We start from the raw sequence: 115343 nt of genomic DNA, 5'->3' as shown, positions 1-115343 counted from the left end.
AATTTGTCCAAATCATGGGATTGAAATTACATCACAAACAGTAGAGCAGATGGTAGACCGTGTTCTTGAATATCCTGAACGTACGAAATTACAAGTGTTAGCTCCTATCGTTTCTGGGCGTAAAGGTGCACATGTGAAAGTACTTGAAGATATTAAGAAGCAAGGATATGTTCGTGTACGTGTTGATGGTGAAATGCTTGATGTGTCTGAAGAGATTACGTTAGATAAAAATAAGAAGCATTCTATTGAAGTTGTAATTGACCGTATTGTTGTAAAAGAAGGAATCGCAAGCCGTCTTGCTGATTCACTTGAAAGTGCATTAAAGCTTGGCGGAGGCCGAGTGTTAATCGATGTAATGGGAGAAGAGGAACTTCTATTTAGTGAACATCATGCTTGTCCACATTGTGGTTTTTCAATCGGAGAATTAGAGCCGCGTATGTTCTCATTCAACAGTCCGTTTGGAGCGTGTCCTTCTTGTGATGGACTTGGTTCAAAGCTAGAGGTAGATTTAGAGCTTGTTATCCCGAACTGGGATTTATCATTAAATGAACATGCGATTGCACCTTGGGAACCGACAAGTTCACAATACTATCCACAACTTTTACAATCTGTATGTAATCACTACGGCGTTGATATGGATATGCCTGTGAAAGATATACCGAAAGATTTATTTGATAAAGTGTTGTACGGAAGCGGGGAAGAGAAGGTTTATTTCCGCTATGTAAATGAATTCGGTCAAGTAAAGGAAAATGAGATTTTATTTGAAGGTGTTATTCCAAACATTGAACGTCGTTATCGTGAAACGAGTTCTGATTACATTCGTGAGCAAATGGAAAAGTATATGGCAGAACAAGCGTGTCCGAAGTGTAAAGGCGGCCGCTTAAAACCTGAAAGCTTAGCTGTTTTTGTTGGTGATAAAACGATTGCTGACGTAACGAAGTATTCAGTTCAAGAAGTACAAGAATTTTTCTCGAATGTAGAGCTAACGGAGAAGCAACAAAAAATAGCTCATTTAATTTTAAGAGAAATTCAGGAGCGCGTTGGATTCTTAGTGAACGTTGGTTTAGATTATTTAACGCTAAGTCGTGCGGCTGGTACGTTATCAGGTGGTGAGGCGCAGCGTATTCGCTTAGCAACGCAAATTGGTTCTCGTCTAACTGGCGTACTTTATATTCTTGATGAGCCTTCAATTGGTTTACACCAGCGCGATAACGATCGTCTTATTCGTACATTGCAAGAAATGCGCGATTTAGGTAATACCTTAATCGTTGTTGAGCATGATGAAGATACGATGATGGCTGCTGATTATTTACTTGATATCGGACCAGGTGCAGGTATTCACGGTGGGCAAGTTGTATCGGCAGGGACACCAGCTGAAGTGATGCAAGATGATAATTCGTTAACAGGAAAATATTTAAGCGGTAAAGAGTTTATTCCAGTTCCACTTGAAAGACGTAAAGGTGACGGACGTAAAGTGGAGATTGTCGGCGCAAAAGAGAATAACTTAAAGAATGCAAAAATGTCATTCCCACTCGGTACGTTTGTAGCGGTAACAGGTGTATCTGGATCAGGTAAAAGTACGATGATTAATGAAGTACTATATAAATCGTTAGCTCAAAAGTTATATAAAGCGAAAGCGAAGCCAGGTACTCATAAAGAGATTAAAGGTCTTGAACATTTAGATAAAGTAATTGATATTGATCAATCACCAATTGGGCGTACACCACGTTCTAATCCAGCGACGTACACAGGTGTATTCGATGATATTCGTGATGTGTTTGCACAAACGAATGAAGCGAAAGTGCGCGGATATCAAAAAGGACGTTTCAGCTTTAACGTAAAAGGTGGCCGTTGTGAAGCGTGCCGTGGTGATGGAATTATTAAAATTGAAATGCATTTCCTACCAGATGTGTATGTTCCGTGTGAAGTTTGTCACGGTAAACGATATAATCGTGAAACGTTAGAAGTGAAATATAAAGATAAGAATATTTCTGAAGTGTTAGGGATGACAATTGAAGATGGAGTAGAATTCTTCGCCAATATTCCTAAAATTAAGCGTAAACTTCAAACGCTTGTAGATGTTGGGCTTGGTTATATGAAATTAGGTCAACCAGCAACAACATTATCTGGTGGGGAAGCACAGCGTGTGAAATTAGCTTCTGAATTACACCGTCGTTCTACAGGTCGTACGTTATATATTTTAGATGAGCCAACGACTGGGTTGCATGCGCATGATATTGCACGTCTTCTAGAAGTGCTGCAACGTCTTGTTGAGAGTGGTGAGACGGTACTTGTAATTGAACATAATTTAGATGTGATTAAAACAGCTGATTATATTGTTGATCTTGGACCAGAAGGCGGGGACAAAGGTGGACAAATCGTCGCTTCGGGAACGCCAGAGCAAGTAGTAAAAGAAGAGCGCTCGTACACTGGTAAGTATTTAAAAGAGATTTTAAATCGTGATAAAGCAAGAATGAAAGAGAAAATAAAAGAAGTAGAGTTATCGCAATAAGTTTATTGATGAAAACCGAGTGGAAATGACGCTCGGTTTTTATTTTACGAGGAAAAACTAGTAAGTATGTTAGTAGGTATACAAGCATGAAAGATAGAATAAGTTGATATAAGTGTTTGTATCATACTTGCGTTTATTATCTATTAGCGTATGATGAAATATATATGTTTAAAAGGATGTGTAACGAAATGAGATGGATTGTATCACTTCTTGTAAATAGCGTTGTGTTAATCGCTGTATCGGGGCTTTTAAAAGGGATTGCACCAGATGCATTTTACGTAGCAAATATACAAACTGCAATTATTGCGAGTATTATATTGGCGGTTTTAAATGTGTTCGTAAAGCCGTTTTTAATTTTAATTACGCTACCAATTACTGTTGTAACTTTCGGCTTCTTCTTAATTGTTATTAATGCGATTACGTTAAAAATAGCAGATTCATTATTAGGAGATGCTTTTAATATATCAGGATTTGGTGTAGCGATTGTTGCGGCAATTTGTATTTCAATTTTTAATATGATTATTGAGAAGGCAATTGTGGAACCTCTATATGAAAAAAAGAGAAAATGACAAAAAGAAAAACATTTCATTATTCGTATGAAATGTTTTTTTCTATTTATTAGAAACCGTATTTCTTGTTTCCAGAAAAAAATGGTACAATATCCGGTAGAATGGAATTTTACATCAAACGAGACTGAACCCGCAGCGGAGTGGAGGTTTATACATATGCCAAAAGTAAGGACAAAAGATTTAATTGAACAATTTCAATTGGAGTTAATAAGTGGTGAGGAAGGAATTCATCGTCCGATTGATACAAGTGATTTATCACGACCTGGAATTGAAATGGCAGGATTCTTTACATATTATCCAGCTGATCGCGTGCAGCTTCTTGGAAAAACGGAGCTTACGTTCTTTGATACGTTAACAACAGAGCAAAAACAAGAGAGAATGAAAGCGCTTTGTACCGAGGAGACGCCATGTATTATTATAACTCGTAATCAAGATGTACCAGATGAGTTATTACAAGCATCACGTGAATCAGGCATGCCTTTATTACGTTCTTCTCAAACGACAACGAGATTATCAAGTCGTTTAACTAATTATTTAGAAGGTAAGCTAGCACCAACAACTGCTGTTCATGGTGTATTAGTAGATATTTACGGTGTTGGTGTTTTAATTACAGGTCAAAGTGGTGTTGGTAAAAGTGAGACAGCTCTTGAACTTGTGAAGCGTGGTCACCGCCTTGTTGCGGATGATAGTGTAGAAATTCGCCAAGAAGATGAAGACACATTAGTAGGAAGCTCACCAGATTTAATTGAGCATTTATTAGAAATTCGTGGTCTAGGTATCATTAACGTTATGACGTTATTCGGTGCAGGGGCAGTGCGAAATTATAAGCGTATTACACTTGTTATTAATCTTGAAATTTGGGATCAAAAGAAAAACTATGATCGCTTAGGTCTTGATGAAGAGAAGATGAAAATTATTGATACAGAACTTACGAAGATTACACTTCCAGTTCGTCCTGGTCGAAACTTGGCTGTTATTATTGAAGTAGCAGCGATGAACTTCCGTTTAAAGCGTATGGGAGTCAATGCAGCACAGCAGTTCTCAGAACGATTAATGAGTGCGATTGAGTTAGGGAATCAGGAGTAAACATTGGAGAGGGAGGTCATACATATGCTGTTAGGTTCTGTACCGCAGCTTGACCGCGTAGCTGTCCAACTTGGGCCGTTTCCTGTTTATTGGTACGGGATTATTATCGGTACAGGTGTGCTATTAGGTCTTTGGCTAGCAACTCGCGAGGGAGAAAGGCTAGGTATTCCAAAAGATACATTTGTTGACCTTGTATTAATTGCAGTACCGATCGCTATTCTATTTGCGAGAATGTACTATGTTATTTTTGAATGGGAATATTACGCGCAAAACCCGAGTCAAATTATTAATATTCGTCAAGGTGGCTTGGCGATCCATGGTGGTTTAATCGGAGCGGTTATTACAGGGATTCTTTTTGCAAAGCGACGCGGGGTTTCATTCTGGAAGTTGGCGGATATTGCTGCACCAAGTATTTTATTAGGACAAGCAATTGGCCGATGGGGAAACTTTATGAACCAAGAGGCGCATGGTGATGAAGTAACGAGACAGTTTTTAGAAGGTCTTCATTTACCAGATTTCATTATTAATCAAATGTATATTGAGGGTGTGTACTATCATCCGACGTTTTTATATGAATCATTATGGAATTTTGCAGGTGTAATTTTACTACTTGCATTAAGAAAAGTGAATTTACGCCGCGGGGAATTATTCTTCACATATTTAATTTGGTATTCAGTAGGACGCTTCTTCGTAGAAGGCTTACGTACTGATAGTTTAATGCTAGGACCACTTCGTATTGCACAAGTAATGTCAATTGGACTTGTTGTTATTTCTATTATTTTCATTATTGTGAGACGAAAAATGGGGCAAGCTGATAAAAGATATTCGGAAAATTAGAGAAAAGTAGCATCTTATTATAAGATGCTGCTTCTTTCATATTCAGGAAGGCGAAAGGACTAAGGCAATGAGAATAAATACAGTGTTATTTGATTTAGATGGAACTTTAATTAATACAAACGAACTTATTATTTCTTCTTTTTTACATACTTTAAATACGTATTATCCAAATCAATATAAGCGTGAAGATGTGTTGCCATTTATCGGTCCATCTTTGCATGATACTTTCAGTAAGATTGATGAAAGTAAGGTTGAAGAGATGATTACAAGTTATCGCGAATTTAACCATGATCATCATGATGAATTAGTAGAAGAATATGAAACTGTATATGAAACAGTTCGAGAGTTGAAGAAGCAAGGTTATAAAGTTGGTATTGTTACAACGAAAGCGAGACAAACCGTTGAGATGGGATTACAGTTGTCAAAGCTTGATGAATTTTTTGATGTTGTCGTGACAATTGATGATGTAGAGCATGTGAAACCACATCCAGAGCCACTTCAAAAAGCGCTTGAATTATTAGATGCAAAACCAGAAGAGGCATTGATGGTTGGAGATAATCATCATGATATTGTCGGTGGTCAAAATGCGGGGACGAAAACAGCTGCGGTTTCATGGACGCTGAAAGGTAGAGCGTATTTAGAGGCTTACAAGCCGGACTTTATGCTAGATAAAATGAGTGATTTGCTACCAATTTTGTCTAATATGAACCGTTCATAAAGGTCCAAGTAAGTTAGTAGAGGAGCGAGCTAAGTGCGACGGACAACGCGCTATCCTGTTTCAGGAGAAAATTCATTATGGAATGTGTATAAAACAGTGTCTTTTTGGAAGGTAATGAAAAACTTTATTATTATCCAAATTGCGCGTTACACGCCATTTTTATCTGTGAAGAATTGGTTGTACCGTACTTTTTTACGGATGAAAGTAGGAAAGAAAACATCATTTGCGCTTATGGTAATGCCGGATATTATGTTCCCGGAAAAGATAACTGTGGGAGAGAATTCGATTATTGGCTATAATACAACGCTTTTAGCGCATGAATATTTAATTCGTGAATATCGACTTGGGGAAATCGTCATTGGAAATGAAGTGATGATTGGAGCGAATGTAACAATATTACCAGGTGTGAAAATTGGAGACGGTGCGACTGTCTCAGCTGGCACACTTGTTCATAGAGATGTACCGAGCGGTGCTTTCGTAGGTGGAAATCCAATGCGTATTATTTATACGAAAGAGCAAATGACCGCAAGAGAAGGTTCATGGTGAAAATGTAACATTTCTCCTCTTTTTTTATGAATAAAAAGGAAATAATTGAGTATAATATACTGTTTTGTTTTTTACGGAATCGTTTATACTTATAGATAGAAGAATGTGTGAGCGAAGAAAACAAAAAACTGGAGGATATATGGGGAAAAATCAAAGGATATATAAGGAGAACGGACAAGTTATCTCTTTTAATCAATTAGCGGACTTCTTTTATAAAAAAGGGATGAGAGCTTACAAAGGGCAAAAATTGCAAGATGCAATTAAATATTTTCGAAGAGCGGCACAAAGTGAGAAGGAGCCGTTTATTTTATGTCAATTAGCAACAGTATTATCTGAGGCTGGTGAATATCAAGAGTCGAACCAAATATTCTTAAAGTTAGTTAGATCTAATCCAGAACTTGAACAGTGCTATTATTTTATTGCAAATAATTATGCATATATGGGGTTATTTCAACAGGCGAAGAAATATGCGGATCGTTATTTAGAAGTTGCAAAAGAGAAGGAATTCGTAGAAGATACATTAGAACTTCTTGAGATTATGGAAGAAGAAGCAATGGGTGCGGAAGAGATTGAAGATGAAGATGATTTAATTGTTATGCAGGAAGAAGCGAATCGTTATATTCGTAATGGACAATTGGAAGAAGCAATTGCTACATTAGAAATTGTTACGAAAGATTATCCGGAATTTTGGTCAGGTCATAATAATTTAGCCATTGCACATTTTCAATCGGGTAATGTAGACAAAGCACTGAAGTTAACAGAAATGATTTTAGAGAAAAATCCTGGTAATATACATGCGCTTTGTAATACGCTTATTTTTCTATATTCAATTGGAGAGCATAAACAAGTAGAAGCGTTAGCGGGACAGCTAGTTTCGGTATATCCGATTTCATTTGAACATCGTTTGAAACTGGGAACTACACTTGCAACAATTGGTTATTTCGAGCATGCATATAAATGGTTCAAACTATTAAAGCGTCAAGGGTACGAAGGAGACGTTAGTTTTTATTATTGGTTTGCATATTCTGCGTATATGGTGAAAGATCAGCAACTAGCTGAAAAAATGTGGCAACATGTCGTGGAATTGCATCCTGATAAAAAGGGAAAAGAACCGTGGAATGCGCTGAATTTAGCAGATGAAGGACAAAACGTGTTATTTGAAGAATTACGAAAATCATTTCAGCAAAGTGCGACGCTAGAAGAACAAATGCTAGCTTTATATTTAATGAATGAATTGTCAACGCCGGAGAAGGTTGGATTCTTCTTTGATATAACGCAAGCGAAGAACGGTGTTCCCATCGTATCGCAACTTGCAAAGTACTTCTTTTTACTTAATAGTCATAAGAGTATTCCAGCTGATTTACAACAATTTGAGCAGTGCGCGAGAATCGCGGATGCCTTATACAATTATACGAAAAAAGATGATGAATTAATTGAAGAGTGTTTACACTTTTGGTTTTGTACGTTCATACGTTTATATACATCTGGAGACATATTTACAAATGTGTACGGCTGGTCAGCTGCGATTGAATACATTGTACGCGGCGAACAAGGAAATAAAATGACACAGTCGGAGCTTGGGGATGTATATAATGTATCTGTAGCGACTGTCCGAAAGTATGTGCAAGCTGTTAAGCGTACGCACACATAAGATAAGCAAATCATTGGGAAAAAAATGATGCTAACAGTATAATGAGGGTAACTTAATTGTGTAGGAATGGATAGGAGTGAATAGTGTGTCAGAAGAAAAAATTTATGATGTCGTTATTATTGGTGCAGGACCAGCTGGTATGACAGCTGCAGTATATACATCTCGTGCAAATTTAAGCACATTAATGCTTGAGCGTGGTATTCCAGGTGGCCAAATGGCAAACACGGAAGATGTAGAAAACTACCCAGGTTATGAGTCTATTTTAGGACCAGACTTATCAAATAAAATGTTCGAGCATGCGAAGAAATTTGGTGCTGAATATGCATACGGTGATGTGAAAGAAGTCATCGATGGTAAAGAATACAAAACAATTATTGCTGGTAAAAAAGAATATAAAGCACGTGCAATTATCGTTGCAAGCGGTGCAGAGTATAAAAAAATTGGTGTACCGGGTGAAACAGAACTTGGCGGCCGTGGTGTATCATATTGTGCAGTATGTGATGGGGCATTCTTTAAAGGAAAAGAACTTATCGTAATTGGCGGTGGAGATTCTGCTGTTGAAGAGGGTGTGTTCTTAACACGCTTCGCATCAAAAGTAACGATCGTTCACCGTCGTGACACGCTTCGTGCACAGAAAATTTTACAAGACCGTGCTTTCCAAAACGAAAAAGTAGATTTCATTTGGAACCACACTATAAAAGAAATTAACGAAGCAAGCGGTAAAGTAGGAAGTGTAACACTTGTAGACGTAAACAGTGGAGAAGAGAAAGAAGTCAAAACTGACGGCGTATTCGTATACATCGGTATGTTACCATTATCAAAACCATTTGTTGAACTAGGTATTACAAATGAAAATGGTTACCTTGAAACGAACGAACGTATGGAAACTAAAATCCCTGGTATTTTCGCAGCTGGTGATGTTCGTGAAAAAATGCTTCGTCAAATTGTAACTGCAACAGGTGACGGTAGTATTGCAGCACAAAGTGCACAACATTACGTAGAAGAATTATTAGAGGAATTAAAAACTGTATCAGAAAAATAAGGGATAATATACCTTGTGAGAAGAAAGCTACCGACAGGAGCTTTCTTCTTTTTTTGTGTGAAAATGTCAAAGTATTGTCAAAAAATATAAGGATTATAAGCTTTCTTATTGATATACTGGACTTTACGGAAAAAATCACTATAAGAAATGAGGAATTTATTCAGTATGGAATGGCGTAATATATATCGTGGATTTTGTATGGGCGTTAGTGATTTAATTCCTGGTGTGAGCGGCGGTACAATCGCTGTTGTGTTAGGGATTTATGAACAATTGCTTGCGGCAATTAGTGGATTCTTTAGTCGTGAATGGAAAAAACATTTAGGGTTTTTAATTCCACTTGCAGCTGGTGTGGCAGCAGCGTTTTTAACGTTAAGTCATGTTATTAAATATTTACTTGCAAATCATTATGAACCGACTCAATTTTTCTTCCTCGGTTTAATTATTAGTATATTACCGATGTTAATGAGAGAAGCTGATGCAAAGTCGTCGTTTAAAGGTAAGCACATTGTTTTATTAATAGTTGCAGCAATTCTTGTTGCGATCACAGCTTTCTTTAAACCAGATAAGGCAGCAGATCCAATTACGACGTTAACAATTTTAAATGCAATTGGTTTATTTTTCGCAGGATGGATGGCTAGTATGGCTATGCTACTTCCTGGGATTAGTGGATCGTTTATTTTATTAATTATTGGTGTGTATCCAACAGCAATTAACGCTTTAACTACACTTAACTTACCTTTAATCGTGGTTATCGGTGCTGGTGTTATGGTTGGATTTGTTGTAAGTAGTAAAGGCATTAGTTTTTTATTAGATCGTTATAAAAGTATGACATTTGCGGCAATTATTGGACTAGTTATCGGTTCGATTGTAATTGTGTTCCCTGGTATTCCAACCGGCGGATTTTCAATTATAAGTTCAATTATTACCTTTATTTTAGGATTTGCGATTGTTACTTATTTCGGTAAGAAATAAGGGCTTTAATCCCCTTGGCGATAAAAATCGTTAAGGGGATTTTTCATGCTATTCATTAAAAGTCTAAGCATTTACATTGCTTGTTATGGAAAGCTTTTTTAAAATTGTTGAGTAGCATATGCTTAGCGAAAGAGGACTGGCTCCTTCGTTGTAGCAAACTGTTTTTGATAGTATAATGAAAGAAGTATGCAGTGAGAAATTTTACTGCAAGTAGCTGAGGTGAAGAAACATGCAAAGAGTGACAAACTGTGTGTTAATTAGAGATAATGAAGTACTCTTACTCCAAAAACCTCGCCGAAATTGGTGGGTTGCACCAGGCGGGAAAATGGAGCGTGGTGAGACTGTAAGAGATTCCGTTGTTCGCGAATATCGCGAAGAAACAGGTATTTATTTGAAAAACCCAGCGTTAAAGGGGGTCTTCACCTTTGTCATCCAAGAAGGTGATAAAGTTGTTTCTGAATGGATGATGTTCTCCTTTTTAGCGACAGATTTTGCAGGAGAAAACAAACTAGAGAGCGAAGAAGGCATCATTGGTTGGCATACATTTGATAAAATTGATGATTTAGCAATGGCGCCAGGAGATTATCACATTATTGATTATTTAATTAAAGGAAATGGCATAATCTACGGTACATTTGTATATACCCCAGATTTTGAGTTGCTTTCATATCGATTAGATCCGAGTTAAACCGTCAAGGAGAGGATACGATGACAGAGAATAATGATATAAAAATGGTAATTATTACAGGGATGTCTGGAGCTGGAAAAACAGTAGCTTTACAAAGTTTTGAAGATTTAGGATATTTTTGTGTAGATAATTTACCACCGATGTTATTGCCAAAGTTTATTGAGCTTATGGCGGATTCAAAAGGGAAAATGAATAAAGTGGCACTTGGTATTGATTTACGTGGCCGCGAGTTTTTCGAGCATTTATGGGGAGCACTTGATGATTTATCAGAACGTACATGGATTATTCCTCATATTTTATTTTTAGATGCGAAAGATAGTACGCTTGTAACTCGTTATAAAGAAACGAGACGTTCGCATCCACTTGCACCAACTGGTTTGCCGTTAAAGGGAATCGAAGCAGAGCGCAATTTATTAACAGATATGAAGGCACGAGCAAATATTGTGCTTGATACATCGGATTTAAAACCGAAAGAATTACGTGAAAAAATTGTTCACTTGTTCTCAACAGAAACTGAGCAAGCATTTCGTGTAAATGTTATGTCATTTGGATTTAAGTACGGTATTCCAATTGATGCAGATTTAGTATTTGATGTTCGTTTTTTACCAAATCCATATTACATTCCACATATGAAGCCATTAACAGGACTAGATGAAGAAGTTTCTTCCTATGTACTGAAATTTAATGAGACACATAAGTTTTTAGAGAAGTTGACGGATCTGATTACTTTCATGCTGCCTCATTATAAAAGAGAAGGCAAAAGTCAACTTGTAATTGCAATTGGATGTACAGGTGGACAGCATCGTTCTGTTACGCTTACAGAATACCTTGGGAAACATTTGAAACCAGAGTATAGTGTTCATGTATCTCATCGTGATGTGGAGAAGAGAAAGGGCCATTAAGGGATGAAAAAAGAGAGAAAGCCTAAAATTGTCATTATGGGAGGCGGGACTGGACTTTCTGTTTTATTAAGAGGATTAAAGCAATATCCTGTTGATATTACAGCAGTTGTTACAATCGCTGATGATGGTGGCAGTTCGGGTCGATTACGTGATGAGCTAGAAATTCCACCTCCAGGTGACATCCGTAACGTACTGGTTGCGTTATCGGATGTAGAGCCACTGGTGGAAGCTTTATTTCAGCACCGTTTCACAACAGGAGACGGACTGAAAGGTCATGCGTTAGGAAATCTATTGTTGGCAGGTATGACCTCGATTACAGGAGACTTTTTCCATGCAATTACGGAAACAAGTAAAGTATTAAATGTCAGAGGACGTGTATTACCAGCAGCGAATCAAAGTGCGGTACTTCATGCGGAACTTGAAGATGGGGAAATTGTCACAGGTGAATCAAAGATTCCCTATTACGGAAAGAAGATTAATCGTGTCTTTTTAACTCCAGAAGATGTAGAGCCATTGCATGAAACGTTGGCTGAGATTAAACGAGCTGATTTACTTGTTTTCGGGCCAGGAAGTTTGTATACGAGTATATTACCCAACTTAGTTGTTAACAAAATTGGGGACGCTGTTCTTGCTGCAAAGGCGAAGAAGGTATATGTATGTAACGTTATGACACAAGCGGGTGAAACGATGGGATATACTGCTTTTGATCATGTGCAGGCGTTACACGATCATTTAGGGCAACCATTTATTAATACTGCAATTGTAAATAACCGTGAGATTCCTTGTGAATTACGTAAGTTATATGAGGAAGAAATGTCTACACCAGTTGTAGTGGATGAAGAACGTTTTGCTGAAAATAATATTGATGTTATTCAAGAGGGATTAGCGAAGTATGATGATCGTGTTGTAAGGCATGATACGTTAAAGTTAGCTTCGATTTTATATTCATTGTTATAAATGTGCGTTGCCTCGTTTGAGGTGGCGCTCCTCATTCATATAGGACAAGAATTTTGTTCCATAATAATCGTATAAGGAGGTGTTGACTGTGTCATTTGCATCAGAAACAAAGAAAGAGTTGACGAATCTTGAAGTGAAAGAATGCTGTGAGAAAGCAGAATTATCGGCGTTACTTCGAATGAACGGATCGCTTTCTTTTTCAAACCGTCGTCTATCTATCGATATTCAAACAGAAAATGCGGCAATTGCAAGAAGGATTTATACGCTTTTGAAAAAAGGATATGATGTGACGGTAGAATTACTTGTTCGTAAAAAAATGCGATTGAAGAAAAATAATGTATATATCGTAAGGCTTGTTGAAAAGTCTCGCGAAATATTAGCCGATCTTCATATCGTTCGAGATGACTTTTCATTTATTCGAAATATATCACAAGAATTGATTGAGAAGAAGTGTTGTAAACGATCGTATTTACGCGGTGCATTTTTAGCAGGTGGTTCAGTAAATAACCCAGAAACATCATCTTATCATTTAGAGATCTTTTCGTTATATAAGGAACATAATGATGCTATATGTGAACTGATGAACGGATTTGATTTAAATAGTAAGACGTTGGAAAGAAGAAAAGGGTACATTACGTATTTGAAAGAAGCGGAGAAAATTACGGAATTTTTAAATATTATTGGTGCTCATAATGCACTTTTAAGGTTTGAAGATATTCGAATCGTACGTGATATGCGTAATTCCGTAAATCGTTTAGTGAACTGCGAAACAGCTAATTTAAATAAAACAATTGGTGCAGCGCTAAGGCAGATTGAAAATATCCGCTATATTGATGAGACGGTTGGTCTTGATATATTGCCAGATAAACTACAAGAGATTGCGCAACTACGAAGAGATTATCAAGATGTAACATTGAAAGAGTTAGGTGAGATGGTATCCGGGGGGAAAATTAGTAAATCGGGTATTAATCATCGTTTGCGTAAAATCGATGAAATTGCAGAGAAATTACGCGCGGGGGAAACGGTAGCAAAAAAATAAGAGGTTAAAGGGGAAATGGAGCTGTGGTTCAAAAACGAGTTCAGGTTTCATTAAAAAACGGTTTACAAGCACGTCCGGCTGCGTTGTTTGTACAAGAGGCAAATCGCTTTCATGCAGATATCTTTATTGAGAAAGATGGAAAGACAGTAAATGCAAAGAGCATAATGGGGATTATGAGCTTAGCAATTGGAACTGGAAGCATGATAACAATTACAACAGAAGGTTCAGATGCAGAAGAGGCTTTAGAAGCATTAGCTGCATATGTACAATAAAGAGCTATCGCGTATATGCGATAGTTTTTTTGTTTTGTTGTTTGTGCGGATTAGCGGATAGGGGTATTTAGCTGGTTTGTCCTTGTCGGAGATTGTCGGTAAATCGATATGTTGTGTCGAACCGTTGATATATTAAAAAAATCGTTGATATAATTTGAGTTTTGTTCGATATAATTGCAAAATCGTTGATATATTTAGAGGGATACTGGATGGGGTATGTGAGCGGGGAACAATATATAAAAGAAGCGCCCAATTATAGGGCGCTTCCACTTTTAGTTATATCTAGCTCTAGCGTTTAGAATCTCCGGTTGTTTCGCCCCTTCATTCGAGGCAAAAAGCGCCTCGGAATCAGGGGCTCCATCGCCCTGCGATTCTAAACGAGCCGCTTTCGCTTTTAAGTATTAACGATTTGTAAAGATCTTATCGATTAAACCGTATTCTAAAGCTTTTTCCGCTGTCATGAAGTTGTCGCGGTCTGTGTCGCGTTGTAGTACTTCAAGTGGTTGACCAGTGCGGTCAGCAAGAATTTGGTTTAGTTTTTCACGTAAGAATAGGATACGTTTTGCAGCGATTTCGATTTCAGTCGCTTGACCTTGTGCTCCACCAAGTGGTTGGTGAATCATTACTTCACTGTTTGGAAGTGCATAACGTTTTCCTTTTTCACCGGCTGCAAGTAAGAATGCACCCATAGATGCAGCCATACCGATACAGATTGTTGATACTTGTGGTTTAATAAACTGCATTGTATCATAGATTGCCATACCCGCTGTGATAGAACCACCAGGGCTGTTGATGTAGATGTGAATATCTTTTTCTGGATCTTGAGATTCCAAGAATAAAAGCTGGGAAACGATTGAGTTAGCTACGTTGTCATCAATTGCACTACCAAGCATAATGATGCGGTCTTTTAATAGTCGAGAGTAAATATCGTAAGCGCGTTCTCCACGATTTGTTTGTTCAATTACTGTAGGAATTAAATTCATCTGTTATTTCCTCCTTATAAAGCTTTCTTAGTCTTATAATACAATTATGGTCAATAAAGGTCAAACGAAACCACTTTAAATCAAAAAAATATGTAGTTGTACCATGAAATATTCGCTATGTTTTCGAAATTCCCTGCTTATGTATCTTCAACATCATAACCGAATTATATAAATTTAAACGTTATGAAAACTGGAGAAAAAAGAAAAGAACGCCTTTTAACTGAAGCGTTCTTTCGATAATTAGTCTTTTAAAAGATAGGTTACTTTATTTAAAATCTTTTCGATTTGTTTGGCGTTTTTACTATACATTTCGCTTGCTGATTTCGACTTTGTTTCTAGGGAAAATAGTTCAAGATCAGCATGACATTTTTTTAAAGATGCTAATAATAAAGGTTTATTTTGAGGAGAAGGCATTTGGAGTTTGTCATTGTAAATGTCGATAGTAAGTTGTCCGTATGAATCCACTTGACCGAGGAAGACATTTTCAATAACAACACCGAGTTTTTCTAATTCTGAATGTAGCCAAGCGCGGTTATGTCCGCTTGCTGAAAGAGGTTCATCTAGTACATTTCCATCCATAATAACAGTTTGTGGTTCTTTCTCGTTTGGTACTTTTAAACCGATGTCTTTTGCTGTAAGTGGCTGAGAATCTTTCTTTAATAATACATTTAATTCTCCGCTCGGTTCTAAGACAGCAAATTCGACTTCAGCTACGCTGAACGCACTTTTTCCACGGAGAAGTTCCAGTAATTCGTCACTCGTATATTTTTCTTTCTTTAAATTATCTTCGAGTATCTTTCCGTCTTTTATTAATACGGTAGATTTTCCTTCAAAGAAGTCCCGAGCTGTTTTGTTCTTTAAAGAGAGGATTCCTGTTAAAAAAGGTACCACAGCGAAAATGAGTATCGCAAAGACGCCGTGAAAAAATTTTGAATCGAGCCCTGTAGATACTTGGGCAGCGATGTCACCAATCGTCATTCCGGCTATGTATTCAAAAAAAGAAAGCTGAGAGATTTGTCTTTTCCCTAACCATTTCGTAATAGCGAATAAAATAATTAATATGAATACAGAGCGAAGAATGACAAGTGTCCATTCCGGCAGGTGAGACATAGTCGTTTCCTCCAGTCTACTTAAAACCCTTTATATTGAGGTTCTTCACGTTCTAATACTGAAATTCTATCCTTTAAATCAGCGATGACGCTGTCCATTTCTAACATACATTCATGAAATACGCGTTTTGATTCTTCGTCTTGTGAATTTAATGAAAGAGAGCTTAAGCTTGCTTGAGCTCCCCTTACACTAGCAAGGCAAGTTTTTACGCTAGCGATAACAGTCATACAAACACTCCTTATCCTTTCGGTTTAAATAACAATGCACCTATGAAGCCGAAAATAATAGCTGCTGATACACCGGCGCTCGTTACTTTAAACATGCCAGTAATAACGCCAACGATGCCATGTTTTGCAGCTTCTTCCATTGCGCCATGAACGAGGGCATTACCAAAGCTTGTAATAGGTACAGTTGCCCCGGCTCCAGCGAAATCAATTAATGGCTCATACAAATTAAATCCATCTAATATAGCTCCGGCAACAACGAGTGTTGCCATTGTATGAGCTGGTGTTAACTTGCCGACATCAAACATAAGTTGTCCGATTACGCATATGAGTCCGCCGATGACGAAAGCCCAGAAAAAAATCATTGCGTTGCACCTCCAAATTCAATCGAAACGGCGTGAGCGATACACGGAATCGTTTCTTCTTGTTGGAATGTAAGTGGAGATAGTAAAGCGCCTGTCGCAACGACAAGTATTTTTTTGAACTCTCCTCTTTTCATTCGGTTTAATAAATGACCGTACACGACTGTTGCGGAACATCCAGGCCCGCTAGCACCAGCTATGACAGGTTGTCCTTCTCTATAAATGATAATTCCGCAATCTTGAAATTGTTCGCTCGTTACTTTCGTTCCGTGTTTATGTAGTAAGTCATAAGCAATTTCGCGTCCTACATGTCCGAGATCGCCTGTTACGATTAAATCGTAGTAAGAGGCATCAATTTGGCGTTCACGTAAATGGGCTTCAATTGTATCAACTGCAGCTGGAGCCATTGCGCCTCCCATATTAAACGGATCCGTTAATCCCATATCAACCACTCGCCCAATCGTTGCAGAGGTTACTCTTGGACCATGTCCAGTATCGCTTAAAATGGCGGCTCCTGCTCCGGTTACTGTCCACTGTGCAGTAGGTGGCTTTTGTCCGCCGTATTCGGTAGGATAGCGGAATTGTTTTTCTACAGCTGTATTATGACTGGATGCACCAGTTAATAAATATTTTGCGCCTTTTGCATTTACGATACTTGCCCCAAGTGCTAAACCTTCCATAGAAGTAGAACAAGCCCCGAATAATCCGAGATAAGGAGTGCCAAGTGTCCGGCAAGCAAAGCTTGTTGGAGTAATTTGATTGATTAAATCTCCTGCAAGTACAAATTGAATATCATCTTTACGAAGCTCTGCTTTTTCAGTAGCGCGACTACAAGCTTCTTCGAATAAAATTTTATGTGCTTTTTCATAGGAATCTTGTCCGAGCCATAAATCTTCATGAAGGATATCGAAGTCTTCTGGGATGTTCCCCTTTGCTTCAAACGGTCCACCAACGACTCCTGTCGAAATAATAACGGGTTTATTTTCAAATACCCACGTTCGGTGTCCTTGTAACATTTATAGACCTCCCCATTGAACGAGAATCGTTTTAATAAGTGCGATGACGAAAGCTGAAAATACACCAAATAAAATAACAGAACCCGCTAGTTTAAACATATTGCCGCCAACACCAAGGACGAATCCTTCCGTTCGGTGTTCGATGCATGCTGCAATAACAGAGTTACCAAATCCAGTAACAGGTACAGCTGTACCAGCACCAGCAAACTGTCCAAAACGATCGTATATACCAAATCCAGTTAGTAACATAGAAATGAAAATAAGAGTTGCGACTGTTGGATTTCCTGCTGAGCGTTCAGTGAAATCAAAATATGTGATGTAAAAAGTAGAAATAAGTTGTCCGATGAAGCAAATAAAACCACCGACGAAAAAGGCTTTTATACAATTTTTTAAGACAGGTCGTTTCGGTTCGCGTTCTTGTTCGAATTTTTTATACTCCTGTTGTACAGGGGTTAAGTTTTTATCTTTACTAGACATTGCAATCCTTCCTTTTCTTTTAAAAAGCGTTAAGTGTTAGACTCCATTTTTTTACCAATGAATTTTAATTGTTTATTAATTTCATCTTTAGATACTTCTTTTTCCTTAATTTTTCTTTCGAGTTTTTCGAGTAACATAAAGATTTTTTTATCTGTACTGACACGAACATCGAAAGTAGGATGCTCATCACTTAGCTGCTTTTGAAGCTTTTTACGAAGAGGTTTTAATCCAAACCTTTCGTGATGCTCAGGTGTAACTGCTATGTAGAGATCTAAATTTGAATTCACTGCTGTGCTTTTTATAATTTCATCCATAGCGAGAGCTCTTTTCTTCGCTCCTTGTGATATAGATTGATTAAAGGATTCCGTACTCGTCTTTGTTAACTTTGGACCTTTTTCTTTCTCCGTTCGTTTTGCTTCTTCTTTCACTTTTTTATCTAAAGGACTATTATCACATCCGGTAAAAGAGCTAAATAGAAGTGCAAATAATGCGGTTATGAGGCCGAGTTTTCGCATAATTATCATTCCATTTCTATTGCAATATGTAATGTGATAGAAAAAGGATGACTGCATATCATCCTTTTTCTATTTCACAGCAAGACTGATTTGTTATTGCTGTGAGTATTGTGGTTCTTCTTGTTGGACTTCTTCAACGCGTGGGTTTAAAGAATCGATAATCGTTTGTGTTTGCTGCGCAGCTGTTTGGAAAAGTTGCTTCGCTTGTTGGTTATCCGTATCAAGAGCGAATCCCTCTAAGCTAGCTTGTGCACTTTTTAATCCAGAAACAGTTTGCTTTAGTTTCGTAATTACAGTCATTGAATGAAGCCCCCTTTGGAATATCAATTCAAAGATTATAATTTGTGAGTTGGGGTGAATTTATGATTGGAAAATTTAGGGGTGGAATAGATTTTATATGCTTTTAGCTAAGATGCATAAGGTATTACGGGGATATTTTTATTGATTTAGATGGATTTTATTGCTATTATTATGAGAAGAAAATGAAGTGTTTTCTATAATCATGCGCCCATAGCTCAGTCGGATAGAGCGGTGGTTTCCGGTACCACGTCTGCCGGGGGTTCGAATCCCTCTGGGCGCGTTATATAAACTTTAATATTATTTTGTGCAGAAGCCCTTTGTGTGGTAAGTAAAAATACCACGTGCAAAGGGCTTTTTTGATGTTATTGTTAGCCTATTATTGTTTATTTACTGTTGAATCCGGAGCTGAAATTCCTAACTTACATTTTGTAGGTTAGGAATTTTTTATTTTAAAAATGTTAAAAATATGCAATTTTGCGAAGTTACCTAAAAACTTTGAATCTTGTAAATTTATAACTGTAGAGAACAACAAACAAATAAATAAACAAATGAATAGAAAAACAAAAGGAGGAATGAAATGGTTAAGAAATTTAAATTTACAAAAGAGGAATTAGTAGAAGCATGGAAAGATCCACAAGTAAGAGAAAAATTAAAAGACTTACCGAAACACCCATCTGGAAAAGCGCTAAATGAATTAAGTGAGGAAGAATTAGCGGAAATCCAAGGGGCATCGGATGTACAACCAGAAACAACGCCGCTTTGTGTGGGAGTAATTATAGGATTAACAACGTCAATTAAGATTTGTAAATAAAAATAAAAAACAAAATGAGAGGATGAATGAAATGTCAAAAGGATACAAGTTCACAAAAGAAGAGTTAGTAGAGGCTTGGAAAGATCCACAAGTAAGAGAAAAGTTAAAAGATTTACCGAAACATCCATCGGGTAAAGCGTTAAATGAATTAAGCGAAGAAGAACTAGCGGAAATTCAAGGGGCATCAGATGTACAACCAGAAACAACACCACTTTGTGTGGGAGTAATTATAGGATTAACAACGTCAATTAAGATTTGTAAATAAAAATAAAAAACAAAATGAGAGGATGAATGAAATGTCAAAAGGATACAAGTTCACAAAAGAAGAGTTAGTAGAGGCTTGGAAAGATCCACAAGTAAGAGAAAAGTTAAAAGATTTACCGAAACATCCATCGGGTAAAGCGTTAAATGAATTAAGCGAAGAAGAACTAGCGGAAATTCAAGGGGCATCAGATGTACAACCAGAAACAACACCACTTTGTGTGGGAGTAATTATAGGATTAACAACGTCAATTAAGATTTGTAAATAAAAATAAAAAACAAAATGAGAGGATGAATGAAATGACAAAAGGCTACAAGTTCACAAAAGAAGAGTTAGTAGAGGCATGGAAAGATCCACAAGTAAGAGAAAAATTAAAAGATTTACCGAAACATCCATCAGGAAAAGCGTTAAATGAATTAAGCGAAGAAGAATTAGCGGAAATTCAAGGGGCATCGGATGTACAACCAGAAACAACACCACTTTGTGTGGGAGTAATTATAGGATTAACAACGTCAATTAAGATTTGTAAATAAAAATAAAAAACAAAACGAGAGGATGAATGAAATGACAAAAGGCTACAAGTTTACAAAAGAAGAGTTAGTAGAGGCATGGAAAGATCCACAAGTAAGAGAAAAATTAAAAGATTTACCGAAACATCCATCAGGAAAAGCGTTAAATGAATTAAGCGAAGAAGAACTAGCGGAAATTCAAGGGGCATCAGATGTACAACCAGAAACAACACCACTTTGTGTGGGAGTAATTATAGGATTAACAACGTCAATTAAGATTTGTAAATAAAAATAAAAAACAAAACGAGAGGATGAATGAAATGTCAAAAGGATACAAGTTCACAAAAGAAGAGTTAGTAGAGGCTTGGAAAGATCCCCAAGTAAGAGAAAAGTTAAAAGACTTACCGAAACACCCATCAGGAAAAGCACTAAACGAATTAAGTGAGGAAGAATTAGCGGAAATTCAAGGGGCATCAGATGTACAACCAGAAACAACGCCGCTTTGTGTGGGAGTAATTATAGGATTAACAACGTCAATTAAGATTTGTAAATAAAATAAAAACCAAAACGAGAGGATGAATGAAATGTCAAAAGAATACAAGTTCACAAAAGAAGAGTTAGTAGAGGCTTGGAAAGATCCCCAAGTAAGAGAAAAGTTAAAAGACTTACCGAAACACCCATCTGGAAAAGCGCTAAATGAATTAAGTGAGGAAGAATTAGCGGAAATCCAAGGGGCATCGGATGTACAACCAGAAACAACACCACTTTGTGTGGGAGTAATTATAGGAATAACGGCATCAATTAAAATTTGTAAGTAGATAGGTTTCATTCGAAAGGGGTATTCATCTCCTTTTGAATGAAACAGATTCCAATATTCGAATGCGAAAAATCGAATGTTGGAATCTGTTTCCCCTGAAGGGGACCAATTTATTGGAATATGGATTTTAAAATAAGGAAGGGGATTAAATTATTATGTTAATTCACTCATATATAAATGAAAAGGCATTTGCGAAGAGTCTTAATTTGAAAGAGCGTTATAAAACGCTAAAGAGTAGAAGAGATTTATTATTATCGGAGGATTTAAATTTAGCCCAATTAAATAAATGGATAGATAAAATGTTTAGAAGTAATAAAGCTGATTTTGATTTTAAATTAAAAATGAATGAAATGACAAAAGAAGATTTTGCGAGTTTAATTGAGAAAATCCCTGAATCAAAAGAGCATTTATATATAGATGAATTAAATGAACATGTGAATTTGCGCATGTTAGAAATAGGAATAGAGTTGTGTGAAAGTAAGCCATTAAGTGCAGAGGAAGATTTAGGGTTTATAGAATTTGTTAGGCCGTTTGCACTTTATGCAGCCGAAATGATAGATAGTTCGTTGAAATATAGATTAAATAAGATACGTTATGAGCATGAAGAGATTAAAGAAATGCTAGTGCGATCTTTAGTAGAAGAGTTATTAAATAATGCGGTGCGATCACTAGTCTTAGAATTTAATATTGCAAAACTAAGGGAAGAACTAGTAGGAGAGACTCCAGAAGAGCGATTTCTTTCCTTTGTCAGAGAGAAAGCTAGAAATAAGGAGAATTTAATTGCGTTCTATGAGGAATACGCAACATTAACACGAAGGTTAATTTTGAGAACAGAGTATTTTATACAAAATGTTCAAATGTTACTATTTCGTTTGAATGAAAATTGGCTACAGTTACAAAAAGAATTTCAATTGCAGGATGTATCATTAAGCAAAATTAAGGTTGGATTAGGAGATACACATCAAGAAGGGAAAACAGTTGTCCAGCTTGTATTCTCTTCAGGTAAAGAAATTTTATACAAGCCAAAGTCTATGGAAATTACGAAATCGTACCATGCATTTTTAGAATGGATGAATGAGGTAAGTGGAAGTATACAACTTCCATCATATAAAGTTTTAGACTTTGGTGAATATGGATGGGAAGAAAAAATATTGTATAAACCGTGCTCTTCTAAAGAAGAGGTGGAGCGCTACTATTTACGTTTTGGTAAGTTGATTGGTTTAATGTATATGTTAAAAGGTGCTGATTTGCATTTTGAAAATATAATTGCTCATGGAGAGTATCCATACATTATTGATTCGGAGACGATTTTTCATCAATATCCAAAACTGAATTTTCCGGATAGTGCGGAAGTAAAATTGAAATATGAACAAAGCGACTCAGTGATAGGATCTGGATTGTTACCGCAAGCTATGTTTCAAAACATCGATGGAAAAGGTATAGATTTAAGTGCTTTAAATGGAAAAGAGCAAGATTTGCCGTTTAAGGTGCTGGCCTTAAGTCAAAATAGTAAGGATGAAATGGAATTTACTATGAAAGAAGCCAAAAGTCAAAGTGCTAAAAATCTACCGAAACTTGGAGTAGAAGAAATTTATGTAGAGGATTATTTAACCTTTATTATTGATGGTTTTCAGGAAATGTGTAAATTTTTTATTGAGTATAAGGAAGAGATTTTATCAGAAAGAGGACCTTTAATTACATTTAGAGAAAATAAAATTCGCATTGTTGCTAGGGCGACTCAACAATATTGTAATTTCTTACAAGAGTCTACACACCCAGACTATATGAGAGATTCAATTTTATTGGAACAATTATTTGAAAGAGTATGGTATTACCCATATGAAAATAAGGGGCTAGTCATTCATGAGATTCAAGACTTATTACGTGCGGATGTTCCTATATTTACGACTTTTACAGATTCACGAGATCTATATAGTAGTACAGGTGAAAGGATGGAAGACTTTTTTAAGGAGAGCGGTTATGAGCAAGTATATAATAGAATTTATCATTTTGATGATAAGGAATTGGAAAAGCAACGAGGGTGGCTGAAGTTGGCAATACAGGGAAATAGAGATGTTGATATTAAAGTGAGAAGAAAAGAGGATTACAGAAGTGAATTATTAGAAAATCATCAGGAGACAATCTTGCAGGAAGCTATAAATATCGGAGAGTCTTTAGTAGAGAATGTAGTATTATCAGATGATAAAACAACAGCATCATGGTTACAAGCAAATGTTATTCACGACAAGTGGTATGTTGCCCCGATGAAGCAAAATTTATATGACGGTTTAGGTGGCGTAGCACTATTCTTATTGTATCTAAATAAGGTTACGGGAAACGAAAAATATTTAGAGGTTGCTCATAAGGCGTTGAAGTCAGCGATGAACCCTTTATCGAAAGCGAAGGGGCTTCTATCGACCTTCTTGGGTAAATATTCATTGTTATATCCATTAGCACATTTTCAATCTATAAGTCCTAGAAAAGAATATCAGGATTTTTTAGAAGAAATAAAAGTAGAATTAAAAGAAAGGCTCAAAGAAGAAGAAGAGTTTGATTTGTTAAGTGGCTCAGCAGGAGTTATTCAAGTGGCTCTTAATTTATTTGAAATGACAAAGGATCAAGATTATTTAGATCTTGCTGATATGTACAGTAAGCATTTGGTGGAAAATGTATCAATATTAGAAAGTGGAGTAGCGTGGAAGAATAAACATACTAACAGTTATTTAGGCGGTTTTTCTCATGGGACGAGTGGTATCGCTTGGAGCTTATGGCGTTCAGGGATTATGAATAGGAATCAAGAATATATTGATTTAGCTAAAAAAGCATTTGCTTATGATCGATCATTGTTTGAAAAAGAAGAAAGTGCGTGGAAAGACACAAGAGAGAGTGAGAAGAAGTGCTTACATCAATGGTGCCACGGTTCCACTGGAATAGGATTGAGTAGAGTTTTAGTAAGAAGCTATGAAGAAGATGTAGAAATGGACGAAGAAATTCGAGTGGCTGTAGATAATGTACGAAAGTATGGATTTAAAAATAATGATACATTATGTCATGGGAATATGGGGGACACGGAATTACTATTGGCTGTTTCACAGTTGTATGGTAATAAAGAATTGTATGAACAGGCGTTACAAATTGGCATACAAGTTATTAATAATTATAGAGAAACTGGTAGTTATCAATGTGATGCACCAGATGATATTCAATCATTTGGTATGTTTGTAGGGATAGCAGGAGTTGGTATGCAGTTGTTAAGACTATTACAGCCGAATGAAATTCCATCCGTTATGACATTAGAAAATGTAAAAGGATAAATGAAAAGACATTCTACCTTTTGGTAGAATGTCTTTATTATACATTTACATTTATTATACCTTTTCGAACAGCTTCAGCTAATGCTTCAGAACGAGAACTCACCTTGAACTTTTTAAACAGTTTCGTTAAATTATATTCAACAGCCCTAGAACTCATATATAATTCATCTGCAATTTGTTTATTACTTTTTCCTTTCGCAATGGATTCAAGAATTTCTAATTCTTTTTGTGTAATTGTAACATGGCTTGATGGTCTTTTCGTATCTAAGTTATCAACAGTCATATCTTCAACTCGAAGTTGTCGCAATAAAGAAATTGGAATTAAAGTATACCCATTTAAGACGGCCCGAATAGCCATTAATAACTCTTGCTGTGATGCTGATTTGCTAACAATACCGCTAATACCAGAATCTATTAATAAATTAAATTGTGATAAATATTCGAAGCCTGTGTAGAGAATAATTTTTGCATCTGGTTGTATGTGTAAAAGTTTTTGAGCCACATCAAGTCCACTATAATTAGGCATGTTCATGTCTAAAAGATATATATCAAAAGGTGTTTTTGAACTTTGAGAAATTGCTTCCTGTTCGTTTAAAATGTATGTTGCTTGAATATCTTCTTCTAATTCGATCATATTTTTCGTACCTTCACCCACTATTTGGTGATCGTCTACAATCAAAACGTGTATCATTTTATTCACCTCGGTATAGTAATATTTACTTGTAGTCCATTTCCTATTTCTGAAATAAGCTGAATTTCGCCTCCTATTCCTTGAACGCGCCCTTTGATTCCAGATAAACCCATATGTTTATTTGAAGAATAGGGGGCTTGGGTATTAAAACCGATGCCGTTATCACGATAATCTAGATAAATACAATTATTTTCTTCCCATAAAAATATATTAATTAAGGTTGCATTAGAGTGCTTATCAGCATTGTTTAATAATTCCTGGATAATACGATAAATAGATAAAATTTTATCAAATTCGTAATGATTCTCCTGTATTGAGTCATATTCAAATTGAATTCGGAAATTAGTACGTAGTTGCATTTGTGCTAATAGCTCTTTAAGTGCACCTATAAGACCAATTTCAGATAGAAGAGCCGGTTTTAATTCATTACAAGTGTCACGAATTTGTTGAATAACATCAAACATACCGAATTTTATTTTTTCTAATTGTCCCTGCAATGCACCTGGTACAGTATGTTCTTTTAATACGGTTTCTAGTTTACGATACCAGACAATTTGGTCTTGCAGGGCAGCGTCATGAAGATCCGCAGCAAGCCGACGCCTTTCAGTTTCTGAGATTTGAAATAGTAGGCGCGAAAGAGTTGCTGAGTGTGTTTTATTTGCTATGCTTTCTTTTTCTAAAGATTGAATGATTTGATTAACTGAATTTAGGTTTTCATAAACTAGACGTACATATTTTACGATAGCAATAAACCAAGTTTTTTCATTGATATTAAATTTAATATTGTTGGTTTTATTTCCAACCCAAATGTAATGCTTTGTGTTTTGGGTAGAATATAAATAAATACCGATGCATCCGTCATCTTCTAATAAATCATTTATATACCCTGATTCCATTCCCCATTGTTTCTTTTTCGAAAGATTAAATTTTTCTGTTTCTCCGTAACTTTTATAACCATTGTATGTATTTTGTTTTGTATCAAACTCAATAAATTGTATAAAACACGGTTTTAGTAGGGAGATAATTTCATTCATAAATTTTTTCTCTAAATCTTTTACTTTCATAATGGAAGAAAGTTGTTGTGCGAATTGATCAATACTTACATGTAAATTGGTTTTGCTTCTGAATAATTGATTGCGAAATGTGAAATCTAATCGTTCTTTTATTACAAGAAACAGTATGTTTAAAGGGAAAATGATAATGAAATTTTGCATGAGTCTAATAAAGAATCGCTCATCAGGATTAATACCCCAGCTTATAATTAATGTAATAATGATAGTTGGAAGTAATGAAAGCAAAGAGTAGTACCGAACACGATCAAACATAAAATCAATATCAAAGATTTGCTTTGTTAATATTAAATAAAAGTAGCCAATTGGAATGCAAAATAGGAATAATGCTGCAATATCAGCCCTAATAATGGCTGCATGAAATAATATCCTTGGAAGAGCATATAGCATTATAAATGGCCCGAAAGAAATACATTGGATAACTAACATAAATTTAAAAAAAGGCCTGTGTAAAGTATTTCTATATTTTATGTATCCTTTTAAAAGGAAATATACACTTAAAAGAATACTAAAACATAAATAAGCTAAATCTGTGTAAGCAGAGACTTGTTGCAAATTTGGAAGAAAGGTAACGGATAATAAGCCGGTAGTAATAACGGTCATGTATAGAAAAATGTGAAATCTAATCACATTTTTATGTATAATAATAATTTCCTTCCGCTTAAACAGCTGATATAAAAATAAAGTAAGAAATAAAGATACACTTTGAAAAGAGATACTTATAATTAAGAGTCCGCCAAAATCAGATTTACTAGATATAGAAGAGGCGGAAAGGCTAATAGAGGTTGCTAATAAAAAAAGCATAAAATAACGCTCTTCTCGCCTTATAGCTTTATTTCTATAGACAATAAAGCATAAGCTTAAAATGGTCAGAGAAAAAATCATTGGTAGATATAATGTAATAATTAGCTCTTCGTTGTCTGAAGTAGCTGTTGTGCTATAAGTAGAAATCCTATCATTCTGTATAGTTTGAATTTCAGTTGCATTTAAAAATTGATTTTGGTATCGCTTGAAAACCCCTAAATAAGGATTCGCCCCATCCACTTTGTAAATTTCATCACCTGCTTTTAAGGCTGTTTTTGCAGCCCAACCCGACGTATCAATTTGACTGATTGTATATGTATTATGTTTTTCTTTAGAAGCGATAATGCCACTGTAAGGCTGATAAAACTTGTAGAGGATGTAACTTTGTATGATTAAGTAAAAAATTATTAATGAAATTACGAAATAAATTGGACGTTGTTTAATCATTGCTAGAATTACCTCACTATCATATATAATTTCGGAATCCCGCAATAGGATTGCGGATAATAGCAAAAGAATATGTAATAATATAAAACTATAAAAATTGGTGGGGTGAACGATATATGATTAGAGAATTAGTTGAACGTATATTAGAAGATATTCAATTTAAAAATGTGTGTAGTCAAGGAACAATAGCCATTGATGGTATATCAAAACAAGAATTAGAAATTATTTTAGGTACTTTAAATAAATCGTCTTTACTTAGTAAAGCTGCTGAGACATGGAAGTAAACTAAATTAGAGTATCAATTAACCTATCCTTATTTGCTTGACTGAGTGAAAGTTGTTCGATGTATCCTTTTGATTTGTATACATATAGGTTCTGCATAACGGAGCAGTACTCCATTGATCCACCGTACAGTAATATGTGTTTTAAAGAATCTAATGTTTGATTATTTAATTCATCATATTGTATCTCTTGATTAAAGAACTTTTTTATAAGTATAAAGTTATCATTTTTACTATTTAAATAATATAGTATTGGTAAAGTTTTCTTTAAATTAAGAAAATCATTTTTCTTATCCCATTGCATAATATCACGCATGTCGTTTTTTATTTGATTAATAACGCCTATACATAGTGCGTAGTTTTCAATTAAAGAACGTTGGATAGGGTTGATATTCCCTGTTCCTAATAAGCATGCAAGTTTAATTAGATATCCAGATTTGTGGGTTACCATATCAATATAATCTTTCTCGGAATGGATTTCATTTTTAAGATCTAGTTGTTGTCCATTAATAGAGTTTAAAATAGAAGAGTGTATTTCATTTTTGAGCCAGTTTTTCATTTGAATTGAAAGGGAAGCCTTGTCAACTTCTTGCAAACAAATAAGTAAAAATCCCATAATTATATTGAGATTTGTGGCAATTGGATGTTTTGTCCAAGGTCCTTCTAAGAAATCTTCGTCTTGAATATCATCCATAATATCTAGAGCGAGCATAAGTAATTCTATAATTGTTAGCAGTAATTGTTTTTCCTCTTCATTTTGGTTATCTTGAAATATTTCATAATGTACGAGAGTGATGTTAGCAAAACGAGTAGAATCATTGAATTTGTATTCAATATATTCTGAAGAACATTGACGTAATGTAGATTCGAAAAAATGTCCATAAACCAGTTTTTTTGCACGCAAAATTAATTCATTTTGTAATGAATAAATCACTCGCAGCTCCCCTTTTGTAAAAATTCGGAATATTCCAATTGTAACATAAGAGGGACATCTTCACAATTAAGCATATCGCAAATGCGATATGTTTTTTTAATGAAGATGTTGCGGAGAATCCCGCTAATTTGTTTGCGGTAACTACAACGTGCATTGCGGACAATAACGTTTAAAAGAAGGATATGATATGAGTACAGATTAAGACAACACAGTTTAATAAACGAGAAAAAATAATCTAATATGGATTGAGAATAAAGGAGGAGAATGATGAAGAAAGTTTTAAGTGGTCGAGAAAAAGAAGTAGCTGTGTTGATTGCACGAGGTTTGAAGGATGTTGAAATAGCAAGGGAGTTATTTATTAGTAGAAGGAGAGTGGGTGAATTAGTAGCCTCAATTAAAAGAAAGTTAGAAATACATTCAAGGGTCCAAATTGGAATAGCTGCATATTTTTTAGGATTAATTACATTTGAATTTAATTTTAATCATGGTAACCATGAGGGTGTTGCTATGATTAATAGTTAAAGAGATAGGGGGGAATAAAATGGCAAAGGTGCCCTTTATAGAACAGATGGAACATAGCGAATGTGGATTAGCCTCATTGGCGATGGTCTTTAGTTTTTATGAAAAGCATGTTTCGTTAGCTGAATTAAGAGAAGAGTTTGGTGTTCCAAAAGGTGGTACATCTTTATACCAGCTTATGCATATTGCTAGGAAAAATGGTTTTCAAGTAAAAGGATATAAAGCTGAATATGAAGCTTTAAGTGAAGTTAAATTACCAGCAGTTATCCATTGGGAACATAAACATTATGTAGTCCTAGAGAAAGTGACAAAAAAGGGGGCTATAGTTATAGACCCTGCTTACGGAAGAAATAAAATCTCTAAAAAAGAAATGGAGGAAAAGTATTCTGGATTTGTATTAACACTAGAACCAGATGAGTCATTTCAAAAACAAAAAGGTGTCTCTCATTTGCAATTCTTTTTATCGTTTGTGTTAGGGAAAAAGAAATTAATAGCTTTAATTGTATTAGCCTCTTTGATAATTCAGGCTTTTGCGCTGGTGATTCCATTTGTCACAAGTTGGATGACTGACCATGTAATTATTCCGAGAGATCCGAGCTATATGAATATGATAGGTTACAGTATTTTAGTATTACTAATAAGTTATCAAGTATTTGCTTCATTAAGAGGTTTCCTAATAGCGAAGTTGCAAACGGCAATTGATATGTCTTTAATGCAAAGTTTTATAGAAAAACTATTAAGTCTTTCTTATAACTTTTTTGAGAATCGCTCTATGGGAGAACTGTTATTTAGAGCAAATTCCAATGTATATATTAGACAAATATTATCTACTAAGGTAATTTCCTTTCTTATAGATGGAATTCTGCTTTTCACTTACTTATTCTTCATGTTTCGTTATTCGACCTTATTAGGATTCGTTGTGTTAGCAGTTGGGAGTGTTATATTCGCCCTACTTGTCATGAGCACGACTGTTTCTAAGAAGTTAGCTGATAAAGAGGTTTCGGCTCAAGCTCAAGTTCAAAGGATTTTGTCTGAGAGTATTAATGGGATTAGTGACGTGAAGGTTATGGGATTGGAAAAGCAAGTGTATAAAGAATGGCAAGAACGCTTTGGTTCTCAGCTTATTCATGCAGAGAAGAGATCTATATGGACGGCATTGATGAATACATTAGCGGGTTCTATTCAATTTATCTTACCGTTGTTTCTGCTTTGGTTCAGTGGACAACAGGTGCTAGCTGGAAATATGACATTAGGAAGTGTACTCGGCTTTAATGCGTTAGCGATTTCGTTTATAACTCCGATTATCTCCATTGGGAGTGGCTATGGTGAATTGATTTATATTAGCTCCTATATTCAGCGGATTTACGATGTAATGCATGCGAGATCGGAGAGAGAGGTCAATCAATTTTCAGGAATTAAGAAACTGAATGGTGATATTGAGTTTGACAATGTTTCTTATCGTCACAATTATTTCAGTGAAGATGCAATTCAGAATGTTTCGTTTAAAATCAAAGCTGGTGAGAAGGTCGCAATTGTTGGGGCGTCTGGGTCTGGAAAAAGTACAATTGTAAAAATGCTTCTCGGACTATATACACCAACGAATGGGAAAATCCGATTTGATGGGATTGAAAGCGAAAAGTTAAATTTGAAATTTTTAAGGAAATCAATAGGCGTTGTTTTCCAAGAAGCGAGATTGTTTAACAAAACGGTAGGAGAAAATATCATTGCGCAAAGGAAAGGGGTGCCTCCGAATGGAGTAATTGAGGCATCGAAGCAAGCGAATATATTAGAAGATATTATGATGCTACCATTAAATTTTCAAACGATGGTATCTGAATTTGGAGTTAACTTCTCTGGTGGGCAAAGGCAAAGATTAATATTAGCTAGAGCATTGGTAACAAACCCATCTATTCTAATATTAGATGAGGCGACAAGTGCACTTGATACATTGTCTGAAAGAGTTATTGATGAGAATTTAACTGATATGTTATGTACAAGGATTGTCATTGCACATAGGTTAAGTACGGTTAAGAATGCAGATAAGATTATTGTTATGGATAAGGGAGCAATTGTAGAGATAGGATCACATACAGAATTACTTGAGAAGCAAGGGTATTATTATCAATTGTCAAAAGCTCAGGAAGTAAAAGGAGGGATTAAAAGTGAAAGATTGGCCTAAATATCGAAACACTATAGCGAAAATAGGTGCTGGAATTACAGTAGGATTATTATTAAACCTTCCTATAGTTGGAGTTAGTACGATAAGCGCTGAAGAAATGAAACATAATCAAATTAAAGAAAATTCGTATGTGTTTACATTGAGGCAAGGTGAAAATACGGATGAGATGATAAAGGAAATTAGAGATAAATATCCCGATTTAAAGCTAGAAGTAATAAAAGAAATTAAGATGCTGAATATCGAAGGTGATAATTTAGAAAGAGTACAAGAAGCGAAGCAGCATTTATTAAAAAATTATAAAGGGATAATTGAAAAAGCAGGTAGAGAGGATGTAGTGGAATTAAAGCCGCCCGCTATAGTAAAGAAACCTTCGAATATAACAAAATACGCACCTTCACAATTAGAACAAGAAGAGGTCGATTATAGCAAATGGAAATGGGATGTCGATAAGGTAACAGAAAATGGAGAGAGCTATAAAATTGAACAAGGAAATCATAGTGTAAAGATTGGTGTTATTGATAGTGGGATTGATGTAAATCATCCTGCGCTAAAGGGAAATATAGTTAGTCAGGGGAAAATTTTAGTTCCGAATGTAGAATCAATTGAAGATAATATTGGTCATGGAACAATGATTGCTGGGTTAATAGCTGCTGATGGGAAAATAAAGGGGGTAGCGCCCAAAATTGGGATTGTACCATACAAAGTATTTCAAGGTAGTTCTGCGGATTCAAGCTGGATTATTAAAGCTATTGTAGAGGCTGCAAATGATGGTATGGATGTTATTAATTTAAGTTTAGGAACATACAAGTCCATTAAAGATCCAGAAGAAGGAGCTGTGTACTTAGCTTATAAAAGAGCAATAGAGTATGCGAATAGTAAAGGGAGTTTGCTAGTGGCTTCCTCTGGAACAGAAGGATTCGATATTTCAAATCCTTTTCAATTAGCTAAGCAAAGAGGATATGAAAACGACTTACAACTTCATATGCCAGGAGGTTTACCGGGGGTAGTAACTGTTGCGGGAACAAATAAAGATGATCGATTAGCTTATTACTCTAATTATGGAACCAATGTTGATATTGCAGCTCCATCAGGAGATTATGGATCTTTGTGGGAAAGTGAAAAAGTGGGAGATGAAACAGCTATGGTATTAACCACGTATCCTACAAACCTTCCGCAATCCCAGCTAAGTGAATGGTTAGGGTTTGATAGAGGGTATGAGCTGATGATTGGAACGAGTCTAGCAGTTCCTAAAGTTTCTGCTACAGCCGCACTTGTAATTGCGGAATATAAAGAAAAATTTAGGCTGAAGCCTAGTAATGGATTTGTTAAAACAAGATTATATCAGGGGGCCAAACCGGCATTAGATGACGGAAAAAAATATTTTGGAAAAGGTATTGTAAATGCGAAGGGTGCACTTGATTTTCGAAATACAAATTTCAAAAAATGGGAGAGATAAAGATGAATTTTAAAAAGTTTTTACTTATGATTGGCGGAATTGCTTTAGGAATGGCAGTTATTTACTTTATTAAACAGTAAAGGGGATGTTATATATGGCATTTGAAATTCAAGGATTAAATAAAACATTTGGTGAATATAAGGCCGTTAATGATTTAAATATACGTGTAGAAGAAGGTGGAATTTTAGGGATGCTGGGCCGAAATGGTGCTGGTAAGACGACGACGATTCGTATGATCTTAGATTTAATCAAACCGGATAGCGGCCAAATTCTATGGAATAATCGCCCTTTTTCAAAGAAAGACCTATCTATTGGCTATTTACCAGAAGAGCGTGGATTATACCCGAAAATGAATGTAGTGGAGCAATTGGTGTATTTCGGCAAGTTAGAAGGAATGCCAGCTAATCTTGCAAAAAGGCATGCGTTACAGTGGCTAGAAAAATTAGAAATGACACCACATTTAAAGAAGAAAACAGAGGAATTGTCAAAGGGAAATCAACAAAAAATTCAATTGATTTCAGCGATATTGCATAATCCGGAATTCATCATACTAGATGAACCATTTAGTGGATTGGATCCTGTAAATGCAGAGATGTTAAAAAATGTTGTGCTCGAGTTAATCGCGCAAAGAAAAACGATTATCTTCTGTAGTCATCAAATGGACAGTGTAGAAACGTTCTGTGAGGAAATTTGTATTATGAAAAATGGTCAACTTGTATTATCGGGTGCCTTGTCAGATATTAAGAAAAGTTATCAATACAAATATATGACGTTGCAAACGGAAGGGGATATTGAACCTATTCTTAAGAAGAAAAATTTCAATTTTGAAAAAGTTAATCGTACGTTCATGATTAAAGTTAATGATGGAGAGGATGCATTTTCGCTGCTTGAAGACATTAAAACTAAACAATATATCCGAGATGTTTCTATTAAAGAACCTTCTTTACATCAAATCTTTGTTGAAAAGGCGGGTGCATAAGTAATGAGGAATTTCTGGATTGTTTTAGGGCAAACGTATTGGGATCGTGTGAGGACGAAAATATTTATTGGAATGACATTGTTATTAATAGGGGGAGGGATATTCTTATTCTCCTTTCCAACTTTAGTACAAAAGTTTTCTGGAGAGAAAGAAAAAGCAAAAGTTGTATTTATTTCCGAAGCACCTAATGTTACTTTGGATCAATCTAATCTTAGTAAAGCTCTTCCAGAATGGGATTGGTCTTTAGGTGATAAAACAAAATTAAATCAATATAAGCAAGATTTGTTAGATAAGAAAGTCGAAGCGCTCTTTATATTAAAAGAGGGTGCGGGTGCTGAACCAGTATTAGATTACTTTATGAAGGTGGATAATCCTAAGTTGATTCAAAGTGCGCAGGTATTTGTACAAAATCAGTATTTTCAAAGTGCGGTAGTTAAACAACAGTTATCAGAAGAGGCTGTGAAATCACTGACGATGAACGTGCAAGCGAAAAAGCAAAACTTAAATAACGAAGAAACAAGCTCATTCTTACTGGTGTATTTATTAGTAGCGATTATGTACTTAGCAATTACTTCGTATGGAAATGCGATTGCTACAGCGGTAGCGTCAGAGAAGGCGTCGCGTGTTATGGAAGTGATGGTAACGAAGGTGTCGCCTGTTCACATGGTCTTTGGGAAGATATTAGGAGTCGGTCTTGCTAGTTTGACACAGTTATTTATTTTCTTCCTTAGTATGGCGCTATATATTAAATCTGGAATTTTCAAGGTATCGGATTCGTTTTTTGGAGTGAATATTGATGTAAATATGATTACAGGTGAGCATGCTGCATATTTCTTGTTATATTTTGTTCTCGGTTACTTCGTTTATGCGGCACTTTTCGCAGTGTTTGGTTCTATGGTAAGCAGGCCAGAAGAATTATCCGGAACAACGATGCCGATTACTCTTATATTGATGGGAAGCTTAGTGGTGGAGTTATTAGTAGTACTTGATAACCCTGAAGGGCTAGTATCAAGGGTGACATCATATGTTCCGTTTACAGCTCCAATTAGTATGGTAGTTAGGATTATTAATGGATCCGTTGGGAGTTTAGAAATTATTACATCTATGGTTGTATTACTGGCTAGCATTAGCTTAATTGCTATGTTTGCAGCGAAGGTCTATCCGAAAGGTGTATTAAGAAGTGGTAAGAGCCTTAAATTCATTCAATTGTTAAAAAATAATTAATTGCAGGGGGGAATAAATTATGGGATTTTTTTCGAAAAGAAAACAAAAAATGATGGATAGTAATAACGAGAGAAGCGTGAAAAAAATAGTTGAGTTGTCTGTGGAAGAGATGAGAGGAATTCAAGGAGCGTCTAGTGAATCGAACGATTATCTCTATGATTCCTATGTAATTAGGAATCAAAGTTCCTTAGCTTTAAATAAGAGGTTTCTTTCTTAAATAAGAATCGTAAAAGAGTAGTTAGGCATAGTGAAGTGTCACTATACCTAAACTGCTCTTTTTATTTTGGAATTGAACAGAGATAAATTTAATGTTGTTATATATAAAATTAAGAGTTACTATTAGTATGTAGTAACAAATAATTGAGTTTATTATTTTCTTTCAATATTATTCAAATTTAGGTTGTAAGTTGTAAATCTCATTAATACATATAAATTAATAATATTTTGGAATGGGTGTCTGTGATAGCATTCTCCTTTTACCAAACTTATTGTACAATAGAAACAAGGGGGAGATTAGTTTGAAGGCAAGTCTTTTACAAGAACAAAGCTTACGTTTGGCAATGACACAAGAGTTAAGGCAAGCGATTACAATGCTCCAGTATAATGTACAAGAATTATCGGAGTTTTTGTATGAGCAATCGTTAGAGAATCCCCTTATTGAGTTAGGTGGTTTTGAGAGGGAGAAGAAAAAGAGCTCTAACAACAGTAAAAGTACCAGCAAACAAGTCGAGAATCAGATGGAGATCTACAGTGTGGATTCTACAACGATTCAGCAACATTTATTAAATCAAATACAGTATTATAAAATAGATGAAGAAGAGCGAAAAGTAGCTTCTTTCATTATTATGAACATGGATGGAAATGGATATTTACAAGAAACGAATGAAGAGTTAGCAGAGCTCCTTTCTGCGCATATTCATGTAGTCGACCGCTCTGTAGAGCTTGTCCAATCACTGGAACCAGCAGGGGTAGGGGCGCGTAATATTCAGGAATGTTTAACCTTGCAATTGAAGCGCTTACAAAGACGGAATGGATTAGCAGAAGAGGTTGTAGAAGATCATTTCGCTTATTTTGTGAAGAAAGATTGGCGAAAGCTCGTTCAAGTGTTGAAATGTAGTAATGAGGAATTACAGAGTGCGGTAAATTGTATAACGTCATTACAACCAAAACCAGGTCTTGCGTTTTCTTCAGATAAACCACTTTATATTGTGCCTGATATGGCGGTGAAAAAAGATGGCGATCGCCTCGTTTTACAAATGAATGAGAGAAATATGCCGAGAATTGAAATTCATTCTGAATATAGTGCGCTTCTTAATAATAGTGAAAGTGAAGTAGCATCTTACGTATCAGAAAAGTATCAGCATGTGCAGTGGATTATGCGCAGTTTGAAGCAGAGAAAACAGACGCTGCTGCAAGTGATGAATATTATTATGGAAAAACAACGTGATTTCTTCTGGAAAGGTCCAGAGTATTTAAGACCTCTCGCTTTAAAAGAGGTAGCGGAAGAGTTAAGTGTGCATGAATCAACAATTAGTCGTGCGACGCGAAATAAATATGTGCAAACACCACACGGTTTATTTGAGATGAAATCGTTCTTTAGCAATGCCGTTTCGACGACTGAAGATGAAGCAGTTTCTACAAAACGTGTAAAACAATTTATTCAAACGCTAATTGGGGCAGAGGATAAGAAAAAGCCACTTTCAGATCAAAAGATTTCAAAATTATTAGAAGAAGAGCATGAAATTGTTATTTCTCGAAGAACAGTGGCGAAGTATAGAGAACAAATGCATATCCCAGCTTCGTCATTACGAAAAACGATCGGATAGGTGAAGAAGATGAAAGTTGTACTGTATACTAAAAAAGATTGTGGCCTTTGCGTGAAGGCGAAACAAGTTTTACAGGAAGTACAATGTGAATATTCTTTTCAAATCGAGGAAATAGATATATATGAAGATAATGACCTTTTAGAAAAATATCACTTAATGATTCCGGTTGTAGAAATGGACGGAAAACAAGTAGAATATGGTAACATTCACAAAGGTGTCATAATAAACTATATAAAGAATGCAGTTAAGAGTTGAATAAGTTTCTATCTCCTGTTACAATAATACACGTAGCAGGGATTATTTTTTTAACCTATGTGGGACACAAAATGTCACTACGGGACGTAAAGTGACCATTAAGGAAAAATGAACCAATGTAGTGAGGAGAAAAGATATGCGCTCATGGATTCAGAACACAAAAAAATTATTACCTGATCTGCTACCTGTTATGCAAACGAGAATGCAAATTCTTCAATACATTAGGCTCATGCAGCCGATTGGAAGAAGAAACTTATCAGCAAGCCTCGGTATGACAGAACGAGTATTGCGAAGTGAAGTTCAAGTTTTGAAAGAACAAAACTTAGTTCACGTCGCTTCTTCTGGAATGACTTTGACAGAAGAAGGAACAGCTTTAGTTCTTGCTTTGGAAGACTTTATGAAAGAAATTTCCGGGTTAAAGGTTTTAGAAAAGCAACTTAAGGAAACATTAGACTTGGATGAAGTTTTCGTTGTCCCTGGTGATAGTGATGAATCACCTTGGGTCAAACTGGAGATGGGCCGTGCTTGTGTGACTTGTATAAAAGACCGTCTGACAGCGAATAATATCGTTGCTGTGGCTGGAGGAACTACGCTAGCTGCTGCTGCGGACATGATGCAACTTGATTGCAAAGATTTACATATGCTATTTGTCCCAGCACGTGGTGGAATTGGAGAAGGTGTTGAATTAGAAGCCAATACCATTTGTGCCAAGATGGCGCAAAATACGATGAGTAATTATCGCTTATTGTATGTTCCAGACCATGTTAGTAGCGAAGCATATGCGTCTATTGTGACAGAGCCTTCCGTGAAAGAAGTTCTTGAGTTGATTCGATCTTCCAATATCGTCATTCATGGAATAGGTGATGCGTTAACAATGGCACGTCGCAGAAGTACTTCAGAAGCAGATTGGTTAAAGATTCAGGCAAGCGAAGCAGTTGGTGAAGCTTTCGGTTACTACTTTAATGAAGAAGGAAATGTTGTTCATAAAGTAAGAACAGTTGGTATGCAACTTGAGGATTTACAAAATGTATCTCACGTTGTTGCAGTCGCTGGAGGTTCTTCAAAGGCAAAAGCAATACAGGCTGTAATAAAGCAAGGGCACACTTCAATTCTAATTACAGATGAAGGTGCAGCAAAACAATTAACAAAGGGTTTTACCCTTTAATATAATCCCCCAAGGAGGAAATTCAAATGACTAAAATTGGTATTAATGGATTTGGACGTATCGGACGTAACGTATTCCGCGCAGCTCTTAACAACTCTGAGGTAGAAGTAGTAGCAATCAACGACTTAACAGATGCTAAAACATTAGCTCACCTTTTAAAATATGACACAGTTCACGGAACTTTAAATGCAGAAGTATCTGCTAACGAAAACAGCATCGTTGTTAACGGTAAAGAAATTAAAGTTATCGCTGAGCGTGACCCAGCTCAATTACCATGGAGCGACTACGGAGTAGAAGTAGTAGTAGAATCTACTGGCCGTTTCACTAAAAAATCAGACGCTGAAAAACACTTAGGTGGATCAGTTAAGAAAGTTATCATCTCAGCTCCAGCTTCTGACGAAGATATCACTGTAGTTATGGGTGTTAACCACGAACAATACGATGCAGCTAACCACAACGTAGTATCTAACGCTTCTTGTACTACAAACTGTCTAGCTCCATTCGCTAAAGTATTAAACGAAAAATTCGGCGTAAAACGCGGAATGATGACAACAATTCACTCTTACACTAACGACCAACAAATCTTAGACTTACCACACAAAGATTTACGTCGTGCTCGTGCAGCAGCTGAAAACATGATCCCAACATCTACTGGTGCAGCTAAAGCTGTAGCATTAGTATTACCAGAACTTAAAGGTAAATTAAACGGTGGCGCTGTACGTGTTCCAACTGCTAACGTTTCTCTTGTTGACTTAGTTGTTGAACTTGACAAAGAAGTAACAGTTGAAGATGTAAACGCAGCATTCAAAGCAGCAGCTGAAGGCGAATTAAAAGGTATCCTTGGATACAGCGAAGAGCCATTAGTATCTATCGACTATAACGGATGTACAGCTTCTTCTACAATCGATGCATTATCTACAATGGTAATGGAAGGTAACATGGTTAAAGTACTTTCTTGGTACGATAACGAAACTGGTTACTCTAACCGCGTAGTAGACTTAGCAGCTTACATGACTTCAAAAGGTCTTTAATTCTTAATTATATAAGTTATCAATGACAAAACGAGGGAGAGGGTTTGTTCCCTCTCTCTCTTCTTTCGTTTTAAAAGCAAATGTGTTAAGCTTTTGAATGGGTTTTGTCAATCCTAACTAGTAGTCGGAGGGAAATCCAATGAACAAAAAATCAATTCGTGACGTAGATTTAAAAGGTAAGCGTGTATTTTGCCGCGTTGATTTCAACGTACCTATGAAAGAAGGCAAAATTACAGATGAAACTCGTATCCGTGCAGCTCTTCCTACAATTCAATATTTAGTAGAGCAAGGTGCGAAAGTTATTTTAGCAAGCCACTTAGGCCGTCCAAAAGGTCAAGCAGTAGAAGAATTACGTCTTACTCCAGTAGCAGCACGTTTAGGCGAGCTTCTTGGTAAAGATGTTAAAAAAGCGGACGAAGCATTCGGACCAGTTGCACAAGAAATGGTTGCAGCAATGAACGAAGGCGACGTATTAGTTCTTGAAAACGTACGTTTCTATGCGGGCGAAGAAAAGAACGATGCAGAACTTGCGAAAGAATTTGCAGCACTTGCTGACATCTTCGTAAACGATGCATTCGGTGCAGCTCACCGTGCTCATGCTTCTACAGCAGGTATCGCAGACTACCTACCAGCAGTATCTGGTCTATTAATGGAAAAAGAGTTAGATGTACTTGGTAAAGCACTTTCTAACCCAGAACGTCCATTTACAGCTATCATCGGTGGTGCGAAAGTAAAAGATAAAATCGGTGTAATTCGTCATCTATTAGACAAAGTAGATAACTTAATCATCGGTGGCGGACTTGCTTACACATTCGTTAAAGCTTTAGGTCATGAAATTGGTCTATCTCTATGTGAAGACGACAAGATTGAACTAGCTAAAGAATTTATGCAACTTGCAAAAGAAAAAGGCGTAAACTTCTATATGCCAGTTGATGTTGTAATCACTGAGGAATTCTCTGAAACTGCAACAACTAAAATTGTTGGTATCGACTCTATCCCTTCTAACTGGGAAGGCGTGGACATCGGTCCTAAAACACGTGAAATTTATGCAGATGTAATTAAAAATTCTAAGCTTGTTGTATGGAATGGACCAATGGGTGTATTCGAAATGACTCCATTCGCAGAAGGTACAAAAGCAGTAGGACAAGCATTAGCAGATGCAGAAGATACATACTCTGTTATCGGCGGTGGTGACTCTGCAGCAGCTGTTGAAAAATTCGGTATGGCTGATAAAATGAGCCACATTTCTACTGGCGGCGGTGCGTCATTAGAATTCATGGAAGGTAAAGAGCTTCCAGGTGTAGTTTGTCTTAACGACAAATAAGTAGCAGCCAAAGAAAAAGGACGGTGCAAAGCATGCGTAAACCAATTATCGCAGGTAACTGGAAAATGAATAAAACTCTATCTGAAGCAGTTAGCTTCGTAGAGGAAGTTAAAGGTCAAATCCCAGCAGCTTCAGCTGTTGATGCAGTAGTTTGCTCTCCAGCTCTATTCTTAGAGCGCCTTGTAGCAGCAACTGAAGGAACTGACTTACAAGTAGGTGCACAAAACATGCACTTCGAAAAAAATGGTGCATTCACTGGCGAAATTAGCCCAGTAGCACTTAGCGACTTAAAAGTAGGCTACGTAGTACTTGGCCACTCTGAGCGTCGTGAAATGTTTGCTGAAACAGACGAATCAGTAAACAAAAAGACTATCGCAGCATTTGAACATGGTTTAACACCAATCGTATGTTGTGGTGAGACTTTAGAAGAGCGCGAAAGCGGAAAAACATTTGATCTAGTAGCAGGTCAAGTGACAAAAGCACTTGCAGGTTTAACAGAAGAGCAAGTTAAAGCAACTGTTATCGCTTATGAGCCAATCTGGGCTATCGGTACAGGTAAATCTTCTTCTTCTGCAGATGCAAACGAAGTATGTGCGCACATCCGTAAAGTTGTTGCAGAAGCTGTTTCTCCAGACGCTGCAGAAGCTGTTCGTATCCAATACGGCGGTAGCGTAAAACCAGAAAACATTAAAGAGTATATGGCACAATCTGACATCGACGGCGCTTTAGTTGGCGGTGCTAGCTTAGAGCCTGCTTCGTTCTTAGGTCTTCTGGGGGCGGTAAAATGAGAAAGCCAACAGCTTTAATCATTCTTGACGGTTTCGGACTTCGTGAAGAAACTTACGGGAATGCTGTAGCACAAGCTAAGAAACCTAATTTTGATGGTTACTGGAACAAATTCCCTCATACAACGCTTACAGCTTGTGGTGAGGCGGTAGGTCTTCCAGAAGGTCAAATGGGTAACTCTGAGGTTGGTCACTTAAATATCGGTGCTGGCCGCGTAGTATATCAAAGCTTAACACGCGTTAACGTTGCAATTCGTGAAGGTGAGTTCGATAAGAACGAAACTTTCCAAAATGCAATTAAAAGCGTAAAAGAAAAAGGTACTGCACTTCATTTATTCGGTTTACTTTCTGACGGTGGTGTGCACAGTCACATGAACCATATGTTTGCTCTTCTTCGCTTAGCAGCAAAAGAAGGCGTGGAGAAAGTTTATATCCATGCATTCTTAGACGGCCGCGATGTTGGACCACAAACAGCAAAAGGTTATATCGATGCAACGAATGAAGTAATTAAAGAAACAGGAGTAGGACAATTCGCGACTATCTCTGGTCGTTATTACTCTATGGACCGTGACAAGCGTTGGGATCGCGTAGAAAAATGTTACAGTGCTATGGTGAATGGTGAAGGCCCTACTTATAAATCAGCAGAAGAGTGTGTAGAAGACTCTTATGCGAACGGTATCTATGATGAATTCGTATTGCCGTCTGTAATTGTTAACGAAGATAACACGCCAGTTGCAACAATCAATGATGATGATGCAGTTATCTTCTATAACTTCCGTCCAGACCGTGCAATTCAAATTGCTCGTGTATTTACAAACGAAGACTTCCGTGAGTTCGATCGTGGTGAAAAAGTACCTCACATTCCAGAATTCGTATGTATGACACACTTCAGTGAAACTGTAGATGGTTACGTGGCATTCAAGCCAATGAACCTTGATAACACTTTAGGTGAAGTTGTTGCGCAAGCGGGATTAAAGCAACTTCGCATCGCGGAAACTGAAAAGTATCCGCACGTTACATTCTTCTTTAGCGGTGGTCGTGAGGCTGAATTCCCAGGAGAAGAGCGTATCTTAATTAACTCACCAAAGGTTGCAACGTATGACTTGAAACCTGAAATGAGCATTTACGAAGTAACGGACGCTTTAGTAAATGAAATCGAAAATGATAAACATGATGTTATCATTCTTAACTTTGCGAACTGTGATATGGTTGGCCATTCTGGGATGATGGAACCAACAATTAAAGCAGTAGAAGCAACTGACGAATGTTTAGGAAAAGTTGTAGAAGCGATTCTTGCAAAAGATGGTGTAGCACTTATTACTGCTGACCATGGTAATGCTGATCAGGAGTTAACTGCTGATGGCGGTCCTATGACAGCTCATACAACTAACCCGGTTCCTTTCATCGTTACAAAAAATGATGTAGAGCTTCGTGAAGGTGGTATTTTAGGAGATATCGCTCCAACAATGCTTACACTTTTAAATGTGGAACAACCGAAAGAAATGACAGGTAAAACAATTATTAAATAATTTGCTTATATAAAAAGGAGAGAATTTATTATGTCAACAATTATTGATGTTTATGCTCGCGAAGTCCTTGACTCTCGTGGTAACCCAACTGTAGAAGTAGAAGTTTACACAGAAAGCGGCGCTTTCGGACGCGCTATCGTACCAAGTGGTGCATCTACTGGTGAGCACGAAGCAGTAGAATTACGTGACGGTGACAAATCTCGTTACCTTGGTAAAGGTGTTGTTAACGCAGTAAACAACGTTAATGAAATTATCGCTCCAGAAATCGCTGGTTTCGATGTAACTGACCAAGCTGGTATCGACCGTGCTATGATCGAATTAGATGGCACTCCAAACAAAGGTAAACTAGGCGCTAACGCTATCCTTGGTGTATCTATGGCAGTAGCTCACGCAGCAGCTGACTTCGTAGGTCTTCCATTATACCGTTACCTTGGTGGATTCAATGCAAAACAATTACCAACTCCAATGATGAACATCATCAACGGTGGTTCTCACGCTGATAACAACGTTGACTTCCAAGAGTTCATGATCTTACCAGTTGGTGCTCCAACATTCAAAGAATCAATCCGTATGGGTGCTGAAGTATTCCATGCACTTAAAGCTGTATTACATGACAAAGGTCTTAACACTGCAGTAGGTGACGAAGGTGGATTCGCTCCAAACCTTGGTTCTAACCGTGAAGCTCTAGAAGTAATCATCGAAGCTATCGAAAAAGCTGGTTACAAAGCTGGCGAGAACGTATTCTTAGGAATGGACGTTGCTTCTTCTGAGTTCTACAACAAAGAAACTGGTAAATATGACCTTGCAGGCGAAGGCCGTACTGGCTTAACTTCTGCAGAAATGGTTGATTTCTACGAAGAGCTTTGCAAAGACTTCCCAATCATCTCTATCGAAGATGGTTTAGACGAAAACGACTGGGATGGTCACAAATTATTAACTGAGCGTATCGGTGATAAAGTACAATTAGTTGGTGACGATTTATTCGTAACTAACACTCAAAAACTTGCTGAAGGTATCGAAAAAGGTATCTCTAACTCAATCTTAATTAAAGTTAACCAAATCGGTACTTTAACTGAGACTTTCGAAGCTATCGAAATGGCTAAACGTGCTGGTTACACAGCAGTTGTATCTCACCGTTCTGGTGAAACTGAAGATGCTACAATCGCTGACATCGCAGTTGCAACTAACGCTGGCCAAATCAAAACTGGTTCTATGAGCCGTACTGACCGTATTGCTAAGTACAACCAATTATTACGCATCGAAGACGAACTAGGCGAAATCGCTGTTTACGATGGTATCAAATCTTTCTATAACATCAAACGATAATTGTAGAAAATAAACGACAGACCGTGAGAAATCACGGTCTGTTTTTTTATGTTAAAATTGTTCACCTGTCATAAGTGACATGAAATGTTTGAAGAAGCGGTTATAATCAAAATCAATTGCTATTTGATGACTCGGCCAATCAATAAATGGTTTAGGTTCTCCTAAAGAGCGAAATTCTCCAATGCTTGCCCCCTGTGCATAAGATTCTGTCATGACAACGATAGGTGATTTGTGATAGGTAAACATAGAGTTATCAAGTAAAGCGAGTATTGGCATTGTGTCATGGAAGGGGCTGCCCTTTAAATGTGGTAGGGTGTCTTTATAATATCCGTAGTAATAATGATCGAATAACGGTTTGACAAGTGGGGCTTTTCCTTTTGCCTCAATGTATTCGGCCATTTCTGGTGTAATGATGGAATATTGGGTGACGTTTAATGGGTATATGTACATGTTAGCTGCGGATTGAAGGACTATATTAGCTGCAGTAGGGTCGCCATAAAAGTTTGCTTCGGAAATAGGGGTAACATTACCAGGATGTAAAAAGGCACCGCCCATTACGTAGTAAGATTTAACTTGCTCCATTAATTGTTTACATACGATAAATAAAATTGCTGGGGAGGTAAGTCTTCCTAAGCTCACAATAATTAATTCATCTTTATACTGTTCAATAAGAGGAATAACTTCAAAAAAATTCTCCATTTCTTCGTTAGTTACATTCACCTTTGGAATAATTGGCCCGAGCCCTTGTTTCCCGTGTACATCTGTAAAAAAAGCAGGAGGAGCACCAGTAATTGGACGTTCTGATCCACCAAAGATTTTGATATTTCTACCCTTTACTTCGCTTGTAAGAAAGTGAGCATTTTCTACGGCCATTTTTTTTGGAACATTGCCGTAATCAGCAACGATACCGACGATTTCTATTTCATTGATAAAGAATGCTAAGAGGAGAGCCATCGTATCATCAATCCCAGGATCACAAAAAATGAGAACTTTTTTGGGCATATGTTCACCACCTATCTTGTTTATCCCGTACAAACCCGCTTGGTGAGGAATGATCAATGGGGATGAGGAAACCCTCAATGATTAAAGTTTCACTTTATATATATGTAAGTTTAAGGATAAAAAGATTATTTTATTGAAATAACAGTCTTATAAATTCAGAAAATAAAAACTTTTTATATTAGGTCAAGGTTTTTGACATAATTTTCATTTGGAAATGCAGTCATATCAAGGTTGTAAGCGTATAACATCGGCTTTTTTTGCTGTCAAGTTGATAAATTGCAGCTTTTTACAATTTATACTATGATAAAGATATTAACAGAAGATCGTATAAACATGAGGGATGATGAACATGAAATTTACAAAGATTCTTGTCCAAATTGCTGCTCTTTACGTGTTTTATATGGTTGGAACTTGGGTGCAAGAAATGTTAAACATTCCAATTCCAGGAAGTTTGATAGGGATGTTCCTCTTACTTGTTTTACTTAGCCTAAAAGTTCTTCCAGTGAAATGGTTCGATTTAGGAGCAGAAACACTCGTTGCTATTATGCCGTTTTTATTAATTCCGCCAACGCTTGGCCTAATGAATTACGGTGCTTTTTTTATGAGTAAAGGAATTTCTCTTTTCATTACAGTTGTAGCGAGTACATTTTTAATTATTATTGTCGCAGGACATACAGGACAATATCTTGCGAATAGGAAGGAAAGAGAGTCGCGATGAGCCAAATATTAATCGGAATCGGTTGGGTTCTTTTTACGGTGCTATTATATCAATTATCTAAAAAAATCTATACATTATTTCCAACACCATTCACCATTCCAATGCTTGTAGCAACAGGATTAATGGCTTTCCTATTTATCGTGCTTGATATACCATATCAACATTATATGGAAAGTGGTGGTGGCTGGATTGCAAAGCTACTTGGACCCGGTGTTGTAGCATTTGCAATTCCTCTTTATAAACAACGTCATGTTCTGCAAAAATATGTTGTACCGATTGCTGGCGGGGTATTAGTAGGTACAACAGTCGCAATCGCTAGTGATTTTGCTATTGCTTCACTTATGGGAACAGATAAAAGCTTAATCTTATCGTCTTTACCAAAATCGGTGACAATGCCAGTTGCGATGAGCGTTTCTGAACAAGTTGGTGGTGTACCTTCCTTAACAGCAGCTTTCGTTGTTATCGCAGGTATTACAGGAACAATTACAGGACCTCTCTTATTGAAATGGAGCCGTGTTACAAACTCAGTTGGTAAAGGTATCGGATTTGGATGTGCTTCTCATATTATGGGTGTTATGAGAGCGATGAAAAATAACGAACATGAAGGTGTTATTGGATCGGTAACAATGACATTAACAGCAATTTTGACATGTTTACTTGGACCGTTATTTGCAATGATGTTTATGTAATAGAAGAAAAGCGAGGGCAACTCTATAGCTCTCGCTTTTCTATAGGATTTATGCTACAGTTACAATAACTGAATCTTTGTAGGAGGTACGCCAAGTGCATACGTTATTATCCGTTTTACTTATTACTGTATCGATTTTAATGATTGTTATGGTACTTATGCAGTCTAGTAATAGCTCAGGCCTTTCAGGTGCAATTTCAGGCGGTGCAGAGCAATTATTTGGTAAGCAAAAAGCACGTGGAATTGAAGCAGTATTAAACCGTATTACAATTGTTTTAGCTGTATTGTTCTTTGTATTAACAATTGCTGTTACGTACTTAAACTTATAGAATTGAAAGAAGAAGCGTTAGTAAGATGTACTAATGGTTCTTCTTTTTTGTTTTGCCATTTGAAAGATGTTTCTAATTAGATTATAGAAATACAAATATGGTACACTAGATATAGAAAGAATACGACTAGATTACAGAAGAGAAAGAGGAGAAGTACATGATGAAATTAGCATCTCCGAAACCATTTACATTTGAGGGTGGAGACCGCGCTGTTTTATTACTACATGGATTCACAGGGAACTCAGCTGATGTACGTATGTTAGGGCGTTTCTTAGAAAAGAAAGGCTATACTTGTCATGCGCCAATTTATAAAGGGCACGGTGTACCACCAGAAGAGCTTGTTCATACAGGCCCTACAGATTGGTGGCAAGATGTAACGGAGGCATATCAGCTTTTAAAAGATAAAGGTTTTGAGAAAATTGCTGTTGTTGGATTGTCACTTGGCGGCGTATTTTCTTTAAAATTAGGTTATACAGTACCGGTTTTAGGTGTAGTACCAATGTGTGCACCGATGTATATTAAGAGCGAAGAAACGATGTACCAAGGTATATTGGCATATGCCCGCGAATATAAAAAACGTGAGCAAAAATCACCAGAACAAATTGAACAAGAAATGTTGGAATTCCAAAAGACACCGATGAATACATTAAAAGCATTACAACAATTAATTGCTGACGTACGTAACAATGTGGATATGATTTATGCACCAACATTTGTTGTACAAGCACGTCATGACGAAATGATTAATACAGATAGTGCTAACATTATTTATAACGGTGTAGAATCTACGTTAAAAGACATTAAATGGTATGAAGACTCTACGCATGTCATTACACTTGATAAACAACGTGACGAGCTACATGAGGATGTATATAACTTCTTGGAGCAACTAGATTGGTAAGATCTAGTTGCCTCTTTTTTTCATAAGGAATTTTTTGTGAAAACTGTAAAAATCATAAGGGGAGTATTGAAGTTTCGCTTTATCCCGCATTAACGGGCAGTAAGCCTCCCACCTTAAAATTCAGCAAAAGCAAAGAAGTTAGGTAGGGATCAACTGCCCGTAAAGGCCCGATTGGTTCAACTAATAATCAGTGGGGGGATGAACAAACCCCCACTGATTAAAGTTTCACTTTATACATCCCCTATCTTTCGGATACACTAAATAATATAAGGTTTTAAAGGAGGTATTTTTGCTTGGAAGAAATCATACAAGAACATATTGATAAGTTGTTATTATTTATGAGAGAAGAAGCGTATAAACCGCTAACGATACAAGAGTTAGAAGAGGCATTTGGAATTGAAGGTTCTGAGGGCTTTAAAGACTTTGTAAAGGCACTTGTAATGATGGAAGAGAAGGGACTTGTTATTCGTACACGTAGCAACCGTTACGGTCTTCCTGAAAAGATGAATTTAGTAAGAGGTAAGTTAATTGGACATGCACGTGGCTTTGCATTCGTTGTACCAGACGAGAAGAAAACGGGAGACGATGATCTTTTCATCCCTCCTACAGAATTAAACGGTGCACTTCATGGCGATACAGTATTAGCACGACTTAGTTCTCAATCGAGCGGTTCACGTCAAGAAGGTTCAATTGTACGCATTTTAGAGCGTGGAACGAAAGAACTTGTTGGTACATATACAGAATCGAAAAACTTTGGCTTTGTTATACCTGACAATAAGCGCTGGACGAGTGATATCTTTATCTTGAAAAGTGCATCAATGGGTGCTGTAGAAGGTCATAAGGTAGTTGTGAAAATTACGAGCTACCCAGAAAACCGTTTAAGTGCAGAAGGTGAAGTTATTCAAATTCTAGGTCATAAAAATGATCCAGGAGTAGATATTTTATCTGTCATTCATAAACATCATTTACCTTTAGCATTCCCTGAAGAAGTGATGGAGCATGCAAACAGTGTACCAGAAACAATTTCAGAAGAAGATTTAAAAGATCGCCGTGATTTACGTGATCAAATGATCGTAACGATTGATGGTGCAGATGCGAAAGATTTAGATGACGCTGTTACAGTAACGAAGCTTGAGAACGGCAATTACAAGCTAGGCGTTCACATTGCGGATGTAAGTCATTACGTTCAAGAAGGTTCTCCAATTGATGTAGAAGCAGCGGAAAGAGCGACAAGTGTGTATCTTGTTGACCGTGTAATTCCAATGATTCCACATCGTCTATCTAACGGTATTTGCTCATTAAATCCGAAAGTAGACCGTCTGACATTATCTTGTGAAATGGAAATCAACAACTTAGGTGATGTTGTTAAACACGAGATTTTCCAAAGTGTGATTAAAACGACAGAGCGTATGACGTATGCTGACGTAAGAAGCATTTTAGAAGATGAGGACGAAGAGTTAATTAAGCGTTATGAGCCATTAGTACCGATGTTTAAAGAGATGGGGCAATTGGCACAAATTCTACGTGAAAAACGTATGCGCCGTGGTGCAATTGACTTTGACTTTAAAGAAGCGAAAGTATTAGTAGATGAAGAAGGAAAACCGACTGATGTTGTTATGCGCGATCGCTCTGTATCAGAGAAGTTAATTGAAGAATTTATGCTTGTTGCGAATGAAACAGTAGCAGAGCACTTCCACTGGATGAACGTACCGTTTATGTACCGTGTCCATGAAGATCCGAAAGAAGATAAGCTTGAGCGTTTCTTCGAGTTTGTAACGAACTTCGGATATGCGGTAAAAGGACGTGCGAATGAAGTGCACCCTCGTGCGCTGCAACAAATTCTTGAAATGGTTCAAGGACAGCCAGAAGAAGTAGTTATTTCAACAGTTATGCTTCGTTCTATGAAGCAAGCTCGTTACGATGCGGATAGTTTAGGACATTTCGGTTTATCAACTGAGTTCTACACACATTTCACATCACCAATTCGTCGTTACCCAGATACAATTGTTCATAGATTAATTCGTGAATACATTATTAATGGTAAAGTCGACAATGAAACGCAAGCAAAATGGCGTGAAAAATTACCTGAGATTGCAGAGCACTCTTCTAATATGGAACGCCGTGCTGTTGAAGCAGAGCGTGAAACAGATGAGATGAAAAAAGCAGAGTATATGGTTGATAAGATCGGTGAAGAGTATGACGGTATGATTAGCTCTGTAACAAACTTCGGTTTATTCGTAGAGCTTCCAAATACAATTGAAGGTCTTGTACACGTTAGTTATTTAACGGATGATTACTACCGTTATGACGAGCAACATTTCGCTATGATCGGAGAACGTACAGGAAACGTATTCCGCATCGGTGATGAAATTACAATTCGCGTTATTAACGTAAATAAAGACGAGCGTGCAATCGACTTTGAAATCGTTGGTATGAAAGGCACACCTCGCCGTAAGTTCAAAGATCGTCCAGTCGTTATCGAGCAGCCAAGAACGGGCAGAAAGAAACGCGGTGGACGTAGCGAGCGCAGTAATGAGCGCGGCGGTGAACGTGGCACAGGTAGAAAATTTGACCGTGGTGGCAAAGGAAAAGGAAGAGGATCCGCATCCGCATCTGCATCCACATCCGCATCCGCAAGTCAGCCAGGGAAAAAAGATGGTAACGGCAAGAAGAAAAAAGGATTTTTCGAAAACGTACCAGGATTCAAGAAGAAAAAGAAAAAGCGTAAGTAAGAAAAGAGTGGCTTCGCTTTGATGAAAAGCGGGGCTTTTTCTTTTTTTATTGGTGGCTTGAGAGCGAGCCACTTTCGCTTTTAATGGAATCCAGCTACAGTGGCTAGAATCTATGGGCCATTTCACTCCCTCGGACGAAGCAAAAAGCGCTTCTCTGTCGGGAGTTCCAATGTCCAAAGATTCTGAGCGAGCCACTTTCGCTTTTTATTAACATTTGTTACAATAGTAAAAATAGAGGAGGGACGTTATATGCCAAAAGGTACAGGTAAGGTTATTGCACAAAATAAAAAAGCGTTTCATGATTATTTCATCGAAGAAACATACGAAGCAGGGCTTGTCCTTCAAGGAACGGAAATTAAGTCGATTCGCGCTGGTCGCGTGAACTTGAAAGATGCGTTTGCACGTGTACATAATGGTGAAGTATGGGTTCATAATATGCACATTAATACATACGAACAAGGGAATCGTTTCAACCATGATCCACTTCGTACGAGAAAATTACTTCTTCATAAAAAAGAAATTGATAAGCTAGCGGGCGCTGCAAAAGAAACAGGTTACGCATTAGTTCCACTTAGAATCTATTTGAAAAATGGATTTGCAAAAATGGCACTTGGTTTAGCAAAAGGTAAGAAACAATACGATAAACGTCACGATTTAAAAGAGAAAGAAGCAAAACGTGAAATTGCACGCGTGTTCCGTGATCGCCAAAAGATGTAATACAGATATTTACATTTGTAAAACGGCGCGCGTATGATATAATAACTTATGTAAGGTTGTTGCACATTGAAAAACAGCTCTTAGTAGCTATCACGATATTTTCTTCGTATGCTCCATTTTTATCATGGGGACGTTACGGATTCGACAGGGATAGTTCGAGCTTAGGTTGCGAGTCGAGGGGATCGGCCTCGTTAAAACGTCAAAGCCTATAATTGGCAAACAAAACAATCTTTCTTTAGCTGCTTAATTGCACTAAAGGTTCCTCCCTCCATCGTCCATGTGGTAGGGTAAGGGACTCAAACTAAGTGGACTACGCCGGAGTTCGCCGTCTGAGGGCGAAGGAAGAGAACAATCAGACTAGCAACTTGGAAGCCTGTCGATAGGCCGAAGAGTTCGCGAAATGCTAATATATCGACTACACTCGTAGAAGCTTAAGTGCCGATATTTTTGGACGTGGGTTCGACTCCCACCGTCTCCACCAATACATATTTGGTGGTTTTTTTATTTTGTTGTAAGTTAAAGCATAAATTGTCCGGTTTGGACAGTTTATGCTTTATTTTGTGTATGGCCAATTAATCCTTTAATATTCTTTATTAAAAACTAAGTTTTTTAATTTAAACTATAGCTGTATGAAGGTATTTTTATTCTTTAGAGTAGTTATCTTTTGAAATAGAATTTTTATATTCTAAATAAGCAGTAAGTGTTTTGTTCCAATTACCAAACACTGCACGATATTTATCTCGATTAAATTTATCTTTTTTATATGTTATTAAATCTGTACAATAGGGTCGGCGTTTCACTTTATTTTCTATATAAATAAGGTGATCGAGCATTTCTTTCTTTAATTTTTCCTCATACATTTTAACAACACCGGAATTCTCTAACCATTTTTTCCATCCACCTCTTTTTTGATAAGTCCCTTGAGGATTGGGCCAGCCTTTAACAAACATGTCTTTAATTTCGGGGATTCTTTCATTTAGTTGTTTATATCTTATACGTATATTTTGTTTTAAGTAATCATCTGAATATTTTTTTGGTGTTTTTCTTTTCTGTTCATTAGCTAATGTAATTATTTTTCCTTGAGTTAATTCTTTGTGTTGGTTGTTGGAATAGGGCAGTAAAACGGATAATTTGTCTTCAAATTGTAAATCATTTTTAAAAATTATAATTAACTCTATATTATTATGTTGTCTAAATAAGTACTCTTTGTGTTTTAATTTTTCAATATAGTTTTCTTTTATTTTAGAGTTTAAAATTGTTACATTTCTATATTCTTCCTCAGATATCATTCCAGCAACTTCAAGATAATATTTTGTACCTGATATTACATAATCGATAATATATAATCTATCTGTTGCTAAAAATGCTTGATAGGGGACCTCATGTTCATGCAATATGCCATGGTTAAATAGCCAATCATCAATTTTTCCATCAATAAGAGATGGGCGAATATCACCATGATTGGACATATATGCTGAACCAAATGTTCGAGTATTGAAAGGTATTTCTGCTTTATGTAATGCTTTTTCTAAACCACCGAAAAATTTTTTGAATATGGCCCATGAAGGATCTTCTAACTCCTCATAATAGGGAGCGCGATTGTACTTAGTATAAAAATCTTTAAGATATTGAAGTATATCCTCTTTGTTATATTTGTTTATTTCATAATTAGGTTTAAAACCCCAATCCTTTAAAATTTCATTATAGGGTTTTTTAAAAGCTCTAATGTAGACATTGACATTGGGAATAGAAGAATCTTTTTCTAATGATAATTGTGTTGGTACTATTCCATTCTGTTTTTTAATTTTAAGTAGAAGCATTTCTTTTAATTGGCTTTCTGTATAGTTATTTCGATTAATTTCAAGAGATACTTGCTTAAGCATATTGTTATAAGTAATATGATGAATCCAGGCAAATTTGATATCATTTGTATTTAAAAAGTCAGTGTATTCATTTTGCTTAGGTGTTCTCCCAAGTATCTTAGCTAATTCCAATAATTTTTTTTCACAAAGTAAGAGGTTATCATTAATTTCTTTTCTAGTTATTCTCCATGTTTTTTGAGGTTTTAACTTAGCTTCTTTTAAAATTTCATTTTGTTTGTATTCTTTATAAGGATTACCTACGATATTATGTTTTTTTAAATATTTTCTAAATTCATTAGAAGATGGTGTTTTATTTAATTCAATGCTGCAATTCAACATGTAAATAGCGAGTTTTTTTAATGTTAGTGTCATACTCAAAGTTATTCCCCTCTATATTTGTTTTTTTTATAATATCATATGAAAAATACAGGGAAATCTTTTGAATTGTATCCTTTAATGAATACTGATTTATCTACGATTCCTATTATCAATTTCTGCTGGATATTTCTATTTTATGAAAATCAATAAGTATTGTTTTTATCATGTAAGATTTCTAAAGATATAGGAATTTTAGCTTTTGAGTTTAAAATACATAAGTTTGTGTAAATATTGTGGCTATGGATATATGGTTTTATAAGCTAATGAGGATTTTTCTAGGTTTTTCAACTAAACGCCTTTTAATTGGAATTGAAAGATATTTTCAAAAAATTTTGTATATAATGGGGATTTCATTTTTTATAGCTTTCTTAATAAAATAAGGATTGTTTTGTTGATTGTGGAGGGATATTTTAGCTATTTTTTGAGTGATTTAAATTTATTCTTTACTTTAATATACATCAAGTGGTAGGAAGAGCAAGTTTTAATTTGTTAGCGACGAATTTTCCTTATATAATTAAAGATAAATCTAATAGAAGCGAGGTGGTTTGAGCTTGCAAACGTCAAATGGTATTTTAAAAAAGAGGACAGTTCGAGTATTTAAACAATTATTGTGTGAATACGAAAAAAATATAAAAAATATTCAGGATTACTTTGAAGATGAAGATATTAAACGAAAAATAAGTGTGGATAGACAAAGTTCTGAACAAATAATAGATGATTATTTTGATTCTCTCGAGTTTGATAAACAGGCAGATATCTCTAAACTTTTACTTGTAATCGAGACGTTCATTACCATAAACAGGAAAAATTCTATAGAGGCGGATCTACGATACCAAGAATTACTCGAGTTTTTGGAACATGATGGTTTTCGTTTTGATGGAAAGCAGTTTAGCAGAAATGGTGATGGGGAATCTAGTCAAGAAGAGCAGGAAGAAGATAGTGAAGAAGATGAAGAAAATTCTTTAAACCATCTTCCAGAGGCAGAGAGGGAAGTATTTATTGAACCATCTTATTTTTCAATTTTTGAGTTGCACCGTAAATACAAGCGTGGTGATTTAGTACTTACTCCATTTTATCAAAGAGAAAATGTTTGGAAAAATCCTAAGAAGTCAAAATTAGTAGAATCCGTGTTGAGGAAAATTCCAATTCCTTCTCTTTATTTTGCAGAAACAGAAGACAATAAATTGGAAGTGGTAGATGGTCAACAGCGATTAAGCGCTTTTTTTGATTACTTAGATACAGAATTTAAATTAACTAAACTTCCTGTTCTTACACAGTTAAAAGGCATGAGTTTTGATAAATTACCTCAAATTTATCAAAGAAAGCTTGAGGACTATCAACTGCATATTTTTATTATTAACAAAGACTCACATCCAGATATTCGATTTGATATTTTTGAACGTATTAATGAAGGGGCAACTCAATTAAATGCTCAAGAACTACGAAATAGCATGTACCGTAATGGAGAGATTGAATTCCTGAAAAAATTAGCTAAAAATAAATATTTTGTAAGTCTTATCAAAGGAAAGCTCCAAGTTGTAAGGTTAAAAGATCAGGAAGCGGTTCTACGATTTTTAGCATTTTATATTAATGGTTATGATAAGTACAATGGTAACCTTACTTCATTTTTAAATTTCACGTTAGACAATTTTCCAAAAAACAAAGAGCAATTAGAGGAGATTAGTAATATATTTTCAGGAACAATGCAAACAATATTAGAAGTGTTTGGTGATAAGGCTTTTACAAAGGGAAATTCCCGAATGATAAACATGTCATTATTTGATATTATTACGTATTCATTTGCTCAATTTCCACATCATCAGATACTAGAACATAAGGAACAAATTGCGCAATGTTTCAATGAATTAATTACAACAGATCAAGACTTTATTCAAAATAAATTAGTAAAACAAAGTGTAACTAGTCGTTTTGAAAAATGGTTAATGATTTTAACTAATTGTATGAATGGAGGACTTTAGTTGTTTGAACGGTTTACTTTAAAAGATTTTAAATGTCACGAAGGAATAAATCATTTTGACCTACCTGGGATAACGGTTGTATCTGGCTCTAATAATTCCGGAAAATCATCACTTCTACAAGGAATGTATTTACTTTCGCAAACCAAATATAATTTTTGTCCGATTTTATCCGTAGATGAAATGCTTGGATTAGGTAGCTTTTCTGATGTTATTCATATGAAGGCTTCAAATAATGACACTATTGAATTATCTGTGGAGTTTGATCAAGCGTTTTTAATGCATCATCAAGACTTTTCTTTTTTACGGATTAATCTTGTTTTTAAGAATCCATATTCATTTGAATTTTTATCTACATATAATTTAGAAGATACTCCTATTCTTTCGGAGGTACAGATTGAATTGGAGTTAGAAAATGAAATGCAAGAATATGAGTTCAAGTTGATAGATCAAGCATCTGATTATATTTATGGTATCTCAGGGGATTTGGATCAAGGTTTTTGTAACTTTTCAGGTGTTGTTCCTGATCCGCTTATTTATAAAGAGTTATCAAGAGAAACAAAAATCTTACCTTCTGCATTATTTGATAAAATTCGCTTTTATTTATCATTGTTAGACACCAATAATATTCATTATATTAGAGCCTTCCGCGTTAATGATTTTAATGCTAGAAGTTACTCTGGTTATCATGATGTGGGTGTTTCTGGAGAATACACTGCGGAAATTTTATATAAGAAGTGGTCCCAAAAAATAGATTTTTTAGATTCAAATGGTAAGGAATTAATCTTTGGAACTGTATTTAATGAGTGGATAAAATACATGCTTGGTGAAAATTATCAGATACGCATTAATTTATTGGACAAAGGAAAATATAAAATTATTGTTAGAGACCAAGTAGCTGATTTCGAGTTGGAACTAAATCAAGTTGGTTTTGGGATATCTCAACTTTTACCTGTTTTAACTGTCATTTTGTCCAGTAAACAACATGATCTATTATTAATTGAAAATCCTGAAGTCCATTTACATCCTCGTTTACAGGCTTTGTTTGTGGATTTATGTATTTTTGCTTTAAAATCGAATCGAAAAGTGGTAGTTGAAACTCATAGTGAGCATATTATTAATCGTATTCGTTTAAAAATAAAAGAGGCACCAGAACTACTCGATAAGATTAATATTCTCTTTTTTGAGAATGATAATGGAATTATTAATTATACGGATATTGAAATGACTAAAGAAGGTAAAATTTCATATTGGCCAAAAGGATTCTTTGATCAAAGCTACTACGATCTAATCGGGTTGATAAAAGATGAATGAGATTTATTTAAATCATAGTGTTTTTGTAAATCAATCAAGGGAAGAAGTTCATACTTCTCTAATTGAATTAGTAAAAATTGTTCACTTTTTGAAAGAATCAGGTAGTCAATTATGGGTTGCGCCTAATTTTTGGTCAGTTCCTTTAGAAAATGATACATTATCTTTAAATCAATTTGTATATAGTCTGTCTGATCGTGATGAAACTAGAATAATTGTTAGTACTACAATGGATAATGGACCTCATTATGTAGAGGTTGAAGCACTCGATACTTCAATCTCTACTTCACCTTCTTTAGACATACAAGATTCGCATGTGAATTATTTATTACAGAGTTGTTTTCATCAAAGACAAGAAAACATTATTTCATTAAATGGTGAAAAAATTCTGTTAGGAACAAAATATACAGTGACCGATTCAACGGTTGAAATGAATATTCAAAACTTTCTTGGATTAGAACCTCTTACGGGTCATTTTGAAGAAAATAAACATTTTTCTAGTATATTAGAAGTATTTGAAATGATAGAATCGGATTTTCCAAATATCATAATACTAGACAGTGCAAAAAAGAGTGCTCGAAAGCATAATTTTCAAAACCAATTTCAAGCTGCTTATGAATCAATTATTGCATTAGATCGTATTGAATTGTCTCAATTACTGGACGGGTATCATTCAGAGGAAAGAAAACAAATCTTTTATCAAGAAGTTGGATATGAAATATCCGAAGAGTCCACAAAAACGATGCAAATGTCCTCATGTGTACGTGAAAGAGAATTTAGAATCCCTGATAAAGGAGCAAAGGTTTTTGAATGGCACATAAAAATAGGACGGTTTACACGAATTCATTATTATATAGATATAAGTGAAAGAAAAGTTTATATAGGTCATTGTGGGAAGCACTTGAGAACTTCAAAAGGTTAAATTTGGAGTAGAAATATTCTCAGTTTGACTAAGTTAATTTTATATCCTCAAAACAAAGAAAATTATATTTTTTTGTTTTGGGGATATTTTATTTTGGGACATTATACGGTTAAAGATTTTGAAAATTGTCCATATTATTAATATATATAATCTAAGGAGGTAGTTCGTTGTTTGATGAACTAATAAGAAGTCGATTATATGGCCTGTGTCCCAAAAGAATAGGGACTCCTTTTGTAGAATCATTATCGAGTTATCTCATTAGACTAGCGGAAGCACATGCTGTGTGTCTAGGGGATTTATTAGCTTACGAGATAGCTCCTGTGTTAGGAAAACAGTATTTGTTAAACAGTATAGATAGAGGTGGAAATCGTTTTTATGACGGTGCTAGAACGATTAATGGTACCGAAAAGAATGCTAAAGATATGTTAGCTACTCTAGAGAAACTTACAGGAGTAGGAAATCTAGAGAAGTTGACTCTTTTGAAATTTAAAGGGATTTTCTCAGTTCGAAAATTATTAAGGAAGAGCTTAGCCTGGTGCCCTAAATGCTTAGGTGAACTAAGGAGAAAAGACTCTTTGTATTATCCACTAATTTGGAGTTTTACAGCTTACAATGTATGTACGAATCATGAAATTTATTTAGATGAAAAATGTCCTACCTGTAACAAGTTAATTCCATTCTTACATCGAAAGAGTAGATCTGGAATATGCCCCTATTGTCAAACACAATTGTTTCAGTCATTTAATAATCCTCATTGTATAGATCTCAAAAGTTATTATATTTCTCAAAATGTAGAAAGTTTTTTTGAAGAAGGAAATCTAGAGAGAGAGTTTAGCATTAACATGTTACATGAAAATCTTTTGTCCATTCTTCACGGCAATTTTGACGGAAACATTCAAAAGTTAGCTAATTATATAGGTGTACCTAAAACAACAGCATGGGGATGGCTAAATAAAGAAGTTACTCCACCGCTAAATAAGATCTTAGACATTGCTTACACTTTAAAGATTCCAGCTCAAGTATTGTATACAGAGCATAAAAAGATACAGATAACACCCAATGTATTAGTTAGTGATATGAATCAAGCAACAGAAAAAAGAAAAAAATTTATATTAAGTAATGAAGAAGTTAGCACTTATCTGAGTGAAACAGAAAAGGAACAATTTGACGTGAAGGCAATAATTGATATTGCTAAAGACTTAAAATGTAGTACGAAATTTCTTTATACTAACTTTTCTGAAGAGTGTAAGGAAATTTCAAATCGTAATTATCAAATAAAAACTGAAGCAAAATCTCTGTATCTGTCTACTTTAAAAGAGCAGATACAAGAAGTCTGTTATAACTATTTTTCACAAGGTGTTTTTCCTACTAGAAAATTATTAGAGGAAGAATTAAACTTACCATTCCTTTTTAAAAATCGTCCAATGAAAGAATATTTCTATCAAGTGCGTTTAGAAATAGAAAAACAATTCATTATTTCGAAGGGGAGAATACATGTTACAAGAGGCTGAATTTATTAAGTGGTGTAAGGAAAATGAATTGTCTGTCCCAGCCCAAGATTTAATTAATAAGATCAGAACATCCCAGCCTAGTAGAAAGGTACAAAGCGGACGAGGGAACGTATCAGGTGTTTATCCCAGCAGAAAAATGGGGGTGACTATTCAATTTGAAAGCCATAAGGTTGAGCTAAATGCAATATATAAAATGGAGTATGATTCTTCAGTTTTAGAATACTATGATCAACCTAATACAGTTTTTTTGGAATACATGTCTAAGAATAATCGTAAGGTTTCGGTTAATTCTACTCCAGATTTTTTCGTTATAAGGGAAAATGAGGCCGGATGGGAAGAGTGGAAAACAGAAGAAGAGCTTTTAAAATTAAGTCAACAATCCCCTAATAGATATGTTAAAGATTTAGAAGGGAATTGGAGATGCCCACCAGGAGAAAAATTTGCAAATAGATTTGGTTTGAAGTTTTATTTAAGGAGTTCTAAAGAAATTAATTGGAATTTTTCTAGAAATATTCAAATACTTGAGGACTACATAAATGTATCAGAATGCCTAGAAATAGATGAACAGAAAATAAAATTAATTCAAGATATTCTATCCTCAAAATATGGTATTACAATTGAGGATATTTTGAAATCTTATAGTACCTTAACTGTAGATGACATTTATAATATGATTGCTCAAAATCATATTTATGTTGATTTATACAAATATATTTTAATTGAACATCAAGAGGTTCCTTTGTTTTTAAATAAAGATTTATCAAAGATATATGAAATGACTTTTGCTGAAAATACTATTAGTGAAGAAGCATATAAGTTAACATCTACTCGTCTTAAACAAGGTACTAGGTTAATATGGGACGGGAAAATATACTGCGTTATAAATTTCGGAAGTAATAATATATCGTTGGTAGATGAAGAAGATGTTTTAGTTAACGTTTCTCAAAAAAATTTTAAGACTCTTAATGAGAGAGGTGCCATTCAATTTCTAGACCAGGGTAATAGCGTAGACGAACACCAGGAATATAAGCAAATTTTATTAGAAGGTGCTTCCCCAAAAGATATTGAAGAAGCTTATGAGCGATATGAGTTGTTGAAGATTTACAATCAAGGGGCTGAAACCACTGAATACAGTAATAGAACAGTAAGAAGATGGAGAAAATCGTTTGAAGAAGCTGAAAGGTTATATGGTAATGGTTTTTTAGGTTTGTTATCACAAAAGAAGCATAGAGGAAATAGGGTTTCAAAAATTGAGAAGGTTGTTCAGGAATTAATAAAAGAGGTTATAGAAACACACTACCATAACATTAAGCAGCTGAATGTAAAAGCTATATATAGTTTATTTGAAGAGAAATGTAAGAGGAAAGGTCTTAGTATTCCTAGTTATGTAACATTCACGAAATACGTTAATAGTTACTCAAGCTATGAAACAGTAAAAAGTAGGAAAGGTAAAAGAGCCGCGTATCCAATAGAGCATTGGTATTTAGAGATACATACTCCTAAACATGGTGATAGACCTTTTGGAATTACACATATTGATCATACAGAATTAGATATTGAGCTTGTATTGATGGATGGAAAAGAAAGGATCACTCGTAGACCATATCTTACGTTATTAATGGACGCATATTGCAGGAGGATTTTAGCGCATTATATAACTTTTGATCCACCGAGTCATCGTTCAATTATGATGGTTTTACGAGAATGTGTAAGAAGAAATTTTCGATTACCCCATCACATTGTAGTTGATGGTGGAAAAGAATTTCATAGCTTATATTTTGATGTATTATGTGCTCAAAATAGGATGATAAAAAAGAAAAGACCACCAGCTAAAGCTAGGTTTGGAAGTGTTATAGAACGTTTATTTGGAACAACTAACTCTTCTTTTATACACAATTTGCAAGGAAATACTCAGCTGACAAAAGAGGTAAGAGTTGTTACGAAGAGTACAAATCCGAAAAACTCTGCAATCTGGACATTAGAAAAGTTAAATACTTTGTTTTATGAGTGGATTGAGCACTATGAAAATACGTTACATGCTGGATTAGGGACAACACCTAAAAAACAATTTGAGCTAGGAATTGCATTAGGAGGGAAGAGAGAAATGAATTTTATTTCATATGATCAAGCCTTAATTTTATCAACTTTGCCATCTACGCCTAGAGGAAAAGGAGTTGTTTTTAATAATGTTTGGTATTGGAATGAAGAGTTTAAAAATCCAAAAACGGAAAAAACAAAGGTTAATTTAAAGTATGATCCTTTTAATGTCGGAATCTTATATGCGTATGTAAATAAGAGGTGGATTAAGTGCATATCAGAATATCATTATCTTCTTGATGGAAAAACGCATAAACAACTGCAATGTATTACGGAAGAAATTAGATATAAATTAAATATTAAAGGAAGAGTAAATTTGAAACACATAGCAAGTTTTATAACAACAATTGAAAATCATGAGAAAGTAATGAATCAAGCTTTAATAGAGAAAGAAAACCGGAAATCTCGTATTACTTTTGAAGAAATTGGATTGGAAGAGAATATAGCTTCTCAAAAATCCAATTTTGATTCAAGAAAAATTGATGTGAATAATATTCCAAACTTTAAAGTCATTGAAGACTAATAATATTGCTGAAGAGGGGTGGGGAATTTGGTTGAAAATATGTTACCTACAGGGAAACAAACTTTAGAAGAGAAAGTAAATAAGTTTAAAAGAGTAAAGATAATCCATTCTAAAATGAATCAAGTAATGTTGGAACTTAAATCATTGATAGAGAACCCTTCTGGTAATGAAATTATTATGGTTTTGGGGCCATCAGGTGTTGGGAAATCAACGCTTATAGAGGAAATAAAAAAAGAAATTATAAATAACCTATTTGATGAATTAGAGAAGGAGAGGTCTATTCTTCCTTTTGTATCTATAGAACTTATATCTCCTGATAGTGGTATTTTTAATTGGAAGGATTTTTATGTAAGGGTACTGCGGGCTATGGAAGAGCCATTAATTGAAAAGAAAATTATATATGAAAATAATAGCGAATCAAACAAGAGGGATAAAGTAAGAGTGGGACAGGGACATTATTTAACTTCTCCGGCGCTAAGAAGGTCATTAGAAAAAGCTTTTTATTATCGGAAACCAAAAGTGTTTATTGTTGATGAGGCTCAGCATTTTACTAAAGTGCCATCAGCAAGAAAATATTTGGACCAGCTAGACTCACTTAAATCATTATCTAATCTAACAAAAGTTCCACAATTACTAGTTGGTACATACGAACTTAAGAACTTTGTAAATTTAAATGGGCAACTAGCGAGAAGAACCTTTGACATACATTTCCCTAGGTATGACATATCTAATGAACAAGATTTCATCAATTATTTGGGTGTTATTAAAGGTCTTTTTGAATATCTTCCTATAGAAACATCATCTTCATTATTGGAAAATTGGGATTATTTATACGAAAGAACAGTAGGATGTGTAGGGATATTAAAGGATTGGTTAACAAGAGCGTTGAGGTTAGCTTTAGAAAATAATGAGAAGTCATTAAAAATTCAACATCTCAGAAATACGGCTCTTTCTATAAATAAGGTATCTAAACTTGTTGATGAACTTTCACAGGGAGAGGCGTGTTTCATAGAGAATTCAGATAAGATATTGGATGTAAGGATAAAGTTAGGTCTTGATAATGAAAATGTAAATCAAAAGGGTAATTCGAAGAAAAAGAATGTTGGTATTAGAAATCCTAAAAGAGATAAAGTAGGCGGAATGAAGGATGAATAATATTAAAATATTTGAAGAAAAACAAGCTACTTATTCATTTTCGAAAAGGAGTGAGTTTTATGCTTTGGAACCTATAGGAATTGGAACAGATAGGGTAGAAGGGCTAGTAAGTTATTTAAGAAGGTTAGCGAATGCTCATAATGTAACATTACATGCTTTAGTTTCTTATATAATTAAATTACATCCTAATCAATTGATACATCCAACTCCTATGTATTATCCGATACTGAGGAATGGTATGAGTAAAACGATGGGGCTCGTTGTAGAATCGCTGGAGGAACTAGGATTAATTTCTAATCCAAAAAACATGACAATGTTACCATGGGAAAATGTAATGAGTTATTCAAAGTTATTTACAAGTGAAAAAAAATGGTGTCCAATTTGTTTAGAAGAATGGAAAAATAATGGAATAAAGTGTTATGAGCCATTAGTATGGGGGATAAATTTATTAAATATTTGTTCTCAGCATAATGTAAAGTTACATCAGTTTTGTTCAAATGTAGAATGTAGGGCCTCTCAGTCATCACGTCATGAAAAACTACCAATAGAATATTGTCAAATTTGTAATCAATGGCTTGGTATCAATAAAAATTTAGAATTAAAATTTGTTAACAAGGATATAGAAGAATGGAATGTATGGGTTGCTGATAACTTAGGAGAAATGGTAATTAAAATTTCTAATCTAAAAATACCTAAAAATAATCAAGTATATGGCATTATAGATAAATGGATACAGGATTTTTTTCAAGGAGATAGAAGGCGTTTTTGTTATGAAATAAACATTGATAATAATAGGCTTCAGCAAATTGAACGCGGAAAATATAGATTATCATTAAACTCTCTTCTATTATTAAGTTATCGGACAAAATTAAAATTAAATGATTTATTTTATTATGGTATAGAATCTTGAAAAGGCTAATTTTTGTTTATTTTGGTCATTATATGGTTAAATAATTGGTTTTTGAACATTATATGGTTAATAAGAATTAAGATATGTTATGAAATTTATTAAATACAAGCTGATAATTGGCCAATTTATGATTTAATTATTGGCCATTATATAGTTTAAGTTACATTTGTATTTATAACCAGAAGCATAAGATGGCCAAAACGGCCATCTTATGCTTCTTTTAGTTTATGGTCAACTTGTACTTTCTCTTATATCAAACTTAAATCGGCTGAAGAAGAATTCATTTTGATCAATCTTTCTTCAAAATAGCTTCTTCTTATTTAGCATACAATAGGCGATTTGCGAGGCATTTTTAATCAAAATTTATTTTAGCGCTGCAGCTATATCTAGATCTCACATCACCATGTCATTGTAAGTATACGAAAGCCCCTTTCTAAATTCATCCATAGAAAAATTTAGAAAGGGGCTTTATGGAATATTAATGCAGGGCTCTTCTTTGATAGTATGATTAATAGATAGGTAAAAATATTTTTAATATATAAAAGTGGATATGTGAATTATTGAGGAGTTTAAATGGCATACCAATCACAAGTACATCAATTTTATACCTCATTATTAATCTCTTACGTTATTTATTAAAGAAATATTTCTCATGGTGTTCAGTATGCTATGAAGAACAACTTAATACTGGGGATGCCATTTATAATCTTCGGTTTTATAGCTTTGAAATGGTTAATGTATATTCAAAGCTATAAATATTACTACCTAAATTCAATATAGAAAAATTAAAAAGGTAGAGAAACATTATTCTCTACCTCTTCTAAATACTACATATATGTAAATGTGTTAGAATTTTTGCTAAAGATTAAACATTATACAAATGACAAAAAATGCTTTAATCACAAAATATAAACTTGCTATTGAAAAGAGAAATAAAAATGAGCCTCTTTTTTTATTTTTAGCCTCGCTAATTAGTTGAAAAGAGAAAAAAATTGCTAACACGATATTCAATAGATTATCTATTATTTGTAAAGTCTCTACCATTATTTATCCATCCTTTAGTTTTTATTATTTTGCTCATTTTTAAATATAGAACAAGTATTTTCAGTACAATGTCCAATGGGTACGATCTTTCTTTTCTTAGCAATATGTTTATATATCCAATCCCCTATACCAATAATTATTGAAAGGTATAAAATGGGAACAAAAATCCATAATAAAGGGATTCTTAGACAAATTTGAAAAACGGCATCTATTCCTTTGTAGAATTTTTGTTTATTTTCATTTTTACAATACATTTCAAGTTCTAACTTATTGAGAGGGATATTAATGTCTTTGATGTTTTCTTGCTGTCTAAATGATTTGAAATCAATCATTTGTAAAGTATCAATGTTACCCCATTTTTGAGTTATTGACGTACACATCGGACAAAATCCATCATAATATACTGTGATGTGATTGTTTTTTATAATTTTAAGTTGTTGAAAATAAGTTTTTTTTTTTCTTTTCTTTTACTTTTGAATTTTAAATAGAATTGATGCATTTTAGTATATTCTTTATCTTTTATTAATAATAAGTCCAAAGAAATCATTGCTATACCGAATTGTACAAGTCCCATTACCAATGCAATTGAAATATGGAATCCAATTGACCCTATCAATAATGGCCATTTTAAATATTTATTCCATATTAAAAATGGAAATGCAATTTGAGATATAATGGCACTATATGCACCCAAAACTATTAAATAAGGATTGTTATAAATAAAATGTGCTAAGTTTGGAAGAGTATATTCCTCAACTTGTAAGATATAGTAAAGGGCAGTCCCATTAGTCCACATATGTCCTTGGGCTTTAAAGAAACCCGAAAAGAAATATAATATACATAATTGAGCAATACATGCATAAATAGCAAAATTGTGAAGTATATTAAAATACTTATTTTTTCTTATTTTATTATACTTAGATTTTACAGAGAAATATTCACCTACATTCGCGAATATTAGAAAGATTAAACAAATTGATAAAACATTATTACCTCCATCTAATGTAAATGGATTTCTATCATATAATGACCAAACAAATATGAAATTCAGTAATCCTGTGATTCGGGTTTGAAAACCTATTAAGTATAAAATAGCTATAAATAAACCTAAAAAATAAATTAAATTAAAATATGCCATAGTATCTGAAAATCTATATAAGCTCCACACTTCTTTAGTTCCGGAATTTAACATATTTAGTGGGAGTAAACCTTCAGGTCCCCAAAGATAATTCCGTTGAAATAAATGAACCAAGTAAGAATATACTATGTGAAATCCAAATCCTATTCTTAGTATACTAGCTCCAATCAGGTAATGTTCTACTTCCAAATAATTTTTAATTTTAATCCATGAATTTTTAATCATACCTTAATTCTCCTCTAAATGGACAGATTGTTACGTTCTTGGTAGATCGAATGGTTGAGTTGGTAAGTTATATTCATAATTTTTTTCTGTTTCTTTACCTTTTCCGTATTCTGGGAATACATTCACTACAATCTTTTTTTCAACACGTGTAAATTGATAGTTGGGATGGATTTCATTTAAAGTATTAGATGAGAAGCGATTTAATATTATTAACTCTGGTGATTCATCTGGTTTTACTTTTTCAAAGAAATCTTTTTCACTATCTATTTGATTTAAAATTTCTGTTACTATAGATGACCTTGTACTATTAACTAACCTCAATGGGGTAAGTCTATTGTTATGTACCACTGTATTAAACGGTGTTGTAGCATCTATCCAATCTGTTTGTTTTAATTCTCCATTTTCATTTTTATATTCACCACGAATGTAAAACATGTTATTGGCACTAACAGGATTAGGGGCGAATAATTTCCAATTTTGAGTGAAGAAAGGATTCATGTAGTTTTGAATCCAGGCATTATATTGATTACTAACAGGATTAACAGGAAAGTTATAAAGGAGTGTAATCGTAAAATGAGCTATAAAAATAAACATTACTAATATAATTAATAAAGATGAACTATATTTTTTTATCATAATTATCACCATTTCTATGCAAATTCAAGAAGGTTAATCCTTGCAAACAAAGTAAGGATTAACCTTCTTTTATTGTACCTGTATTAAATGCAAGTGTTAATTATCTTCCGAAGGAAACTACCTCTGTATCTTGCTTATTTAACGAGCTATAGCAAGCATACTTACCTTTTCCGGCAGCTGAATAAATTGATTGAGCATTAGCTTTTTTGGCTTGTTTACCTAGCCAGTTCCCGGCTGCATCAACCGCTTTACTAACAACATAACCGACAGCCGCTCGTCCCACGCTTGCTGTACTGTATAGTGCTTCTTCGTTATTTGTGATATTTGTAGTCATTTCTTTACCTTTAGAATAATCAACAGTCGAAGCTGATGCCATAACTGAGTTTCCTAATAAAGCAATCCCAACTACGCTAGCAATTACAACTTTTTTCAATATAAAAACCCCAATCTTTTTATTTTTTGTAACTTCTTGGATATATTAACATATTATTTATTATATGTTAATAGTTTACTGGAAAAAATTTTCTTTTTATTAGGAGTTATTAATATATTTCGATAGCGCTTTCAATTTATTTGATGATAAAAGGGAAGCACTATTCTTTTTTTGTGTGAAGAATGTTTTTATTATTTTATGTGTATATAAGTCTATATATATATATATATATATATATATATATATATATATATAAAATAATTTTAACATTTTTTGTTATGTTTGTATATCGAATTACAAAAATGGATGTTAACTTGTAAATCTCGTTAGAATGTTATTCAAATGTATACTTAGCGATAATTTGTATGAAGCTTGTCACAGAAAAGATTAAATACAAAGTTTGATATGTTTTATTTATATAATTTGGATTTGTTAATGGTGAGAAATTTAATAGGAGAGAATAATTAAGGTGCAAGCTTATTAGATATGCTAGATTGGTTATATATAGGTAATAATGTTTTTTCTGTTTTGTGAAATAGTTGTGCTGAAATTTACTTATAATGCTGCATTTAAGTGATGAAAGTAATAAATGATTCAATAATATTTATCCCGCTATTTGCCGGGCAGTAAAACTTCCACCTCAAAATTCGGCTGAAGCAAAGAAGTTAGGTGAGAGTAAGGATGTCCGTAAACGCACAATTGATGAGTGTTAATTTAAATTTCAATTTATTCGAATTTTAATACGTTTTGTGTTTTTATCCATACCTATTGTAAGATTATATAGAGTTCTCCTAATAAACTGTTTTAATGGATTATTTAGGGGTTTTAAATTTATAAATCTTAAATTGTTTTTTGGGGATAATTTTTTATCTAACTAAGTTATATTGAAGTAGAGGTGAACCATCGGTGAAGCAAGTGTTGGTGATTAAAAATGAACGGTCTTCAGCAAAGAAAATCGTAAGCGGTCTAACGCAAGAAGGCTATTTCATTTTAAAACTTCACAATGAAAACGAAGGTTTAAATATAATATATGAACAAGACTGGGATATTATCATATTAGATTGGGATTCATTAAGTATATCGGGACCAGAAATTTGCAGACAAATACGGCTTGTTAAAAAGACACCGATCATTATTGTGACCGACAATATTTCTAGTAAGGATTGCGTAGCAGGATTACAAGCAGGAGCAGATGATTATATAAGAAAACCATTTGCGAAAGAAGAATTGGTAGCAAGGGTTCAAGCTATTTTAAGGAGAAGTAATTGTAACCAGCAAAATGAGATAAACTTTTTTCAGTTTAAAGATCTCTTTGTTGATGCATCTAGCAATATTGTGAAAAAAGGTGGCGAGAACCTCTCCCTTACTAAGCGCGAGTATGATTTGCTTGTATTTTTAATCAAAAACAAAAACACAATATTGAGCCGTGAAATGCTTTTGAATCAAGTTTGGGGATATAACGTAGTAGTAAATCCAAATGTAGTAGACTTATATATTGGGTATGTAAGAAAAAAGTTAAAGTGCGAGAAGAAAGACAGATATATTCAAACGATACATGGCAGAGGCTATTCAATGATTGACTGATAAAAATAAGATAATAAAAAAATGAGTAAAACTATTTCATTCGGTTTTACTCATTTTTTTATTAAATATGATAATCAAATAGTTTCTTAGAAGTATTAAAAGACGTAAAAAAATGGATTATGAAAGTATTAGCTATTAATGAGCGTGTTTTGTAGAGGAAATCATGGTTAATCAACACGCCTGACATCACATATTACTTTTTATGTCTGATTTTATGAATTCACACCATTCACAAGATTTTCACAGAATTAATGACTATACTAATTAACAGGATGTTCAAATGAAAATGATTATCAATAGCGATTCAATTGAATGAAAATTACTTTCTAATTCAATCTATGGATGTCATCATTTTCGAAATAAATCACACTATAAGGAGTATACATATGAAAAAATCTATGCTTTTAAAATTAGTGAGTATTCTAGCAATTTTCACTTTAATGTTAGTAGCTTGCTCAGATTCAAGTAAAGAAACTTCGAAGGCTAATAATAAAGATAATGGTAGTGATAAGCCAAAAACGGTTGAAATCACTGATGCTCATGGAACTGTTAAAGTCCCTGTAAACCCAAAGAATGTAGTTGCTTTGGATAACAGAACTTTTGAAACTTTATCTGATTGGGGAATTAAATTAGCGGCTGCTCCAAAGGATATCATGCCTGCTGATTCAGCATATAAAAAGGATGAAAAAGTTCAAAATATTGGGAATCACCGTGAACCAAATCTAGAAATTATTGCAGCGGCAAACCCTGAACTTGTAATTGTTGGTCAAAGATTTGCTGACCATTACGAAGAAATCAAAAAATTAGTACCAAATGCAGCAGTTATTGATCTTAATTTTGATGTTTCTGAGAAAGCTACTAAGCCTGGCGAAAACTTAGTAAAAGGACTTAAAGATTCTACAGTTACTTTAGGGAAAATCTTTAATAAAGATAAAGAAGCTAAACAATTAGTAGCTGATTTTGATAAATCTATTGAAAAAGCAAAATCTGCTTATAACGGAAAAGATAAAGTTATGAGTGTTATCGTTACTGGTGGTAATATTGGTTTTGCTGCTCCACATTCTGGTCGTGTTTGGGGACCAATGTATGAAATTTTCGGTTGGACTCCAGCGTTAGAAGTTTCAAATTCTACTGCAGGTCATAAAGGTGATGACGTTTCTGTTGAAGCTATTGCACAAACAAATCCTGATTGGATTTTCGTATTAGATCGTGATGCTGCAACATCTGATGCAGCTAAGTCAACACCTGCTAAGGATGTTATTTCTAAATCACCTGCTCTTCAAAACACAACTGCTGTTTCTAAAAAACAAGTTATTTATGCACCAGAAGATACTTACACAAATGAATCAATTCAAACTTATATAGAGTTATTTGGAAATATGGCAAAAACTTTAGCTAAGTAGTGTAAAGGAGTACGAAACAGTGTCAAAAAATATAATTTCTAGGGTTGAGAATATTTCTCAACCCCAGTTTTATAATCACAATAAATTATGGACAAAACCTTTTATAATAGCAGTTATAGTTGTTATAATTTTAGGGATTATATCACTGTTTACTGGAGTTTATGATATACGTGGACAAGAGGACGGGACAGAGATGTTTTTCATAACTCGTGTTCCGAGAACAGCTGCATTAATGCTTACTGGAGCTGCGATGGCGATGGCAGGGCTCGTAATGCAACTCATTACACAGAATCGCTTTGTTGAACCTACTACAACGGGGACTATTGAATGGTCAGGCTTAGGCCTGCTTTTTGTGTATTTATTATTTCCTGCCCCGACTTTAGTTCAAAGAATGACTGGTGCAATCATTTTTTCTTTTATAGGAACTATGATTTTCTTTCTATTTTTAAGAAGAGTTAAGCTTCGTTCGTCTTTAATTGTTCCGATTATTGGATTGATGCTTGGAGCAGTAATTTCTGCAGTGTCTACTTTTTTAGGACTCCTTTTTCAAAAGACGCAAAGTATTGAAACTTGGTTTGTAGGTTCATTTGCTAACATTCAGGTGGGAAGATATGAATATTTATGGCTGATTGTTATCATTACTTTTCTTATTTTTATGTATGCTAATAGATTGACTTTAGCTGGACTAGGAGAAGATGTCGCAACAAGTCTTGGAGTTAATTACAATAGAATTGTTCTTTTTGGGACTGCTCTTATCTCTGTTGCAGTTGGAATTGTTGCAGCTGTTATTGGACACTTACCTTTCTTAGGATTAATTGTGCCAAATATCGTTTCAATGTTTAGAGGTGATGATCTTAGGAGTAATTTACCTTGGGTTTGTGTGATCGGAATGGGATCAATAACTGCCTGTGACATCATTTCTCGAACAATTATACAGCCTTTTGAATTACCTGTTTCTTTAATACTTGCAACAGTGGGAGCAGTCGTGTTTATTACTATTTTATTGAGACAAAGAAAACCAAGGAGGCTACGATGATCACATTAGAATATAGAAAAAAAGAAAATGTCGAAATCGATTCTAGCCTTCATAATGAAAGTAGATCAGCTAGCGCTTTTCGGTCTAAGAAGGAAGCAAGACGTTATTGGATTTTACTGATAACATTGATTGCTTTAGGTCTTCTTTCTTCATATGGACTTTTAGTTTATAACAATCCAGTTCCGATAGATTCACCTTCTTTTATCCCAGTCGTTAAGAGAAGGATAGTAGCTATTGTTGCAATGATTATTGCTGCGGTTTGCCATAGCTTGTCGACAGTTGCTTTCCAATCTATTACGAATAATAAAATTATTACTCCTTCACTTTTAGGTTTCGAATCACTTTATTCAGCAATTCAAACGAGTACAGTATTCTTCTTTGGTGCAAGTGCGTTAATAAATTTTAATGGAATTGGATCATTTTTATTCCAAGTTGTTGTTATGGTCTTCATGAGTTTGATACTTTATGGATGGTTACTTTCCGGTAAATACGGGAATTTACAACTTATGCTTTTAGTTGGAATTATTATTGGTACCGGGCTAAATTCTGTGTCAACTTTCATGAGAAAACTACTTGCGCCTTCAGAATTTGATATTTTACAAGCAAGATTATTTGGTTCTGTTAATCATGCAGATCCTGCATATTTTCCTATTGTAATTCCTATGATCATAATTGTAGCGGTATTAATTTTTGCTCATTCTAAGAATTTGAATGTTTTGTCACTAGGAAAAGATGTTGCTACTTCTTTTGGAGTTAAATACCAACCTAGTGTAATTTATACGCTTGTATTAGTAGCTATTTTAATGTCCATTTCAACAGCTCTAATTGGGCCACTTACTTTCTACGGCTTTTTAGTGGCAACTTTGAGTTATCAGGCAGCGTCAACTTATGATCATAGATATATTTTTCCGATGGCTTTTGCTATAGGATTTTTAATAATGACGAGCGCATACTTTTTAATGTATCATGTATTCCATGCTCAAGGTGTAGTTTCAGTTATTATTGAATTATTCGGTGGAATCATATTCTTAACTATAGTTTTAAGGAAGAGGGCTTTATGATAAAAATTGATAATGTTAAAAAGTTCTATACTGATAAGGTGAAAATAGGACCTTTGGATATTGAAATACCAAAAGCGGGCTTTACTTCTTTAATTGGACCAAATGGTGCTGGAAAGTCAACGACACTTTTGATGATTGGCAGACTTTTAGATATGGATGAAGGCCAAATTCAGGTAGCAAATATGGATGTTTCTGAATCCAAATCAAAAGACTTAGCAAAAGTTTTGACTATATTGCGACAAGAAAATCATTTTGTAACTAGGCTTACTGTGAGACAACTAGTTGGATTTGGGCGCTTTCCTTATTCAAAGGGAAGATTGACTAAAGAAGATGAGGCTATCATCTCTAAATATATCGATTTCTTAGATTTAACTAGTTTAGAGAATAGATATTTAGATGAGCTTTCTGGTGGTCAAAGACAAAGGGCATATGTAGCGATGGTATTGTGCCAAGAGACTGAATATGTACTTTTGGACGAACCTTTGAACAACCTTGATGTTGCTCGTTCTGTTCAAATGATGGAGCATTTAAGACGTGCAGCTAATGAATTTGGAAGAACAATTTTGACTGTTATGCATGACATAAATTTTGCAGCTAAATACTCGGATAAAATTTGTGCTATGAAAGATGGACAAATTGCTGCTTTCGGAACAGTAGAAGAGGTTATGGACCCAACACTTTTGACAGATATTTTTGAAACAAAAATAGAAATTATTAATGGTCCTTATGGGCCGATCGCAGTTTATTAGTTATAAAATGTCTTGCGTAGATTATGCAAGACACTCTAGTTGAAGTTGCTGTCTATATTTTATAGGCAAGCAGCTTTTTTTATGTGATTACTCATAAAATGCAAAAGAATGCTTCACCTTTTCAAGTATGTACCAAGTGGAAAAAATATCTCTGTATAATTTTTCAAAAGAATTCAGCTTGTTTTTTGTATATGTAATATTGCATATCAGAGTGTATTGATAAAAGTGTAAGGGGTCACTATAATGAGGGCATAAAGATAAATCACATTTTCGTAGCAATAAAAAGGAGGAAATAATATGGAAATCGCAATGGCAGTTTTAAAATTTGTAGGTGGCGTAATCCCGTTAATTCAAGAACTTTTAAAAGCATTTATGTAAGTTTATTAGTTAGCTATCATTTATCAATCATTATCATATTTTACTAAAAAAAGAACGGGGTGATTTTTCTGAATATTAAGAAAAACACTAAAAGAAGAAAGTTCCTTACATGTTTATTAGTTAGTCTATGCACTATTAATTATTCATCTATTTCCTTCGCAGAAACACAAGCAAGTAATGTAACTGATGTAACCAAAAATGCTAGTGGCATTAATACTGGTATAGCAAATCTTAAATATAATAATCAAGAGGTTTTAGCTGTAAATGGTGATAAAGTAGAAAGTTTTGTTCCGAAAGAAAGTATTAATTCAAATGGTAAATTTGTAGTAGTGGAACGCGAGAAAAAATCACTTACAACGTCACCAGTCGATATTTCAATTATTGATTCTGTAGTGAATCGCACGTATCCAGGAGCTGTACAACTTGCAAATAAAGCTTTTGCAGACAATCAACCAAGTTTATTAGTGGCTAAGAGAAAGCCTTTGAATATTAGTATAGACTTACCGGGCATGAGAAAAGAAAATACAATCACTGTCCAAAATCCGACATATGGTAATGTAGCTGGAGCAGTAGACGATTTAGTATCTACTTGGAATGAAAAGTATTCTACAACACATACGTTACCTGCAAGAATGCAGTATACGGAATCTATGGTTTATAGTAAATCACAAATTGCAAGTGCTCTTAATGTTAACGCTAAATATCTTGATAACAGTCTAAATATTGATTTTAATGCGGTTGCAAATGGAGAGAAAAAAGTGATGGTAGCGGCGTATAAGCAAATATTTTATACGGTAAGTGCTGAACTACCTAACAATCCATCCGACCTTTTTGATAATAGCGTTACTTTTGACGAGTTAACTCGAAAAGGCGTAAGTAATTCGGCTCCACCTGTTATGGTTTCAAATGTAGCTTATGGTAGAACGATTTATGTAAAATTAGAAACAACATCTAAGAGCAAAGATGTACAAGCTGCTTTTAAAGCCTTACTTAAGAATAACAGCGTTGAAACAAGTGGACAGTATAAAGATATTTTTGAAGAAAGTACCTTTACTGCTGTAGTATTAGGCGGAGATGCGAAAGAGCATAACAAGGTTGTTACTAAAGATTTCAATGAAATCCGAAATATTATTAAAGATAATGCTGAATTAAGTCTTAAAAATCCAGCATACCCAATTTCATATACAAGTACTTTCTTAAAAGATAATGCAACTGCTGCTGTTCATAACAATACAGATTATATTGAGACGACAACTACAGAATATTCAAGTGCTAAAATGACACTTGATCATTACGGTGCTTACGTTGCTCAATTTGATGTATCTTGGGATGAATTCACATTTGATCAAAAGGGTAACGAAGTACTAACACATAAAACGTGGGATGGTAGTGGAAAAGACAAAACGGCTCATTACTCTACAGTTATCCCTCTTCCACCGAATTCAAAAAATATAAAAATTGTAGCAAGAGAATGTACAGGTCTTGCATGGGAATGGTGGAGAACAATTATTAATGAACAAAACGTTCCATTAACAAATGAAATAAAAGTTTCAATTGGAGGAACAACATTATACCCAACAGCTAGTATTAGTCATTAAGTATAAAAAAAGCGCCCTATAAGTAGGGCGCTTTTTTACTTAGTCACAAATTTTATTCCTTTATTTGCCGGGCGGCCCGATTGATGAGGGCTGATTAATAATGTAATTCCTAATATAGTTAATCGGCGTTGATTTACTTCTTCATGTAAAATGGATTGAAATGAAATTCCTATTACTTGGACAAGTGTTGCTAAAAGTGTGGCAATTGGAGGAATAAAACTTTAAAAAGTTTATGTTCTTTTGTTTGCGGCCAACTTAAGAAACTTTTGTAAAATGATAGGATTACAAAAATGTAATGTGGGTGTAAGGAAACTGGATTGTACCATCTTTATGGTTAAAGCATACTTAAGGTAAGGAAGATTTATATTTTAACGGGTATAAATCTTACAAGTATAATAGAAAGGTTAGGTATTATCATATGAAATGGATCATGAGAATTTTTGTGTTATTAACTATAGTAGGAGGTGCTTTCTACTATATGAAGTCAGGGAATGGGTACTATTCGACTAAACAATATTATGTAAAAGTAACGACGGATTCTACAGTAGAAAATGAAAAATTGAGTAATGGAGAAGTTCTTACGTATCATGTTTATGATGAGAAGGTGTACGATAAAAAAGGGGAAGAAAGAGAACTGAAAATTTCCTTGCAAAATGAATTGGAAAAAAATCAATATTATTTGATTGATTGGGAAGATCGCCGTGGGATTGTTTCTAAAATAGCTAAAGTGAATCAAGCAAAAATAGATAAAGGTATTTTAGATAAGTTGAACGCAAATTCATAATATTTCAGGATAAGTTAATCAAAAGCTGTGTTAGCGTAAGATTTATAAGAAAAAGGTATTGTAGCAAAAATAAAAGAGATTATTATAAAACAAAAAGGACCGAACCGTCTGGTTCTGTCTTTTTTTTAGGAGTGAAGAATGAATTTTACAAATGATGTGGCACAAAGCTGGATTGCTACAATTGGGATGACATTTATGAATAGTGGACTGTAACACTTATGTAGATGGTTTGCAGAGATATAAAATCAATATAGAAGAGGAGTATTATTATAGATGACTTATGTAACTACAATTTTATCAATAGCGGGTATCGTTATCATGTCTTTAGCGAGGATTAATTTTAAAATAAGGGCGTTTGCTAATAAACCAGCTTGGGGTGGCTTCACTCTTCCCTTAATTCTAATTGGATTTATTTTATTTTGTATCGGTATGTTTTTAGGTTTTGTAAATCATCAACTATAAGGTGGGAATATTGTGAAGACGAAAAGCTACATGTTTTTCGTCTTTTCGTTCTCTTGCTTAATAAGAAAGATCCTGCAACTCAGTACAGGATCTTTAATCAAACGTATTTAAAAACTAAATTGTGGTTTTATATCACCTTTATAAGGTTCATGTTCAACGAATATAGTTATATCCTTACCAGCTTGGTCTTTACCAGTTCTTTTATACGTAAATTTATTCTTATTTAGTTCAGTAAGCTCAAGAGCAGCACCGTATTTATTATTTCCAATTGAAACATGGGCTCTTATTTTATTTTCGTGTACAACATCGAAGTAGCCATAATCACCGCGGCTTTGACCTGTTTCGCTATTGAAAAACTCATATTTATTAGATTTGTCATCAAATTTTGCTAAACTTATAAAATTCGAATTAAACTGTGTTACATCGTTACCAGCTTCGTCTAATACCTTTGTTCCGTGCCAAAGGGTACCGCCCAAAATTTTATCTCCATCAACGTTTTTAACAATATCTCCTGTAGTCGTGTTCAGCTGCTTGTCCGGATCAGTGAAAGAAAGTTCTTTTTCTTTATATGGAACATGTTCAACGAAAACTTCTACATCGTTACCGTTAGCGTCTTTCCCCATTCGTTTATAAGTAAATACATTTTTATTTAGTTTTGTCATGTCAACGACAGCTTGATACTTCATTGATTCTGAAATCAATATTCTCTTCTTCCCATCATTTGTGACAAAGAAAGTTCCTTTATCGCCACGACTTGCACCTGTTTTAGCATCAAAAAATTCATATCTGCCTGACTTCGCATCATATTTTGCAAGACCAATGAAGTTTGCATTCTCTTTTGTTAAGTCATTCTTATCTTTGTCATACACTCGTGTACCTTGCCAATTTGTCTCGCTAAGAATATTAGCCATTTTTTGCCCTTTAGTTAATTTATTTTCCTTTTTTGTTTCTTTGGCAACTTGTTCTTGTTTTTGTTTCCCATGATTTTCTTCAGCTTTAGTACCAGCACACCCTGTTAATGCTAATGTGAATCCGAGCAGTACGGATGATAGTGCTTTTGCTTTTTTGTTCATGTTTTATCGTCTCCTTATTTTATGATTTCAAGTAGTACGGTTAGCGATTATAGTAGCAGTGCGTCATAGATGAACTTAGTTGCTACGTTTCCTATGTTAATACCCGACTATAAACTGCCTCTAAATAAAACATTAAAAAAAGATAAACTAATTCCTAAAAAATGTTCATATTTATAAAAAATCGCTAGATTGCTGTAGTGCCTACGAGTAATCCAAAAAATACATTGTAAAGAAGAAGGAAAGCCGCTAACAATAATGTAATTGCTAATAGAGCTAATCGATTGTAGTACAAAACTTTTGAGAAAAACTGTAGGGGAAATGAAGATTTTATAGAATTCGTTTCGTATAGGAAGGGGATGTCCATGTTTGATTCAACAGATTTTAAGATTATACAATTACTACAAGAAAACGCTAGAATGAACTGGAAGGAAATTGGGGAGATAGTACATTTGACTGGCCAGGCTGTTGGGAAACGAATCAATAAATTAGAAGAGGCAGGTGTCATTCAAAAATATACGATAAATATTGACAGAGCTAAGCTAGAAGGTTCTATTATGACCTTTGTTACACTATTTTTGCATGCACCGCACTATCATAATCAGATTCAAAACTTTTTTGAAAAAACGGAGGTAATTACTGAAATGTATCGTATAAGCGGCGATGGGTGCTATGTCATGACTCTTCACACATCTTCGCATCAGCAATTAGAAGAGACTCTTGCAGATGTTTTACATTATGGTGATTATCGTATAAATACTGTCATTAAGACGATGGAAAAAAAGAAAGAATAAGATACTTATCCTTTCTTTTTTTTCATATGGAACTGTAATTCTTTATTTGCTTTTGTTTATAAAACAGTTTGCTGACATGACTGTTGCATAAATATCACCAAACTCTAATGCATTCATGAACGATTGATGAGCGTGTACTGCGGGGATTAGATTTCCTTGGAATTCTAAATCTTTTGTTGTACAAGCATCTTCAATTACAATACATTGAAATCCGAAGTCACTGGCAGCGCGCACTGTTGCATCAATACATACATGAGTCATCATACCGCAAATGACTAGTCGGTCTATTTTCTCTGTCTGTAATGTTTCTAATAAATTTGTTCTGAAAAAACTGTTAGGGTGATGTTTTTGAATGACTCTTTCGTTAGCAATTGGTTGTACATCATCATAAATTTGAACACCTATTGTATCGGGTAAGAAGAAAGTAGCCCCTTCATTGTTCGCAATATGTTGTACGTGAATAACTGTTTTATGTTTTTCACGAAATGCTTTCAAAACTTCTTTCGCTTTCTGTGCGGCTTTTTCAGGTTGATGTAATTCCATATTGCCGCCTTCAAAGTAATCATTTTGTATGTCTACTAATAGTAACGCTTCGTTCATCGTTATTCCCCCATACTTAGTGATTCAGCACGTTATTTGTACTGTACCGTTATTATATAAATTGTAGCTATGCGGAAGTAATAACGTTATGAAACGATTTTAACGGATATAGTTTCAGTGTGAAAAAAGTGAAAGTTGGTATAAGTACAAATGGATTTTGTGGAATTCACAGCAAGGTTATAGATAGAGTGGCATCGCAGGGTTAAAAACCATACCTTTGCTGGAGGAGCGGGTTATGTTTTTTTATGAGGAAATGCGATTTTAAGTTTTTGCTGAAGATGTTTTTCTAGGATATGCTGTGAGTGATTGGAGTGAGGTAGTGTCAGATATTGTCGACCAATCGATATATTGGAAAAATCGTTGATATATTGTGAGTTGTGATAGATATATTAGAAAAATCGTTGATATATTGTGAGTTGTGATAGATATATTGGAAAAATCGTTGATATATTTGTAAAGGGGTGTTTGAGGTGATTGTGAAAGAGAGAAAAATGCCGATTTATATAAGACAGTTAGAAGCACTTCTTAGAAGGTTACCTGTACATCATCCGAAACGAAATTTAATTGGAGAAAACTTGGCAAAACACATGGCGGGGTATAAAGGAGAGCAAGCGATTGATTATCCGCTTAGTTTTATTTCTGAGAAAGAGTATAGTGTTTTACATGATGTTCGCTTATGTAATTATGATAAATACTTTCAAATTGATACTATTATCCTTTCCACAAAGTTTCTTCTTTTTCTTGAGATAAAAAATATAGCAGGTACATTAATGTTTGATGCAAAGTTTAATCAACTTATCCGAATAACAGAAGGAAATTCAGAGGGATTTCCAGATCCGGTTTTACAAATAAAAAGGCAAGAAATACAACTAAAGAAATGGTTAAACTCACATGGATTTTCCTCTAGTCTTCCAATTGAGTCCCTCGTTGTTATTAGCTCGCCTCGTACCATTATAAAATCTTCAGATGACAATCTTCTTCATACAATTATTCATAGTGCCAATTTACCTCATAAAATAAAGTGGTTTGAAAGTAAATATAAGAGAAAAGTTATAGATAATGTAGATAGGCTCATTCATCAAATAATAGCGGAGCATTCTCCACTTCAACAAAATATACTTGAGCAATATAAAATAGAAAAAGAGGAGTTGCTAAATGGAGTACAATGTGAGAAATGCTTAGTTATTCCAATGGTTAAAGTTAAGAAGGGTTGGCGTTGTACAAGTTGTAAAGATTTTTCAAAAGTGGCACATGTGGATGCAATACGAGATTATGCATTGCTCATTAGTAAGACATGTACGAATGGTAATTTGAAAGAGTTTCTCAATGTTTCGTCGGGTATGGTTGTAAACAGAATTCTCCACACACTAAATCTTCCCTACACTGGAAACAACAAAGGACGAATATATGATTTAACTTCTTTCCAATCGTAATTTTGCTATAATAAATAAGTACTTATACGAAGGGGAGTCTAAAGAGAAAATGAAGTCATTTAATATCGATCATGTTATAGCTAGTGTTTTGCAATGGATATTAAATATAGCTTTAATTATATTATCCATTGTGTTATCAATTTTCTTAGTGAATGAGACGATCACGTTTGTGCAGTATATTTTTTCGTCAAAAGAGTATACGTCTTATAAATTGGTTGAAAGTATCATCGTCTATTTCTTATACTTCGAGTTCATTGCATTAATTATTAAGTATTTTAAATCGAATTATCATTTCCCGTTACGTTATTTTATTTATATCGGAATTACGGCTTTAATTCGATTAATTATTGTGTCTCATGAGGAACCGATGGAGACGTTATTATACGCAGGAGCAATTCTTGTTTTAGTTATTGCTTTATACATATCGAATATGAGAGATTTGAGAAAAGAGTAGTAGTGCAGACGTAAGTTTGCACTACTTTTTTACGTCTTGACCTTCAAGTTGCTTGAAAGTTTACAATGAAATTAGGGCGTTTGAAATCGAAAAAAATTGAGAAATTAAGTGAAGAGGTTTCTTTTACTTGGAGGTTATAGGAATGAATCAGGAATTGAAGTTACGTCCATTGGAACGAGAAGATTTAAAGTTCGTACACGAACTGAATAATAATGCGCATATTATGTCGTATTGGTTTGAAGAGCCGTATGAGGCATTTGTGGAGCTGCAAGACTTATACGATAAACATATACATGATCAAAGCGAACGCCGATTTATCGTTGAGAAAGACAATGAAATGGTTGGATTAGTTGAGTTAGTAGAAATCGATTATATTCATCGTAGAACAGAATTCCAAATTATTATTGATCCGAATTATCAAGGGTATGGTTATGCAGTAGAGGCGACGCGTTTAGCAATGGATTATGCTTTCGCTGTATTAAATATGCATAAGATATATTTAGTTGTGGATAAGGAAAATGAAAAAGCAGTACATGTTTATAAAAAGGTTGGATTTATTGTAGAAGGTGAGCTTATCGATGAGTTTTTCGTTGATGGTAACTATCATAATGCGATAAGAATGTGTATGTTTCAGAAGCAATATTTTGAAAACAAGTAGTTGAAAGATTCGGAAGTAATGTTGACGCTTCGTAAAACCGTATGCTAAAATCCCTTTTAAGTATTAAGGAAGGTGCAGAATATGCTTTATATAAAATTTGTAAAACTCATTAGAAAACTTTGCTCCGCACAAATGTATACGGTGAAGCGTTGTACGGAGCTTAATCAAGGGGTATAAATCCCCTATATTCATCGGCTGAATAACTTTTCTAAAAAAGTATAGTTTATCTATGCTTATTTCGTTATGGTTTTTCAGCTGGTGTATAAAATAGATTAAGGGGCCATAGACAATGCTTTGTCTATGGCCCTTTGTGTATATTATTCCGATGAGTCTTTACCGTAAATTGGAGTAGTATAGGAAAAACCACGAAGCAGAGGGCTAGTGTCGAATGACGCTATCTCTCTGCTTTTTTTAATTTCAGGAAAAGAGGAATAAAAATGAGTTTACTTAAAGTTGAAAGTTTATCACATAGTTTTATAGATAAAGTATTATACGAGAATGCTTCTTTTGATTTGCATAAAGGGGAGCATATGGGGATTGTTGGACAGAATGGTGCAGGAAAAAGCACATTAATGAAAATATTGGTGGGGGAAATTATTTCTGATAAGGGAGACATAAAGTGGCAACCTAATATTCAAATTGGGCATCTTGATCAATACGCTGACATTGATGAGGGTTATACCATTTCACAATATTTAAAGAGAGCTTTTTATGATTTGTATGAAATGGAAAAGAGAATGAACAAGTTATATGAAGAAAGTGCAATGACTGGAGATGAGAATCAACTACTAAAAGCGGCTGAAATGCAAGAGCAGCTTGAGGCTCGTGATTTTTATTCAGTAGACAGTATTACGAATAAGGTGGCAGCCGGTTTAGGTATTGATGCAATTGGGATGGATCGTGTTATTGGTGAATTAAGCGGAGGGCAGCGTGCAAAGGTAATTTTAGCGAAGCTCTTATTAGAAGAGCCTAATATTTTATTACTAGATGAACCGACGAATTTTCTTGATAAGGAGCATGTGGAGTGGCTTGCTAATTATTTAATGAATTTTGAAGGAGCGTTTATTGTAGTGTCACATGATTTTGATTTTCTGGAAAAAGTAACTTCTTGCATATGTGATGTAGAGTTCGGAACAGTTAAGAAGTATTACGGTAAATACTCAGATTTTGTAAGGCAGAAGGAGCATTTGCGAAAAGATTACATTCGCCAATATTATGCACAGCAAAAGAAAATTGAAAAAACGGAAGAGTATATTCGTAGAAATATTGCTGGGGTGAATTCAAAAATAGCGCAAGGTCGTCGAAAACAATTGGAGCGTATGGAAAGAATTGCCCCACCAAGTTTTACTCATAAACCGTCTATTCATTTTCAGGAACTTCCCATTTCAGTTCAGACAGTTCTTGAAGTAAATAACCTTGAAGTTGGTTACGACTTCGCTCTCTTACCAAAGTTGAATTTTTCAGTAATGGGTGGGCAAAAACTTGTTATTACAGGTTTCAATGGAGTAGGGAAATCTACTTTATTAAAAACAATCGTTGGAAATATTGCTAGTATTTCTGGAGAGTTTCACTTTTCAGAGCAAATAAAGATTGGATATTATGAGCAAGATTTAAATTGGAGCAACGATTCTTTAACGCCGCTTCAAATTATTTCAGAACAGTTTCCTAAACTGAATATGAAGGAAATACGCCATCAGTTAGCTGCGTGTGGAGTGAAGGATACGCACGTTTCGCAAGAAATTCGTATGTTAAGTGGTGGTGAACAATCGAAGGTGAAACTGTGCGGATTATTACTATCACCTTGTAACTTCTTAATTTTAGATGAGCCGACAAATCATTTAGATGCAGAAGCGAAGGAAGCTTTGCAAAAGGCGCTAATTCAGTTTAAGGGCAGCATTATACTCGTATCTCACGAAGCGAGTTTTTATCTTGATTGGGCAGATAGCATCTTTGATATAGAGACAGGATTAGTTAAGGGGGTGTGAAACATATGAGTGAAAACAATTGGAAAACGAAAATTATATTATTTTTGACCGCTCAAACTATTTCGTTGTTCGGTTCCTCTCTCGTGCAATACGCGATTATATGGTATATCACCCTTACAACATCATCAGGAGTGATGTTGACCATTTCAACTGTTTGCGGTTTCCTACCACAAATTGCGATATCTTTGTTTGCAGGTGTTTGGATTGATCGTTATGACCGTAAAAAGATGATTATGTTATCGGATGGGATTATAGCGATTGCGACGTTAGTTTTAGCAATTTTATTTTTAACAGGATATAAAAGTATTTGGTTACTTTTTATTGTGTTACTCATTCGTTCAGCTGGAACAGGAGTACAAACGCCAGCTGTGAATGCATTAATTCCGCAAATCGTTCCGAAAGAGTATCTTATGAAAGTAAATGGAATAAATAGCAGTATTACATCTTTAATTATGTTTCTTTCTCCAGCAGCAAGTGCGACGATTCTTTCTATTGCCAGCATTGAAACAACATTTTTTATTGATGTTATTACGGCTATGATTGGAATTAGTATTATGTTTATCATTCAGGTGGAAGGACATGTGAATGTAGAGAGTAAGCAAAAATCTAATCTACAAGGAATTAAAGAAGGGTTCTCTTATTTAAAAGAAAATGTATTTATTAAAAGGCTAATCGTTTTATTAATTATCGTCATGATTTTAATAAGTCCAGCTGCTTTTTTAACACCTTTAATGGTAACTCGTTCTTTCGGGGCCGAAATGTGGAGACTTACTGCTAGTGAGATGACCTTTAGTGCGGGTGCGGCAGCTGGTGGCGTATTGATTGCGGCGTGGGGTGGCTTTCGTAATCGTATGTATACAACAGCGCTAGCTTGTGCATTATATGGGCTGCTTATGATTGGACTCGGAATAGCACCGATATTTATTATGTATTTAGTATTTAATTTTTTAATTGGTATAACAATGCCATGCTTCAATACACCAGTTACTGTGTTATTGCAGGAGAAAGTAGAACCATCGATGCACGGACGGATGTTCAGCCTTGTACAAATTGCGAATTCATGCGCGCTTCCTTTAGGAATGATAATATTTGGTCCGTTGTCGGATATGCTTAGTGTAGAGATTTTGTTAATTTATGCTGGGATATTCGTGTTATTTTGCGCAATGTATATTGTATTAAGCAAGAGGTTTGAAGTGTAAATATTTATAATTTAGAAGGTTTGTGAAGGAATTTAATATGCTTCGCAAACCTTTTTGTTATTAGTTTAGTCAATAATTATTTATTGTTTAACAATAAATAATTATTGACTGTTAATTTCATTTTAGATAATATGATGTTAACGATTTAAGGAGAATTACATAAGTAGAGGAGAATGTGAAATGAAAAATAAATACGTAGTAGCTATTTCTTTCATGATTTTAGCGATTATTTCTTTAACTATACATGCTTCAAACAGTAAAGTAGGAGCGGATGGATTCCTTGAAGAACCTTTCTTTTTCCTAGTACCGATAAGTTATGTATTGTTCCTTAGTGGCATTGGTGTATTATTATTTGGATTTATTACTTCAAAGCTGAAAAAGGGCAATAGATAGGGGCTACCAATAGGGACAAAACACTCACTATGAAATAGAAACATACCATATGGAAAAAAAGAATAAGTGAGATGAATCATGATGAACCATCATTTTTATAATGGAAGACAAGTAGGATCGGCTATTACTTGGGCAGGGGCACAGGGAACAATTCATGCTGTGTATCAGGCTATTCACATGCAGCAGCAAGCACAAGCAGCACAAATGATGCAAAGTCAGTATATGCCGTATTCACAGCTTCCGATGCAAATTGTACATTACGATGTACATCCAGCTGGTTTATTTTCCATTCCATATGGCGGGACATATTTCTTATGAAAGAAAGCGACTCAATAGAGTCGCTTTTTTTATATTCCACCTAGCTTCATTCCAAGGAATGCGAAGAGGATACCAATTATGTAAGTAGCGCTTAAGTATAAAAATAAAGTACTAATATTTTTTCGATTGAGAAGCTGAACAGCTTCTAATTTAAACGTAGAAAATGTAGTGAATGCGCCCATAAATCCAGTACCTAATAATAATTGCCAGCCTGTAGTAACTCCGTTGCCAATTATATATCCGAGTAAAAATGCTCCTGTTATATTAATAAGGAATGTAGCAATTGGAAATTGTGTTTTATTTCTTTTCTTAAACCAATTGCTAATTGCAAATCGTGTAATCGCACCGAAAAATCCTCCTGTTGCGACTAATAAGGCTTCTATCATGAGTAATCACCTTCCGTAAGAGATTTCTTAATTAAGAAATCTCCAAGTGTATAGCCAAGGCCAGACATAATGAGGCCACCAAGTATGCTACATGATACATATAAGAAGGCTATGCTCCACTCAGAATGATTGATCAATTGCACAGTTTCTACACTAAATGTTGAAAAAGTCGTAAAGGAACCGATGAATCCAGTCCCGATGCCTGTGATAACCTCTGAAGGTAAGATGTTTAGCCGAGCGATATAAGTAGTTAGCCACGCTAAGAAGAAGCAACCGATTAAGTTAATGAGTAATGTTGCTAATGGAAATGAATGATGCCAAAATGTGGAGATATTAAGACCTAAATAATAACGAGAAAGAGCTCCTAATATACCGGCAATGCCGACGATAATATAAATCAATTTTCTCACCTCTTTAAATAGCTTGCTCAAAAAAATAGACTCCTACCAGTATGTATACTGGTAGGAGTCATTAGCTAAGCAGCGTTTATGGCGAACTCCATCGCCTATGATTATTACATATAGTGTACTAAATATACCGTTTAATTTCCAGTGAGGAGGAGGGTGTAACTTTTCTTTTTTTGATGTCTGAAGGCTTTTTAAGTAATTAAAACGGGATCGATTACTTATCAACTAAATATAGTGATATACGGTTTTAATTATGATAAAATGTTTCTTATGTGTGTCGTTTTGTTTTATTTGACTGAAAATAAAGAAAAATAAATTCGCGTGAAAAGGAGTCATTTATTTGAAGAAATTTTTTAAAATCGTATTTACATGTGTTTTAGTAGTAGCGGGCATTGTAGGAGGATTTCTAGCTTATATGACACTTACTAAAGAACAGCCTGCTGATGTTATAAGCTTGAAGGTGGAGAATAATAAGGAGCGCGTATTAGCGACTGGAAATGAGTTTAAAGTTACAACATTTAATATTGGATATGCTGGGTTAGATAAGGACCAAGATTTCTTTATGGATGGTGGAAAGGGATCTGGTTCAAGTAGTAAAGAGCAAACGGAAACTAATTTAAAGAATATGCTTTCGTTTTTACAAAATGAGAATAGTGATTTTGCACTATTACAAGAAGTTGATATAAAGTCACTTCGTTCATTTGATGTAAATGAACATGAATTTTTGAAAAAAGGATTACCTGATTATGTTTCATCATTTGGTAAGAACTACGATACGAAATGGGTTCCAGTGCCAATAACAAATCCAATGGGCTATGCGGAGGCTGGATTAAGTACGTTTTCTAAATACACTGTTCAAGAAGCGAAGAGGTTCCAGCTTCCTGGAATGGAGCCTTGGCCAAAGCGTTTGTTTGATTTAGATCGAGCAATTGTGGAATATAAAATTCCTGTTAATAATGGGAAACATGTTAGACTCGTAAATTTACATTTGTCTGCTTATGATGAAGGCGGGAAAATTAGAAAACAGCAAGTAGAGTATTTAAAAGAATATATGAACAAGCATTATGAAAATGGTGATTACGTAATAATGGGCGGAGATTGGAATCAATTAGTTTCAAACGCTCAATTAAGTGATCCGAAGTTCGTGAAAGAGCGTCCTGAGTGGTTAGTAGAGTTACCGAAGGACTTTACGGACGGTGGCTTTAAGTGGGCTGTAGATCCGTCTGTTATGACTGTGAGAGATGATGTAAAGAAATATGTAGAAGGTGAAAATTTCGTCACTATTATTGATGGCTTTATCGTTTCACCGAATGTAGAGATTGTAAATGTACAAGGGAAAGATTTAAAGTTTGAAAATAGCGATCATAACCCAGTAAGTGCGGTATTTAAACTGAAGTAATTGATATGTATAAGTAGAAGGTGGGGCTTCATATGGAGTGGTTAAAGAGGACTTGTTTTTCTAACCTTGAGAAAGAATCACAGAAAAATCATTTATTACTGTTTATAACGATTTGTAGTTTCTTCCTTGGGATAATCGCGATTGGGTATTATGGATATATTTTTACAGAGAGAGCAATAGCGTTTTGGATTTGTGGTATTTCTGTCGTTGTATTTGGAACGCTTTTTACTTTTATAAAAAGTATGGAATCAGCGTATAAATATATCATGACATTTATGTTGCTTACAATGTCTTACATTATGGTACAAGCTTTTAATGAAAGCCCGGCTGTATTTCAAATGGTCTATTTTACATTAGCTGTTTCACTTATTTACTTAAGTGAGCGCCTCATTTTAATTCTTGGCGGGGTAGCTGTTGTGATCACATTTATCCTTTGTAGCTATTGGCCGGAGCAATTTTTTGCTTATACAGCCTCATCTGAAGCTGCTAATTTCGCAAGTTTGTTAGCGATTGTAACAATCGCTATGTGGGGCGTCACGAAAATCGGTTCTAATCTGCTCCTTCGTTTAAGTGATGAGAAGCAAGAAGTAATGAGAAAAGCTCAGGAGTTAGAAGAGACGCAAAGACTTATTGAAGAAACAGTTGTGAAACTAGATAGTAATTTCAATCATTTAAGACAAAATATGAACACGTCGATGGAATCGATGAGTGAAATTAATTTTGCCTTTGAAGAGGTGGCAGTTGGTACGCAATCACAATCAGAGATGATGTATCGTTCGGTAGAAGTATTGAATGATATGGAGGGAAATATTGAACAAATCATCTCTCAAGTAAGAACTGCATCGGCTCGTGTGGATGAAAGCTTAGAAATTTCAAAAGGTAGTGTACATACTCTAAGAAATTTTGAAACTAACATGAGAAGTTTAAATGATGTTGTTTCACAGTCTGGAATTATATTTAGAGATTTAATGATGCAATCGAAACAAATTAATGAAATTGTAGATGTAATAACGAATATTTCAAGTCAGACGAGTTTGCTAGCTTTAAATGCAAATATTGAAGCTGCCAGGGCAGGCGAGCATGGAAAAGGTTTTGCTATTGTAGCGAGTGAAGTGTTAAAGCTTGCTGAAGAATCAAATCGTTCTGCGGGAAGAATTCAAGGGATTTTGAAGGAGTTTAGTAATCAAGCAAGTAAGGTAGAAGTGCAGGTAGAGAAGTCAGAAAGAGTACAAGAAGAGTGTAACGAAATGTTAGCAAGCGTTTTAACAAACGTAACTGATTTAGGGAAGTTTATTGATGCGATTAATGAAGTAATGCGAGAGGTTGTTGTTCATCAAGAAAGTTTCCAAGTTAAAACGACGAATATCGTAAAGGATGTTACGCATGCTTCTAACGTAATTCAGCAAACTTCTACAGCTACAGAAGAAGTGCTAGCGAGTGTGGAAGAAGAAAAACATCGAAATGATACGTCAGTGAAGACGTTACAAACTGTTAGCGAGCAAGTGAAGTTGTTAGAAGATATTTTAGAAAAGTAATATTGCTTGGAAAGAGCACAAATGATGTGCTCTTTTTTCATTGAAATGAATACTTGATAGGAATTTAATTGCTTTTCTGCGCGTTTTCTGCCAAGCTTAAGGAGATAAAGTGAGACTAGTACATACTGATTATTAGCCCTCACCAATCAAGCTATCCGCAAATAGTGGAATAAAATACTTCAAAGAAAGAATTATATAGGTGACGCATATGATCGAAGTTAAGACTTCTGAACTTAGTGATGGAGAATTTAATAGAGGTGTATTTGCAACTCGTGATATTAAAAAGGGTGAGTTGATACACGCAGCACCAGTTATCTCTTATCCGAATGAACAGCATGAACATATTGAGAAAACGTTACTTGCTGACTACGCATTTGAGTATGGGATCAATCATACGGCAATCCTTTTAGGATACGGTATGTTATTTAATCATTCATATAAACCGAATGCAACGTATGATATTGTCTTCGAGAACCATACGTTTAACTTCTTTGCTTATAAGGATATAAAAGCAGGAGAAGAAATTTTAATCAATTATAATGGTGAAGTTGATAACGATGAGCTGTTATGGTTTGATAAAGAAAAAGAAGAGAACGAAAAGTAATATAAAGAGTATAGAAAGAGCACATTCTGTCGGATGTGCTCTTTTTTCGTTGATGTAAATAAAGTAAAAAGTACAAAAAAATACCACTTTCTTTTTGTATGGTATAGTAAGATACTGAGGGATAGTGTTTTGAAAAAGTCACATATTTTACAAATTGTTGTCTTTCTGATGACATGTCAAGTTTAGTAGTCCATTTGGGTTGCTTTATTATGCAATATATATTTTAATATGAGTGGCACCTCTTATAAATTAAGAGGTTTATAGGTGTCTCGAATTGATTTTGGGTACACTGTATCCACCACTTTAGGTTCTTTCATGTACGTGGGGATATTATGGGCCCGTATAACGGGATAAAATGAATATAGAAATAGAGGAATCGTAAAATGAATATGCAAGAGGTTTATAAATATTTAAGTACGGTATTGCCTGAAGGACATGTTAAACAAGATGAAATGTTAAAGAATCATACGCATATTAAAGTTGGCGGAAAAGCAGATGTTTTTGTTGCGCCTACAAATTATGATGAAATTCAAGAAGTTATCAAATATGCGAACGAATATAATATTCCAGTTACGTTTTTAGGAAATGGATCGAATGTCATTATTAAAGATGGTGGAATTCGCGGGATTACAGTAAGTTTAATTCATATTACAGGTGTTACTGTAACAGGAACGACGATTGTAGCACAGTGTGGTGCAGCAATTATTGACGTATCACGTATTGCCTTAGACCATAACTTAACGGGTCTTGAGTTTGCTTGTGGTATTCCAGGTTCAGTTGGTGGAGCGTTATATATGAATGCTGGTGCTTACGGTGGTGAAGTATCGTTTGTGTTAACAGAAGCTGTCGTAATGACAGGTGATGGAGAGCTACGTACTTTGACGAAAGAAGCATTTGAATTTGGATATCGTAAGAGTGTATTTGCTAACAACCATTACATTATTCTTGAAGCGAGATTTGAACTTGAAGAAGGTGTACGTGAAGAAATTAAAGCAAAAATGGATGATTTAACGTTTAAGCGTGAGTCAAAACAGCCTCTAGAATATCCTTCATGTGGTAGCGTATTTAAGCGTCCACCAAATAACTTTGCTGGTAAGTTAATTCAAGACTCAGGACTACAAGGTAAGCGAATTGGTGGAGTGGAAGTTTCTTTAAAACACGCTGGATTTATGGTGAATGTTGATAACGGAACAGCACAAGATTACATCGATTTAATTCACTTCGTACAAAAGACAGTTGAAGAGAAATTTGGCGTGAAGTTGGAGCGAGAAGTAAGGATTATTGGAGAAGATAAAGAATAACGAAATACGTATGAAGATATGAATTATTTTAAAATAATATTTGGGTATTGTTGACAATTTGTTTTCAATTCAATATAATGGCTAATAATTTAACAAATAACATACGTTGAAAGAGCCCAGTAGCAGTTTGTCACTGTTAACGAGAGAGCTAGGGGTTGCTGGAACCTAGCACAAACAAACTTGCGAATTACACTCTGGAGTATCTTAGGTAATGCTAAGCGGACTAGCAATCGATATTATTGCTAAGAGTGGTATGAGTAGCTATGCTATTTATGCAAACTGGGTGGTAACACGGTGAATAATCGTCCCTATGTCTATCGTAGACATAGGGGCTTTTTTGTTTTTAAAAAATAAAGGGGATGACAAAAGATGAATATTATTGATGAATTAGAATGGCGTGGCGCCGTTAATCAGCAGACTGACGAAGAAGGCTTACGTAAGCTAGTAGAAGAGAAAAAGATTTCACTATACTGCGGAGTTGATCCGACTGGTGATAGTATGCATATCGGACATTTGATTCCGTTTATGATGATGAAGAGATTCCAATTAGCTGGCCATCATCCTGTTATTTTAATTGGCGGGGCAACAGGAACAATTGGTGATCCGAGTGGACGACAATCGGAGCGTCAACTTCAAACGTTAGAAGTGGTTCAGCATAATGTAGATGCGTTAACAGCACAAATGAAAAAGCTATTTGATTTTGGCGGAAATAGCGAAGTGAAGATGGTAAATAATTATGATTGGACACATGAAATAAATATTATTGAGTTTTTACGTGATTACGGGAAAAACTTTAGCATCAATAGCATGTTAGCGAAGGATATTGTAGCAAGCCGTTTAGATACAGGTATTTCTTTCACAGAATTCACATACCAAATTTTGCAAGCGCTGGATTTCCATCATTTATACACGAAAGAGGATGTTCAACTTCAAATTGGTGGTAGTGACCAGTGGGGAAATATTACGAGTGGTTTAGATTTAATTCGTAAGTTAGAAGGTCATGAGGCGAAAGTATTCGGATTAACGATTCCGTTATTATTAAAATCGGACGGTACGAAGTTTGGTAAATCAGCAGGTGGTGCGGTTTGGCTTGATCCTGAAAAAACGACACCGTTTGAATTTTACCAGTTCTGGGTAAATACAGATGACCGTGACGTAATTAAATACTTGAAATACTTTACGTTCTTAACGAAAGAGCGTATTGATGAATTAGCAGCGAAGGTAGAAGCGGAACCTCATAAACGTGAAGCGCAAAAAGTGTTAGCGGAAGAAATGACGAAATTCGTTCATGGAGAAGAGGCATTATTACAAGCTGAGAAGATTACAGCAGCGTTATTTAGCGGGGATATTAAATCGTTAACAGCTGATGAAATTGAACAAGGCTTTAAAGAAATGCCAACGTTCCAGTCTTCAAAAGAGACGAAAAACATCGTAGAGTGGCTAGTCGATTTAGGAATTGAACCATCTAGACGCCAAGCACGCGAAGACATTAATAATGGTGCGATTTCTATGAATGGTGAGAAAGTAACAGATGTGGGTACGGATGTTACTGTAGAAAATTCATTTGATGGCAGATTTATTATTATTCGTAAAGGGAAGAAGAACTACAGCCTTGTGAAGTTAGGCGAATAGTTTGTGTGAAAGGATGGGAGTAGGAAGAATACTTCCATCTTTTCGTATACACAATTTGGACATAAAATAATCAGTAAATTTAGATAATTAAAAGGGTTATATTATTCTTTTGCCGAATAAATAAGTTAGAGAAAATTACGGATAAAAATAGCCCGAACCATGCTGGGCATGATTCGGGCTTATATTCAGATTAGTAAGCTAAGCTGAATAGACCTTTAATGTGTGATAAGTAACGAACGTTACTTGCTTCTTTCATTAATGATGCTGGTAAGCCTTTAAGTGGAGTATTGCTTGCTCCAATTGTAGCAACCGCATCTTTACGTCCTAGACTAGCAAGTGTTCCAGAGTTTACAGGTGCGAACTCTTCGAATGCTTTGCCTTCTAGTGCTGCGTATAAGTTGTATCCAATTAACTCACCCATTTGCCAAGCGATTTGTGCAGTTGGTGGGTATGGACGACCGTCTGGAGAGAAGACAACAGCGCTGTCTCCAGCAACAAATACGTCTTTGTGAGAAGTAGATTGTAGGTATGCATCAACTGTTGCACGTCCACGGTTAACTTCAAGACCTGATTCACCGATTAATGGGTTACCTTGAACGCCACCTGTCCAAACGAATGTGTTAGCAACAAGTTTTTGACCGTCTTTTAAGTCGATTTCATTGCCAGCAACGTTTGTTACAGGAAGACCAGTTAAGAATGTAACGCCGCGTGCTTCTAGGCTAGTAGTTGCACGTTCGATTAAGTGGTCTGGTAATACTGGAAGGATTTTTGGACCTGCTTCAACAAGAAGAAGTTTAACTTCTTTTGGATTTACGCCGTGGCTTTTTGCAAGTTTAGGCATAATGTCAGCAAGCTCACCAACTAGCTCAACGCCAGTTAATCCGCCACCACCGATTACGATTGTAGCATCAGCTTCGTTTTTCGTTTTCGCGTATTCACGAATACGGTCTTCAACGTGTTTGTAGATTTTGTTTGCATCAGCAGCAGATTTTAATACCATGCTGTTTTCTTCTAGTCCTGGAATACCGAAGTAAGCAGTTTTACTTCCTAAAGCAACTACAAGTGCATCGTAAGATAAAGTAGTGCCGCCAGCTAGTTTGATTTCTTTGCTATCAACTGAGAATGACTCAACTGTTGCAATTTTAAGATCGATATCTTTACCTTTGAAAAGCTTTGTAAGTGGCATTGCAATTGCTTGCTCAGACACGTTACCAGCTGCAAGGCGGTGTAATTCAGTGATGATTTGGTGTGTTGGGTATTGGTTAATCACTGTAACTTGTGCTTCTGATTTGCTGTAATATTTACGTACGTTTAAAGCGGCAAGAAGACCGCCATAACCAGCGCCTAAGATGACAATTTGTTTTGACATAGTATGATATCCCCCGTCTTTACTAATTGTTGTTATAAGTTAAATTATTTATTGTTACGTTCTGCACTAATTTGAAGATATGCGTTCACAAAGCGGAACATTTTTTGTGCTTGTGGATCTTTTAGTAATTTTAATAGACCGAATAGGCCGATAACTTCAGTACTTTCGTCAGCACGATCTTTCGCTTCGATTGCAGTTGCAGCCATGCTTTTCACTGTATCTTTTACAGGTTCTACAAGCTCTGTAATTGCACCAACAGTGTCGCTTTTTAATACTTCATCAGTAGCAACAGTTTGAGCGAAGTCATAAGACTTAGTTAAAATGTTAACAAGCTCAGTTAATTTTGGAAGCTGTTCTACTAGTGTTGTTAATGATTCTTGTACCTCAGGTTTTAACAACTGATCAAGTACATCAAGTTGTCCTTGGCTAGCAGAAATTTGTACAGTTTCTTGTTCTGGCTTTGTTTGAGTCATAGTTTCTGGCATCTCCAATTCTCCTTTACGATAGCAATACTCTTATTTTTTATAAGTAAGATAGTAAACGTTTACGAAACTTTATGCAAAGTTTCACAAAACACAATAAAATGCCTTTAAATTTATGACAGCAAGTAAGCTGCAAACATAAATCTAAAACCATAACGTCTTACTTATTATTTATGAACTGTCCGATATATGGCTTGTCCGCATAATGGAAAAGCTCCGTTACCGGAAAGTGTATATAATATATATCCTATATTATATACTATATACACCTATGTTAACATAAAAATGATTCCTAATTATTTGATATTGAGTGTATAACGTAGTGCTGACAAGGTATGAAAGCGTATAAAATATTTTGTTTCAGTTAGAAATGTACATATATATAGAGAAAAAAAGGAAAAAACGAACAAATTCATGTTCGTTTTTTCCTTTTTCCTATTATTCACCTTCTGCAATTAGCATCGATGTGTTACCTTCTTTTTCAAGATGGCATTCGCCCCAAGAACAAAGAGAGTCAAGAATGGATTCTAAAGACCAACCGTAGTCGGTAAGAGAATATTCTACTTTCGGTGGGACTTGGTTGTATACTTTTCTTTGAATGACCCCGTCGTCTTCTAATTCACGTAATTGCTGCGTTAACATTTTTTGTGTAATACCAGGCATTGAGCGTTTTAATTCACTCGTTCTCTTTGTACCTTTCGTTAAGTGACAAAGAATAACAACTTTCCATTTGCCGCCGATAACTTCTAAAGTCGCCTCTACAGGAATATTGTATTTCTTCATATGAACCCCTCCCTTTTTGAGTAAAGTAAGTTTAATAATACAAATGTTACTTTTTAGTACCTATAGCACTTTAAAGTACGTACTTTTTATTATGTTAAATATGTTTCATAATAGCACATGTAAGAGGCAAATGAGTAGTACGGTACCAAAAAGTGACTATGTTACTTTTTAGTGCCTATCGTACTTTAAAGTGCGTTCTTCAAAAAAGGAATGAAACCATTCATAATAGCATTTGTAAGTATGAAATATATTTTTTAGAAGATAAAAGGGCCTTTTTATCATACTATTATGATTGGATTTCTTGTAATAAGGAGGAATTCAATTGAGTTCATATACAGTACCATCTTCGGAAGCTCAGACGAGCCGAAGAAGTATGTTTGCTTTATTAGCGCTAGCAATTAGTGCGTTTGGGATTGGTACGACCGAGTTTATTAGTGTCGGTTTACTACCATCTATTTCAAAAGATTTAAATGTTTCGGTTACAACAGCCGGTTTAACGGTTTCCTTATATGCGTTAGGAGCAGCGGTAGGAGCTCCTGTTTTAACAGCGTTAACGGCTAGTATGTCGCGAAAGACATTATTAATGTGGATTATGGTTATTTTCATTATTGGTAATGGCATTGCGGCGGTAGCAACAAGCTTCACTGTATTAATTATCGCAAGAATTGTATCCGCGTTTGCACATGGTGTGTTTATGTCAATTGGATCTACAATTGCAGCTGCAATCGTACCAGAGAATAAACGTGCTAGCGCAATTGCGATTATGTTTACTGGATTAACAGTTGCGACTATTACTGGTGTGCCAATTGGAACATTTATCGGTCAAGAGTTTGGCTGGAGAGCGTCATTTATGGCGATTGTCGTAATTGGAATTATTGCTTTCATCGCAAACAGTATACTCGTCCCATCTAATTTAAAAAATGGTGTACCTGTATCGTTTCGTGATCAATTTAAATTAATTAAAAATGGAAGACTATTACTTGTTTTCATTATTACTGCACTTGGATACGGTGGTACATTCGTAACATTTACGTATTTATCACCCCTATTACAAGAAGTAACAGGATTTGAAGCAAGTACCGTTACTATCATTTTATTAGTGTACGGAATCGCAATTGCGATAGGGAATATGGTTGGCGGGAAATTATCGAATCATAATCCGATTCGAGCGCTATTTTACATGTTCTTTATTCAAGCGATCATATTATTTGTTTTAACATTTACAGCGCCATTTAAAGTAGCTGGATTAATCACAATTATTTTCATGGGACTATTCGCATTTATGAATGTTCCAGGGCTACAAGTATATGTAGTTATATTGGCAGAGCGCTTTGTTCCAAGTGCGGTTGATGTTGCTTCAGCAATTAATATTGCCGCATTTAACGGAGGAATCGCTTTAGGTTCTTATATAGGTGGCCTTGTAACGAATTCGTTAGGATTAATCCATACTGCTTGGGTAGGCGGTCTTATGGTAGTAGGTGCCGTGATTTTAACAGCATGGAGCATGACATTAGAAAAAAGAGATCAAGTAAAATAAAAGGAGAGAAAATAAAATGAAAAACTTACAAAGTAAAGCAGTATTAAATAACGGTGTAGAAATGCCTTGGTTCGGTTTAGGTGTATTTAAAGTAGAAGAAGGACCAGAACTTGTAGAAGCAATTAAATCAGCAATTAAAGCAGGATACCGCAGCATCGATACAGCTGCAATTTACGGAAATGAAAAAGCTGTAGGTGAAGGAATCCGTGCAGGTATTGAAGCGACTGGTATTTCAAGAGAAGAATTATTTATCACTTCAAAAGTATGGAACGCAGATCAAGGGTATGAAACAACAATCGCTGCATACGAAGAGAGTCTAAAAAAATTAGGACTAGATTATTTAGATTTATATCTTGTTCACTGGCCTTCAGAAGGAAAATATAAAGATACATGGAGAGCGCTAGAAACACTTTATAAAGAAAAGCGCGTACGTGCAATTGGTGTAAGTAACTTCCAAATCCATCACTTACAAGATGTAATGAAAGATGCAGAAATTAAACCAATGATTAACCAAGTAGAATACCACCCTCGTTTAACACAAAAAGAACTACAAGCTTTCTGTAAAGAACAAGGTATTCAAATGGAAGCATGGTCACCACTAATGCAAGGTCAATTATTAGATAATGAAACATTACAAGAAATTGCTGAGAAACACGGTAAAACAACAGCACAAGTGATTTTACGTTGGGATCTTCAAAACGGAGTAATTACAATTCCAAAATCAACGAAAGAACACCGCATTATTGCAAATGCTGATGTATTTAACTTTGAATTAACAAAAGAAGACATGGAAAAAATCGATGCGTTAAACCAAAATCACCGCGTTGGTCCAGATCCTGATAACTTCGATTTCTAAGATTAAAGTAAGAAAGAAAAAAGAGTGCTTTTATGCGCTCTTTTTTTGCATAAAAATATTTTCTAATTAAATACTACTTAGTATTAAGTTTGTTATTAAGGGGCTGTAAACATGAATATAAAGCAATCGTTCAAACTTTTAGCTATGTTTTTAAGTGTCTTATTTGTATTATTCCCACTTCAAAAAGCATTCGCAGAAGTTATGGATCATACAAAGTATGAAATGAATTGGAGTTATAGTAAGTCAAAGAAGAAACCAATTCGAACAGAACTTATTAAAACGGCAGATGGAAAAATTGCATTTTGCTTAAATGTAGATTTAAAATCTCCGAGCGGTCAAGATTTACCAGAAATGGGGAAAGTGGATATTAATGTGTACCGTGTACTGTTGAATGGATATCCACAAAAGAGCCCACAAGAATTAGGAGTATCTGATTGGAGAGAGGCGCATTACGCAACGCAGCTGGCAGTGTGGAATGCGTTAAAACAAATTGATGTTAATGATTTAGATTTCCGCAATAAAAATGTAGAGAAAGTAACGAAAGACATCGTTGCAAAAGCAAACGCTAGTGAAGAGTTACAAGAAATTACGATGAGTGTAACTCCTACAGAAGAACAAGAAGCAGTATTAAAAAATGATTTCTTTGAAACAGGTTTATATACAGTAGAAACAAATGCAAAAAGCGGAACGTATAAAGTGCAAGCAACAGGTGCACCAGCGGGCGTGAAATTTGCAAATGAAAAAGGCGAAACAAAAACAGAATTTAATGTAGGAGAGAAGTTCCGCATTTTAATTCCGAAACAAACACCAGCTGGTGGATTTAGCTTTAAAGTATCAGGAAATTTAACGAAACTACAAGGAATTGCGCATAAAGGTACACCGACTATTCAAAATGCAGTAGTATTACTTGAGCGTAGTGAAGAAAAAACAAGTCCAGAGTTAGCGGTAAGTTGGAAAAAGGCTGAGGCTCCAAATAAACCAAATAAGCCATATACTCCAAATGAACCGCATAAACCGAATCAAAAGAGATAATGAGAAAGCATTGGCTTATGCCAATGCTTTTTCATATGAATTCTTTAAAAATATATCAAGATAATAATTAATCGAGTGAAACACTATTTTAACGTTTGAAAAAGTATTTAAAAATAATAAAATATAACAAAATCTAAACATTACAATCAACGGATGTTATTCACAAAATTGTAACATTATTCTAATTATGAAGTCTATCAAACGAATTAGAAAGCGTGTAAAATTCAGTTGGAAAAACTACCTATAGATGGTCATATATGAAGAAAATGTAATATTCTATTGCTATTTTTATTTTTAGATGTATAGATGACAATACTAAATGATATCTTTTACTATTCTCTTTTTATGTACGAAGAGAACTCATCACAAATAGAGAGAAGTGAGGAGGACATATTACATAAAAATTTTACAATATAAGAAAGCGAATACATTTAGAGAAATGCGGTAGTAATTGATATAGGTGCGAGAGGTATTAGTCTATTCATTAAATGTTTTTATAAAAATAATAGGATTTCTTATTAAATGAATATATAGGGTGGTTTGTCTAAAAAAAGGACAGGGGACACAGATTATGTCAAAGCAGAAAAAGAGTAGGGTATTAGTAGCTGGTGTTTGTTTAGCTACGTTATTAACGCCATATGGACTTGAATTACCTAAGGTGTATGCAGAGATGACAATTGAAAATAAAGAGAAACAGCAAGAAGAGCGAGTGTATCAATTACTGCCAAAAGGTGATGTAGAAGGGATGCGTGAGTTGCATCAGCGTCGAATGAGTTTTTCTCCTTATGAACCAACGGGCATTTATGTAAAGCCAGGTGAAGAAGTAGTTATTCAAGTAGAAGGGACTCAACAGATTAAAGCTTATATTGGTACATATTCTTATGAAAAAGAAGAACCTAAACAATTCAATTTAAATCCCGGTGAGAATAAAATTTCTTCTTCAAATGGGGGGCTATTATATTTTTATAATTATCACAACACAGGAGAAGTAGTCGCTAAAGTGAAAAAAGGCGGTACACCAAATCCTTTATTTATTTTAGGTAAGCATACGACAAAAGATTGGAAGCGTATGTTGGCAGAGAATCCTGATCCATATGCAATAGAAATGAAGGGGGAAAATAGTTTATTAACTATGCATCCTGAAACTGTGGCGGAACATTTGAAGCAAGAAGATCCAGCTGCGTTATTAAAGAAACATGATGAAATAATTAATATAGAACATAAGATATCAGGTTTATCAAAAGATGGTGCGGGTGTTGCGAATCAAGGTAAACATTCCATTCATTTTGTTGAAGACTGGTATACGGATAATTATATGTATGCGACTTATTATCGAACAGCTTATAGTAAAGGGAATTTAGAATCAGTACTAAATCTAGAAGAGTTAACTAATGATGGATGGGGGCCTTGGCATGAAGTGGGACATCAACATCAACAGGACACTTGGTTATGGGATGGACTTGGAGAAGTAACCGTTAATATTTATTCTTTGGCAGTTCAAACTACATTCGGGCATAAAACAAGGTTAGAGCAAGAGGGGCGCTATGAAGCTGCATTTGCTTATTTAGGTAAACCGGATGCACAAGAGAAGATGGATGTATTTGAGAAATTAGTTATGTTTTGGCAGTTGCATTTAGCTTATGGGGATCAGTTCTATCCAAATTTACATCAAATGTATCGTTTGTTACATGATACAGAATTGCCTAAATCTGATGAAGAGAAAAAGCAGATGTTTATTTATATGACGTCAAAAGTGGCAGGACAAAATTTAATTCCTTTCTTTGATAAATGGGGATTAATTGCAAATGATGCTACGAGAGAAAAGATTGAAAAATTAAATTTACCAAAATTAGAAAAAGAAATTTGGTTATCTACAGATAGCAATCCAATTCGTGAGAAACAAATTGAGTTATATGAAGTTCCATATGGCGAGCCAAATAATGAAAAAATCCAAAGTGTAGTAATCGGTACTACATATAATGAGAAAAAAGCAAAAGAACTTGTACAGAATTTAGGGGAAGGTGTAAAAACAACAGGTGTGATTAAACAAGGCAAGCCTGAAGTTGGAGAAAAAACTGTAAAAGTAGAAATTATAGATGAAAAAGGTAATAAGAATTTAATTCCGGTTGTAGCAAATGTTAGTTATGGTGATAGCTTAGTATTCAAAGGGCTCAATTATGATACTAATATTAAATCAATCGTAACACTGCAACATGATCAGAAAAAGTTTAGTGCGATAGCTGATTCAAATCCAGTGCACTATTATTTTAAAGAAGACACGTATTTTGAATTCTCATTACTAGACCAAAATGGAAATGAGAAAAAGAAAGCAACAGTAAAAGGTGTTGAAAATGCGGAAGAATTCGCGAAATCAATTAATGAGTTAGAGTTCGAGTATGGTGATGTAGTAAAAGTGTATCACGCTGAATCAGATCGCTTTAATTGGTATCAAAATAATGACTTTATCGGACAAGGTAAGGCGAAGGTAGAGAAAGAATTATTATTTAAAGTAACAGAAAAGGGCTTTGAGAGAATGGAAGCTCAACAAGAAGTAACAGCAGTCCCACAAAAAGTAGTAATCGGAACAGACGTTGAAAAATTAGATGTAAAAAACTTTGTTCAAGTGAAGGATGGAGAAGTAGTTGGATTTGTAGAAAAACCGGATACAACAAAAATCGGTGAACAAAAAGTGAAAGTAGAAACGAAAGATCGTTTTGGAAATAAGAAAGTGACGGAAGTGCCATTGGAAGTAATCTATGGCGATAGCTTAGTCTTCCAAGGTGATGGTAATAATACGCGTTCTATCGTAACTGCGGATCATAATACGAAAAAGCTACAGGCAACATTTACGGATGCTAAAGTTCATTATCGTTTTGAGAATGAAAAATATATGGGAATCACGCTATACGATCAAAATGGAAATGAAAAGAAAGTTATTTCGGCAGAGGGGCAAGAGAGTTCGAAAAACTTTGCAGAACAGTTAAATGGTGTAGACTTCGCATATGGTGATGTTATTAAGGTATATCATGCAGAATCAGATCGATTGAAGTGGTATCAAAAAAATGAGTTTGTAAGTAACGGTAAAGGAAAACAAGAGTTGTACTTTAAATTAACGGAAAAAGGTTTCGAGAGAATGGAAGCGCAACAAGAAGTAACAGCAGTCCCACAAAAAGTAGTAATCGGAACGGACGCTGAAAAATTAGATGCGAAAGACTTTGTTCAAGTGAAAGATGGAGAAGTACTCGGATTTGTAGAGAAACCGGATACAACAAAAATTGGTGAACAAAAAGCAAAAGTAGAAACGAAAGATCGCTTTGGGAATAAGAAAGTGACAGAAGTATTTGTGGAAGTTACATATGGAGATAGCATAGTATATCAAGGTGTGTCGAATGTAACACGTTCAATTGTTGCGTTAAACCACGCTGAAAAGAAATTACATGCAACATTTACAAATGAGGAGATTCATTATCGCTTTGTAAATGAGCAGTATATAGGCCTTACGATTTATGATCAAAATGGAAATGAGAAAAAGCATGTAACGGCAGAAGGACAAGAGACTTCAAAGAATTTTGCTGGGCAAGTAAATGGAACGGCATTTGAGTATGGAGACGTGTTGAAAGTATATCATGCGGAACCGAGTCGTTTGAATTGGTACAAAAAGAATGAGTTCGTTAAAAAAGAGGATGCGATGAAGGGGCAAGAAATATCCTTTAAGATTACTCAAAATGGATTAGAGCAAGTGCAATAATAAGAAAAAGCTCGTAAAACATAATGTTTTACGAGCTTTTTTTATTATTCAGCTTCAGAAACTACTGTGAAGCGTTCGTTTACGTGTTTTGGGTTTTCGATTTCATCAAGTGCTGCAACTGCGAAGTCTTCGTAACTTACGTAGCTATCACCTTTTGAGTTAACAAGAAGATTGTCTTTGCCAGATTTGTAAGAACCAGTGCGTTTTCCTAATGCGAATAGTGCAGAAGGGCTGATGAATGTCCAAGTGATATCATTTGTTTGTTGCAAGATTTCTAAGTTTTTACCTTGGTTTTGAGCTGTTGCAAGGTATTCGTCCGGGAAACCTGGTGTATCAAATACACGTGTTGTTTTTTCTTCGTCTACAAATAAGCTTCCTGCTCCGCCAACTACAAGTAATTTTGTATTTGGTGCACCTTTCACAGCTTCAATAAGTACGTTTCCTGCATCTACGTGAAGGTGTTCTTCGCCTGCTGGAGCACCGAATGCATTTACAACTACGTCAAATGCCTGCAGGTCGTTAGATGTAAGAGAGAATACATCTTTCTCTAAAACTTTTACATTGTCTTCTGTAATTTTTGCAGCGTTTCTTACGATTGCAGTTACTTCATGTCCGCGATCCAATGCTTCTTTTAAAATACGACTTCCTGCTTTACCAGTTGCTCCGATAATTCCGATTTTCATAATAAATCCCTCCAAAGTGTTTTGTTAAAGTGTATATCTGAAAGTAAATGAATTTGTTGTAATTAGGTTTGTTACAACCTGTTGTAATCATTATAGTTACAGGTCGGTATTTTTGTCAATAGGGTTGTTTGTGAATTTATTTTTTGTTTTAGTATGCACAGTTAGAGGGAGGGTAGTCAGTCATAAAGATATTGTTACTGTGAACCTGGCTAATATTTGGAAATTGCAAATTGTCGAAAAATGTTGATTTTTGAATGTTTTTTAAATATAATTCGTTTTATGGAGAAAAGGAGGGGGTTAATTGTATGAATATTTTAGAGCAATTTATTTCATCAACGAATACAATTCTTTGGTCATATATTCTTATTGCAATGTTAATTGGTTTAGGGCTTTATTTTTCTATTAAATTAAAATTCGTACAACTTACTCATTTAGGGGAAATGATTCGTTTAATGAGTGATGGACTAACTGGCAAGACACGTAAAAAGGGCAGCGTATCATCGTTCCAAGCATTTTGTATGAGTTCTGCAGCTCGTATTGGTATCGGGAACTTAGCTGGTGTAGCGTTAGCTATTTCTATGGGAGGACCTGGAGCTGTATTTTGGATGTGGGTTATTGCGATTATCGGTGCGTCTTCAAGTTTCGTAGAAAGTACGCTTGCGCAAATTTATAAAATAAAAGATGGCAGTGGCTTCCGCGGTGGTCCTGCTTATTATATGGAAAAAGGTTTAAATAAACGTTGGATGGGGATTTGGTTCTCTATTCTGATTACAATTAGTTACGGTTTAATTTTCAACTCAGTACAAGCAAATACAGTAACGTTAGCGTTTGAAAATGCATTTGGCTTAGAGCGTTATATTGTTGGTATTGTATTAGCTGCATTAGTTGGGGTTATTATTTTTGGTGGTGTAAAAAGTATTGCACGTATGTCGGAAATGATTGTTCCGCCAATGGCGCTTATTTATATTGCAGTAGCTATTTTTGTTGTCATTAAAAACTTCTATTTAATACCAGATGTGTTTACGGAAATCTTTAAAGGTGCATTCGGTTTAGATTCAGCTGTAGGTGGCGGTATCGGTGCTGCGATGAAATATGGTATTCAGCGCGGGTTATTTGCGAACGAAGCAGGTATGGGTAGTGCGCCGAACGCGGCAGCAACAGCTGATGTAACGCATCCAGCGAAACAAGGTTTTATTCAAACAATTGGAGTATTAGTAGATACATTCTTAGTATGTACATCAACAGCGTTTATCGTACTATGTTCTGGTGCATATAAAGCAACGAATTTAGAAGGTATTGAATTAACACAAAATGCATTAAGTTCACAAATTGGCCCATGGGCGAGCAGTTTCTTAGCGATTATTATTTTCTTATTTGCATTTAGTTCACTTCTAGGAAACTACTATTATGGTGAAACAAATATTGAATTCATTAAGCAAAGCAAAACGTGGTTAACAATTTACCGTATTGCGGTAGTTGGAATGGTATTATTCGGTTCTGTTGCGACGCTTCAAGTTGTATGGAATATGGCAGACTTATTTATGGGTCTAATGGTAATCACGAACTTAATTGCGATTACACTTCTTGGCCGATTTGCGTATGCAGCATTAGCAGACTATGTAAGGCAAAAGAAACAAGGAAAAGATCCAGTCTTCAGTGCAGATTCTATTCCTGGTTTAACGAATACAGAGTGCTGGGATAAGTCAGCGGTAACAGATAAAGAAAAAGCAGTGTAAATGAAAAGGCGAGCATCGAGGCAAATTCGATGCTCGCCTTTTTTGTTGTAGTAAATGATGAAAAGGGTGAGAGGTAATTATCAATATAACTTTTTTGTTTGTTTCTCTCGTTATTTATGGGGAACGTACTATTTTAAAAGTATGACTGGTCGAAGAGGATAAGTGATTGAGTATTGGATAAAGTGAAACTTTAATCAGTGGGGGGTGTTCATCCCCCACTGATTATTAGTTGAACCAATCGGGCTTTTACGGGCAGTTGATCCCCCACCTAATTTCTTCGTTTTCGTTGAATTTTGAGGTGGGGGTCTTACTGCCCGTTAATGCGGGATAAATGCATGTAATAGCTATATTTTTATGAAAAAAACACGTATGTTAAGAGAATTAACATACTCATGTCATAAAACCTTACATAAAGTTCTTGATTACTTAAAGTTTTTAGAATATAATTTTCTTATTGTTAGGAAGAGGGGGCAATACAAATATGGATTTTTTAGCTAGGGTAATTGGGGATGTAAATAATATCCTTTGGTCATATGTCATTATTGCGATGTTAATTGGGTTAGGGCTCTATTTTTCATTTCGTGTGAAATTTGTCCAAGTTCGTTACTTCGGTGAAATGATTCGTTTGCTTGGGGATGGAGCAAGCTCGAAAACGAGGAAAGCGCAAAAAGAGAAGAGCGGTGTATCGTCATTCCAAGCATTTTGTATGAGTACAGCTTCTCGTGTAGGTACTGGTAACTTAGCTGGTGTAGCTATTGCAATCTCAGCAGGTGGACCAGGAGCAGTATTTTGGATGTGGTTAATCGCGGTAATTGGGGGTGCTTCTGCATTTGTAGAGAGCACATTAGCGCAAATTTATAAAGTAAAAGATGGGAATGCATTCCGTGGGGGCCCAGCGTATTATATGGAAAAGGGTTTAAAGAAACGCTGGTTAGGTGTTGTGTTCTCTGTTCTAATAACAGTAAGTTTCGGATTGATTTTTAACGCTGTACAGTCTAATACTGTAGCGGCTGCCTTTGATGGTGCATTTAAAACAGATAGCAGATTAGTAGGTCTTGTTATGGCTGGTTTACTTGCAGTTATTATTTTCGGCGGAGTAAAACGAATTGCTCGCGCGGTTGAAATGATAGTTCCAGTAATGGCAATTATTTATGTAGCAGTGGCATTATTCGTTGTTGTAACAAACATTACGGCAATTCCATATGTATTTAAAGAAATTTTCTTACATGCTTTCGGAATTAAAGAAGTAGTAGGCGGAGGATTAGGAGCTGCGATTTTATTAGGGGTAAAACGTGGATTATTCTCAAATGAAGCAGGTATGGGTAGTGCGCCAAACGCAGCAGCGACTGCAAACGTAACGCACCCAGTTAAACAAGGTTTCATTCAAACTTTAGGGGTATTTACAGATACATTATTAATTTGTAGTTGTACAGCATTTATCATTCTTTTATCAGACGTGCATAATGCAGCTGATTTAAATGGAATTCAATTAACGCAGCAGGCGTTAAGTCAACATATCGGTCCATGGGCTTCTATATTTGTAGCAGTTGCGATCTTCTTGTTTGCATTTAGTTCATTAGTAGGTAACTACTACTATGGTGAAACAAATATTGAGTTCTTAAATGGAAGTAAAGTGTTATTAAATGCATACCGCATTGCTGTACTTGGTATGGTTATGCTAGGATCTGTAGCGACAATTCAAATCGTTTGGGATTTAGCAGATTTATTTATGGGAATTATGGCTGTTATTAACTTAGTAGCAATTGTATTCCTTTCTAAGTATGCTTTCGCAGCGTTATCAGATTATATTAAGCAAAAGAAACAAGGGAAAGATCCAGTCTTTTATGCGGAGTCTATTCCAGGTTTGAACAATACAGAGTGTTGGGATGAGCCAGTAGTAGCTGATAAAGAAAAAGCAGTATAATGAGGTGAGCATCAAGTGAAACTTGATGCTCATTTTTATTGGTTCAGCTATTTGTGTGAAGTGAAACTCCTGCTCATTAAAGTTTCGCTTTATAATGAAAAAGACGAACATTCATGAATGTTTCGTAATAAAATGTATTTTTTTAAGAAAAGTGCGGATATGAGTTGTGATTTATGTTAGAATGGAAAATGCCTTTGAAATAAGAGGTTTTATGATCTTTCCTATCCGATTGAAGATTTTGGAGGGGAAATGGAAAGTTCGGATTATTTCTTGTTTTGAATGGTCAGACGTTCAACGTTAATGAAGAGTTAAATGGAGGATTTTATTAATGAAGTTTGTTATGTTCCTTGTAGGATTACTCGTTGTATTTGTACTCGGTTTTCTTATAAGTGCCGATCGAAAGAAGATTAAGTATAAACCAATCGCAATTATGCTTATTATTCAGCTAGCATTATCTTATTTCTTATTAAATACGCAAGTTGGTTATATTTTAGTAAAAGGAATTTCAGATGGATTTGGCGCACTTCTTGGATATGCGGAAGCTGGAATCGTTTTCGTATTTGGTGGTCTTGTTAATAAAGGAGAGGTTTCATTCTTCTTAACAGCGTTATTACCAATCGTATTCTTTGCGGTTTTAATCGGAATTCTGCAACACTTTAAAATTTTACCGATATTTATTCGTGCTATTGGTACGTTGTTAAGTAAAGTAAATGGTCTAGGAAAACTAGAATCATATAACGCAGTAGCAGCTGCCATTGTTGGACAAGCAGAAGTATTTATTACAGTAAAAGATCAATTAAGTAAAATCCCAAAACATCGTTTATATACATTATGTGCATCTTCTATGTCGACAGTGTCGATGTCAATCGTTGGTTCTTATATGAAAATGATCGAACCGAAATATGTAGTAACAGCACTTGTATTAAATTTATTTAGTGGTTTCATTATCATTCATATTATTAACCCGTACGATATTACAGAAGAAGAAGATACACTGAAATTAGAAAATAAGAAAAAACAATCATTCTTTGAAATGCTGAGCGAGTACATTATGCTTGGTTTCACGATTGCGATTACAGTAGCAGCTATGTTACTCGGTTTCGTAGCATTAATTACAGCAATCAATAGCTTGTTTGATACAATGTTCGGTATTACATTCCAAGCTATTTTAGGATATATTTTCTCACCATTAGCATTCGTAATGGGCATCCCGCAAGCAGAGATGGTAACAGCGGGACAAATTATGGCAACAAAATTAGTATCAAACGAGTTTGTTGCGATGCTTGACCTTGGAAAAGTAGCTGGTGATTTATCGGCTCGTACGGTTGGTATTCTTTCTGTATTCCTTGTATCATTTGCGAACTTCTCATCTATCGGAATTATCGCAGGTGCAACGAAAGGTATCGATGAAAATCAATCAAATGTTGTATCATCATTCGGTTTACGCCTTGTGTACGGTGCGACGTTAGTAAGTATTCTATCAGCGATTATCGTTGGTGTTATGTTATAAAAAAAGGATGGCTCTAGCTCATAGCTAGGGCTACTTTTTTTATGGTAAATTTGCATGAAAAAACCAATTAATTAGGAATATATTAACATATAAAAATCTTTTAAAATTTATATTGCATTTCACCTAGATAACGCTTACAATTTGATTTGTAGGTGGTATCAATTTCAGACTTTCAAGTATGGTAGGAGAGAAGAAGCTACCTTTTATAAATTGCAATTTATGTAAACGCTTACTGATTTTAGATGACAGTTGAATAGTTTTAGGGGTTTTAAATTTTTTTAACAACAATGGTCAGACGTCATTCGTTATACGTTATACGACCAATAACTCGTGGGAGAAGTGGAGGATTCACATATGAAGTTCGTAATGTTTCTAGTCGGTTTACTTGTAGTGTTTGTACTAGGTTTCCTTATCAGTTCAGATCGTAAGAAGATTAAATATAAACCAATTGCACTTATGCTCGTCATTCAATTGGTACTTGCGTATTTCTTACTAAATACAAAGGTCGGATTTGTATTAGTAAAAGGGATCGCAGATGGATTTGGTTCTATTTTAAAATTTGCGGAAGCTGGGGTTAATTTCGTATTTGGTGGTCTAGCAAACGATGGACAAGCACCATTCTTCTTAACAGTATTATTACCGATTATTTTCTTAGCAGTATTAATCGGGATTCTGCAACATATTAAAGTTTTACCGATTATCATTCGTGCAGTCGGTTTCCTATTAAGTAAAGTTAACGGTTTAGGAAAACTAGAATCATATAATGCGGTAGCAGCTGCAATCGTTGGTCAAGGGGAAGTATTCATTACAGTAAAAGATCAACTAAGCAAATTACCGAAAAATCGTTTATACACACTTTGTGCATCTTCAATGTCTACAGTATCGATGTCAATTGTCGGTTCTTATATGAAAATGATTGATCCAAAATATGTAGTAACAGCACTTGTATTAAACTTATTCAGTGGATTCATTATCGTTCATATCATTAATCCATATGAAGTAAAAGAAGAAGACGATATTTTAGAATTACAAGAAGACAAGAAACAAACATTCTTTGAAATGTTAGGCGAATATATTATGCTTGGTTTCTCAATCGCTGTAACAGTAGCGGCGATGTTAATCGGTTTCGTGGCATTAATTACAGCAATTAATGGTGTATTCGATTCAATTTTCGGAATCACATTCCAAAGCATTTTAGGATATATCTTCTCACCATTAGCATTCGTGATGGGTATTCCAACATCAGAGATGTTACAAGCAGGACAAATTATGGCAACAAAATTAGTAACGAACGAATTCGTTGCAATGCTTGACCTTGGAAAAGTAGCTGGCGATTTATCAGCTCGTACAGTAGGTATTTTATCTATCTTCCTTGTATCATTTGCGAACTTCTCATCTATCGGAATTATCGCAGGTGCAACGAAGAGTATCGATGGCAAACAAGCAAACGTTGTATCATCATTCGGTTTAAAACTTGTATACGGTGCAACGTTAGTAAGTATATTATCAGCGATTATCGTTGGGGTTATGCTTTAATAAATTAAGAAAAGCAATGAGCCTAGGCTCATTGCTTTTTTGTTTAACTTGCTTTATCCAAGTCTCTTTTAAAACGTGGTTTCTCTAAATAAGTTCCCAGTCTCCAGACATATTCCACTGGCCCCATTCGGTATTTCTGGAGCCAATAGGTGCTAACGAATAATTGAATCGTATAAATTCCGATGGTTAAAAGAATACCGAAGAAATAGCCGATTTTCCCGTATAAGCCAAATCCATATGCGTAAAAAATGGTTGTTGCGATAATAGATTGCGCTAAGTAATTACTAACGGACATTTTCCCCATGTTCGCCATGTATGTTAGTAGACGGGTTGCTTTTTTGTAATGGAATAATAAAATGATTGTGCTTCCGTAAAAGAAGGTCATAGTTACTGGTGTAAGGCCATCTTGTAACATAATTAAAACCGGGTGTTTTATGAACATAGCTAAGATTTTAATTGTAAAAGAGAAGAGACCGGTGGCAAACCATATTTTTTTGACAGCAGGTATATGTTTACTGACCTCAAATAGCCAGCCTTTTTTCCCTACATACATTCCGAGTAGGAACAGTGGAGACATAAAAATTATTGCGAAAACTGATATGAAAAATAATCCGAATGCACCGTCAATTCCCATGTAATCAAAAGGATTTTCAGTCAATCTAAAGTTGACGTGATCCATATAGCTTCCAGTTTGATGGACTTTATGTTCTTTTTCAGTATAAGGTGCGAAATCATTTATATTTGTAGATGGATCAGTTTGATAAGACATAAGTGTAATAAGTGCGAGTAGAATAATCGCCCAAATAAGCAAAGTTTTCGGTTTTCGATTGATGAATATCATTAAAAAAATCCCGATTATTCCGTATGCAAATAAAATATCTCCCTCCCAAACAAAAGTGCCATGAATGTAGCCGAGTAGTAAAAGAATGATAATACGTCTTATGTATGTGGGGAAGAATTTTTTTCCTTTTGCGATAATACTTTTTTGTAACAAAATAATGCTAAGCCCAAATAGAAAAGAAAATAGGGATATAAAGTTATGTGTGCCGAAAAATTGAATAAACCAATTAGCACCTTTATCAAGATCGCCAAATAGATAAGTTGGTTTTTCACTGGTGAAGAACCCAAATTGAATTAATGTCATATTGACTAGTAAAATGCCAAACAAAGCGAAACCACGAATTGCATCAACAGCTTCTACACGTTGATTCATTTTTCCTCTCCTCGTATATTCGTTTTTATATTGAAAATAATACCATTTTATATCTGGCACTATGTCAAATATGAGGAAATTTAAGGTGATTTTAAGATAGAGAGCAAACAAAAAAATCACCTTAATACATGTATTAAGGTGATTGAAATATTACTCAGCTGGAGGCGTAAATGTACGTTTCTCTAATTCAGCATCTAGCATAAACAGTGCGTTTGAATCGCTTGTAATACGTTTTAGTTTTTGGATGATGCTATCGAATGAAGCTTCTTCTTCAACTTGTTCGTCAACGAACCATTTTAAGAATGTAATTGTTGCATGTTCACGCTCATCCCAAGCGATATCAGATAAGTTGTAAATACGTTTCGTTACTTCACGCTCGTGCTCAAGTGCGACTTCAAAAGCGTTTAATACAGATTCGTATTCGTTATTCGGATTATCAAATCCAGTAATAATAGCGCGCTCTCCGCGGTCATTAATATAGTTGTAAAGCTTCATTGCGTGGAAACGTTCTTCTTCAGCTTGTACAAGGAAAAAGTTAGCGAATCCATCATAGCTCTCAGCTGTACAGTAAGCAGCCATTGCCATATAAGCATGGGCAGAGTAAAATTCAAAGTTCATTTGTTCATTTAATGCGTCGTGCAATTTTTTTGATAACATAAAATCCCCCTTAGTATTGTGACAAGAATATTATACCACAATTGATAATATTCTCATTTAGATACTTCGAACCTTTTCGAAAGCTTTGTGACGTGTGCGTCCATAATGTCTTGTAAGTCTAAATCATATTTTTGCGAAAGAATAATAAGGTTAGATAGTACATCGCCAAGTTCTTCTTTTAGTTCTTGTTTTAGCTCTTCTTCTGTTTTCGCATCTTCATCAGGGCGATCGCGGCCGATTTCAATAGCACGAACGACTCGTGAAACTTCCCCAACTTCCTCGGTTAAGAAATTTAAGCGAATAAAGGCATTATACTGTGACCAGCTTCGTTTTTCGTAAAATTCCTCAACCCATCTTTGAAATGCAACGATATCCATTTCTTCCTCATCTCCTCAATATGTTGTACAATGTTCATTGTATCATAACAATATATAGTTTCGGGGTGTAGGGATGAGAAAGATTTGTGTGTTTGCAGGTTCTAATTTAGGGGAGAGACCAGAGTTTAAAGAGCAGGCAATTCAGTTAGGTAAAATGTTTGTTGAGAACGAGTATGAGCTCGTATACGGTGGTTCATGCGTTGGATTAATGGGAGAAGTAGCAAACGAAGTTCTTCGTTTAGGTGGACGTGTAACAGGTGTTATGCCACGCGGTCTATTCCGAGGAGAAATTGTGCATACAGGATTAACAGAATTAATTGAAGTAGAGACGATGCATGAACGTAAAGCGAAAATGGCAGAGCTTGCAGATGCTTTTATTGCGCTTCCAGGCGGATACGGAACGTTTGAAGAACTATTTGAAGTTGTATGTTGGTCACAAATTGGTATACACAATAAGCCGGTGGGTTTATTAAACATAAAAGGTTTTTACGGACCAATTCTGCAAATGGTTGAACGTGCAGCAGAAGAAGGATTTATGAATCCATCAAATAAAGAATTGATCGTTTCAGCTGAGACGGCAGATAAACTAATTCATGCAATCCAAAATTATGAGCGTCCTGTTTTGGGAACGAAGTGGAAGCAACTATCATAGCAAATACGGAAACACATGTCGTTTTAATTTAAGATGGCATGTGTTTTTAATTTGGTTAAATATGTTAATGTTGAGATATGATGTTTTTTGGAAAAGGAGAAATTGATGGAGGAGTTTGTGTATTTACGTCCTGTTTTTAAAAGTATTTTAGCAGCGTCTATTCTTGTTATGCTAATCGTTTCAACACAGAAGAAAGAGCTAATTAATGAATTTTCGCTTTGGTTTATTTCGATATTGTGTATCGGTGTTTCGGCGATAACACTCTTTATGATTGGCTTTATTGTTGATGAGTATAATTTGGCTGGAGATCCACAATCGCTTTGTATGTTTATTGCGATTGGTTGTATTAGTGGCCTGAATTTCATTATTTATTACAGAAGGCAATAAAAGAGGCATTCCATATTACTTTGGAATGCCTTTATCATTTTGATTGCTTTGTTTTTTATAGATGTCTTTGGAAACACATGAAAGTTTATTTTAAAAAAGCATGTGTTTTTAATTTGGTTCAATATATTGATAGTGAGATGTGGAAGCGTTTGAAGAGGGGAAGTAGATGGAGGGATGTTTTGATGAATTAAAAAAGAACATCTGAATAAAGGGTGAGTAAGGAATTATTGAGTGATATATAATTGTTCCGTTAAAGGGTCAGATTGTGGAAGATACCGAATGTTTTTATGTAGTTAGTAGAGGTTTTTTTAATCGAAATGAGAATAAATTTTATAGATGTAATCCTTTGGAAATTTTTAATCAGCTATGTATCATAATCTAATCATTAAAATGAAAATTGGAGGAGAGATGAGCATGGGGCGTTCTGTATTAAAAATGTATAACTACCACTTATGGGCAAATGAAGTTATTTTAAATCGCTTAAAAGAACTACCGCAAGACATTTTCCATAAGGAAGTTAAGAGTGGTTTTTCTTCGGTTGCAAAAGTAATGTCTCACATATACCTCACAGATTTAGCCTGGTTTGAGATTATTTCTGGTAAAAGCATGAGTGATGCAATGGTACACACAGACCAATTGAGAGAGCAGCTGGAAACAAAAAATATTGAGGAAATGAAAACTAGTTTTTATGAATTATCTAAACGATATAAAGTACTTTTAAGTAGTCAACAAGATTATGAAAAAGTGGTTGAGGTTGATAATCCATATGCTGGGCACCTAGATACGACGGTTTCTGAAACAATACTACACGTCGTCACCCACGGAGCATACCACCGTGGGAATATAGCCACAATGTTGCGGCAAATGGGTTATACCTCTGTTATGCAAGATTTTGGACTGTTTCTATATTCAAAATGAATTCTTTTTATTTACCATAGAATATGGGTTTTTATGATATTTTTTGGGGACTGCTTTTATTATTGGTTTAAGTTTAATTATGTAATATAGAATAAAGGCATTCCATATTATTTCGGAATGCCTTTATTGTTATTTTTATTTTGTTTTTTATACAGGTACCAGCCACCCCATCCGCCACCAATTGCTACGACAACGAGGAAAGCATAGTCTTTAACCTCGACACGTATATTGAAAATATTAGCTATAAGTAAGAGAATCCCAACTGTTATCAACGCAAAAAATGCTCTAATTAAGTAGTCTTTCAACTGAACCACTCCCGTCATTTAAGTAGTAAATGATGAATTTGGAAAAGCTTTTTGGATCTATGATACTAAAGGGTGTTTCCTATATTTTAACATAGATGAGATTGTAATATATTGATAAAAGTAGGGGAGAGGGGCGCTGATATTGTCGTGATTTGTCGGCAAATTGATATCCTTTGTCAAATCGTTGATATATTGCGGGTAATGATCGATATAATGAAAAAATCGTTGATATATTGCGAGTTATGATCGATATATTTGAAAAATCGTTGATATAATTTCGTGTACCGTTAAGTGCGACCATTACATAAAAAAGCGACTCTAAACGAGCCGCTTCCGCTTTAAAGTCTATTATTGATTCAAGAACGCACGTAGCATCCAAGCGTGTTTTTCTAGTTCTGTGTAGATACCTAGTAGTAGGTCAGATGTCATTTCATCGTCAGAGTCTTGAGCGATTTCCATGCCTTTTTTCAGTTCGACTAGCATCATTTCGTAGTCTTTCATGATTGCTTCGACCATCCCTTCTGCAGTTTCTCCGTATGCTGCTTCTTGAATAGAAGATAGTTCTAAGTATTCTTTCATTGTTGCTACTGGTTTGCCGCCAATTGCTAAAATACGTTCTGCAATTTCATCGATGTGAGTAGCTGATTCTGTGTAAAGTTCTTCGAATTTCTCGTGTAATGTGAAGAATTGAGGTCCTTTTACATACCAATGGAAGTTGTGAAGTTTTGTGAATAAAACGCTCCAGTCTGCTACTTGTTTGTTTAATACTTCGATTACTTGTTTGTTCATTATGATCAATCTCCTTTTGAGTTGTTATGTGATATCAATTACTAATTTATAATTATTGTAATCTAGTAATCTCTATAAATCAACCCTTTTGCTGGAATTAAT

At 35.0% G+C, this 115343-nt stretch carries 112 protein-coding genes, 1 tRNA gene, 1 other RNA gene, 1 riboswitch and 1 other annotated feature (1 of these 116 only partly in view); of the genes, 84 read left to right on the top strand and 30 right to left on the bottom strand.

Translation table 11 applies throughout. The features are described 5' to 3' along the window. From uvrA to AC3EMB_RS25500, 14 genes are all read left to right on the top strand, one after another. Positions 1-2512, top strand: partial view of an excinuclease ABC subunit UvrA gene (gene uvrA, locus AC3EMB_RS25565; protein ID WP_000045587.1) — the 3' portion only. Its footprint begins 365 nt before the window's first position; 2512 of the gene's 2877 nt are visible here — the last part of the coding sequence; the start codon falls outside the window, past its left edge; its stop codon occupies positions 2510-2512. Between the two features lie 188 nt (positions 2513-2700). Beyond that, positions 2701-3081: a phage holin family protein gene (locus tag AC3EMB_RS25560; RefSeq protein ID WP_001267308.1), complete on the top strand. Its 381-nt coding sequence runs from the start codon at positions 2701-2703 to the stop codon at positions 3079-3081. A 156-nt stretch (positions 3082-3237) separates the two neighbouring features. Beyond that, positions 3238-4167 carry an HPr(Ser) kinase/phosphatase gene (gene hprK, locus AC3EMB_RS25555; RefSeq protein WP_001127251.1) on the top strand — a complete coding sequence of 310 codons (930 nt, stop codon included), beginning with the start codon at positions 3238-3240 and terminating at the stop codon, positions 4165-4167. 24 nt (positions 4168-4191) lie between these two features. Further along, positions 4192-5004, top strand: coding sequence for a prolipoprotein diacylglyceryl transferase (lgt, locus tag AC3EMB_RS25550; protein WP_000924240.1), 813 nt, complete (start codon positions 4192-4194; stop codon positions 5002-5004). A 67-nt stretch (positions 5005-5071) separates the two neighbouring features. Then, positions 5072-5722, top strand: coding sequence for a pyrophosphatase PpaX (gene ppaX / locus AC3EMB_RS25545; RefSeq protein ID WP_001222403.1), 651 nt, complete (start codon positions 5072-5074; stop codon positions 5720-5722). 33 nt (positions 5723-5755) lie between these two features. Beyond that, positions 5756-6268: an acyltransferase gene (locus AC3EMB_RS25540; protein ID WP_001255070.1), complete on the top strand. Its 513-nt coding sequence runs from the start codon at positions 5756-5758 to the stop codon at positions 6266-6268. Between the two features lie 139 nt (positions 6269-6407). Continuing rightward, on the top strand, positions 6408-7919 hold the full coding sequence (locus AC3EMB_RS25535) for a tetratricopeptide repeat protein (RefSeq protein WP_000517723.1): 1512 nt from the start codon (positions 6408-6410) through the stop codon (positions 7917-7919). An 85-nt stretch (positions 7920-8004) separates the two neighbouring features. Further along, positions 8005-8961 (top strand): thioredoxin-disulfide reductase, encoded by a 957-nt coding sequence (gene trxB / locus AC3EMB_RS25530; RefSeq protein ID WP_001288078.1) that lies wholly within the window; start codon positions 8005-8007, stop codon positions 8959-8961. Between the two features lie 165 nt (positions 8962-9126). Then, a complete protein-coding gene (locus AC3EMB_RS25525) occupies positions 9127-9933 on the top strand; it encodes a DUF368 domain-containing protein (protein WP_000455196.1) in 807 nt (268 codons plus the stop codon). A 229-nt stretch (positions 9934-10162) separates the two neighbouring features. Then, positions 10163-10621: an NUDIX hydrolase gene (locus tag AC3EMB_RS25520; RefSeq protein ID WP_001190080.1), complete on the top strand. Its 459-nt coding sequence runs from the start codon at positions 10163-10165 to the stop codon at positions 10619-10621. A 20-nt stretch (positions 10622-10641) separates the two neighbouring features. After that, a complete protein-coding gene (gene rapZ / locus AC3EMB_RS25515) occupies positions 10642-11523 on the top strand; it encodes an RNase adapter RapZ (protein ID WP_000138459.1) in 882 nt (293 codons plus the stop codon). A 3-nt stretch (positions 11524-11526) separates the two neighbouring features. Then, positions 11527-12480 carry a gluconeogenesis factor YvcK family protein gene (locus tag AC3EMB_RS25510; RefSeq protein WP_000712187.1) on the top strand — a complete coding sequence of 318 codons (954 nt, stop codon included), beginning with the start codon at positions 11527-11529 and terminating at the stop codon, positions 12478-12480. An 88-nt stretch (positions 12481-12568) separates the two neighbouring features. Next, positions 12569-13519, top strand: coding sequence for a DNA-binding protein WhiA (gene whiA / locus AC3EMB_RS25505; RefSeq protein WP_000006566.1), 951 nt, complete (start codon positions 12569-12571; stop codon positions 13517-13519). 23 nt (positions 13520-13542) lie between these two features. Then, positions 13543-13791, top strand: a complete 249-nt coding sequence (locus tag AC3EMB_RS25500) for an HPr family phosphocarrier protein (RefSeq protein WP_000250307.1) — start codon at positions 13543-13545, stop codon at positions 13789-13791. A gap of 401 nt (positions 13792-14192) precedes the next feature. Here AC3EMB_RS25500 and clpP read toward each other — a convergent pair whose 3' ends face one another. The 8 genes from clpP to AC3EMB_RS25460 form a co-directional block, all read right to left on the bottom strand. Next, on the bottom strand, positions 14193-14774 hold the full coding sequence (gene clpP, locus AC3EMB_RS25495) for an ATP-dependent Clp endopeptidase proteolytic subunit ClpP (protein WP_001049162.1): 582 nt from the start codon (positions 14772-14774) through the stop codon (positions 14193-14195). 240 nt (positions 14775-15014) lie between these two features. Next, a complete protein-coding gene (locus AC3EMB_RS25490; RefSeq protein WP_000018924.1) occupies positions 15015-15884 on the bottom strand; it encodes a DUF421 domain-containing protein in 870 nt (289 codons plus the stop codon). Between the two features lie 20 nt (positions 15885-15904). Beyond that, positions 15905-16111: a DUF1657 domain-containing protein gene (locus AC3EMB_RS25485; RefSeq protein WP_000215909.1), complete on the bottom strand. Its 207-nt coding sequence runs from the start codon at positions 16109-16111 to the stop codon at positions 15905-15907. Between the two features lie 11 nt (positions 16112-16122). Next, positions 16123-16473 carry a stage V sporulation protein AE gene (gene spoVAE, locus AC3EMB_RS25480; RefSeq protein WP_000575919.1) on the bottom strand — a complete coding sequence of 117 codons (351 nt, stop codon included), beginning with the start codon at positions 16471-16473 and terminating at the stop codon, positions 16123-16125. Continuing rightward, a complete protein-coding gene (spoVAD, locus tag AC3EMB_RS25475) occupies positions 16470-17486 on the bottom strand; it encodes a stage V sporulation protein AD (protein WP_000938972.1) in 1017 nt (338 codons plus the stop codon). The genes spoVAE and spoVAD overlap by 4 nt, the downstream gene beginning before the upstream one ends. After that, complete coding sequence (gene spoVAC / locus AC3EMB_RS25470) at positions 17487-17963, bottom strand: stage V sporulation protein AC (RefSeq protein WP_000095399.1); 477 nt, start codon at positions 17961-17963, stop codon at positions 17487-17489. It abuts the gene before it with no gap. Between the two features lie 29 nt (positions 17964-17992). After that, the gene (locus tag AC3EMB_RS25465; RefSeq protein ID WP_001228545.1) at positions 17993-18478 is read right to left on the bottom strand and encodes a YhcN/YlaJ family sporulation lipoprotein; all 486 of its coding nucleotides are present in this window, start codon (positions 18476-18478) and stop codon (positions 17993-17995) included. 93 nt (positions 18479-18571) lie between these two features. Continuing rightward, entirely contained in the window at positions 18572-18778 is a 207-nt protein-coding gene (locus AC3EMB_RS25460; protein WP_000216166.1) for a DUF1657 domain-containing protein, read from the bottom strand. A 204-nt stretch (positions 18779-18982) separates the two neighbouring features. Here AC3EMB_RS25460 and AC3EMB_RS25455 point away from each other — a divergent pair. The 9 genes from AC3EMB_RS25455 (at position 18983) to AC3EMB_RS25415 (ending at position 24491) form a co-directional block, all read left to right on the top strand. Continuing rightward, positions 18983-19058: transfer RNA gene (locus AC3EMB_RS25455), tRNA-Arg, on the top strand. Between the two features lie 297 nt (positions 19059-19355). Next, a complete protein-coding gene (locus tag AC3EMB_RS25450; protein WP_029443586.1) occupies positions 19356-19589 on the top strand; it encodes a mersacidin family lantibiotic in 234 nt (77 codons plus the stop codon). A 31-nt stretch (positions 19590-19620) separates the two neighbouring features. After that, positions 19621-19854: a mersacidin family lantibiotic gene (locus tag AC3EMB_RS25445; protein ID WP_000033704.1), complete on the top strand. Its 234-nt coding sequence runs from the start codon at positions 19621-19623 to the stop codon at positions 19852-19854. Between the two features lie 31 nt (positions 19855-19885). Continuing rightward, positions 19886-20119, top strand: coding sequence for a mersacidin family lantibiotic (locus AC3EMB_RS25440; protein ID WP_000033704.1), 234 nt, complete (start codon positions 19886-19888; stop codon positions 20117-20119). A gap of 31 nt (positions 20120-20150) precedes the next feature. Further along, complete coding sequence (locus AC3EMB_RS25435) at positions 20151-20384, top strand: mersacidin family lantibiotic (protein ID WP_000160316.1); 234 nt, start codon at positions 20151-20153, stop codon at positions 20382-20384. Positions 20385-20415: 31 nt separating this feature from the next. Further along, on the top strand, positions 20416-20649 hold the full coding sequence (locus AC3EMB_RS25430) for a mersacidin family lantibiotic (protein WP_000160316.1): 234 nt from the start codon (positions 20416-20418) through the stop codon (positions 20647-20649). Between the two features lie 31 nt (positions 20650-20680). Then, the gene (locus AC3EMB_RS25425; RefSeq protein WP_000033704.1) at positions 20681-20914 is read left to right on the top strand and encodes a mersacidin family lantibiotic; all 234 of its coding nucleotides are present in this window, start codon (positions 20681-20683) and stop codon (positions 20912-20914) included. 30 nt (positions 20915-20944) lie between these two features. Further along, a complete protein-coding gene (locus AC3EMB_RS25420; protein WP_000032577.1) occupies positions 20945-21178 on the top strand; it encodes a mersacidin family lantibiotic in 234 nt (77 codons plus the stop codon). A 154-nt stretch (positions 21179-21332) separates the two neighbouring features. Beyond that, positions 21333-24491 carry a type 2 lanthipeptide synthetase LanM family protein gene (locus AC3EMB_RS25415; RefSeq protein WP_095690009.1) on the top strand — a complete coding sequence of 1053 codons (3159 nt, stop codon included), beginning with the start codon at positions 21333-21335 and terminating at the stop codon, positions 24489-24491. A gap of 37 nt (positions 24492-24528) precedes the next feature. Here AC3EMB_RS25415 and AC3EMB_RS25410 read toward each other — a convergent pair whose 3' ends face one another. Both AC3EMB_RS25410 and AC3EMB_RS25405 read right to left on the bottom strand, forming a co-directional pair. Then, positions 24529-25182: a response regulator gene (locus AC3EMB_RS25410; RefSeq protein ID WP_454500847.1), complete on the bottom strand. Its 654-nt coding sequence runs from the start codon at positions 25180-25182 to the stop codon at positions 24529-24531. A gap of 5 nt (positions 25183-25187) precedes the next feature. Further along, on the bottom strand, positions 25188-27503 hold the full coding sequence (locus AC3EMB_RS25405) for a sensor histidine kinase (RefSeq protein ID WP_488517342.1): 2316 nt from the start codon (positions 27501-27503) through the stop codon (positions 25188-25190). 116 nt (positions 27504-27619) lie between these two features. Between AC3EMB_RS25405 and AC3EMB_RS25400 the strand changes: the two genes are divergently transcribed. Beyond that, a complete protein-coding gene (locus tag AC3EMB_RS25400) occupies positions 27620-27787 on the top strand; it encodes a hypothetical protein (RefSeq protein ID WP_000617614.1) in 168 nt (55 codons plus the stop codon). A gap of 1 nt (position 27788) precedes the next feature. Here AC3EMB_RS25400 and AC3EMB_RS25395 read toward each other — a convergent pair whose 3' ends face one another. Beyond that, on the bottom strand, positions 27789-28718 hold the full coding sequence (locus AC3EMB_RS25395; protein ID WP_000640554.1) for a polyprenyl synthetase family protein: 930 nt from the start codon (positions 28716-28718) through the stop codon (positions 27789-27791). Positions 28719-28985: 267 nt separating this feature from the next. Here AC3EMB_RS25395 and AC3EMB_RS25390 point away from each other — a divergent pair, with 267 nt between their 5' ends. The 14 genes from AC3EMB_RS25390 to eno all read left to right on the top strand — a co-directional run bounded on the left by AC3EMB_RS25390 (position 28986) and on the right by eno (position 44316). Continuing rightward, positions 28986-29240: a response regulator transcription factor gene (locus AC3EMB_RS25390; protein ID WP_000757187.1), complete on the top strand. Its 255-nt coding sequence runs from the start codon at positions 28986-28988 to the stop codon at positions 29238-29240. Positions 29241-29259: 19 nt separating this feature from the next. After that, positions 29260-31416 carry a peptidase domain-containing ABC transporter gene (locus AC3EMB_RS25385; protein WP_001151549.1) on the top strand — a complete coding sequence of 719 codons (2157 nt, stop codon included), beginning with the start codon at positions 29260-29262 and terminating at the stop codon, positions 31414-31416. Further along, positions 31400-32872: a S8 family peptidase gene (locus AC3EMB_RS25380; RefSeq protein WP_029443581.1), complete on the top strand. Its 1473-nt coding sequence runs from the start codon at positions 31400-31402 to the stop codon at positions 32870-32872. The genes AC3EMB_RS25385 and AC3EMB_RS25380 overlap by 17 nt, the downstream gene beginning before the upstream one ends. 94 nt (positions 32873-32966) lie before the next feature. Beyond that, entirely contained in the window at positions 32967-33851 is an 885-nt protein-coding gene (locus tag AC3EMB_RS25375; protein WP_000863493.1) for an ABC transporter ATP-binding protein, read from the top strand. Between the two features lie 3 nt (positions 33852-33854). Then, a complete protein-coding gene (locus AC3EMB_RS25370; RefSeq protein WP_001243601.1) occupies positions 33855-35075 on the top strand; it encodes an ABC transporter permease in 1221 nt (406 codons plus the stop codon). Positions 35076-35094: 19 nt separating this feature from the next. After that, a complete protein-coding gene (locus AC3EMB_RS25365) occupies positions 35095-35292 on the top strand; it encodes a hypothetical protein (RefSeq protein ID WP_000505575.1) in 198 nt (65 codons plus the stop codon). 301 nt (positions 35293-35593) lie between these two features. After that, entirely contained in the window at positions 35594-36901 is a 1308-nt protein-coding gene (gene rpoN / locus AC3EMB_RS25360; RefSeq protein ID WP_000647953.1) for an RNA polymerase factor sigma-54, read from the top strand. Positions 36902-36910: 9 nt separating this feature from the next. Further along, positions 36911-37156 (top strand): glutaredoxin family protein, encoded by a 246-nt coding sequence (locus tag AC3EMB_RS25355; protein WP_000869730.1) that lies wholly within the window; start codon positions 36911-36913, stop codon positions 37154-37156. A gap of 136 nt (positions 37157-37292) precedes the next feature. Beyond that, positions 37293-38321: a gapA transcriptional regulator CggR gene (gene cggR / locus AC3EMB_RS25350; RefSeq protein ID WP_001258185.1), complete on the top strand. Its 1029-nt coding sequence runs from the start codon at positions 37293-37295 to the stop codon at positions 38319-38321. A 26-nt stretch (positions 38322-38347) separates the two neighbouring features. Then, complete coding sequence (gene gap / locus AC3EMB_RS25345; RefSeq protein WP_000161234.1) at positions 38348-39352, top strand: type I glyceraldehyde-3-phosphate dehydrogenase; 1005 nt, start codon at positions 38348-38350, stop codon at positions 39350-39352. A 139-nt stretch (positions 39353-39491) separates the two neighbouring features. Beyond that, positions 39492-40676, top strand: coding sequence for a phosphoglycerate kinase (locus tag AC3EMB_RS25340; RefSeq protein ID WP_001036331.1), 1185 nt, complete (start codon positions 39492-39494; stop codon positions 40674-40676). Positions 40677-40708: 32 nt separating this feature from the next. Continuing rightward, positions 40709-41464: a triose-phosphate isomerase gene (tpiA, locus tag AC3EMB_RS25335; RefSeq protein WP_088024791.1), complete on the top strand. Its 756-nt coding sequence runs from the start codon at positions 40709-40711 to the stop codon at positions 41462-41464. Next, positions 41461-42990, top strand: coding sequence for a 2,3-bisphosphoglycerate-independent phosphoglycerate mutase (gene gpmI / locus AC3EMB_RS25330; protein ID WP_001231158.1), 1530 nt, complete (start codon positions 41461-41463; stop codon positions 42988-42990). Before tpiA ends, gpmI begins: the two co-directional genes overlap by 4 nt. A gap of 30 nt (positions 42991-43020) precedes the next feature. Further along, on the top strand, positions 43021-44316 hold the full coding sequence (eno, locus tag AC3EMB_RS25325) for a phosphopyruvate hydratase (RefSeq protein ID WP_000103951.1): 1296 nt from the start codon (positions 43021-43023) through the stop codon (positions 44314-44316). Positions 44317-44367: 51 nt separating this feature from the next. Here eno and AC3EMB_RS25320 read toward each other — a convergent pair whose 3' ends face one another. Beyond that, entirely contained in the window at positions 44368-45318 is a 951-nt protein-coding gene (locus AC3EMB_RS25320) for a nucleoside hydrolase (protein ID WP_488517341.1), read from the bottom strand. A 349-nt stretch (positions 45319-45667) separates the two neighbouring features. Between AC3EMB_RS25320 and AC3EMB_RS25315 the strand changes: the two genes are divergently transcribed. The 7 genes from AC3EMB_RS25315 to ssrA all read left to right on the top strand — a co-directional run bounded on the left by AC3EMB_RS25315 (position 45668) and on the right by ssrA (position 51884). After that, positions 45668-46036, top strand: coding sequence for a CidA/LrgA family holin-like protein (locus tag AC3EMB_RS25315; RefSeq protein ID WP_000673222.1), 369 nt, complete (start codon positions 45668-45670; stop codon positions 46034-46036). Further along, positions 46033-46725 carry an LrgB family protein gene (locus AC3EMB_RS25310; protein ID WP_053563381.1) on the top strand — a complete coding sequence of 231 codons (693 nt, stop codon included), beginning with the start codon at positions 46033-46035 and terminating at the stop codon, positions 46723-46725. Before AC3EMB_RS25315 ends, AC3EMB_RS25310 begins: the two co-directional genes overlap by 4 nt. Before the next feature lie 94 nt (positions 46726-46819). Then, positions 46820-47053, top strand: coding sequence for a preprotein translocase subunit SecG (gene secG, locus AC3EMB_RS25305; protein ID WP_000557266.1), 234 nt, complete (start codon positions 46820-46822; stop codon positions 47051-47053). 160 nt (positions 47054-47213) lie between these two features. After that, positions 47214-47954, top strand: a complete 741-nt coding sequence (gene estA, locus AC3EMB_RS25300) for a carboxylesterase (RefSeq protein ID WP_000761986.1) — start codon at positions 47214-47216, stop codon at positions 47952-47954. A 293-nt stretch (positions 47955-48247) separates the two neighbouring features. Next, positions 48248-50686 (top strand): ribonuclease R, encoded by a 2439-nt coding sequence (gene rnr / locus AC3EMB_RS25295; protein WP_366988020.1) that lies wholly within the window; start codon positions 48248-48250, stop codon positions 50684-50686. 249 nt (positions 50687-50935) lie between these two features. Next, the gene (gene smpB / locus AC3EMB_RS25290) at positions 50936-51403 is read left to right on the top strand and encodes an SsrA-binding protein (RefSeq protein WP_001123920.1); all 468 of its coding nucleotides are present in this window, start codon (positions 50936-50938) and stop codon (positions 51401-51403) included. Positions 51404-51529: 126 nt separating this feature from the next. Beyond that, positions 51530-51884: a transfer-messenger RNA gene (gene ssrA / locus AC3EMB_RS25285) on the top strand. Positions 51885-52044: 160 nt separating this feature from the next. Here the strand turns inward: ssrA and AC3EMB_RS25280 are convergent. After that, a complete protein-coding gene (locus AC3EMB_RS25280) occupies positions 52045-53637 on the bottom strand; it encodes a hypothetical protein (RefSeq protein ID WP_488517340.1) in 1593 nt (530 codons plus the stop codon). Between the two features lie 557 nt (positions 53638-54194). Here AC3EMB_RS25280 and AC3EMB_RS25275 point away from each other — a divergent pair. The 7 genes from AC3EMB_RS25275 to AC3EMB_RS25245 all read left to right on the top strand — a co-directional run bounded on the left by AC3EMB_RS25275 (position 54195) and on the right by AC3EMB_RS25245 (position 64048). Beyond that, positions 54195-55622 (top strand): DUF262 domain-containing protein, encoded by a 1428-nt coding sequence (locus tag AC3EMB_RS25275; protein WP_488517339.1) that lies wholly within the window; start codon positions 54195-54197, stop codon positions 55620-55622. Next, on the top strand, positions 55623-56933 hold the full coding sequence (locus tag AC3EMB_RS25270; RefSeq protein ID WP_488517338.1) for an AAA family ATPase: 1311 nt from the start codon (positions 55623-55625) through the stop codon (positions 56931-56933). Continuing rightward, positions 56926-57852 carry a hypothetical protein gene (locus AC3EMB_RS25265; protein WP_488517337.1) on the top strand — a complete coding sequence of 309 codons (927 nt, stop codon included), beginning with the start codon at positions 56926-56928 and terminating at the stop codon, positions 57850-57852. The genes AC3EMB_RS25270 and AC3EMB_RS25265 overlap by 8 nt, the downstream gene beginning before the upstream one ends. 167 nt (positions 57853-58019) lie before the next feature. Then, positions 58020-59363 (top strand): TniQ family protein, encoded by a 1344-nt coding sequence (locus AC3EMB_RS25260; RefSeq protein ID WP_488517336.1) that lies wholly within the window; start codon positions 58020-58022, stop codon positions 59361-59363. Further along, positions 59347-61983 carry a hypothetical protein gene (locus AC3EMB_RS25255; RefSeq protein WP_488517335.1) on the top strand — a complete coding sequence of 879 codons (2637 nt, stop codon included), beginning with the start codon at positions 59347-59349 and terminating at the stop codon, positions 61981-61983. The genes AC3EMB_RS25260 and AC3EMB_RS25255 overlap by 17 nt, the downstream gene beginning before the upstream one ends. Positions 61984-62010: 27 nt before the next feature. Continuing rightward, positions 62011-63138: an AAA family ATPase gene (locus AC3EMB_RS25250; protein WP_488517334.1), complete on the top strand. Its 1128-nt coding sequence runs from the start codon at positions 62011-62013 to the stop codon at positions 63136-63138. Next, positions 63131-64048 (top strand): TniQ family protein, encoded by a 918-nt coding sequence (locus AC3EMB_RS25245; protein WP_316280478.1) that lies wholly within the window; start codon positions 63131-63133, stop codon positions 64046-64048. Before AC3EMB_RS25250 ends, AC3EMB_RS25245 begins: the two co-directional genes overlap by 8 nt. 1058 nt (positions 64049-65106) lie before the next feature. On the opposite strand, the gene AC3EMB_RS25240 is transcribed toward AC3EMB_RS25245, so the two are convergent. From AC3EMB_RS25240 to AC3EMB_RS25225, 4 genes are all read right to left on the bottom strand, one after another. Beyond that, complete coding sequence (locus tag AC3EMB_RS25240) at positions 65107-65502, bottom strand: thiol-disulfide oxidoreductase DCC family protein (RefSeq protein ID WP_327977575.1); 396 nt, start codon at positions 65500-65502, stop codon at positions 65107-65109. A gap of 11 nt (positions 65503-65513) precedes the next feature. After that, positions 65514-66455 (bottom strand): HTTM domain-containing protein, encoded by a 942-nt coding sequence (locus AC3EMB_RS25235; RefSeq protein ID WP_327977449.1) that lies wholly within the window; start codon positions 66453-66455, stop codon positions 65514-65516. 30 nt (positions 66456-66485) lie between these two features. Then, a complete protein-coding gene (locus tag AC3EMB_RS25230) occupies positions 66486-67091 on the bottom strand; it encodes a DUF5819 family protein (RefSeq protein ID WP_488517333.1) in 606 nt (201 codons plus the stop codon). Between the two features lie 100 nt (positions 67092-67191). Continuing rightward, positions 67192-67524 (bottom strand): hypothetical protein, encoded by a 333-nt coding sequence (locus AC3EMB_RS25225; protein ID WP_327897751.1) that lies wholly within the window; start codon positions 67522-67524, stop codon positions 67192-67194. Positions 67525-68430: 906 nt separating this feature from the next. Here AC3EMB_RS25225 and AC3EMB_RS25220 point away from each other — a divergent pair. The 8 genes from AC3EMB_RS25220 (at position 68431) to AC3EMB_RS25185 (ending at position 76579) form a co-directional block, all read left to right on the top strand. Then, a complete protein-coding gene (locus AC3EMB_RS25220) occupies positions 68431-69108 on the top strand; it encodes a response regulator transcription factor (protein WP_088025093.1) in 678 nt (225 codons plus the stop codon). Positions 69109-69494: 386 nt separating this feature from the next. Further along, on the top strand, positions 69495-70511 hold the full coding sequence (locus tag AC3EMB_RS25215) for a siderophore ABC transporter substrate-binding protein (RefSeq protein ID WP_139019786.1): 1017 nt from the start codon (positions 69495-69497) through the stop codon (positions 70509-70511). A gap of 19 nt (positions 70512-70530) precedes the next feature. Beyond that, positions 70531-71547, top strand: coding sequence for an ABC transporter permease (locus tag AC3EMB_RS25210; RefSeq protein WP_025686661.1), 1017 nt, complete (start codon positions 70531-70533; stop codon positions 71545-71547). Next, the gene (locus AC3EMB_RS25205; protein WP_000631245.1) at positions 71544-72608 is read left to right on the top strand and encodes an iron chelate uptake ABC transporter family permease subunit; all 1065 of its coding nucleotides are present in this window, start codon (positions 71544-71546) and stop codon (positions 72606-72608) included. The genes AC3EMB_RS25210 and AC3EMB_RS25205 overlap by 4 nt, the downstream gene beginning before the upstream one ends. Further along, positions 72605-73357, top strand: a complete 753-nt coding sequence (locus AC3EMB_RS25200; protein ID WP_000590061.1) for an iron ABC transporter ATP-binding protein — start codon at positions 72605-72607, stop codon at positions 73355-73357. The genes AC3EMB_RS25205 and AC3EMB_RS25200 overlap by 4 nt, the downstream gene beginning before the upstream one ends. A gap of 437 nt (positions 73358-73794) precedes the next feature. After that, a complete protein-coding gene (gene alo / locus AC3EMB_RS25195; protein ID WP_000576745.1) occupies positions 73795-75333 on the top strand; it encodes an anthrolysin O/cereolysin O family cholesterol-dependent cytolysin Alo in 1539 nt (512 codons plus the stop codon). 418 nt (positions 75334-75751) lie between these two features. Beyond that, on the top strand, positions 75752-76117 hold the full coding sequence (locus AC3EMB_RS25190; protein ID WP_488517332.1) for a YxeA family protein: 366 nt from the start codon (positions 75752-75754) through the stop codon (positions 76115-76117). 273 nt (positions 76118-76390) lie between these two features. Beyond that, positions 76391-76579, top strand: coding sequence for a hypothetical protein (locus AC3EMB_RS25185; protein ID WP_000222858.1), 189 nt, complete (start codon positions 76391-76393; stop codon positions 76577-76579). 107 nt (positions 76580-76686) lie between these two features. Here the strand turns inward: AC3EMB_RS25185 and AC3EMB_RS25180 are convergent, their stop codons facing one another. After that, a complete protein-coding gene (locus AC3EMB_RS25180) occupies positions 76687-77652 on the bottom strand; it encodes a DUF4822 domain-containing protein (RefSeq protein WP_095690012.1) in 966 nt (321 codons plus the stop codon). A 362-nt stretch (positions 77653-78014) separates the two neighbouring features. Between AC3EMB_RS25180 and AC3EMB_RS25175 the strand changes: the two genes are divergently transcribed. After that, positions 78015-78443, top strand: coding sequence for an Lrp/AsnC family transcriptional regulator (locus tag AC3EMB_RS25175; RefSeq protein ID WP_255255469.1), 429 nt, complete (start codon positions 78015-78017; stop codon positions 78441-78443). Between the two features lie 42 nt (positions 78444-78485). Here the strand turns inward: AC3EMB_RS25175 and AC3EMB_RS25170 are convergent, their stop codons facing one another. Continuing rightward, the gene (locus AC3EMB_RS25170) at positions 78486-79043 is read right to left on the bottom strand and encodes a cysteine hydrolase family protein (protein ID WP_488517331.1); all 558 of its coding nucleotides are present in this window, start codon (positions 79041-79043) and stop codon (positions 78486-78488) included. A gap of 476 nt (positions 79044-79519) precedes the next feature. Here AC3EMB_RS25170 and AC3EMB_RS25165 point away from each other — a divergent pair, with 476 nt between their 5' ends. The 7 genes from AC3EMB_RS25165 to AC3EMB_RS25135 all read left to right on the top strand — a co-directional run bounded on the left by AC3EMB_RS25165 (position 79520) and on the right by AC3EMB_RS25135 (position 85483). Beyond that, positions 79520-80476 (top strand): nuclease-related domain-containing protein, encoded by a 957-nt coding sequence (locus tag AC3EMB_RS25165; protein WP_016079776.1) that lies wholly within the window; start codon positions 79520-79522, stop codon positions 80474-80476. A 49-nt stretch (positions 80477-80525) separates the two neighbouring features. Further along, on the top strand, positions 80526-80930 hold the full coding sequence (gene psiE, locus AC3EMB_RS25160) for a phosphate-starvation-inducible protein PsiE (RefSeq protein ID WP_000834709.1): 405 nt from the start codon (positions 80526-80528) through the stop codon (positions 80928-80930). 142 nt (positions 80931-81072) lie between these two features. Beyond that, positions 81073-81588, top strand: a complete 516-nt coding sequence (gene speG / locus AC3EMB_RS25155; protein WP_001071094.1) for a spermidine N1-acetyltransferase — start codon at positions 81073-81075, stop codon at positions 81586-81588. 437 nt (positions 81589-82025) lie between these two features. After that, entirely contained in the window at positions 82026-83573 is a 1548-nt protein-coding gene (locus AC3EMB_RS25150) for an ABC-F family ATP-binding cassette domain-containing protein (protein ID WP_488517330.1), read from the top strand. A gap of 5 nt (positions 83574-83578) precedes the next feature. Next, positions 83579-84772, top strand: coding sequence for an MFS transporter (locus AC3EMB_RS25145; protein WP_053563391.1), 1194 nt, complete (start codon positions 83579-83581; stop codon positions 84770-84772). A gap of 180 nt (positions 84773-84952) precedes the next feature. After that, positions 84953-85165 carry a DUF3955 domain-containing protein gene (locus AC3EMB_RS25140; RefSeq protein ID WP_000792612.1) on the top strand — a complete coding sequence of 71 codons (213 nt, stop codon included), beginning with the start codon at positions 84953-84955 and terminating at the stop codon, positions 85163-85165. 78 nt (positions 85166-85243) lie between these two features. Further along, positions 85244-85483 (top strand): DUF3947 family protein, encoded by a 240-nt coding sequence (locus tag AC3EMB_RS25135; protein WP_029443564.1) that lies wholly within the window; start codon positions 85244-85246, stop codon positions 85481-85483. 29 nt (positions 85484-85512) lie between these two features. On the opposite strand, the gene crcB (AC3EMB_RS25130) is transcribed toward AC3EMB_RS25135, so the two are convergent. Continuing rightward, positions 85513-85869, bottom strand: a complete 357-nt coding sequence (gene crcB / locus AC3EMB_RS25130; RefSeq protein ID WP_488517329.1) for a fluoride efflux transporter CrcB — start codon at positions 85867-85869, stop codon at positions 85513-85515. Continuing rightward, positions 85866-86270 carry a fluoride efflux transporter CrcB gene (gene crcB / locus AC3EMB_RS25125; RefSeq protein ID WP_069356665.1) on the bottom strand — a complete coding sequence of 135 codons (405 nt, stop codon included), beginning with the start codon at positions 86268-86270 and terminating at the stop codon, positions 85866-85868. The genes crcB (AC3EMB_RS25130) and crcB (AC3EMB_RS25125) overlap by 4 nt, the downstream gene beginning before the upstream one ends. 54 nt (positions 86271-86324) lie before the next feature. Then, positions 86325-86384, bottom strand: a riboswitch (Fluoride riboswitch). A gap of 232 nt (positions 86385-86616) precedes the next feature. On the opposite strand from crcB (AC3EMB_RS25125), the gene AC3EMB_RS25120 reads away from it, so the two are divergent. From AC3EMB_RS25120 to tyrS, 5 genes are all read left to right on the top strand, one after another. Continuing rightward, positions 86617-87675 carry an endonuclease/exonuclease/phosphatase family protein gene (locus AC3EMB_RS25120; RefSeq protein ID WP_098126706.1) on the top strand — a complete coding sequence of 353 codons (1059 nt, stop codon included), beginning with the start codon at positions 86617-86619 and terminating at the stop codon, positions 87673-87675. A gap of 32 nt (positions 87676-87707) precedes the next feature. Next, positions 87708-89210: a DUF4077 domain-containing protein gene (locus AC3EMB_RS25115; protein ID WP_095690018.1), complete on the top strand. Its 1503-nt coding sequence runs from the start codon at positions 87708-87710 to the stop codon at positions 89208-89210. A gap of 208 nt (positions 89211-89418) precedes the next feature. Further along, entirely contained in the window at positions 89419-89814 is a 396-nt protein-coding gene (locus AC3EMB_RS25110) for an SET domain-containing protein (protein WP_000573647.1), read from the top strand. Between the two features lie 383 nt (positions 89815-90197). Next, positions 90198-91115, top strand: coding sequence for a UDP-N-acetylmuramate dehydrogenase (murB, locus tag AC3EMB_RS25105; RefSeq protein WP_001057106.1), 918 nt, complete (start codon positions 90198-90200; stop codon positions 91113-91115). Between the two features lie 97 nt (positions 91116-91212). Then, positions 91213-91428: a binding site (T-box leader), on the top strand. 56 nt (positions 91429-91484) lie between these two features. Next, positions 91485-92747 carry a tyrosine--tRNA ligase gene (gene tyrS / locus AC3EMB_RS25100; protein WP_075719252.1) on the top strand — a complete coding sequence of 421 codons (1263 nt, stop codon included), beginning with the start codon at positions 91485-91487 and terminating at the stop codon, positions 92745-92747. 190 nt (positions 92748-92937) lie between these two features. Here tyrS and AC3EMB_RS25095 read toward each other — a convergent pair whose 3' ends face one another. From AC3EMB_RS25095 to AC3EMB_RS25085, 3 genes are all read right to left on the bottom strand, one after another. Continuing rightward, positions 92938-94116 (bottom strand): NAD(P)/FAD-dependent oxidoreductase, encoded by a 1179-nt coding sequence (locus tag AC3EMB_RS25095; protein WP_000043199.1) that lies wholly within the window; start codon positions 94114-94116, stop codon positions 92938-92940. A 44-nt stretch (positions 94117-94160) separates the two neighbouring features. Beyond that, entirely contained in the window at positions 94161-94601 is a 441-nt protein-coding gene (locus AC3EMB_RS25090; RefSeq protein ID WP_001115310.1) for a DUF1641 domain-containing protein, read from the bottom strand. 435 nt (positions 94602-95036) lie between these two features. Next, a complete protein-coding gene (locus AC3EMB_RS25085) occupies positions 95037-95381 on the bottom strand; it encodes a winged helix-turn-helix transcriptional regulator (RefSeq protein WP_000760481.1) in 345 nt (114 codons plus the stop codon). Between the two features lie 373 nt (positions 95382-95754). On the opposite strand from AC3EMB_RS25085, the gene AC3EMB_RS25080 reads away from it, so the two are divergent. The 4 genes from AC3EMB_RS25080 to AC3EMB_RS25065 all read left to right on the top strand — a co-directional run bounded on the left by AC3EMB_RS25080 (position 95755) and on the right by AC3EMB_RS25065 (position 102554). After that, on the top strand, positions 95755-96918 hold the full coding sequence (locus AC3EMB_RS25080) for an MFS transporter (RefSeq protein ID WP_168410432.1): 1164 nt from the start codon (positions 95755-95757) through the stop codon (positions 96916-96918). Between the two features lie 16 nt (positions 96919-96934). After that, on the top strand, positions 96935-97774 hold the full coding sequence (locus AC3EMB_RS25075) for an aldo/keto reductase (protein WP_488517328.1): 840 nt from the start codon (positions 96935-96937) through the stop codon (positions 97772-97774). A gap of 111 nt (positions 97775-97885) precedes the next feature. Then, positions 97886-98806 carry a thioester domain-containing protein gene (locus AC3EMB_RS25070; RefSeq protein ID WP_001022532.1) on the top strand — a complete coding sequence of 307 codons (921 nt, stop codon included), beginning with the start codon at positions 97886-97888 and terminating at the stop codon, positions 98804-98806. 571 nt (positions 98807-99377) lie between these two features. Then, a complete protein-coding gene (locus tag AC3EMB_RS25065) occupies positions 99378-102554 on the top strand; it encodes a putative mucin/carbohydrate-binding domain-containing protein (protein WP_488517327.1) in 3177 nt (1058 codons plus the stop codon). Positions 102555-102598: 44 nt separating this feature from the next. On the opposite strand, the gene AC3EMB_RS25060 is transcribed toward AC3EMB_RS25065, so the two are convergent. Beyond that, complete coding sequence (locus tag AC3EMB_RS25060) at positions 102599-103237, bottom strand: NAD(P)-dependent oxidoreductase (RefSeq protein WP_488517326.1); 639 nt, start codon at positions 103235-103237, stop codon at positions 102599-102601. A 305-nt stretch (positions 103238-103542) separates the two neighbouring features. On the opposite strand from AC3EMB_RS25060, the gene AC3EMB_RS25055 reads away from it, so the two are divergent. The 4 genes from AC3EMB_RS25055 to AC3EMB_RS25040 all read left to right on the top strand — a co-directional run bounded on the left by AC3EMB_RS25055 (position 103543) and on the right by AC3EMB_RS25040 (position 109943). Beyond that, complete coding sequence (locus AC3EMB_RS25055; RefSeq protein ID WP_016123726.1) at positions 103543-104973, top strand: alanine/glycine:cation symporter family protein; 1431 nt, start codon at positions 103543-103545, stop codon at positions 104971-104973. Positions 104974-105454: 481 nt separating this feature from the next. Beyond that, positions 105455-106897, top strand: a complete 1443-nt coding sequence (locus AC3EMB_RS25050) for an alanine/glycine:cation symporter family protein (RefSeq protein WP_098976074.1) — start codon at positions 105455-105457, stop codon at positions 106895-106897. Between the two features lie 328 nt (positions 106898-107225). Beyond that, complete coding sequence (locus tag AC3EMB_RS25045) at positions 107226-108407, top strand: NupC/NupG family nucleoside CNT transporter (RefSeq protein ID WP_000673841.1); 1182 nt, start codon at positions 107226-107228, stop codon at positions 108405-108407. 354 nt (positions 108408-108761) lie between these two features. Further along, positions 108762-109943: a NupC/NupG family nucleoside CNT transporter gene (locus tag AC3EMB_RS25040; protein WP_053563400.1), complete on the top strand. Its 1182-nt coding sequence runs from the start codon at positions 108762-108764 to the stop codon at positions 109941-109943. Positions 109944-109986: 43 nt separating this feature from the next. On the opposite strand, the gene AC3EMB_RS25035 is transcribed toward AC3EMB_RS25040, so the two are convergent. The 3 genes from AC3EMB_RS25035 to AC3EMB_RS25025 form a co-directional block, all read right to left on the bottom strand. Continuing rightward, the gene (locus AC3EMB_RS25035) at positions 109987-111156 is read right to left on the bottom strand and encodes a DUF418 domain-containing protein (protein WP_001076347.1); all 1170 of its coding nucleotides are present in this window, start codon (positions 111154-111156) and stop codon (positions 109987-109989) included. Between the two features lie 150 nt (positions 111157-111306). Next, positions 111307-111813: a ferritin gene (locus tag AC3EMB_RS25030; protein WP_000949403.1), complete on the bottom strand. Its 507-nt coding sequence runs from the start codon at positions 111811-111813 to the stop codon at positions 111307-111309. A gap of 53 nt (positions 111814-111866) precedes the next feature. After that, positions 111867-112190 carry a MazG nucleotide pyrophosphohydrolase domain-containing protein gene (locus AC3EMB_RS25025; RefSeq protein WP_000355749.1) on the bottom strand — a complete coding sequence of 108 codons (324 nt, stop codon included), beginning with the start codon at positions 112188-112190 and terminating at the stop codon, positions 111867-111869. A gap of 73 nt (positions 112191-112263) precedes the next feature. Between AC3EMB_RS25025 and AC3EMB_RS25020 the strand changes: the two genes are divergently transcribed. The 3 genes from AC3EMB_RS25020 (at position 112264) to AC3EMB_RS25010 (ending at position 114147) form a co-directional block, all read left to right on the top strand. Next, complete coding sequence (locus AC3EMB_RS25020) at positions 112264-112842, top strand: LOG family protein (protein WP_001225756.1); 579 nt, start codon at positions 112264-112266, stop codon at positions 112840-112842. A 105-nt stretch (positions 112843-112947) separates the two neighbouring features. Continuing rightward, the gene (locus AC3EMB_RS25015; protein WP_078401324.1) at positions 112948-113229 is read left to right on the top strand and encodes a hypothetical protein; all 282 of its coding nucleotides are present in this window, start codon (positions 112948-112950) and stop codon (positions 113227-113229) included. Between the two features lie 414 nt (positions 113230-113643). Further along, on the top strand, positions 113644-114147 hold the full coding sequence (locus AC3EMB_RS25010) for a DinB family protein (RefSeq protein ID WP_016079796.1): 504 nt from the start codon (positions 113644-113646) through the stop codon (positions 114145-114147). A gap of 107 nt (positions 114148-114254) precedes the next feature. Here the strand turns inward: AC3EMB_RS25010 and AC3EMB_RS25005 are convergent, their stop codons facing one another. Together AC3EMB_RS25005 and AC3EMB_RS25000 are read right to left on the bottom strand one after the other, a co-directional pair. Further along, a complete protein-coding gene (locus tag AC3EMB_RS25005; protein WP_000656311.1) occupies positions 114255-114452 on the bottom strand; it encodes a hypothetical protein in 198 nt (65 codons plus the stop codon). 348 nt (positions 114453-114800) lie between these two features. Further along, complete coding sequence (locus tag AC3EMB_RS25000; protein WP_001041895.1) at positions 114801-115241, bottom strand: Dps family protein; 441 nt, start codon at positions 115239-115241, stop codon at positions 114801-114803. Between the last annotated feature and the right edge of the window lie 102 nt (positions 115242-115343).

The sequence above is a fragment of the Bacillus sp. LQ16 genome, assembly GCF_057784645.1.
The sequence above is the reverse complement of the archived record's forward strand: the minus strand, read 5'-3'. Positions and strand labels throughout refer to the sequence as shown.

Bases quoted from the DNA above. Each gene is read 5' to 3' on its own strand.
- gpmI (WP_001231158.1), top strand. From the start codon at position 41,461: ATGAGAAAGCCAACAGCTTTAATCATTCTTGACGGTTTCGGACTTCGT.
- AC3EMB_RS25235 (WP_327977449.1), bottom strand. From the start codon at position 66,455: ATGATTAAAAATTCATGGATTAAAATTAAAAATTATTTGGAAGTAGAA.
- AC3EMB_RS25060 (WP_488517326.1), bottom strand. From the start codon at position 103,237: ATGAAAATCGGAATTATCGGAGCAACTGGTAAAGCAGGAAGTCGTATT.
- AC3EMB_RS25445 (WP_000033704.1), top strand. From the start codon at position 19,621: ATGTCAAAAGGATACAAGTTCACAAAAGAAGAGTTAGTAGAGGCTTGG.
- AC3EMB_RS25405 (WP_488517342.1), bottom strand. From the start codon at position 27,503: ATGATTAAACAACGTCCAATTTATTTCGTAATTTCATTAATAATTTTT.
- AC3EMB_RS25000 (WP_001041895.1), bottom strand. From the start codon at position 115,241: ATGAACAAACAAGTAATCGAAGTATTAAACAAACAAGTAGCAGACTGG.
- AC3EMB_RS25115 (WP_095690018.1), top strand. From the start codon at position 87,708: ATGGAGTGGTTAAAGAGGACTTGTTTTTCTAACCTTGAGAAAGAATCA.
- AC3EMB_RS25045 (WP_000673841.1), top strand. From the start codon at position 107,226: ATGAAGTTTGTTATGTTCCTTGTAGGATTACTCGTTGTATTTGTACTC.
- AC3EMB_RS25415 (WP_095690009.1), top strand. From the start codon at position 21,333: ATGTTAATTCACTCATATATAAATGAAAAGGCATTTGCGAAGAGTCTT.
- AC3EMB_RS25560 (WP_001267308.1), top strand. From the start codon at position 2,701: ATGAGATGGATTGTATCACTTCTTGTAAATAGCGTTGTGTTAATCGCT.
- AC3EMB_RS25535 (WP_000517723.1), top strand. From the start codon at position 6,408: ATGGGGAAAAATCAAAGGATATATAAGGAGAACGGACAAGTTATCTCT.
- clpP (WP_001049162.1), bottom strand. From the start codon at position 14,774: ATGAATTTAATTCCTACAGTAATTGAACAAACAAATCGTGGAGAACGC.
- AC3EMB_RS25095 (WP_000043199.1), bottom strand. From the start codon at position 94,116: ATGTCAAAACAAATTGTCATCTTAGGCGCTGGTTATGGCGGTCTTCTT.
- AC3EMB_RS25180 (WP_095690012.1), bottom strand. From the start codon at position 77,652: ATGAACAAAAAAGCAAAAGCACTATCATCCGTACTGCTCGGATTCACA.
- AC3EMB_RS25510 (WP_000712187.1), top strand. From the start codon at position 11,527: ATGAAAAAAGAGAGAAAGCCTAAAATTGTCATTATGGGAGGCGGGACT.
- AC3EMB_RS25230 (WP_488517333.1), bottom strand. From the start codon at position 67,091: ATGATAAAAAAATATAGTTCATCTTTATTAATTATATTAGTAATGTTT.
- rapZ (WP_000138459.1), top strand. From the start codon at position 10,642: ATGACAGAGAATAATGATATAAAAATGGTAATTATTACAGGGATGTCT.
- AC3EMB_RS25140 (WP_000792612.1), top strand. From the start codon at position 84,953: ATGAAAAATAAATACGTAGTAGCTATTTCTTTCATGATTTTAGCGATT.
- spoVAC (WP_000095399.1), bottom strand. From the start codon at position 17,963: ATGTCTAGTAAAGATAAAAACTTAACCCCTGTACAACAGGAGTATAAA.
- AC3EMB_RS25075 (WP_488517328.1), top strand. From the start codon at position 96,935: ATGAAAAACTTACAAAGTAAAGCAGTATTAAATAACGGTGTAGAAATG.
- psiE (WP_000834709.1), top strand. From the start codon at position 80,526: ATGAAGTCATTTAATATCGATCATGTTATAGCTAGTGTTTTGCAATGG.
- AC3EMB_RS25340 (WP_001036331.1), top strand. From the start codon at position 39,492: ATGAACAAAAAATCAATTCGTGACGTAGATTTAAAAGGTAAGCGTGTA.
- spoVAE (WP_000575919.1), bottom strand. From the start codon at position 16,473: ATGATTTTTTTCTGGGCTTTCGTCATCGGCGGACTCATATGCGTAATC.
- tpiA (WP_088024791.1), top strand. From the start codon at position 40,709: ATGCGTAAACCAATTATCGCAGGTAACTGGAAAATGAATAAAACTCTA.
- AC3EMB_RS25040 (WP_053563400.1), top strand. From the start codon at position 108,762: ATGAAGTTCGTAATGTTTCTAGTCGGTTTACTTGTAGTGTTTGTACTA.
- AC3EMB_RS25485 (WP_000215909.1), bottom strand. From the start codon at position 16,111: ATGACTGTTATCGCTAGCGTAAAAACTTGCCTTGCTAGTGTAAGGGGA.
- estA (WP_000761986.1), top strand. From the start codon at position 47,214: ATGAAATTAGCATCTCCGAAACCATTTACATTTGAGGGTGGAGACCGC.
- hprK (WP_001127251.1), top strand. From the start codon at position 3,238: ATGCCAAAAGTAAGGACAAAAGATTTAATTGAACAATTTCAATTGGAG.
- AC3EMB_RS25520 (WP_001190080.1), top strand. From the start codon at position 10,163: ATGCAAAGAGTGACAAACTGTGTGTTAATTAGAGATAATGAAGTACTC.
- AC3EMB_RS25070 (WP_001022532.1), top strand. From the start codon at position 97,886: ATGAATATAAAGCAATCGTTCAAACTTTTAGCTATGTTTTTAAGTGTC.
- AC3EMB_RS25025 (WP_000355749.1), bottom strand. From the start codon at position 112,190: ATGGATATCGTTGCATTTCAAAGATGGGTTGAGGAATTTTACGAAAAA.
- AC3EMB_RS25245 (WP_316280478.1), top strand. From the start codon at position 63,131: ATGAATAATATTAAAATATTTGAAGAAAAACAAGCTACTTATTCATTT.
- eno (WP_000103951.1), top strand. From the start codon at position 43,021: ATGTCAACAATTATTGATGTTTATGCTCGCGAAGTCCTTGACTCTCGT.
- murB (WP_001057106.1), top strand. From the start codon at position 90,198: ATGAATATGCAAGAGGTTTATAAATATTTAAGTACGGTATTGCCTGAA.
- AC3EMB_RS25310 (WP_053563381.1), top strand. From the start codon at position 46,033: ATGAGCCAAATATTAATCGGAATCGGTTGGGTTCTTTTTACGGTGCTA.
- AC3EMB_RS25390 (WP_000757187.1), top strand. From the start codon at position 28,986: ATGAAGAAAGTTTTAAGTGGTCGAGAAAAAGAAGTAGCTGTGTTGATT.
- AC3EMB_RS25020 (WP_001225756.1), top strand. From the start codon at position 112,264: ATGAGAAAGATTTGTGTGTTTGCAGGTTCTAATTTAGGGGAGAGACCA.
- AC3EMB_RS25385 (WP_001151549.1), top strand. From the start codon at position 29,260: ATGGCAAAGGTGCCCTTTATAGAACAGATGGAACATAGCGAATGTGGA.
- AC3EMB_RS25200 (WP_000590061.1), top strand. From the start codon at position 72,605: ATGATAAAAATTGATAATGTTAAAAAGTTCTATACTGATAAGGTGAAA.
- AC3EMB_RS25065 (WP_488517327.1), top strand. From the start codon at position 99,378: ATGTCAAAGCAGAAAAAGAGTAGGGTATTAGTAGCTGGTGTTTGTTTA.
- AC3EMB_RS25050 (WP_098976074.1), top strand. From the start codon at position 105,455: ATGGATTTTTTAGCTAGGGTAATTGGGGATGTAAATAATATCCTTTGG.
- ppaX (WP_001222403.1), top strand. From the start codon at position 5,072: ATGAGAATAAATACAGTGTTATTTGATTTAGATGGAACTTTAATTAAT.
- AC3EMB_RS25135 (WP_029443564.1), top strand. From the start codon at position 85,244: ATGATGAACCATCATTTTTATAATGGAAGACAAGTAGGATCGGCTATT.
- AC3EMB_RS25190 (WP_488517332.1), top strand. From the start codon at position 75,752: ATGAAATGGATCATGAGAATTTTTGTGTTATTAACTATAGTAGGAGGT.
- speG (WP_001071094.1), top strand. From the start codon at position 81,073: ATGAATCAGGAATTGAAGTTACGTCCATTGGAACGAGAAGATTTAAAG.
- AC3EMB_RS25090 (WP_001115310.1), bottom strand. From the start codon at position 94,601: ATGCCAGAAACTATGACTCAAACAAAGCCAGAACAAGAAACTGTACAA.
- AC3EMB_RS25170 (WP_488517331.1), bottom strand. From the start codon at position 79,043: ATGAACGAAGCGTTACTATTAGTAGACATACAAAATGATTACTTTGAA.
- crcB (WP_488517329.1), bottom strand. From the start codon at position 85,869: ATGATAGAAGCCTTATTAGTCGCAACAGGAGGATTTTTCGGTGCGATT.
- AC3EMB_RS25255 (WP_488517335.1), top strand. From the start codon at position 59,347: ATGTTACAAGAGGCTGAATTTATTAAGTGGTGTAAGGAAAATGAATTG.
- gap (WP_000161234.1), top strand. From the start codon at position 38,348: ATGACTAAAATTGGTATTAATGGATTTGGACGTATCGGACGTAACGTA.
- AC3EMB_RS25145 (WP_053563391.1), top strand. From the start codon at position 83,579: ATGAGTGAAAACAATTGGAAAACGAAAATTATATTATTTTTGACCGCT.
- AC3EMB_RS25355 (WP_000869730.1), top strand. From the start codon at position 36,911: ATGAAAGTTGTACTGTATACTAAAAAAGATTGTGGCCTTTGCGTGAAG.
- AC3EMB_RS25400 (WP_000617614.1), top strand. From the start codon at position 27,620: ATGATTAGAGAATTAGTTGAACGTATATTAGAAGATATTCAATTTAAA.
- AC3EMB_RS25460 (WP_000216166.1), bottom strand. From the start codon at position 18,778: ATGACTGTAATTACGAAACTAAAGCAAACTGTTTCTGGATTAAAAAGT.
- AC3EMB_RS25055 (WP_016123726.1), top strand. From the start codon at position 103,543: ATGAATATTTTAGAGCAATTTATTTCATCAACGAATACAATTCTTTGG.
- AC3EMB_RS25185 (WP_000222858.1), top strand. From the start codon at position 76,391: ATGACTTATGTAACTACAATTTTATCAATAGCGGGTATCGTTATCATG.
- tyrS (WP_075719252.1), top strand. From the start codon at position 91,485: ATGAATATTATTGATGAATTAGAATGGCGTGGCGCCGTTAATCAGCAG.
- AC3EMB_RS25175 (WP_255255469.1), top strand. From the start codon at position 78,015: ATGTTTGATTCAACAGATTTTAAGATTATACAATTACTACAAGAAAAC.
- AC3EMB_RS25435 (WP_000160316.1), top strand. From the start codon at position 20,151: ATGACAAAAGGCTACAAGTTCACAAAAGAAGAGTTAGTAGAGGCATGG.
- AC3EMB_RS25365 (WP_000505575.1), top strand. From the start codon at position 35,095: ATGGGATTTTTTTCGAAAAGAAAACAAAAAATGATGGATAGTAATAAC.
- cggR (WP_001258185.1), top strand. From the start codon at position 37,293: ATGCGCTCATGGATTCAGAACACAAAAAAATTATTACCTGATCTGCTA.
- AC3EMB_RS25085 (WP_000760481.1), bottom strand. From the start codon at position 95,381: ATGAAGAAATACAATATTCCTGTAGAGGCGACTTTAGAAGTTATCGGC.
- AC3EMB_RS25450 (WP_029443586.1), top strand. From the start codon at position 19,356: ATGGTTAAGAAATTTAAATTTACAAAAGAGGAATTAGTAGAAGCATGG.
- AC3EMB_RS25035 (WP_001076347.1), bottom strand. From the start codon at position 111,156: ATGAATCAACGTGTAGAAGCTGTTGATGCAATTCGTGGTTTCGCTTTG.
- AC3EMB_RS25150 (WP_488517330.1), top strand. From the start codon at position 82,026: ATGAGTTTACTTAAAGTTGAAAGTTTATCACATAGTTTTATAGATAAA.
- AC3EMB_RS25425 (WP_000033704.1), top strand. From the start codon at position 20,681: ATGTCAAAAGGATACAAGTTCACAAAAGAAGAGTTAGTAGAGGCTTGG.
- AC3EMB_RS25440 (WP_000033704.1), top strand. From the start codon at position 19,886: ATGTCAAAAGGATACAAGTTCACAAAAGAAGAGTTAGTAGAGGCTTGG.
- smpB (WP_001123920.1), top strand. From the start codon at position 50,936: ATGCCAAAAGGTACAGGTAAGGTTATTGCACAAAATAAAAAAGCGTTT.
- AC3EMB_RS25490 (WP_000018924.1), bottom strand. From the start codon at position 15,884: ATGTCTCACCTGCCGGAATGGACACTTGTCATTCTTCGCTCTGTATTC.
- AC3EMB_RS25015 (WP_078401324.1), top strand. From the start codon at position 112,948: ATGGAGGAGTTTGTGTATTTACGTCCTGTTTTTAAAAGTATTTTAGCA.
- AC3EMB_RS25315 (WP_000673222.1), top strand. From the start codon at position 45,668: ATGAAATTTACAAAGATTCTTGTCCAAATTGCTGCTCTTTACGTGTTT.
- AC3EMB_RS25370 (WP_001243601.1), top strand. From the start codon at position 33,855: ATGAGGAATTTCTGGATTGTTTTAGGGCAAACGTATTGGGATCGTGTG.
- AC3EMB_RS25110 (WP_000573647.1), top strand. From the start codon at position 89,419: ATGATCGAAGTTAAGACTTCTGAACTTAGTGATGGAGAATTTAATAGA.
- AC3EMB_RS25465 (WP_001228545.1), bottom strand. From the start codon at position 18,478: ATGCGAAAACTCGGCCTCATAACCGCATTATTTGCACTTCTATTTAGC.
- AC3EMB_RS25525 (WP_000455196.1), top strand. From the start codon at position 9,127: ATGGAATGGCGTAATATATATCGTGGATTTTGTATGGGCGTTAGTGAT.
- AC3EMB_RS25320 (WP_488517341.1), bottom strand. From the start codon at position 45,318: ATGCCCAAAAAAGTTCTCATTTTTTGTGATCCTGGGATTGATGATACG.
- AC3EMB_RS25375 (WP_000863493.1), top strand. From the start codon at position 32,967: ATGGCATTTGAAATTCAAGGATTAAATAAAACATTTGGTGAATATAAG.
- AC3EMB_RS25080 (WP_168410432.1), top strand. From the start codon at position 95,755: ATGTTTGCTTTATTAGCGCTAGCAATTAGTGCGTTTGGGATTGGTACG.
- AC3EMB_RS25430 (WP_000160316.1), top strand. From the start codon at position 20,416: ATGACAAAAGGCTACAAGTTTACAAAAGAAGAGTTAGTAGAGGCATGG.
- AC3EMB_RS25205 (WP_000631245.1), top strand. From the start codon at position 71,544: ATGATCACATTAGAATATAGAAAAAAAGAAAATGTCGAAATCGATTCT.
- lgt (WP_000924240.1), top strand. From the start codon at position 4,192: ATGCTGTTAGGTTCTGTACCGCAGCTTGACCGCGTAGCTGTCCAACTT.
- AC3EMB_RS25030 (WP_000949403.1), bottom strand. From the start codon at position 111,813: ATGTTATCAAAAAAATTGCACGACGCATTAAATGAACAAATGAACTTT.
- AC3EMB_RS25010 (WP_016079796.1), top strand. From the start codon at position 113,644: ATGGGGCGTTCTGTATTAAAAATGTATAACTACCACTTATGGGCAAAT.
- AC3EMB_RS25410 (WP_454500847.1), bottom strand. From the start codon at position 25,182: ATGATACACGTTTTGATTGTAGACGATCACCAAATAGTGGGTGAAGGT.
- spoVAD (WP_000938972.1), bottom strand. From the start codon at position 17,486: ATGTTACAAGGACACCGAACGTGGGTATTTGAAAATAAACCCGTTATT.
- AC3EMB_RS25420 (WP_000032577.1), top strand. From the start codon at position 20,945: ATGTCAAAAGAATACAAGTTCACAAAAGAAGAGTTAGTAGAGGCTTGG.
- AC3EMB_RS25265 (WP_488517337.1), top strand. From the start codon at position 56,926: ATGAATGAGATTTATTTAAATCATAGTGTTTTTGTAAATCAATCAAGG.
- AC3EMB_RS25280 (WP_488517340.1), bottom strand. From the start codon at position 53,637: ATGACACTAACATTAAAAAAACTCGCTATTTACATGTTGAATTGCAGC.
- AC3EMB_RS25215 (WP_139019786.1), top strand. From the start codon at position 69,495: ATGAAAAAATCTATGCTTTTAAAATTAGTGAGTATTCTAGCAATTTTC.